Here is a 113645-nt window from a genome sequence, read left to right on the forward strand (position 1 = left end):
GCCGGGGCATCGGCCCGACCTACGCCGACAAGATGAACCGCCTCGGCGTGCGCATCCAGGACCTCTTCGACGAGTCGATCCTGCGGCAGAAGGTCGAGGCGGCCCTCTCCTTCAAGAACCAGGTGCTGTCGAAGATCTACAACCGGAACGCGATCAAGGCGGAGGAGGTCATCGCCGAGCTCCTCTCGTACACCGAGCGGCTGCGCCCGATGGTCGCCGACACCGCCCTGGAGCTGTCCCAGGCCCTCGACCAGGGCAAGGTCGTACTCTGCGAGGCCGGCCAGGCCACCCTGCTCGACGTCGACCACGGCACCTACCCGTTCGTGACCAGCTCCAGCGCGACCTCCGGCGGCGCCTGCACCGGCTCCGGCATCCCGCCCACCCGGGTCGACCGGGTCGTCGCGGTCCTCAAGGCGTTCACCAGCCGGGTCGGCGAGGGCCCGTTCCCGACCGAGCTGCACGACAAGGTCGGCGACTACCTGCGTGAGGTCGGTCACGAATACGGCACCACCACCGGCCGCCCGCGCCGCATCGGCTGGCTCGACCTGGTCATGGGCCGCTACGCCCAGCGCATCAACGGCGTCACCGACTTCGTGCTGACCAAGCTGGACAACTACGACGGCCTGGACGAGATCCCGGTCTGCGTCGCCTACGAGGTCAACGGCGTGCGCCACGACGAGATGCCGGTCAGCCAGACCGACTTCCACCACGCGGTCCCGGTCTACGAGACCCTGCCCGGCTGGAAGCAGGACATCACCGGCTGCCGCACCTTCGCCGACCTGCCCGAGAACGCCCAGCGCTTCGTCGAGTACGTCGAGGCCCGCATCGGCGCCCGCATCTCGGTCGTCGGCGTCGGCCCCGGCCGCGAAGAGGTCATCGAGCGCCACTCGGTGCTGAGCGAGGCCTGACATGTACGACGTGATCCTGCTCAGCCTCGCCGAGAGCGGCTCCGGCGCGGGCGGCGGCTGCGGCGGGAACTGCGGCGCCTGCGGAGTCCCCGAAGGCGCCGCCACGTCATCCACGCCGGCCACCTCGTCCTCCGCCGGCGCGGGCCTCCCCTCTCCTCCCACCTCCTCCGGCGGGTGCGGGCATGAGCATGGCGAGGGGGAGGCGTGCGGGTCGTGTGTCGCTCCGCGGGTGCCGGTGCTGAAATGTGCTGAGGCTCTCACCGAGGCCGGCGCGCGGGTCGAGACGGTCGTCGCCGGGTCGGACGCCGAGATCGACGCGGTCATCGCGCGGTTCGACGCGGTCGCCCGTACCGATGGACTGGCCTGGCCCGACGCGGACAGCAAGATCCGTCTGGTGGTCGCGACCGCGACCGACGGGCAGCTGCGGGCGGTGGTGCGCCGGCTGGTCCGGCGGTATGCCCCGCCGCCCAGCAAACGGCCCGCCGACCTGGCCGAGGACCGGACCGTCCCCGACCTGCCGCCGATCGCGATCCTGCCGCTCGACCCGGGCAACACGAACGATCTCGCCGCTCAGCTGGGCCTGCCCCGCGACCCGGCGCAGGTCGCCGCGGCCGTACTCAACGGCACGGTCCGCCGCCTTGACCTGCTCCGCAACGACGGCGGATCGGTCACAGTGGACGGCGCACTGGTCGGCGGGGTGGACGACGCGGGCCGCGCGGTGCCGTGGCGGGCCCGGGTCGAGGTCGACGACGCGGTGCTCTCCGACGGCACCGACCACGTCCTCGCGTGTGCGATCGGCAACGGCGGGGCATACGCGGAGTTCGATGGAATTCCGCTGCTGGCCGACGGCGACCCCACCGACGGACAGGTCGAGGTCGCGGTGGCGGTCCCGGTCGTGGTCAAACAGCGTTTCAAGAAGCCCCGGGTACGCATCGAGGTCCGTCGCGCCCGCGGCCGGGCGGTGTCGGTGCTCCCCCGCGACGGCGAGATCCAGTTCCTGGACGACGGTGTGGCGGGAAGCACAACCCGCAAACGCTCCTGGTGGACCGAGCCTGGAGCCTGGGCGGTGTACGCCACATGACCGTTTGTGCGACGCTGAAGAAGTAGCACGCAGGTACGAAGCTGTTTTACGGGGAGGTCGCATCCGTGGAGGACGAGAACGCCGACCGCGTCTACGTCCCGGGTACGAACGGTTCGCCGCCCGCCCGGGACGTCGAACCGTTCTGGCCGCCGGAGGAAATGAACGCCCCCGCGCCCGCCACCCGGCCGGCGCACGAACCCCCACCGGGTGACACGGGCGTCTACCGGCCGACGGACCGCACGGTGCAGCCACCGCCCGCTCATCAGCCACCCGTCCCGGGCCCGCTCTACGGCTCCACGCCGGTCGGCCCACCATACGGAACAAATCCGGCAACCGGGTCCGCCCAGGTCCAGGGAAACCCGTCGCCCTACGCCACCGGGCCCGCTGTGCACGGTGGGGCCCCCGTGCACGGTGGTTCGCCCGTCGGTGGCGGTGCTCCCGTGCACGGCATGCCGGTCAGTGGCGGCGCACCGGTGCACGGGGCCGGTCAGGGTTTCTCGGCATCGGCTCCGGTCTCGGGCAACCCGGATCCCAGCCTCTTCCAGGGACCGAGCGGATCCGACGCGGACCCGGATTCCAGTACGGCGCACAGCATCGGGGATTCACCCTGGTCGCAGCCGCCGCAGCGGACCACCACGCCCGCTTCCGGCGAACGGCCGGTGCCGGTTCCTCCGCACGGAGCCGGCTCGACGCAACCCCGGACCGGGCCGAGCGAACTCGTTCAGGAAAGCGGCGGGCCGACCTACCACGCGACCGCCACCCCGCGGGACACCAGCCGCGGCGGAGCGGCCGAGCCGAACAGCACCGGGGCCGTGTACCGACCGGGAGCGATCGCGCCCGACGGCAAGCGAACCGGGCCGGACGCGGGCGCTCAGTCGGGAACCGCACAGGTCCCCGGACCGCAGGCCGCTGGACCGCAGGCCGCTGGACCGCACGCCGCTGGACCGCACGCCGCTGGACCGCACGCCGCTGGACCGCACGCCCCCGGGCCCCAGGCCTCGGGCGGCCCCCAGGGCCCGAACGCACAGGCCCCGAACGCACAGGGCCCGAACGCACAGGGCCCGAATTCGCAGGCCCCCAACCCTCAGGGCCCGGACTCGCGGACTTCATCCTCGCAGGCATCGGGACCGCAGAACCCAGGACCGCAAGCCGCGAGCCCGCAAGCTCCCGGTCCACTCGCTCCCGGTCCGCACGCTCCCGGCCCACACGCTCCCGGCCCGCACGCTCCCGGTCCGAACACGCCCGGCCCGAACACGCCCGGACCCACCCCGCCCGGACCCACCCAGAACGGCCCGAACGCGCCTGGACCGAACGTGCCCGGACCGATGAACGGGCCGAATGGGCCGGTCGGGCCGCCGCAGACGACCCCCGGGCCGCTGCAGATGCCGCCTGGGCCGCACCAGACTGCCCCCGGTCCGCAGCAGGTGCCGCCTGGGCCGCAGCAGGCCGCCCCCGGGCCGTACCCGCCGCATCAGGCGCCTCCGCAGGTGCCTGGGCCTTATCAGAACCCGCAGTGGTCGGCCAATGCTCAGCAGCAGCCGCCGCCCGGGCCTTATCCGCCTACCGTTGATCGCCGGGCCACCGGGAACCCGCCGCAGATGCCGCCTGAGGCGAATCTGCCGGTGGCTGACCCGTACCAGCAGCTGCCCTGGGTTTCGGATGGGACGCCGACCGCCGAGGAGTTCGCTCGGCGCCGGTTGGCGAAGCCTGCCGAACCGACCGCGACCATGGGGCCCCGGGCGCTGCTGCAGAAGGGCACGATGGGCCTGGTGCGGCTCGCGCCGGGGAAGCGGGAGCAGGAGTACAAGCAGGACGTCGAGATGGTGCGGCGGAACTTCGGTGGGCTGCGGCAGGTGACCGTGGTCAACCCGAAGGGTGGGGCCGGCAAGACCGTCGCGGTGCTGCTGCTCGCCATGACGTTCGGGCAGAAGCGCGGTGGGTACGTGCTGGCCTGGGACAACAACGAGACCCAGGGCACCCTGGGCATGCGGGCCCAGCAGGACTTCCATGCTCGTACGGTTCGGGACATGATGCGTGATCTGCATCTGTTCCGGGGTTCGCACGGGCGGGTGGGCGATCTGTCACAGTATGTCCGGGCGCAGGGTGAGGGCATGTTCGACGTGCTCGCGTCGGACGAGTCCGCGACCGCCGGTGAGATGCTCACGGCCAGCGCGTTCGCCGAGATCCGGGAGATCGTCAGCCGGTTCTACAAGTTGATCTTCGTGGACACCGGCAACAACGTCCGGGCCCAGAACTGGCAGGCGGCGATGGATGCCACCGACCAGCTCGTGATCACGATGTCGGCTCGTAACGACTCGGCCGAGACCGCCGCGCGGATGCTCGACCACCTGGAGCAGAGCGGCCGGCAGCGGCTGGTCCGGCAGGCCGTGAGCGTCGTGACGATGCCGACGACGCGCAAGGACATCGACCTGCCGGCCATCGAGCGCCATTTCGCGGCGCGGACGCGGACGGTGGTGCTCGCGCCGTACGAGAAGCTGATCGACTCGGGTGAGCCGTTGCGCTACGGCCAACTGTCGGCCGGCACCCGCGATGCCTGGCTCAAGATCGCGGCTGCGGTGGCGGAAGGGCTTTAGAAAGCGACAAAAGGCCAGGCCGGACGAACCGGCCTGGCCTTTTCGCGGGTAGGGCGTCCGTCAGGAGAGGGCATCCGCGGCGGCGGGGTCGCTGTCGCGGAGGAACTGGGCGCAGCGGGCTGCCTCGTCGGCCTCGCCGATCTCGGCGGCGGCCAGGGAGAGGCTGTGCAGCGCGCGCAGGAAGCCCTGGTTGGGCTCGTGCGACCACGGGACCGGGCCGAAACCCTTCCAGCCGTTGCGGCGCAGTGCGTCCAGGCCTCGGTGATAGCCGGTACGAGCGTAGGCGTAAGCGGTCACCGGCTGCTTCTCCGCCAGGGCGTTCTCGGCGAGTGCCGCCCAGCCACCGCTGAACGACGGGAAGCGCGCGGCCACCTCCTTGTACGCCTCGTCGGTGCCGGTCTGGGCCGCGCGGGCCAGCGCACCGTCGGCGGCCTCGTCGGCGGGCAGGCGGGTGGCCGGGGGCTCGGGAAGGAGATTCTGCATGTTCCCATTCAACCCGTCCCGGGCCGCTACATTCCTGTCGGCCCGCTGATGTCCCATGCCGAGGCGAGTGCTTGCAGCCGGTCGGCGTACTCGATCCGGGCGCTCCAGGCTTCCGGCCAGGCTGCCATGCCCAGTGCCGCGCCCGCGAACGCTCCGGCGAGACAGGCGATGGAGTCGGAGTCGCCGGAGGATGCCGCTCCCCGGCCGACCACGGCGACCGGGTCCCCGGGCGAGATGAGGTAGCAGTAGAGCGCGGTGGCCAGCGCCTCCTCGGCGATCCAGCCGGCGCCGGTGGCCAGGCACGGGTCGCCCGCGAAGTCGCCGTGCGCCAGAGCTGCCTGCACCCGGGCCAGGGCCGCGTCGGTCTCGTCCCAGCCGCGGGCGATGAAGTCTTCCGGGCCGCCGGCCGGCGACTGTTCCCACAGGTTGCCGAGCCATTCGGACCGATAGGTGGTGCGCTGGCTCGCACATCGTTCCCGCAGCCGGGCCGGCAGATCCTGAGGATCAAGACCATCGGCGAGCCACCGTACGACCAGAGCGGTGAGTTCACTGGCAGCGAGGCCGGTCGGGTGTCCATGGGTCAGCCCGGCTTGCAACTGTGCCCCGCCGGCCACCTGGTCCTCGGTCAGCCCGGGGGCCAGGCCCAGCGGGGTGGCCCGCATGTTGGCACCGCACCCCTTGGAGTTGATCTGCGACGCGAGCTGCCACGGCTTGTTCTCGGCGAGTTCGCCGCAGGCGCGCAGGCAGGTCATGCCCGGTGCCCGGTTGTTCTCCGGGCTGACGGCCCAGGCGAGGAATCCCTGGCGCAGGTTCGCCGCGAAGTCATCCGGGGTGAACGGGCCGGCGACCATGGCCTCGCCGACCGCCAGGGCCATCTGGGTGTCGTCGGTGACCAGCGCCGGATCGCCCTCGAGCTCGCGCGGGCCGCCCGGGCCGTATGTGGCCACGATGGTCGGATAGTCCTGGAACTCCGTCGGCTTGCCCAGCGAGTCACCGTAGGCCAGCCCGAACAACGATCCTGCCGCGTTTCGCACGCTAGCTACCCTACGGTGGTGTACAGCGATCCTCAGCAACCTTTCGACGCCACCGAGTTCGAGGTCGAGTCCCGGGCCGAGTTCGAGGTCCACCTGGCCAAGCGGTCCCTCGCCGGCCTGACCGTGCTGGGACTGCGGCTCGACCAGGATCCGCCCGACTTCACCGGCGTCGACCTCACCGGCACGTTCTTCGTCGGGTGCGAGCTCGCGTCCGACGAGGTCGAGCTCGATCTGATCCGGCGCGGGGCGCACCTGATCCCGCCGTTCGACGAGCGTCCCTTCCCGACCCATCCGGCGCATCTCTACACCCCGGAGGACCTGTCGGCCGGGTTCACAGAGAGCGGCTTCGCGGGCATGTTCGACACCCGCGTCTACCAGCACTACCTGGAGCACGGCGGGGCCGCCCCGGACCTGCGGGAGGCGATCGCGCAGCGGCTGCACGACGCCGGCATCGACAACGCGCTCGGCAAAGCGCTCACCGCCTGGTTCGGGGTGCACGGGCCGCGCGGTGCGGTCGGGATCATGGGCGGGCACGCGGAGCCACGGGGCTCAGGGGCGTACCGGATGGCTGCGGACCTGGCGCACCGCCTGGCCGCGGCCGGACGTCTGATCGTGACCGGCGGCGGTCCGGGGGTGATGGAAGCGGCCAACCTCGGCGCGTATTTCGCGACCCGGACCACGGCGGAGCTGACCCGGGCCGTCGACCTGCTGGCACCGGCACCGGCCTTCATGGACCATGATCCGTTCACCGCCGCGGCGCTGGCGGTGCGCGCGGAATTCCCACCGCCGGCGTTCGCCGAGCGCGATGTGGTCGCGCAGCTCATGCACGGTGGCCTGGCGCTGCCGACCTGGCTGTACGGGCATGAGCCGGCCAACCTGTTCGCTGGTCAGATCGGTAAATACTTCTCCAACGCCGTCCGTGAGGACTCGATCCTGCGACTGGCCCGGGGTGGCATCGTGTTCGCCCCCGGCTGGGCCGGGACGGTGCAGGAGGTGTTCCAGGCCGCGACCAAGACGTTCTACGCGACGGACGGCCCGTCGGGAGCGTTCGTGTTCCTGGGCGTGGAGCACTGGGCCGCCCTGCCGGTGGAGGCGCTGCTCCGGCCGCTGCTGGCCCGGTCCCCGCACGGCGACCAGTCGCACCTGATCGTGGTGACGGACTCCGTGGACGAGGCGATGGCGGCGCTGGACGCGACGTAGCGTTCAGGCGATGCGGACGCGGCGCCAGCTGTTGATCGGGAGGTCGCGTTCGGGGATGTCGGTGAGGCCGTTCTCGTCCATCGCGTTGTAGACGGCGAGGCGGGCCCGGTCGAAGAGGAACTCCACGGCGTGCAGGATCCGCGGGCGCCACTCGGCGTTCGTGGTGCGCTCGATGATGTTCACCTCGCGCAGCACCTTGCCCCGCACGTTGCGCAACGCCGGGTGCGGGTCGGCGCGCCAGTCGAGCTGGATGCCGGTGCCGTACCAGTCGACCGGAGCGGTCATGTCGACCTTGTCCCAGGAGATGGCGCACTCGTCGAACTTGCGGTGCGTTATCTCGACGTTGGTCTCACCGAACCCGAGGACCACCGGTCCGTCGGCGAACCAGCCGCGCTCGGCCATGTCCCACATGAGCCACCCGGAGATCATCCGCCGGCCGATGAGCCGGGAGAAACGTTCTCTGTGGACAGCGGCGAGGGCTTCGGCGTCGTGATGCCACTCGGGTTCATAACCCTCGATGCCGAGCACGTTCACCGCCTCCGGGGACAGAAGACGATGATCTTACCCACTGCGGAGGGTGACATCGCAATATGACAGCGACCGGCCCCTATGGATGGGGACCGGTCGCAGTCACGTCATTACCGCAGAGTCACTTCGAGAGGCTGGTGCCCGTCGAGCGCAGGTGCTCGCACGCCTCGACGACGCGCTGGGCCAGACCGTTCTCGGCCAGCTTGCCCCAGGCCCGGGGGTCGTACGCCTTCTTGTTGCCGACCTCGCCGTCGATCTTGAGAACGCCGTCGTAGTTCTTCATCACATGGTCGACGACCGGACGGGTGAACGCGTACTGGGTGTCGGTGTCGATGTTCATCTTGACCACGCCGTAGTCCAGGGCGCCGTGGATCTCCGACAGCAGCGAGCCCGAGCCGCCGTGGAAGACGAGGTCGAACGGCTTCTCCTTGCCGTACTTCGCGCCGACCGCCTCCTGGATCTCCTTGAGGATCTCCGGGCGCAGCTGGACGTTGCCGGGCTTGTAGACGCCGTGCACGTTGCCGAAGGTCAGGGCCGTCATGTAGCGGCCCTTCTCGCCGAGCCCGAGCGCGGCGGCGGTGGCCAGGCCGTCCTCGACCGTCGAGTAGAGCTTGTCGTCGATGTCGGCGGAGACGCCGTCCTCCTCGCCACCGACCACGCCGACCTCGATCTCGAGGATGATGTGCGCCGCCGCGGCCGCCGCCAGCAGTTCCTCGGCGATCTGCAGGTTCTCGTCGACCGGCACGGCCGAGCCGTCCCACATGTGCGACTGGAACAGCGGCGCCAGACCCTTGGCGACCCGCTCCTTGCTCAGGGCGAGCAACGGGCGCACGTACCCGTCGAGTTTGTTCTTGGGGCAGTGGTCGGTGTGCAGTGCGATGTTGATCGGGTAGTTCTTGGCGACCTCGGTGGCGAACTCGGCCAGCGCGACCGCACCGGTGATCATGTTCTTCACCGTCGGGCCCGAGGCGTATTCCGCGCCGCCCGTCGAGATCTGGATGATGCCGTCGCTGCCCGCCTCGGTGAAGCCCTGCAGGGCCGCGTTGACTGTCTGCGAGGAAGTGACGTTGATCGCGGGATACGCGAACGCGCCTGACTTGGCGCGATCGAGCATCTCGGCGTAGACCTCAGGGGAAGCGATGGGCATCGGGAGCGCTCCTTGATCTTCGGGACGGGACCGGGCTGTCCTCCGGAGAGAAAGTATCCCGCAACCTTGGAACGTCTCGGTAATCACCCCGTTACCTAAGTGGTCCCGACGGCCGATCCACAGCATTCGTACAGCTGCCTCATCGGCAAGGACCGGTACCCTTCCTCCCGTGGAGTTACATGCGCTGACCGAGCAGCTCGCTTTCAACCCGATGGACCCCAAGGATCTGCTGCAGACCTTCGGGCTGATCGGCGTCTGGGCGATCCTCTTCGCCGAGACCGGCCTGCTGGTCGGCTTCTTCTTCCCCGGCGACTCCCTGCTGTTCCTGGCAGGCGTGGCCGCGTCACCGGTCGCCAACGCGATCTTCGGTGACGGCACCAAGATCTCCCTGGTCGGCCTGCTGATCGGTGCGCCGCTCTGCGCCATCATCGGCGCACAGCTCGGCCACCTGCTCGGCGCGAAGTACGGCAAGCGCATGTTCGAAAAACAGGACAGCAAGCTGTTCAAGCGCGAGTACGTCGAAAAAGCCGAGTACTACTTCGAGAAGTTCGGCCCGGCCAAGGCGGTCGTGCTGGCCCGCTTCATCCCGATCGTCCGGACGTTCCTCAACCCGGTCGCCGGCACTCTCGGCATGCCGGCCCGCCAGTTCTTCATCTGGAACGTGGTCGGCGCGATCCTCTGGTGCGACGGCATCCTGCTGATCGGCTACCTCCTCGCCCAGCAGATCTACGACGCCATCGGCGACAAGATCGACCACTACATCCTGCCGGTCGTCTTCGTGATCGTGCTGATCTCGCTGCTCCCGATCCTGATCGAGATGCTCCGCGAGCGTAAGGCCAAGGCCCGGGCGGCCGCCGAGGGCAAGCCGGCCGAGGCCACCCCGGCCGCCGCCATCGGCATCGTCGCGGCCGCCACGGTCGCCGGCATGGCCGAGGAGATCACCGACCACGACGAGGAAGGCCCGCGGCACCACCGCCCGCGGCACTCCGCCTGAGCGTCCGAGGCTCTGTCAGACCGGGAGCGGCTCGCTCCCGGTCAGGACGTCCAGGCGGCCCAGCGCCAGCGCGCGATAGGTGAGTTCCGCGGCCTCCTCGAGATGACGCGCCCGCAGATGGGCCAGCTCCACGCTGTCGGCCAGCAGCACGCAGCCCTGCCGGCTCAGCACCAGGCAATTGGTGCCGTCCGCGGCCATCGCCGCGGTCAGGGCGGCCAGCTCACCGCTTCCCGGCTCACGGAACGGCACCGTGGAGACCCGGCCCAGATACTTCACCTGGTCGGCGGTCACCAGCCGGATACGTTCGCCCAGGGCGTCCAGCAGCAGCGCGGTGCGGGGCTGCAGACGGACGATGGCGTTGACGTCGGGCCGGGCCCGATACAGCGTGAGATGCAGCTGCAGCTCCTGCTTCACGCTGGGGGCCGGTCGCTTCGCTTCGGCGATCGGTGTGCCGTCATCGATGCGAATCGCGGCGAACGTCGAACGACTCAGCCGGTCCAGCCAGCTTCCGTCCGCCGTCACCCAGCACAGGGGATCGGCTTCATCCGTCATCCTCGCTGACAGGCTTCCGCCCGAACCGCAGACCAATCCGTTCTGTACGGCGTCGTAGCCCACATGCGCGAGCTGATCGCGCAGATCACCGGGCACGTAATTCACCCCGTCGACTCCTTGGGTCCCTGGGGGTGGTCCGGTCGGAGAGATACTCAGCCTGGCGTCACCGGACGTGCCGTGTGTGACGCCAGGCCATTGCGCTGAGACATGTGGCGGGGCCCCGTCCAGCCCCACCCCGATCCGTACCGCAGCCCATCCTCCGGGCTGCCGTCCCGTCCCGCGGCTTCGCCACCACCCGATCGTGGACCCGGTCGCACCGGGCCTGCTCCGCGCGGCCCGCCAGCCGCGTGAGCTCTGCCCCCGCACACACCGGCCCCGCATCCGAGACCCGGTCGGTGCCGCGCGGACCGTCTGCCACGCGATTCCGGCCGAGCCCGCTCGGAGCGTGAGCGGGCTTCTTACCGTCTTTCTTTCCGAAAAGGCCCGCGCGGGCTCTTACGAAACCCGCGCGGAACTCAACGAGCCTTTTTGGTGGCTCGCTTGCGCGGCGGGGTGAGCAGATCCGCAATCGTCGCGATCGCGCTCGGCACCAGCCGGTAGTACGCCCACACACCACGCTTCTCGCGCTCGAGCAATCCAGCCTCCGTAAGAATCCGAAGGTGGTGGCTCACGGTCGGCTGCGACAGACCCAGCGGAGCGGTGAGGTCGCAGACGCACGCCTCGCCGTCCGAAGCGGACTGAATGAGGCTCAGCAGCCGGAGTCGAGCCGGGTCCGCGAGTGCTTTGAGCACCCCGGCCAGCCGCTCCGCATCGGCACGTTCAATAGGCTCGCCGGCAAGCGGCGAGATCTGAGGCATTGTCATTTCCGCCAACGCAGTTCCCACGATCTCCATCCTTCCACCAACTGCATCGATTCTCCTGCATGTGCGCAGGAACGAACCGGCTGACTTTCAGGCCGTAAGGCCGAACTCGATCGAACGGTAGGCCGATCGGCAACGCTGTCCGGCACCCCGCACGTCAGCGTCCTCATCCCGAACGACCATTCCGGCTACACCGACTTCGGTCTCTGCCTCCTGCAACGCCTCAGCCGCCGTCTGGTCGCTGCCCATCGCCGTCGAGCTGCTCGATCCACGCCCCTGGAGTGAGCCGCCCCACATTTCGATATCACGATCAGTACGGTGACCGGCTGGGTTCCTGCCCTGCACCGTCACACGGCGCGGGTAGGTGTCACAGTCAGCTTCACGACCCGATGAAAGCACGACACAACGCTGCGCGACGGTCAATTCAGTGATGAATTTACGCAGGTCGTGGTGGGCTTCCATGACATCGAGAGTACTGGCTGCCTGAAAACTGGAACGTTCTGCCCTGCCAGGGCGGAAAGGAACTATTGACGCACACCTAAACCTGAAAACTTCTGGAAATAAAGTTAACTGAAGCACCCGGACGACCCCGTCCAAACCTGACATAGACGCAGGTCAAAGGCCGTGAACCGGGCTCGGGTCCCGAACGCCGGGACAACGACGGTCATCGAACGGGTACACACCGATACGGCCACCGCCGAGGGACATGTGCCCGTCCTCTGGGAAACGCCGCCCACTCAGCGAAATTCGACAGACCCTCGGAGGTCAACGCTACCCGTTCGGGTGACCCATGACCGTCGATGTCACCACCCTCGTCAGCTGGACGGACGCGTTCCCGAGCCATCCTCGGAACCATCAGCACGCGCCCGCGACTCCGGAGAGTTACCGTCTGAGTCCGCCGCCGCCCCGGAACCCGGGCTGTCCGAAGTCCCCACAGAAGCAGAACCGGCCGGAACGTCCCCACCAACAACCACCACCGGCGAGGCAGAAGCGGCGTCCGTGGCTACCTGCGCGGAGGCGGCATCCTGAGCCGGCGCGGCACCCGCGGTGGGCGCGGCACCCGCGGTGGGCGCGGCACCCGCGGTGGGCACGGCCGGGTCCTGGGCGCGGGCGGCACCCGGGGTCGCTGATGCGGCTTCCGGGGTCGTCGGTGCGGCTTCCGGGGTCGTCGGTGCGGGTGCGGCGGCCTGGGTCCCTGGCGTGGACCCATTCTCCTGTGCCCTCGGCACGGGCGCGGCATCCGGGACCGACTGCGCAGGCGCGGCGGCCGGGGTCGTCGGCGTGGGGGCGGCGTTCGAGTTCGTCGGAGCGTCGTGGGCTGCTGGCGACTCGGCCGGGGGTGAGTGGGGCTCGGGTGCGGTCGGCGCGGTGGGCTGGGGTGCCGCCCACGGACTCGGCTCACCGGGGGCCTCGGTCGCGGGGCTCGGGCCCGCGGGTGACGGCGACGGGTAGGGCGCACCGTAGGTCGGCTGTTGCCCCTGAACGCCATAGCCCTGCTGACCGAACCCAGGCTGCTCGTATCCCGACTGGCCGATTCCGGGCTGGCCGATTCCGGGCTGCTCGTATCTGGGCTGCTCGTAGCCGGGCTGCCCATATCCCGGCGGCGGTCCCCACACGCCTGCGGCGTCGTAACCCGGTTGGCCCGCGAAACCCGCCTGGCCCGCGTAGCCCTGCTGGCCCGCGTAGCCCTGTGGACCCGGCTGGCCCGCGGCAAGCTGGCCGGGGATCGCGTAGCCCGCGGCGTACCCCTGCGGTCCGGTGGGGATCGGCGCCGCGAAGGGGTCCGGCTGGGTGGGCTTGGGTGCCCGGCCGAAGAAGGGGCGTGGTGCGGTCAGCAGCAGGATGCCCACCAGCGCGTAGCCGACCATCTGGGCGATCGACAGGCTGACATTGACCGGAATCCATGAGCCCGGGTAGGAATCCGCGAGCGTCGCCCCCAGGGTGCCCTGGGAGGATTCGCCGGAGCGCTGGATCGCGACCGTCAGGGTGGACGCGCAGCCGGCCAGGAGGCCGAGGCCGCTGATCACGAGGGTGGCTATGCGTACGCCGTTGCTGCCTCTGAGCAAGCCTATGGCCAGCACGATGTAGAGCGCGAAGAGCAGGACCGCGAGGACCGCGCCCATGGTCGCGCCGAGCCAGATCACCGCTACGTAGCCCTCGGCGTCGGGGCTGCCGCCGGCCACGTCGGAGAAGCGGTCCACCGTGCCCGGGGCGATGACGAGCGTGACCACCGCGTACGCGAGGCCGGCCACCGCCATCACGACCAGCACCAGGGCGGCGAGACCGACCGTGGCGGGGCGGGGTTGTGCCGGGGCCTCGGCTACTGGGGCCGGGGGCTGGGCTGCCGGCTGGGCTGCGTACGTCATGGAGGTCTCCCGGTGATCCGTTGCGGACGAACCTACCCGGACATGCGACGCGCCGCCGGGCTTACCCGGCGGCGCGTGACGAAGCTCGGTTCAGGCGGGATCGGTGGGCGGTCGTTGCGACCCGGGCGGCGACGGCGGTGCTTCCCACGGGTCGGTGGGCGGCACGCTGCCGGTGTGCGGCTCCGACCCGGGCGCACCGGACGCCGGCGGGCCGTACGAGGGCGGGCCGTAGGAAGGCGGACCTGACGCGGGCGGACCGTAGGACGGCGGGCCCGAGGCGGGCGGGCCGGATCCCGGCGGCGGGGTGGGCGGTTCGCCGGCGCCCGGGTAGGACGGATAGCCGCCCTGCTGCGGGTAACCCGGGTAGCCGGTCTGACCCGGACCAGGCTGACCCGGACCAGGCTGGCCGGGGGCGGGGTAGCCGGGGTATTGCGGCTGGCCCGGGTAGCCGGGCTGCTGGCCGGGGTAGGCCGGGTAGCCGGGCTGCTGGCCCGGGTAGGCCGGGTACGGCGTCGCGGGGTTCCATGCGAGCGGGCGCTTACGGAAGTACTCGTTGGCCGCCGGCAGCATCAGCAGGATCAGCGCGCCGAGCAGGGCGAGGATCGTCAGCACCGTCAGCGTGACGGAGACGCCGTCGTACCAGGACGGCAGCGCGGCCGAGAGGCGGTTCTCCATCTCGGTCGCGCTGGGGCCGGTCGTGGTGCCCGAGTCGAAGTTCATGGCGCCGGAGCCCGCGCTGCCGAGGAGACCGAAGCCGCTGCAGCAGAGGAAGACGCCGCCGAGGATCCAGGTGGTGATCCGGGAGCCCTGCTTGCCGCGGTTGTTGAAGATCGCCAGGATCAGGATGGTGGCCGCGATCAGGATCGTGAACACCAGGGTGACGACGGTGGCCGCGACGATGACGGTTTCGAGGCCGCTGTCGGTGCTCCCCGCGTACGCGTCCTTGTAGACGTCGGAGACGGTGGAGATGGTGGCCAGACCCACGAGCGCGCTGAGCACGGACAGCACCGCGGTCAGGTACAGCAGGTAGGTCGAGACAGTGACCGCGGTCGGACGTGCAGTCGGTGCCGGCATTCCCGGTTGCATCGGAACTCCCTCGTAGATCCGCTCACGGTATCGGGCCTGCGCCAGAACGACGACCCGGCGCCACCAGGTTGCCCTATACGGCACCATCGTCTGATTTAAGGAGAATTAAGGTTAAATAGGTCGCTCGATTAGGGGGCGACAGGAGTCGATCCAGCGCCATAGACTTCATTGCTGTGGCGCGCCGCGGGCAAGTGAGGCTGGCGGCGCAGCCCTGTGCCGGAAACGTGCACCGCGCCCATCCGAGTCGCCGCCCCCGCACCTTGATCGCCGGGGCCGAGGCAGACCGGATCCGGGCCCCCTCCCGATTGCGCCGGCCGCGTGAGCACACCGCGGCCGCCCCAGACCTGTTAAGGACCGGTGAGTCCCTCATGCCACACGCAGACACCCTGACCGTCGTGCACCACGACGACACGCGGACCCGCTACACCGACGTGCGTTACCAGCTCCACCGCGGCGGCATCAGGATCTGGTCCGACGAGGGCGAGCACGCCTTCACGGACATTCTCATGACCCACGCCTACCGTCAGCGGGAGGCCGAGGCCAGCTAGTCACCACGTGAAAGGGGCCCCTGGGAAACCAGGGGCCCCTTTTCGCGTACCCGTCAGGCCCGGGTGACCCGCAGCCCGTCCTTGCCATCGTTGATCTCGACCGAGACCGTGTCGCCGTCCACGATCTCGCCGGCCAGCAGCGCCTTCGCCAGCGAGTCGCCGATCGCCGACTGCACGAGCCGGCGCAGCGGCCGGGCGCCGTAGATCGGGTCGAAACCGTGCTCGCCGAGCCACAGCACGGCGGCCTCGCTGACCTGGAGGCTGAGCCGGCGGTCGGCGAGCCGGGTACGGAGGCGGTCGAGCTGGATGTCGACGATCGCCGCCAGGTCGCCGGTGGTGAGCGCCTGGAACACCACGATGTCGTCGAGCCGGTTGAGGAATTCCGGCTTGAAGTGGCCGCGGACGGTCGCCATGACCTCCTCGCGGCGCTCCTCCTCGCGGAGCGTGAAGTCGGAGATGACCGACGAGCCGAGGTTGGAGGTCAGCACCAGGATCGCGTTGCGGAAGTCGACCGTGCGGCCCTGACCGTCGGTGAGCCGGCCGTCGTCGAGCACCTGCAGCAGCACGTCGAAGACGTCCGGGTGGGCCTTTTCGACCTCGTCCAGCAGCACGACACTGTACGGCCGCCGCCGCACCGCCTCGGTGAGCTGGCCGCCCTCCTCGTAGCCGACGTATCCGGGCGGGGCACCGACGAGTCGCGCGACGGAGTGCTTCTCGCCGTACTCACTCATGTCGATGCGGACCATGGCGCGCTCGTCGTCGAACAGGAAGCCCGCCAGGGCCTTGGCCAGCTCGGTCTTGCCGACGCCGGTGGGGCCGAGGAACAGGAAGCTGCCGGTGGGGCGGTCGGGGTCGGCGACGCCCGCCCGGGCCCGGCGCACGGCTCCGGACACCGCGGACACGGCCTGGGCCTGGCCCACGACCTTGGCCTGCAGTGACTCCTCCATGCGCAGCAGCTTGGCGGTCTCGCCCTCCATCATCCGGCCGGCCGGGATGCCGGTCCAGGACGCGATGACCTCGGCGATGTCGTCCGCGCCGACCTCTTCCTTGACCATCGGCGGCTCGGTGTTCTCGTCGTCCTCCGCCTCGGCCGCGGTCTCGATCTCGGCCTCGAGCGCCGGGATCTCCTGATACTGCAGGCGGGACGCCTTCTCCCACTCGGCATCGCGCTGGGCGCGCTCGAGCTCGGCCCGGGTCTCGTCGAGCCGCTTCTTGAGCTCGCCGACCCGGTTGAGGCCGCCGCGCTCGCGCTCCCAGCGGGCGTTGAGCGCGGTCAGCTCCTCCTCGCGGTCGGCGAGGTCGCGCTCGAGGCGTTCGAGCCGGGCGATCGACGCCGGGTCGGTCTCCTTCTCTAGGGCCAGCTTCTCGATACGCATCCGGTCGACCTGCCGCTGGAGCTGGTCGAGCTCGACCGGGCTGGAGTCGATCTCCATCCGCAGCCGGGACGCGGCCTCGTCGATCAGGTCGATGGCCTTGTCCGGCAGGAACCGGTCGCTGATGTAGCGGTCGGACAGCGCCGCGGCCGCGACCAGGGCCGCGTCGGTGATCTGGACCCGGTGATGGGCCTCGTAACGCCCCTTGAGGCCGCGCAGGATGCCGATCGTGTCCTCGACCGTGGGCTCTCCGACGACGACCGGCTGGAAGCGCCGTTCGAGCGCGGGGTCCTTCTCGATGTGCTCGCGGTACTCGTCGAGGGTGGTCGCGCCGACCATCCGCAGCTCGCCGCGGGCCAGCATCGGCTTGAGCATGTTGCCGGCGTCCATCGAGCCCTCGCCCTTGCCGGCGCCGACGACGGTGTGCAGCTCGTCGAGGAACGTGACGACCTGGCCGTTGGAGTTGCGGATCTCCTCGAGCACGCTCTTGAGCCGCTCCTCGAACTGGCCGCGGTACTGCGCGCCGGCGACCATCGCGCCGAGGTCGAGCGAGACGAGCTTCTTGTCGCGCAGCGTCTCGGGGACGTCGCCGGCCACGATGCGCTGGGCCAGGCCCTCGACGATCGCGGTCTTGCCGACGCCGGGCTCACCGATCAGCACCGGGTTGTTCTTGGTGCGCCGGGACAGCACCTGGATCACCCGGCGGATCTCGGCGTCCCGGCCGATGACCGGGTCGATCTTGCCGTCGCGGGCCTGGGCGGTCAGGTCGACGCTGTACTTCTCCAGCGCCTTGTAGGTCTGCTCGGGATCCTGGCTGGTCACCCGGCGGTCGCCGCCGCGCACCGTCGGGAACGCCGCGACCAGGGTCTCCTCGGTGGCACCGGCGTCGCGCAGCACCTTGCCGACACCGCCGCCGACCCGGGCGAGGCCGGCCAGCAGGTGCTCGGTGGAGACGTAGTCGTCGGCGAGCGGCTTCGCGATCAGCTCGGCCTCGCCGATGGCGTTGACGAACTCGCGGGACAGGCTGGGCTCCGCGGTGCTGGAACCGCGGGCGGACGGTTGCTGCTCGACGGCGCGCACGGCGGCCCGGCGCACGTCAGCGGGGTTGGCGCCGACCGCGCGCAGCAACGCCGACGCGGTGGACCCGCCGGTGTCGAGCAGCGAGAGCAGCAGGTGCCACGGCTCCACGGTCGCGTGCCCACGCTGGTTGGCGTCGGCCACCGCACCGGTGATGACGTCGCGGCTCTTGGTGGTAAGGCGTTCGGCGTTCATGAGCTCCCCTGATCGAGACTTCCCAGAGATGCAAGCAGTCCGAGACTTGAGCCTATTCCACTCAACTCTCGGTCGGCGACCCCGGCGGCGAAAATCACGTTCGCCGTACGCGTAGACGGCCGTAGCGTGCGGGCATGGTCCAGCTCTCCCCCCGCCTCCTGCGTGCACTTCTTCCGCTGGGTCTGCTCACCCTCGCCGCCGGCGTCTCCACCGCGCTCGTCGGCCCGTTCCTGTCGTTCTTCCTCAGCACCGAGGTCGACGCCGGGCCGCTGCAGGTGACGTTCTTCCTGGTCGCGGCACCCCTGGCCGCCGTGCTGTCATCCACCCTGATCGGGCGCCTCTCCGACCGCCGGCCGATCCGCCGGCTGCTGCTCGTCACCGCCGGCGTCTCCGGCATGGTCGGCACCGGCTTCGCCGCCGTCGTCCGCGACTACTGGATCCTGCTGGGCCTGACGGTCACCGCGATCGCCGTCGCCGGGTCACTCTTCCCACAATCCTTCGCGTACGCCCGTCAGGTGCTGCAACGCGACGCCCCGGAAAAGGCCGCGCTCGGCATCAGCGGGCTGCGTACCGTGTTCTCCCTGGCCTGGGTCGCGGGTCCGGCCCTCGCCGCGTACCTGCTGGCCGCAGGCGGTTTTGTCTGGGTCTACGGCACCGCCGCCGTGACGTATGCGGCCGCCGCTCTCATCGGCGTGTTCTGGCTCCGCGAGGTGCCCGCCGCCGCACCCCGCCCGGTCGACCGGGACGCCCCGACCGAGCTCGAGGTCCCGCGATGGACGCTGTGGCTGACCGCCGGGGCCTTCACGCTCATGCAGGCCCCCCTGACGCTGTCCGTGCAGGCCATGCCGCTGTTCATCAGCACCGACCTCGGCGGCAAGGTCTCCCAGGCCGGGATCGTGCTGGGGCTGTGCGCCGCCCTGGAGATCCCCCTCATGCTCAGCCTGGGAGCGCTCTCCACCCGGGTCCCGCTGCGGTTCCTGCTGTTCGGCGGAGCGCTGTGCGGGGTCGCCTACTACGCGCTGGCCGCGGTCAGCACCACCGTGGTGATGCTCTTCGCCGGTCAGGTGCTCAACGCGCTGTTCATCTCGGCGGTCTCCGGGCTCGGCATCTCCTACATGCAGGAGATGCTGCCGCGGCACCCCGGCCGCGCCACGACGCTGTTCACCAACTCGTTCCCGCTCGGCGCGATGCTCGCCGGGCCGCTGTTCGGGCTGTCCCAGCAGTTCGGTTACCGGCTCGCGTACTGGATCAGTGCCGCCCTCTGCGCGGCGGGTCTCCTGGTGCTCGTGGGCATCGGTTACGGTGAACGACGTGCGCGTACGGGTAGAGCAGACTCCCCTTCCTGGCATCGGCGTCCGTCATGACCTGGTGACATCGTCCGGACGTACGGTCGGGGTGGTCTCGCATCGCAACGGTCGCCGGGATCTCGTCCTCTACGACGTGGACGATCCCGACGCCTGCCTGGCCTCGATCCCGCTGACCGACGACGAGGCGGAAGCCCTGGCCGACGTCCTCGGCGCGTCCCTGATGCTGGGCCAGCTCTCCGGGTTGCGCCAGCAGGCGGCGGGGCTGCTCACCGAGCAGATCCAGCTGCCCGCCGGCTCCTACTTCGTCGGGCGCAAACTGGGCGACACCCGCGCCCGGACCCGTACCAGCGCCTCGATCGTGGCCGTGCTCCGCGACCGTGAGGTGATCGCCTCCCCCGTCCCGTCGTTCGTGTTCGAGGCGAACGACGTCGTCGTGGCGGTCGGCACCCGGCAGGGTCTGGATGGCGTGAGCGCCATCCTGGCCGGCAACAACGACGACTGAGGACGCCTGGGTGCACAGCACGACGATCCTGCTCATCGAGGTCGGCGCGCTTCTTTTCGCGCTGGGCATGCTCGGCCGCATCGGCCGGCGGGTCGGCCTCTCGCCCATCCCGCTCTATCTGCTCGCCGGGCTCGCGTTCGGCCACGGCGGTTTCCTGCCGCTGTCGGCGAGCGAGGAGTTCATCGAGGTCGGCGCCGAGATCGGTGTCGTCCTGCTGCTGGTCATGCTGGGTCTGGAGTATTCCGCGACCGAGCTGGTCGGCAACCTGCGCTCCGCCGCACCGGCCGGCCTGATCGACGCGCTGCTCAACGCGCTGCCCGGGGCCGGTTTCGCGTTCCTGCTGGGCTGGGGCTGGGAGGCGGCGCTGGTGCTGGCCGGCATCACCTGGGTGTCGTCCTCCGGCGTGATCGCCAAGGTCCTCGGCGACCTGGGCCGGCTCGGCAACCGCGAGACGCCGGTGATCCTGTCCGTGCTCGTCATCGAGGACCTCGCGATGGCGTTCTACCTGCCCCTGGTCACCGCGGTGCTGGCCGGCGCCGGCCTGGTCGGCGGCGCCGAGGCCCTGGCGGTCGCGGTGGTCACCGTGATCGCGGTCCTGGTGGTGGCCATCCGGTACGGGCACGCGATCTCCCGCTTCATGTCGGTCAAGGACGCCGAAGCACTGCTGCTCAGCGTGCTGGGCCTGACGCTGTTCGTGGCCGGGGTGGCCGCCGAGCTCAACGTGTCGGCGGCGGTGGGCGCGTTCCTCGTCGGCATCGCGCTCTCCGGCCAGGTCGCGCACAGCGCGGTCCAGATGCTCTCCCCGTTGCGCGACATCTTCGCCGCCGTCTTCTTCGTCTTCTTCGGGCTCTCCACCGACCCGGCCGCGATGCCGCCGGTGCTGCTGCCCGCGTTCGCCCTCGCCGTCCTGACGATGCTGGCCAAGGTGCTGACCGGGGTGATCGCGGCCCGCCGCGGCGGCATCGCGCTGCCCGGTCAGGTCCGCGCCGGCCTCGCGCTGATGCCCCGCGGCGAGTTCTCGATCGTCATCGCCGGGCTGGCCGTGGCGTCCGGCGTCGAACCCGAGCTGGCACCGCTCGCCACCGCGTACGTCCTGATCACCGTGGTGACCGGACCCCTTCTGGCCCGTTTGCCGGACTACGCCTGGTTCAAGAAATTGGTCCGGCGGCGGATGGCGCTGCGCCGACCGGCCGAGCCGGTTCCGGCAACAGACTGACCACTTGACCGTCCAGGCTGCTCATAGCTACTGACCAGTACCTAAAAGTGAGCTTAGGTCACTTCCATCGGATGGTCTTGACGCGCTAACGTGTCGCCGCGACAACTTCGTGTTACCAGGGTGACCAGCGACACGCCAGGTTTGAGGGGGCCCGGCGCAGGCGCGGTCCCGCTGCCGAGGAAGGCCAGACGGCGGATGATCAAACGTGATGAGGCGGCACTGTGACCGTGCGCGAATCGACGTTCTTCGGGTTCACCAACCCGGTCGATCCACGACCGGAGGAGCTGCAATCGTGGGCGTACCACCCGGACGCCGTACCACTGGACGCCATGCCCACCGACTGGGATCTGCTGATCTCCGGTGATGTGCTGGCCCCGACGCTGTTCGACCTGGCCATGGACCGGCAGTGCCCGGCCCGCCGGTTCGCCCAGCACTGCATGTACATCTATGCGGCTGACGGCGTCCGCCCGAACGCGTCCGCACAGCGCAAACGCCGCCTGAAGAAGTACGTCGAGCGGGCCGAGGAGATCGGCGACGAACCGATGGCGATCTGGGCACACAACTGCCGGGTGCTGATGACCCGCCCCGAACTCTTCGATTACCACGACTGGATCGAGGGCGGTCTCACCCGCCGGCCCCGTCGGCTGGGCCCCTTCGGCCGGCGCTGATCCGACGGGATGACAGCGGCGCGCAGGGTGGGCCCTTGAGGAACATCGGAACGGGAAGTAACGCTAGCGATGATCTTGTTCGATCTCTTCTACCGTTTCGGGCTGTGCCGGTTGAGTTTCTCACTGATGAGCAGGTGGCGACGTACGGCCGGTTTCCGGCCGGGCTGACGCCGACGGAGCTGGAAGGTCTCTTCTTCCTCGACGACGCCGCGGCGAACTGCACCGCGCCTACCAGCAGGGCATGGAGGACCAGCTCGGCGCGCTCGGCCTCGTCCTGAACTGCATCACCCTGCGCCACCACATCCGGGTCCACGGCCACTACACGTTCACCCTGCCCGACCTGGGCGGACGCACCTACCGGCCGCTGCGCGACCCGGACGCGGCAGACGAGCAGTAGCCGGCCCGTCGACAGCCCGGGCCTGATGGGCACCGCGCCCGGTCGCCGCCGTTGCCCGCCGACAGCCTGCAGAGAGCTGGTCAGACGTACTCGGCCGCCTGTCCGCCAAGACCCACCGACCTACGAGGCGGCTGACCTGGCCGGCTGGGACCGCCGCGCCCTGCAGGCATGACGCGGGGTCCCGGTGGGCCGCTGCCGCTGACCATGATGCCCGGACGGTTACAGGAATTCGCTGCGGAATGTTGCGGCTAGTTCGCTGGCGCGTCTGCGGCGCGTCGCGAGTTCTTCGTCGGACAGCTGGGGCGGCGGCGCGTCCTTGCCCGAGACGACGTCGCCGATCCGCATGAAGTACTCGTCCTGGCCGGCGGGAGTGCACATGCAGAGCATGCGGGCCGGGGCGCCGGAAACATTGCGGAAGTTGTGGGGCGCGTTGGCCGGGATGTTGATCGTCGATCCGGCCCGTACGGTGTGTTTCTCGCCGCGGAAGGTGAACTCGATCTCCCCTTCGAGGATGGTGAACATCTCCTCGAAGTCGTGGCGGTGCGGCGGTGGGCCTCCCCCGTCGGGTACGCGCATCTCGATCAGGCAGTACTGGCCGTTGGTCTGCTCACCGGTGATCAGCATGGCGTACGTGTTGCCCACCAGCGAGATGTAGGTCGTACCGGGGTCGTCCGGGTCGGCGACGGTGAGCGATCGGGATGGGTCGTCGTCGGGAATCATCGAAATACTTCCTCTACTGGAGATATTGATCGTGGACCGCGCCGTGGAGGGCGGGAGCTGTCAGAGGCCCAGGTTGGTCCAGGCGACCGGGTTCGCGTACTCGTAGATCGCGGCGATCCGGCCGTCACGGAAGGTGAGGCGGTAGACGTACTTGTTGCGGTACGGGGCGCCGGTCTTCGCCACCATGTCGCCGTCCGCGTGCAGGTGGACGTAGCGGGCGTCGTCGGAGACGTGCCACTGCTGGTTGACGAACTTGATCTGCGGCAGGTTCGCCATCGCCCCCTGCATGTATGCGAGGACGCCGTCGACGCCGGTGAAGGTGTAGAACGGCTCCGGTGAGCCGTCGGCGGACAGCGGCAGGACGAGGGTCGCATCGTCGGTGAGCAGCTCGCGCAGCCCGGCCGGGTCCTTGGCGGCCCAGCGTTCGAAGAGCTGCTGCGCGGTGTCGAGTACGGTCATGATGATCAACCTTTCGCGGGATGCGCCGAAAGTGCTTTTGATTCGAAGCACGTAGGATGCGGTGGTGAGTGACGCGACGCAGGACCTGACCCCGCAGGAACTGCGGCACGTACTTCGCGCTGGTGGAGGTCAGCAATCTGTTGCAGTACGCGGTGGACGCCCATCTGCGCGCCGAGGGTGACCTCAGCTACCTGCAGTTCCAGATCCTGGCGCGGCTGAACGACACGTCCGACGGCTGGCTGCGGATGACCGACCTGGCCGATGGGCTGGTGCACAGCCGCAGCGGGCTGACCTATACCTGACCGTGCTCGGCGACGTGCTCGGCCGGGTCCGGCAGCACATGCTGGCCACGCCGCCCCGGTCCGCCAAGTCGCGCGCCAAGAGCCGCCGGGCGCCACGTCAATGATCAGGGATTCAAGCTAGGCGACCGTGATGACGGTCTTGCCGGAGACCGCGCCCGGCTCAGCGTGGACCGCGGGCAGGTCAGAGAGTGGCACCCGGCGGGCCACCTCGACGCGCAGCTCACCGGCGTCGACCCGGGCCACCAGACCGGCCAGCTGCGCCGCGTCGCTGCGGACGAAGAGGTTGATGCCGCGTACGCCGCGGGTCTCGTCGGACGGGGCCGGCATCCAGACCGTGGTGTTGACCAGCACACCGCCATCACGGATCAGCGGGACCAGCGCGGCCAGTTGCTCCGGCGCGACCGCCGCGAAGTTGAGCACCACGTCGACCGGCTCGGTGACCCCGTCCGGGCTCCCGGCGAGCACCTCGTCGGCACCGGCCGATTGCACCCGGTCCGCACTGCGCGGGCCGGCGACGCCGATCACGTAGGCGCCGGCGCTCTTGGCCAGCTGGACCGCGTAGTCGCCGACCGCGCCACCGGCGCCGTTGATCAGCACCCGCTGGCCGGTGGTCAGCTTCGCGTGCTCGAACAGCGCCTGCCACGCGGTGAGGCCGACGACGGGCAGCGCGGCCGCGTCCGCGAGGGGGATGCTGGTGGGGGCGGCGGTCAGGATGTCGGCCGGCGCGAGCACGTACTGCGCGGAGGCGCCGACAGGGAGCAGGCCCAGGAAGCCGATCACCGCGTCGCCGGCGGCGAAGCCGTCCACGCCGTCGCCGAGCGCGTCGACCGTGCCGGCGACGTCCGAGCCGGGCGTGTGCGGCAACGTCACCGGGATCGGACCCTGCATGTAGCCGGCCCGGATGTTGGCGTCGACACCGTTGAACGACGTCGCGGTCACCTTGATCCGGACCTGGCCGGGGCCGGGCACCGGCTGCTCGACGTCCTGGTAGGTCAGGACGGACGGGTCACCGTACTCAGCGAATCGCATCGTCTTCATGGCTGTTGCCTTTCCTGTTTTGTTTCGAATTCGAAGCTGTTTGGAATCGTACATGCTTCGAATTCGAAGCGACATGGAGGGGGATGTGACGAGGGCGACAGTCAGCCGGTGGCAGCCAGCAGCCGGAGCCTCTCGTGACTCGGCGAGCCCGGCTCGGCCGTGAGGACCAGCAGCAGATGCGACTGGACCGGATCGAGCAACCGCGTGCAGCACAGCACCAGCTCACCCAGCTGGGGATGCCGCAACCGTAGGAACCCGCGGCGGTGGACGACGTGCGCCAACCCCCGATCACCGAGCAGCGCCACCGCCGGTCGGGTCCGCAGCAGCACCGCACCCGACCGCGAGAACAACACCGCGGGCAGGTCCGCGAGGCCGTCCATGATCCGCATCATGATCGGGCTGGGGCTGTCGTCGTGTGCCCGGTTCGCCATCGTCCACCTCCCGTTCTCGACGAGATCAATGGTGGCCGGGCGTGATCACCGGTTGAAGGCCGACATCATCCAGGGACAGATCGTCCCGGGATAACGCTCGCGGCGATCAGCCGCTGCAACTTCTCCTCGCTCGGCGAGCCGGGCACGGCGGAGAAGACCATCAGGTACTGGTCCTTGTCCAGATCTACCAGCGGTTGGGCATACAGCTCCAGCTCGCCCAGCTCGGCGTGCAGGTACCGTTTGAGGTCGTGGTGGTGGGTCACGTCCACCTCGTGGCGCGCCCACACCTCGGCGAACTCGTCGCTGGCCGCGAGCAGCGCCTCGACGATCTCACCGGGCACGCCGTGCGGGTCCTTGCGGTATTCCACCCGCAGGTCCGCAGTGAACACCCGGCCACGCTTCTCCTGGTCCTCCGGCGGGTAGAGCTCGCGCTGGGCCGGATCGGTGAAGAAGCGGTAGACCAGGTAGCGGGACAGGCCGGTGTACTGGGTGTAGTCGCCGACCAGCGCGACCGCGGACGGGGTCTGCACCAGCACCTCGCCGAGATTCGTCCACACCATCGCCGGCATGTCGGAGAGGCTGTTGACGATCCGCGCCATGACCGGGCTGATCAGGTCGTCCCGGGCCCGCGACGGCGCCGGGTGCCCACCGAGGCCGAACAGGTGGTCGCGCTCGCTGCGGCTCAGCTGCAGCGCCGTGGCGAGCGCGGCCAGCATCTGCGCGGACGGCATCGAGCCGCGCTGCTGCTCGATGCGGTTGTAGTAGTCGGCCGACATCCCGGCCAGCGCGGCCACTTCCTCCCGGCGCAGGCCACCGGCCCGGCGCCGGGGCCCACGCTGCAGCCCGACGTCCTCGGGCTGCAACGCCTCCCGGTGCGTCCGGAGGAAGTCGGCGAGCTGCGTCCGATCCATCAGTACGGTCTCCCCTGATGCGACCACTCCAGCCTGGCCCGGAATGATCAACCTGGGAAAAACGGTACCCACCCCTCACCGCCGATCGCTGCCCGGGGACAGCGCGACGCACCCGGCTGCTGTCGTATCCCGGGCCATACCTACCATCGGCGGGCGGTGAGTTCGGCGGCGTCGCGGCCGAGGCGCTTCATCTCGTCGACGGTGAAGATGACCCGGCAGTGTGCGGCGTGGGCCTTGATCTCGCGGGCCAGGGCGAGGGCTGCCTCGAACTGTGGTCGGACCCGCATCCGGGTGGAGATCTTCTCGAAGAAGATCTTGTCGCGGGGAATGCCGCGCGTGGCGAGCGCGTCCAGCTGGGACTGGAGTTTTTGGGTCAGGGTGCTGCACCGGGCGTACCCGATCCGGATGTCGGTGCTCGGGAGGTCGGCGGGAACCAGCGTCAGCGGTGGAGTTCCGGGCCGCCACGGCTGGCCCGGGCCGCGGCCGGCCGGGATCAGCACGCGCAGGGCCTTACTCAGCCGGCCGACCGTGGTGAACCGGCCGGTGTGGTACGAGGTCGCGGCCACCCCAGAACGCGACCGGCACGGCGACCCGGGCTGCGCCAGACAGCGCGGACACGGATGCCGTTCAATCTCGCCTGCGTCACGCGAGTCGGATTCGCGGGCGTTTTGGGAATGGATCCGGCCCGGAATCGGCGATCCGGAGCCTGCCGTCGGCCAGCTCTCAGAACGGACCGTTTCTGCGAAGGTCGTAGCAGCCGGGCAAACTCTTCCGGCCAAGATCATCCCTAGCGTTACTCCTCGTTCCGATGTTCCTCAACGGCCGGGTGGCGCTCATCGGCGTGCCGCTGATCGCCGGCATCACCGTATGGCTGCGGTTCTCCGGCCTCGCGGAACGATTCCGGGACGCCACGGTCGCCGCCGCCTGCCAGGCCACCGGCTGCTCCGTGGGCGCCATGGCGCTCATGGGCTGGCTGATCGCCCTGACACCGGCGTTGCTCGGGTTCGCCCCTGATCACGCGTTTCCGGGCCGCGACCCCGATCCACTGGACCGCCGGGGGTCTGCTGCTGGCGCTACCGGTGATCCAGTTCCTGCCCGGGCCCCGGGCCCCGGGCCTCACCGAACTGTTCGCCACCCTCGGTGGCAACGCATTCGCCGGCGGCATGTTCCGGGGCATCGCCACGAGCGCCGTGGCGTTCCTCGCCGTTGCCGCTTACGCCGTGCCGGCACCACGTTTCGCCGCCAGGACGGTGACCCTCGTGGCTGTCCCGGTGCTGGTGCTCGGGGGTGGTGTCGCGTACGCCCGGGCGGCCACCGAGGCGGATTTTCTTATGACCTGGATGGTCTTCCTGGAACCGTCGACCGGCTATGCCACCGTCCTGCGCTGCTACCGGGCGGTCCACCGATGGCTGCTGGTCTCCAGCATCCGGCACGAGGACAACCAGCCGATCACCGCCGCCGACGAACGCTGGCTGCGATGGCCCGCCACCCAACTGGAGTACGCGTTCCGCCGCGTCATCGACGACGACAAGCTCTATCCGCCCGTGGCCGGCACGAACGCCGCCCCGCGAACAGGGTGATGACGGCGATGGCCCGGCGCTCGAACTCGCGCCAGGCCATCCACGATGTCTTCCGTTGTTTCTGGGTACGGGCTATTTCTGACGCGGGCGCCAGACGACCAGGGCCGTGGACGGGCGCTCGCGCCGGACCAGGTCGCGGCCCGGGTACGCCGCCATGGTCTCGAGCTCCGCGATCCGCCGGTAGGCCGCGTCGAGTTGCGCCTCGAGCTCGACCACACGTTCCTGCAGCTCGCCGGCCAGGTGCTCCAGGCCGATGATCCGCTTGATGCCGGCCAGGTTGACGCCTTCCTCCTGGCTGAGTTTCTGCACCTCGCGGAGCAGGGCGACGTCCCGTTCGCTGTAGCGCCGGCCGCCGCCCCCGGCCCGCCCGGCCTGCACGAGGCCGAGCCGGTCGTACTGCCGGAGGGTCTGTGGATGCATCCCGGCCAGTCTCGCGGCGACGGAGATGATCAGGACCTTCGCGTCGGAGGCCTGCTCCACCGAGATTCTGATCTCTTCATACATGTGCCACCTCCCGAAGGTGCCTGATCCCCATTATCGCCCGGTCACCGGCGAAGTCGCGCTTCGATGTTTCCGCGCTCGGCCGCCGGGGTGAGCTTCGCGAACTGCTCCAGCGCGTCGCGGGCCTCGTCGGTGACCCCGGTCGGTACCTGCACGTCGAGCGTGACCAGCAGGTCGCCGACCTTGCCGTCGCGGCGTTGCACACCTTTGCCCCGGGCCCGCAACGTCCGGCCGCTCGGCGTGCCCGGGGGCACCCGCAGCGTCACCGGACTGTCCAGCGTGGGCACCCGCAGGTCGGTGCCCAGCACCGCTTCCGCGATGGTGATCGGCACGGTCAGCGTGATGTCGTCACCGGTCCGCCCGAACAGGTCGTCCTGGCGCACCTTGACCTGCACGTACAGGTCACCGGCGGGTCCGCCCTTGTCCCCGGGCTCGCCGCGGCCACTGAGCCGGATCCGCTGCCCGTCGGCGACACCGGCGGGGAAGCGGACGTTGATGGTGCGGTTCTTGGTGACCCCGCCCGTGCCGCGGCACTCCGGGCACTTCTCCTCGACGATGGTGCCCGCGCCCTGGCACTCACGGCACGGCTCGGAGAAGCTGAACGACCCCTGGTTGCGCGAGATCAGCCCGGAACCGTGGCACTGCGGGCAGGTCCGCGGCGTGGTGCCGGGCTTCGCGCCGTTGCCGTGGCAGGTGTCGCAGACACCCGGCGACCGCAACGTCAGCGGCAGGGTGGTGCCCTGGACCGCGTGCGCGAAGTCGAGCGTCACCTCGGCCTCGACGTCCCGGCCCCGCTGCGGCCCCCGCCGCGGGCCGGGTCCACCGGTGCCACCCGAGAAGATCGAGCTGAAGATGTCGGAGAAGCCTGCGCCACCGAACCGGCGGTCACCGGCGCCGCCCGCGCCACCGGCACCGGGCGCACCGCTGAAGCCGCCGAACAGGTCGGACGGATCGAACTGCGAACCCCCGCCGCCCGCACGGGCACCCCGGCGGAACGCGCCCGAGCCGAACAGTGAGCGCATCTCGTCGTACTCTTTGCGCTTCTTGTCGTCGGACAGCACGTCGTACGCCTCGGACGCGGCCTTGAACCGGTCCTCGGCTTCCTGGTTGCCGGGGTTGTGGTCCGGGTGGTTCTCCCGGGCCAGCTTGCGGTACGCCTTCTTGATCTCGTCCCCGGAGGCGGACTTCGCCACCCCGAGAACGGCGTAGAAGTCCTTCTCCAGCCAGTCCTTGGAACTCATCGAGCCCACCTCCTCACTCGGATGTGACAGGTCCCGCCCGCCGAACGGCGGGCGGGACCGGTGCTTGTCACTCGGGGTCGGCCACCGCGACCAGCGCGGGCCGCAGCAAACGCTCGCCCAGGCTGTAACCGCGGCGCATGACCTCGACGCAGGTCGACTCCGTGACATCGGCCGACGTCAGGTGTGCGACCGCCTCATGACGGGTCGGGTCGAACGGGTCGCCCTTCTCGCCGAACGCGACGAGCCCGAGCTTGCCGACCGCGGTGCCGAGCGTCTCGGCGACGCTGGCGAACGGTCCCACCAGGTCACCGTGCTCCCGGGCCCGGTCGACGTCGTCGAGCACCGGCAGCAGCGCGATGAGCACCGTGCCGGTGGTCTGCTCGGCCGCGGCACTGCGGTCCCGGTCGACCCGCTTGCGGTAGTTGGCGTACTCAGCCGTCACCCGCTGCAGGTCGCGGGTGCGATCCTCCAGCTCGTTGCGCAGGGCTTCGAGCTCGGCACCGAGGCCTGGCGTGACCGTGGTGTCCTCGTCGGCGTCGTCGGCGGCGCGGTGCGCGCCGCCCTTGGCCTCCGCCGGCTCCTCGGACTGCTCGGCCTCCAGGGCCTCGTCGGCCTCCTTGGTCACCGTGGTGTCCTTACCCTTCACATCGATCTTGCGGCGATCGCGGATGACGACGCGTTCGGTCGCCTGACCGTCGTTCTCGTCGTCCGCCCGGCTCACTTCTTGTCGTCCTCGACGATCTCAGCGTCCACGACGTCGTCGTTGCCACCGGCCTGCGGGCCGGCGTTCGGGCCGGCGCCCGCACCGGCACCGGGGCCCGCACCGGGACCACCAGCGGCACCCGCGGCACCGTCGGCACCCGGGGCACCCTGCTCGCCGTCGGCACCCTGCTGCGCGTAGAGCAGCGAACCGGCGGCCTGGGAGACCGACGCCAGCTTCTCGTGCGCGGTCTTGATCTTCTCGATGTCGCTGCCGCCCAGTGCGCCGCGCAGGTCGCCCAGCGCCTCGCTGATCTGGGTGCGGGAGTCCTCGGGAAGCTTGTCGCCGCTCTCGGCGAGGAACTTCTCGGTCTGCCACTGCAGCTGCTCGGCCAGGTTGCGCGTCTCCGCGTCGTCCTTGCGCTGCTTGTCCTCGTCGGCGTGGTCCTGAGCGTCGCGCATCATGCGCTCGATGTCGTCCTTCGGCAGCGCGGAGCCACCGGTGATCATCATCTTCTGCTCTTTACCGGTGCCCAGGTCCTTGGCGTGCACGTTCACGATGCCGTTGGCGTCGATGTCGAACGTGACCTCGATCTGGGGCACGTTGCGCGGCGCCGGCGGGAGACCGGTCAGCTCGAAAGTGCCGAGCTTCTTGTTGTACGCCGCGATCTCGCGCTCGCCCTGGAACACCTGGATCAGCACGGACGGCTGGTTGTCGTCGGCCGTGGTGAAGACCTCGGAGCGCTTCGTCGGGATCGTGGTGTTGCGCTCGATCAGCTTGGTGAAGATGCCGCCCTTGGTCTCGATGCCCAGCGACAGCGGGGTCACGTCGAGCAGGAGGACGTCCTTGACCTCACCCTTGAGCACACCGGCCTGCAGGGCGGCACCGACGGCGACGACCTCGTCCGGGTTGACGCCCTTGTTGGGGTCGCGGCCGGTCATCGAGTTGACCAGCTCGGTGACGGCGGGCATCCGGGTCGAGCCGCCGACCAGGATGACGTGGTCGACGTCGGAGATCTTGACGCCGGCGTCCTTGATGGCCTGCTCGAACGGGCCCTTGGTGCGGTCCAGCAGGTCCTGCGTCATGCGCTGGAACTCGGCCCGGCTCAGGGTCGTGTCCAGGTGCAGCGGGCCCGCCGGGCCGGCCGTGATGTAGGGCAGGTTGATGCTGGTGGTCGACGCGGCGGAGAGCTCGATCTTCGCCTTCTCGGCGGCCTCACGCAGACGCTGCAGCGCCATCTTGTCGGCGCCCAGGTCGATGCCGTGCTCGCCACGGAACGTCTTGACCAGGTGGTCGATGACCCGCTGGTCCCAGTCGTCGCCACCGAGGTGGTTGTCACCGGAGGTCGACTTGACCTCGATGACACCCTCGCCCAGCTCGAGCAGGGAGACGTCGAACGTGCCGCCACCGAGGTCGAAGACCAGGACGGTCTGCTCCTTGGTGCCCTTGTCCAGCCCGTAGGCCAGGGCGGCCGCGGTGGGCTCGTTGACGATGCGCAGGACGTTGAAGCCCGCGATCTCACCGGCCTCCTTGGTGGCCTGCCGCTGCGCGTCGTTGAAGTAGGCCGGGACGGTGATGACCGCGTCCGTGACCGTCTCGCCGAGGTAGGCCTCGGAGTCGCGCTTGAGCTTCATCAGCACCCGCGCCGAGATCTCCTGCGGCGTGTACTTCTTACCGTCGATGTCGATCGACCAGGTGGTGCCGACCTCCCGCTTGACCGAACGGATCGTCCGGTCGGGGTTGGTGACAGCCTGACGCTTGGCCACCTCGCCCACGAGCACCTCGCCGTTGCGCGCGAAGGCGACGATGGACGGTGTCGTCCGGGAGCCCTCCGCGTTGGCGATGACGGTGGGCTCGCCTCCTTCCAGAACGCTGACGCAGGAGTTCGTGGTGCCGAGGTCGATGCCGACCGCTCGTGCCATGTTCGCTTCCTCGCTTCTTGCTGGACCCGGGGCGTATGAGTGGCCAGGGGTGTGCGTAACCAAAGCTTGTCGCCACAGTTGAGTGGACCGGACTCAATGATGCCACGGGATCACCAGACCGCAAGTCGAAGTTGAGCCGACCCGGCGCAACCTGGGTGCCGAAGGTTCCTGTCCGGTCACGACGGGTGGGGTACCTGTTGTCTGCGTTGCATAGATCGGGCACGCTTTACCCGTGACGACACACGGTGACGCGGTCGGTCCGTCGGCCACGCCCGCGTTTACCGACGCACCTCCACGAAAGACCCAAAACCCGACAAACGGTGGTCCGGGCAGGTCAGGCGCTTCCGCCAAACCATCCGGTACGCCCACAGCGCCCCCGTCCGTACCACCACACAACCCGAATACGATGGCGAAAACAGGCGAACCCGAGGAACGAGGCACCACCGCGCCCTCCCCGCTCCCGGCGGCGACCTCGGCGCGGATGCCTGACGCCCCGGCACCGGATCCGGTCGTGCCGACTGAGGCGAACGTCACTGAGGTGCCCGCGCTGGGTGACCGATTCGTCCCGAAATCCGAGCCCGCCGCAGCCGAGACTGCTCCGGCCGAACCTCTCCCGGAGACCACGCCCGTGCCCCAAGCTGGCGCATCACTCCCGGCAAAGGCCGACACCGAGCCCGCCACCACGGCCGAGGCACCGGTCGGCACCGAGGCCACCGCGAAGACCGGGTCGCCGGCTGCGGCCGAGTCCGCCATTGCTCCCGAGGCTGCCGCGGCGGCCGAGCCCGCGGCGGCTGAGCCCGCGACGACAGAGCCCGCGGCGGCGGATGCGCCCACCATGGAGCCCCGGCCCGCGAAAGCTGCGCCGGTCACGGAGAATGAGGCCATCGTGGAGCCCGCGACCGGCGCTGAGGCCACCACGAAGGCAGAGCCTGCGGCCGACGCTGAGGCGACTGTGCAGGCAGAGCCCGCGGCAGCAGCCGAATCATCGGCTGACGGCGCGCCCACAGCGAAGGCGGAACCCGTGGCAAAGGCTGAACCATCCGCTGACGCCGAGCCCACCGAGAAGGCTGAACCGTCCACGACGACCGAACCGTTCACCACGACGGCCGAGTCGCCGCCCGGCGCCGAGCCCACCGCGAAGGCCGAACCGGCCGCTGACACCGAGGCCGAACCGTCCGCTGACGCCGAGCCCACCGCCGAAGTCAAGGCGTCCACGGACGCCGGGCCCACCGCGAACGCCGAACCGGCCGCTGACACCGAGGCCGAACCGTCCGCTGACGCCGAGCCCACCGCCGAGGTCAAGGCGTCCACGGACGCCGGGCCCACCGCGAACGCCGAACCGGCCGCTGACGCCGAGCCCACTGCCGAGTTCAAGGCGCCCACGGACGCCGAGCCCACCGCGAACGCCGAACCGACCGCTGACGCCGAGCCCACTGCCAAGATCAAAACTTCCGCCGAGGGCGACCACACCGCCGAGGGCGAGACGCCGACGGACGCCGGGCCTCCAGCCAACGCCGAACCAACGGCTGACGCCGGACCCACCGCCGACGTCAAACCGTCCATCCAGGCTGAGTCCACCACCGAGGTATCCACGGACGCCGGGCCCACCGCGAAGGCCGAACCGGCCGCTGACGCCGAGCCCACCGCCGCGGTCGAGCCGTCCGTCGATGCTGAACCCACCGCTGAGGTGGAAGCGACCACTGCCGCCGGGCCCGCCGCCGAGGCTGGACCGGCCACGAACGCCGGCTCCGCCGCCGAAGTAGAAGCAGCCACGGACCCCGGGCCCACCACCAAGGCTGGACCGGCCAGGAACGCTGAGCCCGAAGCCGAGGTCAAGGCATCGGATGATGCTGGGCCCGCCGCCAAGGGCAAACCGTCGGCTGATGCTGGGTCGAGCGCGGAGGACGAGGTTTCCGCCGCACCCGCCGCGACGGTGGGGGTTCCGGCTGAGAGTGCGCCTGGTGAGGCGGCTACGGGATCTGGCGCCGAGGTTATGCCGGCCGCCGGGGACACGGCTCTCGGCGCGGCGGAAGCTGGTGGGCCTGGGGGTAAGGCTCCTGGGGCGGACGGTCCTTCGGGGATTCCGGAATGGCCGCCGCCGGCTGGGGCGAGCACCGGGAACACCGTCACCACTCAGCGGCGCCCGGCGACTCTTGATGATCTTGCTCCGATGCCGGTTGCCATTCCTACCACCACCTCCGTTCCGACGATGGCCTCGCCGACGCCGGTGAAGCGGAAGTCGGCGGCGGAGGGTGGCCGGCGGGGTGGACAGCGGGCCGGGGCTGAGGCCGGACCACCGGTTGAGGCGCCGCCCGCGGTCGGGGCTCTTGCCACCGCGCTCTCCCGGTTGCGGGCGACGATCGGTGGGACGAATTATCCGCTGGTCCTGCCGTCCGCCGAGGAAGCCCGTCGGGTCGGGGCCTCGCTGGTCTCCCAGCTCGACGACTATCTCCTGCCCCGGCTGGCCCGGCTCGACGCGCCGCTGCTGGTGGTCGTCGGGGGATCGACCGGGGCTGGGAAATCTACCCTGGTCAACAGCCTGGTCCGGGCTCCGGTGAGCACCGCCGGGGTGCTGCGGCCGACCACCCGGTCACCCGTGCTGGTCAGCCATCCGAACGACTCGTCGTGGTTCCGCAAGGGTGACCTGCTGCCCGGGCTCACCCGGACGACGGAATCCAGTGCCGATCCGCAGACGCTGCAGCTGGTCTCCGCGCCCGCGCTCGGGCCCGGGCTGGCGTTCCTCGACGCCCCGGACATCGACTCGGTCGTGGACCGGAACCGGGAGCTGGCCGCTCAACTGCTCGCCGCCGCGGACCTGTGGTTGTTCGTGACCACCGCTGCCCGGTACGCGGACGCCGTACCGTGGGAATTGTTGAAGACGGCCCGGCTGCGCGGCACGGTGATCGCGCTGGTGCTGGATCGCGTGCCCGCTGATGCCGCCGCGGAGATCTCCGTGCACCTGGCGGAGATGTTGACCGAGAACGCGATGGGTGCGGCGCCGCTGTTCGTGCTGCCCGAGACCACTCTGGACGGTCAAGGACTGTTGTCCGAGGAGGCGACCCGGCAGTTGCACGACTGGTTCGCCCAGCTCGCGGCCGATTCCGGGGCTCGCGCCGCGGTGGTCCGGCAGACTCTCGACGGGGCCCTGAGCGCGCTCGCGCCGGCCGTCGACGGGCTGGCCGCGGCCGCTGACGAGCAGGCCGTCATCGCTGCCGCGCTGGACGAGCGGGTGACCGCCGCGTACCGGACCGGGCGCCGGACCATCGAGGACGGGCTGCAGGACGGCCGTCTGCTGCGGGGTGAGGTGCTGGCCCGCTGGCAGGAGTTCGTCGGCACCGGGGAGTTCCTCAAGACGCTGGAGTCCAAGGTCGGGCAGCTCCGGGACCGGCTCATCTCAGCGTTCACCGGGCGGCCCGCCCCGGGACGCAACCTGCAGCACGCGCTCGAGTCACAGCTGGTCACCCTCGTCCGCGGGGTCGCCTCGGACTGTGCCGAACAGGCGTACGCGGCGTGGTCGGCGTACCCGGCGGGGGTGGAACTGCTGGAGCCCGCGCTGCAGAAACCTGGGCCCGAACTGCCGGAACGCGCCGAACGGATGGTCCGTGACTGGCAGCAGTGGGTGCTGGACCTGGTCCGTAAGCAGGCCGGCGACAAGCGGATCGTGGCCCGTGGCGCCGCGTATGCGGTCAACGGCATCGGGCTGGCGGTGATGATCGCGGTCTTCACGTCGACGGCGTTCATCCCGACCGGCGCCGAACTCGCGGTCGGGGCGGGCACCACCGTCGCGGCCCAGAAAGTGCTCGAAGCGATCTTCGGGGACCAGGCGATCCGCTCACTGGCCGCCCGGGCGCGCACCGAACTTCTGGCACGCGTTAACGTGCTGCTCGACGCGGAGGCGGCACGGTACACCGACCGTACCGCCGCGGTGGGGCTCGAGATGGAACCGGGCGCCACGCTGCGGCAGGCCGCAGCCGACGTGGAACGTGCCAGGGAGGAACTCGCGTTGACCGGTACGCCGTCATGAGCAGCATCGTCGACCGGATGAAGCGTGCGCTGACCGGGGATGACCGGGTGGACGCCGACCAGCTGGTCGAACGTCTCGAGGCGTTGCAGCGGTTCCTGCGGGTCACCGACCCGTACCTGCCGGACAACGACCTGGTCGCCGCGCACACGCTCGTCGAGCGCGCGGGCGGCCGGCTGGCCCTGTCACAGGACCACACGGTCGTCGCGCTGGCCGGCAGCACCGGCAGCGGCAAGTCCAGCCTGTTCAACGCGCTCGCCCGGCTGAAACTGTCACCGGTGGGCGTACGCCGGCCCACCACGGGCGTCGCGCACGCCTGCGTCTGGGGACCCCTCGAACCCGCGAGCCGGCTGCTGGACTGGGTCGGGGTGCTGCCCCGGCAGCGCTTCATCCGGGAGAGCGCGCTCGACGGTGACGACGAGGTCGCCCTGCGCGGGCTCGTCCTGCTCGACCTGCCCGACTTCGACTCCGTCGAGCGCGGTCACCGGCTCGAGGTGGACCGCCTGCTCGGCCTCGTCGACCAGGTGGTGTGGGTGGTCGACCCGCAGAAGTACGGCGACCGGGTCCTGCACAACGCGTACCTGAAGCAGTTCCGGTCACACGCCGACGTGACGATCGTGGTGTTGAACCAGGCCGACCGGCTCACCCCAGCGGACACCGACCTCGTGCTCACCGACCTCAAGCGACTGCTCGAGGAGGACGGGCTCGGCGAGGTGCCCGCGCTGGCCACCTCGGCGAAGCAGCCCGGCATGCTCAACGAACTGCGCGAAGCCCTGGAGAAGACGGTCGCCGAGCGGCAGGCCGCCCTGCGCCGCCTCTCCGGTGATGTCGACACCGTCGGCGACCAGCTCGCCGCCGTGATCGGGCCGCCGGCCGCCGAGGACGAGGTGGACCGGGCGACCGTCCGCCAGCTCAGCGACGCGCTCGCCAACTCCGCCGGGGTGCCCGCCGTGGCCGAGGCGACCGGTGGGGCGTACCGGCACCGGGCCATCGCCAGCACCGGGTGGCCACTGATCCGCGGGGCCCGCAAGCTGCGACCCGACCCGCTCAAGCGGCTGCACCTCGCCACCGAGGCCGCCACCCCGTTCTTCACCGACGAAGCCGACGAGCAGGCCGCACCGGTCTCGCGTACGTCCGTCCCCGAGGCCGACGCCGCGCAGAAGTCCGCCGTCGGGCTGTCCGTCCGGGCGGTCGCCGCGCGGGCGGCCGCACCGATCCCCGAGATCTGGGCGCCGGCGCTGAACGCGGCCGCCCGCTCCCGGCTCGCCGACCTGCCCGACGCGCTGGACCGGGCGGTCGCGAAAACCGATCTCGGCCTCAACCGCAAACCGTTCTGGTGGACCGCGGTCGGCGCGTTGCAGTGGCTGCTGACCATCGCCGCGGTGGCCGGGCTGGGCTGGCTCGTCGCCGGGTACGCGGTGCGCCTGCTCGGCCTGCCGAAACTGGAGTACCCCGAGGTCGGCGTGGTTCCGCTGCCCACGTTGCTGCTGCTCGGAGGCCTTCTCCTCGGGTTGCTGCTGGCCATGGCGTTGCGTCCGATCGTCAACGCGGGGGCGAAACGCGCCCAGCGCCGAGCCGACCAGCGGCTGCGTCAGTCGGTCACCGAGGTCGGCCGCGAACACGTGGTCGCCCCGGTGCGCGAGGTGCTCAACGCGTACGCCCAGGCACGCGAAGCGCTGACGGTCGTCCGTTCGGAATAGAGCCTCCGGTCTGCGGTGCCGGTAGGCTCGGCGACATGGCTGCACCTCAGAATCCATACGACGCGGTCCTGCACGCGGCACGCGACGTGGCGAAGCTCGACTGCGCCCTGGACGCGGAGATGCTGGGCACCGCTCTGCTGGGCAGCGTTTACTCCGTGGCCACCACCGACCGCGCCGACGCGGTGCGCGAGTTCGTCGGCGCGTTCCTCAGCGCGACGACCCGGCGCCGCACCGCGTCCGCCACGACGATCCGCGAGGTCTTCGCGGCCCTGGTCCCCGACGCGACCGGCGCGAGCACGGTCAAACGCGGCGCGCAGACCCCGGCATGGGCGGACCAGCTCGGCCGGGTGCGGCCCACCGGCTGCTACGCGTACGGCGACGTGTACGGCGATCAGACGTCCTATCTGGTCACCTTCGCGTACGACGACGTGGCCGACGGCGGTCCCGAGCACGCGGTCGTCGCCCTCATCGACCACAACATCGGCATCACCAAGGACGTCTTCGTCGGCGGCCCGGCGGAACGCATCCTGGGCCAGGTCCGCGAGATGTGCGCGACCGACGAGCTCACCTGGTTCCGCGAGGAGGACCCGGCCCGGCTCCGCGGCGAGGTGCACCGCCACCTCGAGATCACCGACGGGCTCACCGACCTCCCCCAGGACGGCAACCTCGCCACCGACCGCGCCCTGGCCACCGCCCGTCTCGCGCTGCTCCCGAAATCCAAGGTCCCGCCGATCGAGGAGCCCCCGGAGCTCAGCGGCCCGGACCGCGAACGCCTCCTGCGCGACTTCCTCTCGTCACCGGAGGCCGCCCGGTTCGGCCTCGACGCGATCGCCGCCGACGACGAGCTGGCATCCCTGCACTTCTGCCTCAGCCTCCTGCTCGACCACGCCGCCAGCCTGCCCGACCCGGACCCACTGCGCTGGAGCCCGGCGGTCGCGGGCCTCTTCCTGCTCGACTGGGTCCACCGCCGCGCGGTCCTCGACATGGACGACGCGGCCATGCTGCCCCGGGTCACCCGGGCCTGGTCGGCGTACGCGATGCGCAAGAAGGGCCTCCCGGACTCCGCCGGCGAGCAGACGGACACCATGGTCGAGGAGATGATCCCGGAGTTCGCCCGCCTGTACGCCACCGGTGAGAAGCGGAGCCCGGCCACGGCCGCGGTGGCCCAGCTCATCTCCGAGGGCGTCGACCCCAACGATCCCGAGGCGATCGACGCCTGGATCGAGACCAACCGTCACCGCCTGGCCGACGACTCCTGATCAACGCCAGTTCCTGATCTGGTCCGGGTCGGCGTGATGCCGGCCCGGCCGGGAACTGCGGTGCAGCGCGGCGGTCTCGTCGGACCGGTGCATGCTCTCCACCCGGTGCGCACCCTGGTATCCCCGGGCCGCGTTGTCCTCTTCCTGATACCGGTGGCTGTTGCCGGTCCGGTCGGCACGATGGGCCGCCTTACGATTCTGCGGGCGCTCGGTCACCATTGACCTCCGGCTGTCGGACCGATCGGCACGAGCCCACCGGTGAGAGTCTGCTTCCTTCGAGTTCCGCCGGCTCTTCCGCACCCACCGCCCCGCAGGGCCGATGTGGACAGAACCGGAGCGATCCACACACCAGGGCTGCCGATCAGGCTCCCGCACCGGCCACCGCGACCCGTCATCGTCGCTGTCGTCACTGTCGCCCTCGTCGCCCTGTTCGCCGTCACCGCCGTCGCTGCTGCCGTGATCGACTTCGTGGCCGGGGTCAGATTCACCCGAATGGTCGGAATCATCTTCCTTGTCGTTGTCGTCGTTCTCACCGACATCGGGTGGATTTTCGGATTCGTCGGACTGTTCAGCACCATCCGCATCATCGGGGATCGATCCGTCCGGTTCGTCCGGCGGCGTCACCTCACCCGGCGCCTCGTCATCGTCAGGCTTTGCGGGCATCGTCGGCTCAGCGGATTTCCCGGGGTCTTCCGGTGGCTCAGTATGCGGTTTATTGTCGCTTTTGCCGGGAAGATTACCGGGCTTCCGGGGTGGTCCGGGTGACGGTTTCGGACTCACGCCGGGATGAGAATCAGGACCCGAACCGGGAGGGGAAATTGTGGTCGGCCCGGGACTCGCGATGGGCCCGGAACTATCACCCGGGCCAGGACGGCCAGCCGGGCCAGGACGGCCAGCCGGGCCAGGACGGCCAGCCGGGCCAGGACGGCCAGCCGGGCCAGGACGGCCAGCCGGGCCAGGACGGTCGCCGGAGTCAGGGTGGCCACTCGAGCCCGGGCGGTCAGCCGAACCGGGACGGGCACCCGACCCGGGACGATCAGCCGAGCCTGGACGGGCACCCGACCCGGGACGATCAGCCGAGCCTGGACGGGCACCCGAGCCCGGAGCATCGCCCGAGCCCGGGCGACCACTTGAACCGGGACCGTCGCCTGAGCCGGGGCGGTTGCCCGGGGCGGGAGTGGAGGCCGAGGGGGGCGAGGGAGAGCCGGACGGCTGCGGGCGGCTGCTCTCGTCGTACCCGCGCGGCTTCTTTTTCTGCTTTTGACCCTGGGGTGTGCCGGAACCGGTCGACGGCGTCGGCTCCGGACCGGTTCTGATCGGGCCTGCGGAGGGTGGCGGGATGAACGGGATATCGGCGACCGGCGGGCGTTTGTCGGCGAGTTCGTTCGAGCCGGCGGTGATCGCCGCGAGGGTCGGCAGGGAGGCCAGGCCGACCAGCATGACCACGATCAGGATGTAGCGGCGGGTGGTGCCGGTGAAGCCTTCGGCGCTGTAGACGCCGTTGAGGCGTTTTCGTAGCACCTTGATCGGCGGCACGGGTGCGTCGTCGTTCGGCTGTTCCGGCACGGCCGGCGCCCTCCCCAGAGTAAAGATCCATGTGGATCCGTCGCGGCTAGTGGGGCAAACGACGCATGTGCGTTCAAGGCGCGGCACATGTGGTCCGTTCCGGCGGAAGTGACGGTACGAAAACCATTTAATGGGGCAAAGTCGGGCACCGATAGGTCGTCAAGATTTCGGATCTGTGATCGACCTGACCTGTGGCGGGACTCACGTTCTCTGCGAGGATGAGATGGACGGCAACGCCGCCGTCGCTCTCCGCCACCAGCGGAGCGCGGTGGGGGCCGTCACTCCCAGGCGGGGTCTTTGATCACGCCTACGACCCGCGCGGCAACCTCACCCTGGCCAGGCGCGGCACACCATTGGTCGAGCCGCGCGGACGGGTGACACCCACCGTGGGCGCAGAGATGAATTGGGAGACACGGATGGCGAACGGCGAAAGCGAAGTCGGGGCTGACGCACCGGCCGGCGGTTTCGTTCAACTGCTCACGCCTGACGGTGAGCGCGTCGACAGCGTCACCACGGCGGAGGGCGTGACCTACTCGGTCAGCTTCACCGACGAGGAGTACCGGGCGCTCTACAAGGATCTGGTGACCGTCCGCCGCCTCGACGCCGAGGCGACCGCCCTGCAGCGGCAGGGTGAGCTCGGCATCTGGGCGAGCCTGCTGGGACAGGAAGCCGCCCAGGTCGGTTCCGGGCGGGCGATGCGCGCCCAGGACATGGCGTTCCCGACCTACCGCGAACACGGTGTGCTGTACACCCGCGGGATCGACCCGATCATGCCGTTCGGCCTGTTCCGTGGCGTCGATCAGGGCGGCTGGGACCCGAACAAGTACAAGTTCAACAGCTACACCATCGTGATCGGCGCCCAGACGCTGCACGCCACCGGATACGCCATGGGCGTGACCATGGACGGCCGCACCGGCTCCCCCGACGGCGAGGCTGTCATCGCCTACTTCGGCGACGGCGCGACCAGCCAGGGCGAGGTCAACGAGGCGTTCGTGTGGGCCGGCGTGTTCAACGCCCCGATGGTCTTCTTCTGCCAGAACAATCAGTACGCGATCTCCGAGCCGCTCGAGCGCCAGACGCGCATCCCGCTCTACCGCCGGGCTGCGGGCTACGGCTTCCCGGGGGTACGGATCGACGGCAACGATGTGCTCGCCAGTTTCGCGGTCACCCGGGCGGCACTGGACAGCGCGCGGGGCGGCGAGGGCCCGACGCTGATCGAGGCCTACACGTACCGGATGGGCGCGCACACCAGCTCGGACGACCCGACGCGGTACCGGATCGCCAGCGAGGTCGAGTCCTGGAAGGCCAAGGACCCGATCAGCCGCCTCAAGGCTTTCCTCACGAAGCAGCAGGTCGCCGACGATACGTTCTTCGGACAGGTCGACGATGATGCCGGTCGGCTCGCCCTGAGCCTGCGCGAGCAGGTCCTCGCGATGCCCGACCCGCAACCGGTCACCATGTTCGACAACGTCTACCCCAACGGCTCGCCGCTCGTCGACGCGCAGCGCGAGAAGTTCACCGCCTACGAAGCCTCGTTCGAGGGGAGCACCCACTGATGTCCGAAACGCTCACTCTCGGCAAGGCCCTGAACCATGGTCTGCGGCGCGCGCTGGAGAACGACCCCAAGGTCGTGATCATGGGCGAGGACGTCGGCAAGCTCGGCGGGGTCTTCCGGATCACCGACGGCCTGCAGAAGGACTTCGGCGAGAACCGGGTCATCGACACCCCGCTGGCCGAGGCCGGCATCATCGGCACCGCGGTCGGCCTCGCCATCCGCGGTTACCGGCCGGTCTGCGAGATCCAGTTCGACGGGTTCGTGTTCCCGGCCTACAACCAGATCGTCTCCCAGGTCGCGAAGATGTACTACCGCTCCCTGGGCAACGTGCGGCTGCCGATCGTCATCCGGATCCCGTACGGCGGCGGCATCGGCGCGGTCGAGCACCACTCCGAGTCGCCCGAGGCGTACTTCTCGCACACCCCCGGCCTCAAGGTCGTGACGTGCTCCAACCCCGCCGACGCGTACGCGATGATCCAGCAGTCGATCGACTCCGACGACCCGATCGTCTTCTTCGAGCCCAAGCGCCGCTACTGGGAGAAGGGTGCGGTCGACCTGTCCCTGGCGGCTCAGGACGCGTACCCGCTGCATGCCTCCCGGGTCGCCCGCGAGGGCAACGACGTCACCCTGATCGCCTACGGTCCGATGGTCCGGGTCGCGCTCGACGCGGCGGAGGCGGCGGCCGAGGACGGCCGTCAGATCGAGGTCATCGACCTGCGCACGCTGTCACCGCTCGACCTGGACCCGGTCTACACCTCGGTCCGCCGCACCGGCCGGGCCGTGGTCGTGCACGAGGCCCCCGGCAACCTCGGCCTGGGCGCGGAGATCGCCGCCCGGATCACCGAGGAGTGCTTCTACTCGCTCGAGGCGCCGGTGCTGCGCGTGACCGGCTACGACGTGCCCTACCCGGCCGCCCGCGTCGAGGAGGAGTACCTCCCCGACCTGGACCGGGTGCTCGACGCCGTCGACCGTTCGTTCGGATGGTGAACCCGATGTCCCGGATCAAAGATTTCAACCTGCCCGACCTGGGCGAAGGCCTCACCGAGGGCGAGATCCTCACCTGGTTGGTCAGCGTTGGCGACACGATCGAGCTCAACCAGCCGATCGTCGAGGTCGAGACTGCGAAGGCCGCCGTCGAGATCCCGGCCAAGTGGGGCGGCGTGGTCGCGAAGATCCACGTCGAGGCCGGCGTGACGGTCGAGGTGGGCGCGCCCATCGTCTCGATCGACACGGACCCCTCAGCCGGGCCGATCCCGTCCGCCGAATCCCTGGCGGCGGTGCAGGTCGCGCCGGCCGAGGGCATGGTCGAGCCCGGCCTGATCGGTGGTCCGGCGCCGGGCGGCCGCACCGCCGTGCTGGTCGGTTACGGCCCGAAAACCGTCACTGCCAAACGACGACCCCGCAGCGGTACGACGGCAGCGCCCGTTCCCGCACCAGCTTCAACCCCCGCCGCACCCTCCGCTTTCGCTCCGGCCCCGACCCCCGCAGCGCCCTCCGCCCTCACCCCGACGGCGTCCTCCGCGACCGCCGCTCCACATGTCGGTTTTACCGCTTTTATCAGGCCAGAAGGTCGGTCGGGCCCGGTGCTGGCCAAGCCGCCGGTCCGCAAGCTCGCCAAGGACCTCGGCATCGACCTGTTCACGCTGACCGGCTCGGGCCCGCTCGGCTCGGTCACGCGCGACGACGTCCTCGCCGCCGCCACCCCCGTCACCTCCGCCCCCGTCACCCTCACCCCCGTTGCGGCGCCGGTTGCGGTCGACGGGAACCGGGAGCGGCGGATCCCGATCAAGGGCGTCCGCAAGCTCACCGCCGAGAACATGGTCGCCTCGGCATTCACCGCACCGCACGTCACGGAGTTCCTGACCGTGGACGTGACCCGGTCGATGAAGTCACTGGAGCGGCTGAAGGCGCGGCCCGAGTTCCGGGACGTCCGGCTGTCGCCGCTGCTGTTCGTCGCGAAGGCGGTCCTGCTCGCGATCCAGCGGCACCCGATGGTCAACTCGACCTGGTCCGGCGCGACCAACGAGATCGTGGTCAAGGACTACGTCAACCTGGGCATCGCGGCGGCGACCGAACGCGGTCTGATCGTGCCGAACGTCAAGGACGCGGGCCGGCTGACCCTGCGCGAGCTGGCCGAGGCTCTGAACCATCTCGTGCAGGTCGCGAAATCCGGCAAGACGCCCCCCGCGGACATGTCGGCCGGAACGTTCTCGATCTCCAACGTCGGCGTCTTCGGCATCGACACCGGGACCCCGATCCTCCCGCCGGGCGAGACCGCGATCCTGGCGTTCGGTGTCATCCGGCCGACGCCGTGGGTGCACAAGGGGAAGATCAAGATCCGCCAGGTGACCACCCTGGGCCTCTCGTTCGACCACCGCATCGTCGACGGCGAACTGGGCTCCCGGTTCCTCCGCGACATCGGCCGGTTCCTCGAGGATCCGGAAGGCGCGCTGCTGTCCTGGACCTGACATTCAATCGGCAGGCAGATGACCAACTTAAGATTCTTAGGCAAGTAAGCAGCGTCACCCTCTGAATCGATGGCGGCCCGTGTTGCGGCGAGGTTAAATAGACCCAGAGCCGAAACACGGGCCACATCCAACAAGGCCAACGAGGGCCAGGGGGAGAGCACCACAATGAGCACCATCGAGCGCATCCGCAGCCGCCGTCTCGCGAAGCGCGATGCCCGCGCCATCGAGCGCGCCATGGCGTCGGCGCCCACCCAGTCCATGCGGAACGAGATCGCGATCTTCGCCCAGCAGCGGGTCTACTGAGTCGTCCACGCTCCGGATCGGACGGTCCCACCGACCGCCGTATTTCACGCAGAGCGACGACTCGTCTACCCATAGTCCTACCGGCCGCGTCTTCTGATCATTAATGATCGACGCGGCACGCAGAGGCCCCGACCGGTGCACAGGTCGGGGCCTCTCTCCATACGGGACCACCTAAAAAGCCTATTTCGGCCGTGGAAGGCCCACATTTGTAGGCATTTGTCCAACGTGTGCATGATCACTTTCGGTGCTTTCAGGGCACGTCGCCCACTCCGGACGGCGTACACCGGGATTCCTCCGCCGGGCAACGCCCGGTACGGTTGGGCACGGTCATCTGCCCCGGCTCGGCCGGCCGGGGTAACTGACCGGGGTCACGCCCAGCTCTGCAAGGTCGGCCGCGTCCGTGCATAGTTGGCACGGCCGACAGTCATGGAGGAGGCGGATATGACGTCCGATGGCCAGCACGCCGGCCGGCAGCCGGGGGCCACGTCGGGCCGCGGAGCCGAGCCACTCGGCACCGACGCCTTCCCGCCGGGCACCTTCCCTCCGGACCCCTTCACCCCGGACGACTACCCACCCGACGCGTTCCCGCCCCAGGCGGACGGTCGAGCGGCCCCGTCCTACCCCCACGCCCAGGACTCGATCCCGAGCGCCTACGCCCCGCCCCCGTACGCGACCCCCAACGGCGGCTCGCCGTTCGTGGTCCCCGCGGTGCCGCCGGCAGGCCCGGGCGCAGCCGCGGCTCCCGGTCCGGCCCCGGAATACGGCACGCCTTCCGCCGCCAGCTCAGGCTCCGGATTCGGCCAGGTCCCGGCAGCCGACCCCACCGCCGCCTCAGCCGCTGCTCATGGTGCAGCGCCTGCCGCCGGTTCGGCTTCAGCCGCCGGATCCGCCTCCGTGCCGCCCGGTTTCGGGTCGCCTTTCGGCCCCGGTTCGGGATCTGCGAACTCCGGCAATTCCGGCTCAGCGTCCGTGAGCCCGGCATTCCGGGACCCGGCTTCGCTCAGCCCGTCGCAGAACGGCCCGACTTCCGGCAGCCCGAACTCTGGCGACCCGAACTCCGGCAGTTCACTCCCCGGCGGCTTGTTCTCCGGCGTCCCGCTGCCCAGCGGTTCAGCTTCCGGCGGCTCAGCTTCCGGCGGTTCAGCGCCGGCCAACCCGGGTCCGGCTTTCGGCCCGGGTGCGGCCCAGTTCGGCACCTCGGACGCCGGCCGGTTCGGTTCTTCCGACGCGGGCCAGTTCGGTTCTTCGGGTTCGGCCCGCGTTCCCGCCCCCGAGGCGCCGGCGCTGGGCTCCGCTCGTTCTCAGCCCTACCCTCCTCCGGTCGGCGGCTACGCCTCGGCCTCGGGTGGTTCGCCCTCCTCCTCGGGCGGCTTCCCACAGACTTCGGACGCGTCCCCGCAATCGTCCAGCGGCTTCCCCCGAACACCAGGTGCGTCATTGCAGTCCTCCGGCAGCTTCCCCCAGAGCTCTGGCACCGCCGAACCCGCGCGCGGTGAGGCCCCCTCGGACGGACCGCCCGCCTGGGCCCCGTCTCCTCCGCAGGTGGACCCGAACAACCCCACCCCGTTCCGCCAGGCGAACGGTGACCAGCTCCCGCAGCGCAACCCCGGTATCGCCGGTGGTCCGCTGGCCGGTCCGGTCGGCGAGTTCAACGGTTTCACGCCGAACCGAGGTGCCGCACCCGCGGCCACGCCGGCTCCCGCACCGGCTCCTCCGGAGCTGCCCCGCCGCTCCCCGGGCGAAGGTCGTGCCCCGTTCGAACGCGGCACCGGGACCGGCGACGACGCCTCGGCCAGCCCGTTCGGCGCGCCCGCGGCGGGCTCGTTCGGTGCACCGTCCGCCGGCGGCTTCGGCGCGCCCGGCGGCCCGGTCTCGTTCGACAACCCCGCGCTCGGCTCCGGCCCGTCGTTCGGCAACGCCGACGCCCCGGGTACGCCCGCCGATCGCGCGCCGGGCGTCTCCGCCTTCGGTGAACAGCGCATCCGCGTGCCCGGAGCCACCCTCACCGGTCTCCCGGACAGCCCGCCGTCCCGCTCCCAGGAGTCCGGCGGCTTCCCCGTGCGCGGCGACGCCCCGCAGGGTGCCAGTTTCCCGTTGCGTGGCAGCTCTTCCGCGGACAACGGCAGCTTCCCCGGCCTGCGCGCCGAGGCCGCGGCCCAGTTCGCCAACGCGAACCAGGAATCACCGTTCCCGGCACCGTCCGATGCGGACTCCCCCTTCGCCCCGAGCCCGTCCTTCGGCGCGAACCCGTCGGCCCCGGGCGCACCGTTCGACCAGAACCCGCCCTTCGGCGCAAGCCCGTCGACCCCGGGCACGTCCTTCGGTTCGGCCCCGTCGGCTCCAGGCGCGTCCTTCGGTTCGGCCCCGGCAACCCCGGGCGCCGACTCGCCGTTCACCCCCGGCTCCGGCTCCGACAGCGACTCGTCGTTCGGCCGGGCTCCGGGCGCCGACTCGTCCTACGGTTCCGCCGAGCCCTTCGGCCGGGCGGACAACGGTGACGACAACGCGAACGGATACCCGCAGCGGGTCCCCGGTGCCGCCCTCAGCACCGGCGGCGCCCCCGTCGTAGCCGAGCAGCGCGCCGCCGTGGTCCCGCAGCCACGCGACCCCGCCGAGCAGAGCGATGCCGCCCCGGACGCCGCCGCTCCCGCCACGGGAACGGCTCGCCCGGTCTCCGCCAGCGCCTCCGTGCCGGTGGCCAGCCGGGTGGCCCCGCCGTCCGACGCGGAAGAGGTTCCTCCGCCGTCGGCGGCACCCCAGTCCCGGGTCTACGGCCGTCCCGCCCAGGACGAACCGGCCCCCCAGAACGACCACCAGGACAGCGGAGCGTTCGGCACCGCGCCCACCTCGGGTGCTTTCGGCCAACCGGACGACCGCGAGTCCTTCCCGGCCGACAACCACGGCGGTTTCGGCCAGAACCAGAACCAGGACAGCGGTTTCGGCCAGGCCGGCGGCAGCGACAGCTTCGGTCAGGCCGGGAGCCATGACGGCGTCGGTCAGGCTGACAGCGGCTTCGGCTCGGCTCAGCAGGACGAACGCGAAGGCTTCGCCGCAGAGGAGCAGCCGGACCGTTTCGGTGCGCCCGCGAACCGTTCCGGCACCTACGGAACCCCGAGCACCGGCACTCCGGAGCCCGCCCCGGCACCGACCTCGGGCGCCTACGGTGGTCCCGCGGAGCGTCCCGCCGGCCGGGCGACCGCCAGTGCCCGCGTCTCGCCGCCCGGACAGCCGTTCGCACCGGGTTCGCCGGCTTCCGCGTCCACGTCGGGCCAGCCCGCGGCGCCCGAGGCCTTCGGCGGGGCACCGGCGCCCGGCGACGGCTTCCCGCCGAGCGCACCCACTTCGGGATACGGCCAGGGCCAGCAGGCCGCTCCCGGTTTCGGCCAGGGCCACCAGCCGTCCAATTTCGGCCACACGAAGGAGCCGGAAGGATTCGGCTCGGGCCAGCAGTCGGGCGGATTCGGCTCGAGTCAGGCGTCGGGCGGATTCGGCCAGGGGCAGGAGTCAGGCGGATTCGGCCCGGGGCAGGGCTTCCCGCCCAGCGCGCCGACGTCCGGCAACGGCTTCCCGCCCAGCGCACCCACGTCGGGACACGGCTTCCCGCCGAGCGCGCCCATCTCAGGGCATGGCTTCGCGTCCAGTGCGCCCACCTCCGGGCAGGCTTTCCCGGCCGCGGCGCCCGCGTCGGGGCAGCCGGATCCCTCGGCGTTCAGCGAGTACACCTCGGACCTCAGCGGTCGTGGGTATGCCGGCCAGCCGGGCCAGCCCGCTCCGGTTCCGGGCAACCCGGCGAGCCGCACGATGCCGCCGGACTACAGCGAGCACACCACCGACGTCTCCGGCCGCAGCCAGAACTCGCCGTACGTGCCCGCGCCCGCGTTGCCGGTCATGCCGCCGCAGACCGACGGTTTCCCGCAGCCGAACGATTCGACCCAGATGTTCCCCGAGGCGAACCAGCCGTTCGGGCAGCGGCCCGGGGCCAACTCGCCGTTCGGCGGGCTCGGGAACCGTGCCACGGTGACGCCGCCGGACCCGGATGCGACGGCCAGCTGGCCGGGCAGTGACGGGCCGGGCAGTGTGGAGGGGGACCAGGACCGGTTCAACTCGTTCAAGCCGGAGACCTCCGGCTCGGTGACCGAGGTGCACAAGCCCGAGACCCCGCACGTACGGATGTTGCCGGTGCTTCTGGGTGTCATCCTCGGTGCCGGTCTGCTGGTCGGCCTGACCTTCGGCATCACCTGGCTGATCGCCCGGGGTTCCGACGACGGCGCGTTCTCCGTCACCACGGGTGACTGCGTGAAGCAGGAGGGCGGCAAGGCCGTCACCGCCGGCTGCGCGGACGCCGGGTCGTTCGAGGTGACCGCGATCGTGGACAGCAAGGAGAAGTGCCCGGACGCGAACCAGCCGTACGTGCTGAACCCGACCGGCAACAGCACGAACCAGGTCCTCTGCCTCAAGCCCCGGACCTGATCCGCCCGGACCGGGGAGGCGTCCGTCACCCCGGTCCGCCGGTGCACCGATCGTCGGGCACGATGGTCGTCATGAACGCACGTGTACGGGCTCCCGAGTTCCGGGCTCGAGGGTGGTTGAACACCGGTGGCCGGGAACTGAAGCTGGCCGACGTCCGGGGCAAGATCTTGATCTTGGACTTTTGGACTTTCTGCTGTATCAACTGCCTGCATGTGCTGGATGAGTTGCGCCCGCTGGAGGAGAAGTACGGCGACGTGCTCGTTGTCATTGGGGTGCACTCGCCGAAGTTCGAGCATGAGCGTGATCCCGCCGCCCTGGCCGCCGCCGTCGAGCGGTACGGCGTTCACCATCCGGTGCTGGACGATGCTGACATGGTCATGTGGCAGCAGCACGCCGCCAAGGCCTGGCCCACTCTCAGCGTGGTCGATCCCGAGGGCTATGTCGTCGCCTCGATGGCCGGTGAGGGGCACGCCGAGGGGCTGATCCGGCTGCTCGACGAGCTGATCGCCACCCATGAGGCCAAGGGCACGTTGCGTCGCGGCGACGGTCCCTATGTCGCGCCGGACGCGGACCAGACCGTGCTTCGCTTCCCCGGCAAGGCTATCGAGCTGCCCGGGGGCAACCTGCTGGTCTCCGATTCGGCCCGGCATTCGCTGGCCGAGCTTACCCCCGACGGCGAGACTCTGGTACGCCGTATCGGCAGCGGCGAGCGCGGCCGGGTCGATGGTCCCGGGGCGGTGGCGAGCTTCTCGGAGCCGCAGGGACTGTGCCTGCTGCCCGACGGCCGGACCGTGGTGGTCGCCGACACCGTCAACCATCTGTTGCGTGGTCTCGATCTGGAGTCCGGGGAGGTCAGCACGCTGGCCGGCACCGGGCGGCCGTGGCGGTCGGCGGACGACGACGGGGTTTCCCTGTCCTCGCCGTGGGACGTGGCGTGGTTCGACGGCAGAGTCATCATCGCGATGGCCGGCATCCATCAGCTGTGGTGGTTCGATCCCGCCACGGGCACCACGGGTGTCTACGCCGGCACGACCGTGGAGTCGTTGCGGGACGGGCCGATCCCTGATGTGTGGATGGCGCAGCCGAGCGGGCTCTCCGCGTACGGTGATCGGCTCTGGATCGCGGACAGTGAGACGTCGGCGCTGCGCTGGATCGAGGACGGCGAGTTGCACACGGCCGTCGGTCAGGGTCTTTTCGATTTCGGTCATGTTGATGGCGCCGCGAAGCAGGCGCTGTTGCAGCATCCGCTGGGTGTCGCGGCGCTGCCGGACGGTTCGGTGCTGGTCGCGGACACCTACAACGGTGCGGTGCGGCGTTTCGATCCGGCGACCGATGAGGTGTCGACGGTCGATTCCGGTCTGGCGGAGCCGAGTGATGTCCTCGTGACGGCCGCCGGCGAGGTGTTCGTGGTGGAGTCGGGGGCGCATCGGCTGGTCCGGTTGGCGCCGGGGGCGGTGCGCACGGTCGAGGGTGCGCGGCATCGCACCGAGCGCCCGGCGTCGCCGCTGGCTCCGGGTGAGGTGACCCTGGATGTGGTGTTCACGCCGCCGCCGGGGCAGAAGCTGGACACCACGTACGGTCCGTCGACGCGTCTGGTCGTGTCGGCCGCGCCGCCGGAGTTGTTGCTGGAGGGCGAGGGTACGGGCACCGATCTGTCGCGCCGGCTGGTGCTCAATCCGGCTGTCACGAAGGGTGTGCTGCAGGTGGTGGCACAGGCGGCGACGTGTGACGCGGACGTCGAGCATGCGGCGTGCCATCTGACCCGTCAGGACTGGGGTGTCCCGATCGTCATCGATCCGTCCGCTCCGGCCCGTTTGCCTTTGATCTTGCGGGGTTTGGACGGGTGAGCCCTTCACTCAAGGGTGTTAGCTCCACTTGTTAGCGCCCACAGGTGCCGTAGCCTGGTTCACGTGACGACCGAAACCCCGTTGAAGCCCGCCGATTTTGGCAAGCCGCGTCTGCGGGGCCGGTTGCATCAGTACGCGTTCTACGTCGCGCTCGTCTGCGGGACGGTGCTCTGTTCGATCGCCACTACTCGTCCGGGGATGGCGCCGTTCCTGAGCTGCCTGGTCTACAGCCTGACCGTGCTCGGACTGTTCGGCATCAGTGCGCTGTATCACCGTCGGACCTGGTCCGAGCGGGGCTACCAGATCATGCGCCGGCTGGACCACTCGATGATCTTCATTTTCATCGCGGGGACGTACACGCCGTTCTGTGTGCTGTTGATGAGCACCCGGAAGGCGACGATCACGCTGTCGCTGATCTGGGCCGCGGCGCTGGTCGGGGTGGCGCTCAAGAGTGTGTGGCCGCATCTGCCCCGCTGGGTGGGTGCGCCGCTGTATCTGGCGCTGGGCTGGGGCGCGGTGGCGATCCTGCCGGACATCCTGCACGAGGGTGGTGTCACGGCGCTGGTGCTGCTGGCGGCCGGTGGCGTGATCTACAGCGTCGGTGCGGTCTTCTACGCGATGCGCCGGCCGAACCCGTGGCCGACGGTTTTCGGGCATCACGAGTTCTTCCACGCGTGCACGCTGATCGCGGCGTTGTGTCACCACGTGGCGATCTACTTCTCGCTGTACGCCTGATCGCGCCCGCGGGCCGGCTTCAGGAACGCGCGTCGTAGGATTCGCGGGCGTCGAGGACGTCGCCGATGTGGGTCTCGGCCCAGTCCTTGAGGGCGTCGCAGAGGCCGAGCAGGCTGCGGCCGAGCGTGGTGAGCGCGTAGTCGACGCGGGGTGGCACGACCGCGTGGACCGTGCGGGTGACCAGGCCGTCGCGTTCGAGACCGCGCAGGGTCTGGGTGAGCATTTTCGGGCTGACGCCGGCGATGCGCTGGGCGAGCTCGGTGTAGCGCAGCGAGCCGTCCTTGAGTGAGGCCACGATCAGCACGCTCCAGGCGTCGCCGATCCGGTCGAGCACCTGCCGGCTGGGGCAGTTCTTCACGTACACATCCGCTTCCACCTGCACACTATCCCTCAGGTGAGTACTGCACTTCAAGGTGCTCACTCTCTATCGGGAAGTGATGTTTGAGCTGCCAGGTTGTGGAATACGGTGGTCATCCGGCCGCCGTCGGCAGCATCAAGGGAGAACCGTCATGACCATCGTCGTCACCGGAGCCACCGGACACCTCGGCCGCATCGCGATCGAGTCGCTGCTGAGCCGGGGCGTACCCGCGGGTGACATCGTGGCCGTCGGCCGCAGCGTCGAGAAGATCAAGGACCTGGCCGACCGTGGTGTTGTCGTCAAGAAGGCCTCGTACGACGAGCCGGAGTCGCTGCGGGCCGCGTTCGCCGGCGCCGACAAGCTGCTCTTCGTCTCCGCCAGCGACCCGGGCCAGCGCATCACGCAGCACCTGAACATCATCGAGGCGGCCAGGACGGCCGGGGTCAGCAAGATCGTGTACACGAGCGCGCCGCACGCCGCGACCACGGACATGCTCCTGGCGGCCGACCACCGGGCCACCGAGGAAGCCCTCACCGCGTCCGGCATCCCGTCGGTCTTCCTGCGCAACAGCTGGTACCTCGAGAACTACGACCTCGGCAACGCGATCGAGCACGGCCTGTTCGGTGCCGCCGGCGACGGCAGGATCAGCATCGCGCCGCGGGCCGATTACGCCGAGGCCGCCGCTGCCGCGATCTTCGCCGACGGCATCGACCAGCAGGTGTACGAACTGGGCGGCGAAGGCGTCACCCTGGCCGAGCTGGCGTCCCTGATCAGTGAGGCGTCGGGCCGCGCGGTCACCTACACCGACCTGACCCCGGAGAAGCTCGAGGAATTCCTCGTCGGCGTGGGCCTGCCGCAGGGGTTCGCCGCGGTGCTCGCCGACGTGGACCGCGCGGCGGTCAACGGCGCGCTGTTCAGCGGCACCGCGGACCTGGAGAAGCTGCTGGGCCGCCCGGTGACCCCGCTCGCCGGCGCCATCCGCGCGGCGCTCGCCTGATCACGCAGAAATGCGGGGGCCGCCTCGGCGACCCCCGCATTCCCCAACTCATGCGCCGTAGGACGGCGGCGGCGGGGGCTGACGCCGCGTGGTCTCACGGTATTCCTGAACGACCTCACCGTCGTTGCGGTAGACCGGCTCCTCGCGAACGACCTCACGCTGCTGGACAACCGGCGCGACCGGGGCTGCCGGGCGACGACGGCTGTTCCAGAAGTAGAGCGTGAGGGCCAGGCCGACCAGGCCGGCCAGCATCAGCACGTATCCGACGACATTGATGTCGAGACCGCTGATGGTGGCGTTGACAGCGAACGCGAGGATCGCGCCTAACGCTAGTAGGAAAATGCTTCCGCCGATGCCCATGGTGGACCTCCCTGGCTCGTGGCTGCCGCACCGAGCCGCGGCAATACGTCGATACGTGTGTCTACCCACACGATCGAAAGCTCAATCAGGCAAGCTGGTCCCATGACCGCGCGAACCCTCGTCCTGCTCCGCCACGCGAAGGCGGAGACCCCCGGTGATCTGCTGGACTTCGACCGTCAGCTGACTGACGGAGGCCGCGCCGACGCGGACGCGGCCGGGGCCTGGCTGGCGGACGAGCGGCTGCATCCGCGGCTGGTGATCTGCTCGGCGGCGGTCCGGACCCGGCAGACCTGGCAGGGTGTCTCGGTCGCGCTGGCCCAGGCGGCGCCGGAGGGCGGGTCGCCGGAGGTCCACTATGAGCAGGGGCTTTACGCCGGTGGGCGCACCGAGGTCATCGACCTGCTGCGGGCAGTGCCGGACACCGTACGTACCGTGTTGATCGTCGGGCACAACCCGACCGTGTCCGATGTGTCCATCCTGCTGAACCCGGACGCCGGGACGAGGTTCACCGAGGGCATGAAGACGTCGGGGATCGCCGTGCACCGCACCGAAGGGCTGTGGTCAGACACCGAGCCCGGGTCGATGCCGCTCATCAAGGCGCACACCGCTCGCGGCTGAGCCTCCGCCGGGGCGGACGGAGGGCTCAGCCGCGGGCGACCGTGGGGTCAGAAAGCTTCTTCGGCCAGGTCCATCACGTCGAGCGTGGTGTTCTCGATGATCCGGCGGTCGGAACCGATCCGGGGCAGGACCTCGCGGGCGAAGAACCGGGCCGCCGCGACCTTGCCCTCGTAGAAGGACTTGTCGGCGGCGCCGAGCTCGGTGCCGAGCTGCTTGAGCGCGACCTCGGCGCCGCGTAGCAGCAGCCAGGAGACGACCACGTCACCGAGCGCCAGCAGGACCCGGCGGGAGGTGAGGCCGACCTTGTAGAGCTCGCGGGTGTCGCCGCCCTGGGCCGCCTGCAGCCAGCCCATCTGGATGGCGAGGATGCCCTGGAGCTCGCCGAGCGCCCGGCCCAGCGACAGCCGCTCGACCTTGAGCTGACCGTTGCCGGCCTCGCTCTCGATGAACTCCTGCATCTCGGTGGCGATGACGGCCAGCGACGCGCCCTGGTCCTTCACGATCTTGCGGAAGATCAGGTCGAGGCTCTGGATCGCGGTGGTGCCCTCGTACAGGGTGTCGATCTTGGCGTCCCGGACGTACTGCTCGAGCGGGTAGTCCTGCAGGAAGCCGGAGCCACCGAACGTCTGCAGCGACTCGTGACCGAGCATCTCGTACGCCCGCTCCGAGCCCACGCCCTTGACCAGCGGGAGCAGCAGGTCGTTGACCCGGCTCGCGGCCTTCGCGGCCTGGACGTCACCGGCGGCCTCGGCGATCGCCACCTTGTCCTGCCAGGTCGCGGTGTAGATGACCAGCGAACGCAGACCCTCGGAGTACGCCTTCTGCAGCATCAGCGAGCGGCGCACGTCGGGGTGGTGGGTGATCGTGACGCGGGGCGCGGCCTTGTTGGAGTTCTCCGTGAGGTCGGCGCCCTGGACGCGGTTCTTCGCGTACTCCAGCGCGTTCTGGTAGCCCGTCGACAGGGTCGCGATCGCCTTCGTGCCGACCATCATCCGGGCGTACTCGATGATCATGAACATCTGCCGGATGCCCTGGTGCACGTCGCCGAGCAGCCAGCCCTTCGCCGGAGCGCCGTGCTCACCGAACGTCATCTCGCAGGTGTTGGAGACCTTCAGGCCCATCTTGTGCTCGACGTTCGTCGCGTAGACGCCGTTGCGCTCGCCCAGCTCCCCGGTCTCCGGGTCGAAGTGGAACTTCGGCACGATGAACAGCGACAGGCCCTTGGTGCCGGGGCCGCCGACGCCCTCGACGCCCACCGGGCGCGCGAGCACATAGTGGATGATGTTGTCGCTGAGGTCGTGCTCACCCGAGGTGATGAAGCGCTTGACGCCCTCGATGTGCCACGAGCCGTCCTCCTGCGCGACGGCCCGGGCGCGGCCGGCGCCGACGTCGGAGCCGGCGTCCGGCTCGGTCAGCACCATCGTCGAGCCCCACTGCTTGTCGACGAAGAGCTTGGCCCACTTCTTCTGCTCCTCGGTGCCCTCGACCTCGACGACGTGCGCAAAGGAGGGACCGGAGGAGTACATCCAGACCGGGGCGTTGGCGCCCAGGACCTGCTCGGCGATGGCCCACCACAGCACTCGCGGGGCGAGGGTGCCGCCGAGGCTCTCGGGCAGGTCGAGGCGCCAGAACTCGGACGCCATGAACGTCGCGTACGACTTCTTGAACGACTCGGGCAGGTCGGCGGTGTGCTTCACCGGGTCGAAGCGCGGCGGGTTGCGGTCGGCGTCGGTGTAGCTCGCCGCCAGGTCCTCCCGGGCCAGCCGGTTGACCTCGGCGAGCACGTCGCGGGCCGTCTCCACGTCGATGCCGTCGAACGGCGCCTGGCCGAACGCCCGCTCCGCGCCGAACACCTCGAAAAGGTTGAACTCGAGGTCACGCAGATTGCTCTTGTAGTGAGTCATGTGTTCTGGCCCCGCTCTCCGCGCTGAGAATCCGCACGCCCGAGTTACTCGTCAGTAACCAACACTGTATTACCGCGATGTAAGGGTCGACAAGTCACGGCCGATCATTCGTTGTCCGTCGCCTCGGGGCTCAAACTGCTCCGATCGGATGGGACCCAGGACCACCGTTCGGACATTTGCAAGCCGCCGCGCCGCGAGGTCGTATCGATGCGCTCGACGGCTCGTTTGTCCGTGTGTACGCGCAGGACGTACGCAGACTTGGGGAGGTCAGCATGTTTGCCACGATCAAGAACCTGATTCCGGAACCTCGCCAAGCGGACCAGCCGCGCCACTACGTGGGACGCCACCGGCTGACGGAAACCATCACCGCCCGGGCCACCGTGCCCGCACCGGCCGCACCGCCGGCCGCCGAGTCGATCCCGGCAACGGCGCCGGATTCATCCTCGGTGCCGGATTTCGCAGCCCGGCCGAGCGCGCCGCCGCTGCTCACCCTCGTGCCGGCCGCCGACGACGACGCCGAGGAGCCGGTCGCCCGGGCCGGCTGAGCCGGTCAGCTGCCGGCCGCGCCGACTTCCCAGCTCGGCATCGGTACGGCCGGGCCGCCGTCCGGCCCGGCGTACTCGAGCAGCACGAGCGCGATGTCGTCCTCGAGCCGGCCGTGCACCCAGTCGACGAGAGCGGTCTCCAACGACGCCAGACCGTCACCGACGGTGCCGTGCCCGAGCAACCGCCACGCCCGGTCCGTGGTCGGGAAGAACTCGCCGTCCCGGCGAGCCTCGCCCAGCCCGTCGGTGAAGAGCAGCAGCCGGTCCCCAGGCTCCAGCCGCTCGACCCGGGGCCGGGCCACCGGCATGAAGCCCAGCGGAGGTGCGGGCGACGGCGGCTCCAGCGAGATCACCTGACCCCGGCGCAGCAGCAGCGGTGCCGGATGTCCACAGTTCACGATGGTCAGCGTGCCGCCGCGCTCCTCGACCAGGGCGGCGGTCACGAAGTCCTCGTCGCCGACACTGCGGGCCACGGCCCGGTCCAGATCGGTCACGATCGCGCGCAGATCGGCCCGCTCGTACGCCACGTGCCGGTACGAACCCAGCACGATGCTGGCCAGGCGTACCGCGTCGAGGCCCTTGCCCCGTACGTCACCGATGATGATCCGCACGCCGTACGGCGTGTCCAGGGCCTCGTAGAGATCGCCGCCGATGTCCGCGGCGGTGGACGCCGAGATGTAGCGGCCGGCCACCGCCATCGAGCCGACCTGCGGTCCCAGCGGGCGCAACACGGCCTGCTGGGCCACCGCGGCCAGCCGGAACAGCTCGCCGATCCGGTTGTCCTGCCGCTCCCGGATCCGGGCGACGGCCACCGCGGCACCGGTGGCCAGCAGCACGCCGGCCAGGTCGATCATGACCGCCGGGCCGACACCCTGGGTGATGGCGACCAGACCCACGGCTACGACCGTTGCGGACAGTCCCATCACGAGCACAAGCTGCCAGTACGCGAACACGGCGGCCAGGAACGGCACGATCGCGAACAGCCCCACAAAGGTCAGCCGGTCGTCGTTCACCAGCGACAGACCGGTCACGGCGACGAGCAGCACGAGGGCCGCGCCGAGTCCGGCACGGAATCCTGGGGTGAGCGGGCCACGGCCCGCCGGCGATGTAGGCATGGGTACGCCGAACAGCATGCCTGATGAACTCGACCGCCTGCATCAAGTTGACCCCTTGTCCGATCGGGTTCTGCCCGGTCGGTGAGTCCGGCACCTGACTCCGGTGACACGATGATCGAGTGGCAGCCGACCTCCGAGCCCTGTTGACGAGCACGTTCCGCTGGACCGAGCCGGAGCCGGGCAGCGGGCTGCTCGTCAGCGATCGATCCGGATGGTGGCGAGACACACACATCCTGCAAGGCCTCGGCCCGGGCCTCGCCGGCCTCTTCCCCGGCACCCGGCCGACCGTCGTCGTCTCCCCGGAGGTCACCGGGTTCCTGGTCGGACCGCTCGTGGCGGCCGCGCTCGGCGCCGGCTTCGTGGAGGCGTACCGGCTGGGCGCCCGCCGCCCGATCGCCGAACCCATGACCTGGATCGACGTCCCGGCGGACCACCGCGGCGACACCCAGCACCTGGGCCTGCGGACCCGTTTGATCGGTACGGCAGACCGCGTCCTCGTCGTCGACGACTGGGCGGTCACCGGGGCACAGACCCGAGCGGTGACCAGCCTCGTCCACAGTCTCGGCGCGACCGTGGTCGGCACCGCGGTGATCGTGGACGAGTGCCCACCCGAGATCGCCGCCGAACTCGGCATCCGCGGCCTGCTCACCGGCGCCGACCTGCCGGATTAGACGACCGGCGGCTTCCAGCCGACCAGGGCGCCGCGGGTCGGCTTCCAGCTCGTCGCCTGATATTCGGCCAGGCCCCGCAGCACGTACGGGTCCTGCGCGATCAGCTCCGCGGCCTCCGCGGCGGAATCCACCCCGAGCAGGATCACCCCGCCGACCGCCGGGTCCTGCCGCCCCGCCGACACGACGAGGCCACGCTGCTCCAGCCCGGCGATGAACGCCAGGTGGTCCTCCCGGGCGGCGTCCACTTCGTCCAGCGGAGCGAGATAGGTCGAGATCATCAGATACATGACGGTCCTTCCGGGCGAGTCGGCTGCGGCAATCGTACGATCGGATCCATGGACAGCTTCGGACGCTACGGCCTCTGGATCAGCAACCGGGACTGGCCCGGCGCGCCGGGCGAGATCGCCTCGGCCGCGGCGGAGATCGAGCGGCTCGGCTTCGGCACGGTCTGGATCGGCGGCAGCCCACCCGACGACCTCGCGCTCCCCGAGGCGATCCTCGCCGCGACCTCCCGCCTCGTCGTCGGCACCAGCATCGTGGACATCTGGCGTAGCGACCCGGCGACCCTCTCGGCCAGTTTCGCCCGCCTCGGCGACCGGTTCTTCCTCGGCCTCGGCATGGGCCACGCACCCTCGACCGAGGCGACCGGCCAGCAATACGTCCGCCCGCTGAGCAAGCTGCGTACATTTCTCGGTGACCTGCACGGCGTACCGGAGGAACGACGTCTCCTGGCAGCACTCGGACCGAAGGCTCTGGCCCTGGCCGGGTCGCAGGCCGGCGGAGCCCTGCCCTATCTCGTCCCGCCGGCGCACACCGCCGACGCCCGGCAGATCCTCGGCCCGGACCGCCTGCTCATCCCGGAACAGAAGATCTTCCTGGGCAGCGACCCGGTGGTGGCCCGGGCCGCCGGCCGCCGCGGCACGGCGATCTATCTCAACCTGCCGAACTACACCAGAAACCTGCTCCGGTACGGCCTGAGCGCCGACGATTTCACCGGCGACGGCAGTGACCGCTGGGTGGACACCCTGGTCGCGTGGGGTGACAACGCGACCGTCCACGAACGGGTGTCAGCCCATTTCAAGGCCGGCGCCGACCACGTAGCGCTCCAGGTGCTCTCCGCGACGCCCACCCCGGGAAAGCTCCCACTCGCAGAGATCCGGGCCGCCGCCGAGCTGTTCCTCTAGCTCGTCGGCCACGTGCGGAAGTTCTGGTGGCTGCGGCTCGGCGTCGGGCCACGCTGGCCCTGATATCGCGAGCCGTAGACCGCCGAACCGTACGGGTGCTCGGCCGGGCTGGACAGCCGGAAAATGCACAGCTGACCGATCTTCATCCCGGGCCACAGCTTGATCGGCAGGTTGGCCACGTTGGACAGCTCCAGCGTCACGTGCCCCGAGAACCCCGGGTCGATGAAGCCCGCCGTCGAGTGGGTCAGCAGACCCAGCCGCCCCAGGCTGCTCTTGCCCTCGAGCCGCCCGGCGAGCTGATCGCCCAGCGTGATCACCTCGAGCGTCGAGGCCAGCACGAACTCCCCCGGATGCAGCACGAACGGCTCGCCGTCGGCGGTCTCCACCTGAGCGGTCAGGTCATCCTGCTGCTCAGCGGGGTCGATGTGGGTGTACAGGTGGTTGTTGAACACCCGGAAGAAGCGATCCAGCCGCACGTCGACGCTGGACGGCTGCATCAGCTCCGGCGCGAAGGGCTCGATGCCGAGGGAACCCGACTTGATCTCGGAGACCAGGTCACGGTCGGAGAGCAGCATCGGCCCACCATACCGATCACCCTTTCACCCCAGTTCGAGTGGGCAAGTCGAACACATGTTCGATAGACTCCCCCCATGGCTTCCTGGTCCGAATTCGCCACCGCCGAGCCCGAGCTCGCCTCGGCCATCCGCGCTCTGCTCCAGCAGTACGGCCCCGGCATGGGCTACCTGGCAACCGTGCGCCCCGACGGCGGCCCACGCGTCCACCCGGTCTCCCCGGTCATCACCGACCAGGGCCTCTACTGCTTCGTCGTGGAGTCGGCAAAACGCCGTGACCTGGAACGCGACGGCCGCTTCGCCCTCCACTCCTACCCACCGGAGGAGAGCGACGACGAGGCCTACCTCACCGGCCACGCCCGCCCGGTGACCGACCAGCCCACCATCACCCACCTGTCCGACACCCTCCGAGCCTCCCCGGCCGTCGACTGGCGCCTCTTCGAACTCACGATCGAAACAGCCATGCTCCGCCGCCACGGCCCAGCCGGAGCCCTCCCCTTGGCCATGAGCCTCCGCTTCCCCCCGATCACCCTCACGTGGCACGCCCCCACGCCGTCCACGTCCCCCACACCCCGCCCCGCCACCTCGACAACCACGGTCTCCCTGGTGACCCCCACCCGCCCCCGCAACACCGCACCCCTGCTCCAGGCCCCCACCACAAAACCGGCCACCCCCACCGGCCCCCACGCAGAACAGCCGGCAAACACCCCACGATTCGCCACCACCCGCACCTGACCCCACCGGAGCCGCCGGCCGGGCCCGCGACCTGCGAAAGCGGGGCGCTGCCAGGCCCGGAGGGAGCTGGGCAGCGCCACCCCCGGCCGGCAACCACCCCCACCCGCCGCCGCCACAACGCCCGACAATCGGGTATGGTGGTGGCCGCTGCGGGTGTAGTTCAATGGCAGAACATCAGCTTCCCAAGCTGACAGCGCGGGTTCGATTCCCGTCACCCGCTCAAAGTCGGGGTCCCCTTGTCTGCATACTGCGCAGACCTGGGGACTTTTCGCATTCCGCGATGGGGGCCGAGCCCCCAAACCCCCACGGTGCGGTGGTTGCGGTGCGCGGGGCCGGGTGCAGCCTTCGAGCACGCTCTCCTCAGCACCCCACACCCACACACCCACACCCTGCGCCCGCGTTCCGCCTAGCGTCCCCGCCACGCCCGGTGCTCGCGTCTTGCCTTCTGCCCCGTCCGTGCAGTCCCTATCCCGCGCCGTGCCACGCGATGACCACGCTCGCCAGTAACGGCCGACGAGCACATCGCGCCAGCATCGCGTCCACGCCCTCACCCTGCGTCCTCACGCCTCGACGCCCCCGCCAGGCACGCCCCCGCCAGGCACGGCCCCGCCAGGCACGGCCCCGCCAGGCACGGCCCCGCCAGGCACGGCCCCGCCAGGCACGGCCCTGCCAGGCATGCCGTCGCCGGGCACGCCGTCGCCGGGCACGCCGTCGCCGGGCACTTACCCGCATCCTCGCCGCCTTCGCGGACTGTTGCGCGGCTGCGGCTGCGCCGCACCGTCACTTCACGTCCGGCGTTGTCGCATGGGCCATGACCTCACCGCCGGTGACGGCACCCTTTACGGTGACAAGGGCAGCGGCGACCCGTCCGCCAATCTCCTGGACGGCGGTGACGACACCACCGACCAGGGCGAACCCTGCTGGTCGACGGAGCTGGACCCGGTCGTGAGCTGCGAGCGTTCCGGGAGCTGAAGGTAGGTCAGGATGCTGGTGCGACGCGGTGGCGTGGGGGATGTCGCGGCGCATGCTGAGCTGCGCGGGGTCGGGCCGGACGAGTTTGCCGCGTACGCCGCCTGGGTCGCTGCCCACGTGGACACCCATCTGCCGTTCGTCGCCGAGGTGGACGGGTCGGTTGTGGGCGTCGCCTGGCTGCATGTCGCTGAGCGGGTGCCGGGCAGCCGGTCGATGGAACGGCGGTACGGCGACGTCCAGGCTGTGATGGTTCGCGAGGAGCACCGTGGTCAGGGCGTTGGTTCCGCGCTGATGGTTGCCCTTCTGGAGGCGGCCCGGGGCCTGGGCCTGCTGCACGTGACCGTCCACTCCGGCCGGCGTGCCGTCGACTTCTACCTGCGTAACGGCTTCGATCATCACCGCCGGCTCCTGCTGTGGGAACAGGGTGGTACGAGCATGGACCACTCGGCGGGGTGACGGCGCTAGCGTCGGGGGATGAGACGGAGTACCGATCCTGCGGTCGGTGAGCGGATTCGGGCTCGCCGGCTGCACCGGGGGTGGAGTATCCGGTTCGCCGCCAGCCGGGCCGGCATCTCGCATGCCACCTGGAGCCGGATCGAGCGGGGCCTGCAGGCGTCCGACAACCGGTTCATGCTGGCCGACATCGCCGGGGCGCTGGAGTGTGCCCCGGCGGATCTGGCCGGGATCGCGGTGCCGGCTCCGGACCGGGCCACCGCCGCCGCTCAGGGTGCCGTGCTGGGTCTGCGCCGGGCTCTGATCGACATCGACCTGACCGAGCCGCCGGCGGAGGGCCGGGAGGCCGTACCGGTGGTGGAGCTGGCACGCAGTGTCTCGCTGGCCGACGCCCTGCTCCAGGCCTGCGATTATGCCGGGGCCGCCCGCCTGCTCCCGGATCTGCTGCGTGACCTGCATACCGAGACCGCCGGCCCGGGTCATCGGGAGGCGCTGCGGCTGCTCTGCGACGCCACCCACATCGCTTGTACGGTGCTCCGGAATCTCGGGCACCCCGCCGATGCCTGGCTGGCCGCGGAGCGGTGCCGGGACGCGGCGGACGCGGCCGGTGACCCGGTGCTGAGAGGGCACGCCGCGTACGCGCTGTCCCGGGCGGCCACCGCCTGCGGGTCGTATCAGCGGGGGCAGACGATCGCCGAGCGGGCCATGGACGATCTGGACCGGGAGCTGGGGCGCCCGGGCGGCCCGGAGGTGCTCGGGTCGTTGCACCTGGTCGCCGCGCTGGCCAGCCGGTGCCGGCAGCGGCCCGAGGACAGCCGGGACTGGTTGACCCAGGCGGCCGAACTGGCGCGCCGCACCGGTGAGACCACCGCGATGGGGATGTTCTTCGGTCCCACCAACGTGGACATCTGGCGGATGAGCATCGAGGTCGACGACGGTGACCCGGCCCTGGTCGTGGACATCGCCCGGCGCACCGTCCCGGCGGCGATCCCGGCCGGGCTCCGGCAGGTCTTCTACTATGCCGACACCGCCCGGGCGCTGGCCCGGATAGGTGGACGGGACCGGGAGGCGATCCGTTTCCTGCTCACCGCGGAACGGATCGCCCCCCAGCACGTACGCACGTCGGCCGAGCTCGCGGCGACCACCCGGGTCATGCTCGACCGGAGCCGCCGTCAGGCGGGCGGCTCCGAACTACGCGGACTGTACGAACGGATGCGGCCCGGCTGAGGACAGCCCGGTCAGACGTACTTCTCGATGGAGTGCCCGGTGCGGGTGTCGCCACTGCTGCAGTAGACGGAGCTGCTGTACGTCTTCGCCGCGGCCCACACGCCGGTGTTCGAGTATGCGGCCCCGTTCGCGGCCCGGCGGCACTTCACGACCGGCCGGTGCTTGGTGGTGTCGCAGAAGGAGAGGGCACCGTAGCTGCCCGAGCCCGACGAATAGCAGTTGGCCGCCAGGGCCGGTGTCTGCACCCCGACGATGCCACCACTGAGGAAGATCCCGGCCAGGATGACGCGTGTTGCACTCCGCATACGTACCTCACAAGATTCGTGCGATCACAGAAAGTAGTGAAGCTAGCAGGATTGTCGATGCCCGTCGATCCCTTTAGCTGAGGCCTAAGCTGGGGCGGTGACCGACCGACCTGATCCCCGCCTGCGCGAGCTCGGGCTGTTGCGGCGGGTCCGAGATCGGATCGACCGGGATTACGCGCAGCCCCTGGACGTGGAGGCGCTGGCCCGGGGCGTCCATCTGTCGGCCGGTCATCTGAGCCGGGAGTTCCGGGCCGCTTACGGCGAGTCCCCGTACAGCTATCTGATGACCCGGCGGATCGAGCGGGCCATGACGCTGCTGCGGCGCGGTGACCTGTCGGTCACCGACGTCTGTTTCGCGGTGGGGTGTTCGTCGCTGGGCACGTTCAGCACCCGGTTCCGGGAGCTGGTCGGGATGTCACCGAGCGCCTACCGCCGGGTGGCCGCCGGGGACGCCGCGGGCATCCCGGGTTGTGTCGCGAAACAGGTCATGCGACCGGTCAGGAATCGAGAAGCCACCGCCGCCCGGGGCAACTAGCGTGACCAGTATGAACTTCACCATTCACCAGACGTTCCTGTCCGTCGACGACCCGGAGAAGGCGCTCGGTTTCTATCGGGACGCGCTGGGCTTCGAGGTGCGCAACGACGTGGCGTACGGCGGCATGCGCTGGATCACCGTCGGCCCGCCCGGCCAGCCGGACATGTCGATCGTGCTCGAGCCGCCGGCCCTGGACCCGGGCCTCAACGACGACGAGCGGCGCACGATCGCCGAGCTGATGGCCAAGGGCAGCTACGCACGGATCGTGCTGGCCACCCCGGATCTGGACGCGACGTTCGAGAAGGTGCAGGGCACCGGCGCCGACGTCGTCCAGGAACCGACCGATCAGCCGTACGGAATCCGGGATTGCGCCTTCCGTGACCCGGCCGGCAACCTGGTCCGGATCAACCAGGTCAGCCGATCGTGAGGAACACGTTGTCGATCTGACCGGCGAACTGGTCGTTGCCCCGGTTCGCGCCCTTGCCGCCGACCCGCAGCGGTTCCGCATTCGCGATCGACAGGTCGCTGGGCACCGGCACCGACGCGCGTTGCACGCCGTCGACGGCCAGGACAAGATCGCTTTCGGTACGGTCACACGTCACCTCGTGCCATGCCCCGTCAGCGACGTCGAGCCGCGGTTCGGCCCGGTAGATCCGGGCCGGCCCGGCGATCACGCAGCTCGGGTGCCCCTGTTCGTGGTCGACCTGGAGCTTGAACTGGCTGCCGCCACCGACCGAGTACCCCTTCTGGAACACGTTGGCGCCGTCGGCGAGGTCGTCGTGGTCCATGCGGATCGACGCCCCGTACCGCAGCGGCCGGGTGCCGGGGTTGAGGTTGTCGTCGCGGACGCCTTCGAGGATCGCGCGGGGGCAGTCGTCCTCCCGGGGCAGCAGGCAACGGTCCGGGTATTCCACGGCCAGGCCGGTGTCCTGCGGGACGAGGCTGAGCGTGCCCCCGTTCTCCCCGTAGGCGCGCAGTTCGTTGCCGCCCCGCTCGTCGGTGATCGGCCGGGCGGTCCCGCCGTCGAACGTGTATCGGAGGCTGACCGGCCCACCGGCGACACCGACGTCGCCGGACGGGGATGCCGCGGCCGTGGCGTCGGCGTTGGCGATCATCCCGGGCGACGCCAAAGGTTCGGTGACCGGATTGAGCCGGGGCGCCGCGTCACTGCGCTGGGCGAAGTGCGCGACCGCGACCACGCCGGTGCCGACGGCGACGGTGGCCACCAGCGCTCCCAGCGAGCCGAACAAGAACCGACGTTTGACCACCATGCGGCCCATTGTCCGAAAAACCGCCGAGCCGAAACCGCTCGCACACCCCGAATCGTCAGGAACCACCCGCCGGTGGTCGCCCGAACGGGCCGGATCAGGACGGTGGCTCGCCGACCACCGCGTGCAGCACGTCGTCCAGCGCGATCACCCCGAGCGGCCGGCGCCCGTCACTCACCAGCACGATGTGCCGGCGGTCGCGGCGCATGGTCAGCAGCAGGTCGGCAAGGTTGCGGTCCGGGGGCACCACCGCGAGCGGCCGGATGATCTCCGCCGGGATCGGCCGGGTGCGCTGCGGGCCGTCCTGATAGCCGAGGACGTCCTTCAGGTGCACGAAGCCGAGCACCCGCCGGGACTCCCCCTGCACCACCGGGAACCGCGACCGGCCGCTGCGCGTGGCGACCGCCTCGATGTCCGCCGGGGACGCGGCATCCGCCACGGTGGTGACCTGCGACCAGGGCTGCAGCAGGTCGGCGGCGCGACGTTCGTTGAGGCCCAGCGCGGCGTGGATCCGGTCGTACTGCTCGGTGCCGAGCAGGCCCTCGGCCCGGGCCTGGGTGACCATGCCGGCCAGCTCCTCGGCCGTGAACACCGTCTTGACCGCGTCGGTGGCTTCGACCTTCCACAACGACAGCACCATCCGCGAAGCCCAGCGCATCGCTGTCAGAATCGGTCGGGTGGCCGTACAGAAAGCAAGCATGAACGGCCCGAGGATCAACGCCGAGCGTTCCGGACCGGCCAGCGTGATGTTCTTCGGCACCATCTCGCCGACCACCGTGTGCAGGAAGACCACGACGATCAGGGCCAGCACGAAAGCGACCGGGTGCTGGGCATTCTCCGGCATGCCCACGGCCGCGAACGGACCTTCCAGCAGGTGCGCCAGCGCCGGTTCGGCGATCGCGCCCAGGCCCAGCGAGCAGATCGTGATGCCGAGCTGGGCCCCCGCGATCATCAACGGGATCTGATTCATCGCGGACAACGCCCATCGGGCCGGGCGGGACGTCTCGGCCAGCGGTTCCAACGCCGTGCGCCGCGACGCGATCAGCGCGAACTCACCACCCACGAAGAGCGCGTTGCCCAGCAGCAGCAGGGCGGTGATCAGCAGCTCAGACATCCGCGGACTCCACCGGCGGGGCGACGACCCGGACCTGCTCGATGCGGTGCCGGTCGACCTCCAGCACGGTGAACTCCCAGCCGTCGTCCTTGAGTTCCTCGCCCGGCTTGGGGATGTGGCCCAGGCGGGAGAGCAGGAAACCGGCGAGCGTCTCGTACGGCCCCTCGGGCAGCCGGAACCCGGTCTGCTCGACGAGTTCGTCCTCCCGCAGCAGCCCGTCGACCTGGAACGTGCGCGGACCGCTGCCCGCCGACGCGCTGGCGACCTCGTCGTACTCGTCGGCGATCTCCCCGACCAGCTCCTCGATCAGGTCCTCGACCGTGACCACCCCGTCGGTGCCGCCGTACTCGTCCACCACGATCGCCAGGTCGGCGTCGGCGGCCCGCAGCGCGGTGAGCACCTTGTCGAGGCCCAGGCTCTCCGGCACGAACACCGGCTCCCGGGCAACCGAGGACACCGGCGTCGTGGCGCGCAGATCGGGCGGCACCCCGATCGCGTCCTTGACCCCGACCACGCCGACGACCAGGTCGAGTGTCGCCTCGTACACGGGGAAGCGGGTGTGTCCGGTCTCGCGCGCGACCCGGATCAGGTCGGCGACCGTCGCGGTGGTCTTGAGCCCGACCACGTCGACCCGCGGCGTCATCGCCTTGGCCGCGCGTTTCTCCCCGAACCGGATCGTGCGGCGCAGCAGCGTCGCGGTCTCGGCCGGCAACGCGCCGGCCCGCGCGCTGATCGCGGCGAGCAGGCCCAGCTCCTCCGGCGAACGCGCGCTGGCCAGCTCCTCCTGCGGTTCGATGCCGAGGCGCCGCACCAGCCAGTTGGCCGAGCCGTTCAGCGCGCCGATCAGCCATTTGAACATCCGGGAGAACGTCCGCAGCGGGGAAGCGGTCGCCAGTGCGACCCGCATGGGCCGGGCCAGGGCCGCGTTCTTCGGTACGAGCTCCCCGAACAGCATCGACACGATGGTGGCCAGGACCAGGGCGAGCACCCGGGTGACGGTCTCGGTGTGCCGGCCGCCGAGCGGCTCGATCGCGGGGGTGAACAGCCGGGACAGCGCGGGTTCGGCGAGATATCCGGTGAGCAGTGCGGTCAACGTGATGCCCAGCTGGGTGCCGGAGAGCTGGAAGGACAGCTCGTGCAGCGCGTGCCGGACCGTACGGGCCCGCCGGTCGCCGCCCTGGGCCCGCTTCTCGATCTCCGCGCGATCCACGGTGACCAGCCCGAACTCGGCTGCCACGAAGAACGCGTTGCCCGCGGTGAGCAGCGCGAACGCGCCCAACGGGAGCACCGTGGTCAGGAACAGGCCGTCCATGATCGGTTCACCTCGGCCCTTATTCTGCCGGAAGTGCCGGTCGTTCGCGTGGTCCCGGTCGATCGATGACCGTCAGAGAAGCGACAGCACACGCACAGTGAGATCAGGCGTCGGCGAACGCGGCCCGCCGGCGCGACTCGACCTCGGCGGCCAGCCCCGGCGAGCGCTCCAGCGCCTCCGGCAGACCGCACGACGCCAGCCAGTTCGCCAGCATCGTGTGGCCACCCTCGGTCAGCACCGACTCGGGGTGGAACTGGACGCCCTCGATCGGCAGCGTACGGTGCCGCATCGCCATGACCACGCCCGAATCGGTCCACCCGGTCGCCTCGATCTCGTCCGGCAACGTGTCGGGGACCACGGCCAGCGAGTGGTACCGGGTCGCGGTGAACGGATCCGGCAGACCCGCGAGCACCCCGGCACCGTTGTGCCGCACGGTCGACGTCTTGCCGTGCAGCAGCTCGGGGGCGCGGGTCACGGTGGCGCCGAAAGCCGCCCCGATCGCCTGATGGCCGAGGCAGACACCGAACATCGGCACCTTTCCCGCGTACGCCTTGATGACGTCCATCGTGATGCCGGCCCGCTCCGGCGTACCCGGCCCCGGCGACAGCAGGATCCCGGCGGCACCGAACCCGGCGACGTCCGCGACCGAGATCTCGTCGTTGCGCCGCACCTCGCACTCGGCGCCGAGCTGGCCGAGATACTGCACCAGGTTGAAGACGAACGAGTCGTAGTTGTCGATCACCAGAACGCGCACGCCGGTCACACCTAACTCGCCGAGGGGTGGGGGTCGTTCGACTCCGTGTCGTACGGGATCTCGTCCGGTCCCAGAATCGAGTCGTCACCACCGGGCACGGCGTTCGGGTCCTGTTCCGCGGCCCCGCCCTCCTGCCCGGTGCCGACCTGCACGTCATCGAACGGGAGCAGCGGCGTCGCCCACGGGAAAACCACATACCAGAGCAACGCGCCGACCGTGGTGAGCAGCACGAGGGAACCGGTCAGCTTGCCCCACAGTCCGAAGGGCAGCTTGCGCCAGAGCCATCCGTACACGAGTCTCCCTACGCCTTTCCGAAGTCGGACGGCTTGCCGTCGTTCGGCAGCGACTTGTCCCGCTTGACGGAGTCCACCAGCTCGGCGTGCACGATCAGCCGCTGGTAGTTGTTGAACTTCGGATTACACGTGGTCAGCGTCAGCATCGCCTCGGTGGCCTTCTTGCCCGGCTTGTTCGGCACGGGCGCGACCACCTGGACCGCGGTCGGCTTGACGACCTCGCTCGCACTGACCTTGTACGTGAACCACTCGCCCCGCGTCTCGACCCCGATCACGTCACCGGGCTTCAACTCGTCGAGCCGCCAGAAGATCTTCCGGATCCGGTGCCCGGCAACCGAGAAGTTGCCGACCTCCCCGGGCATGGCGGTCTCCGGGTAGTGCCCCGGCGAGTACCGGATGTCCTGCGGTCGCACACCGTTCGTGACAACCCAGTCCATGCCAAGCTTCGGGATGTAGAGACGCCCGACCAGGTCCTTGCCCGGGGCGGCCCGGGCCGCCTTCGTAGGCCCGGAGACGCTGGGCGCGACGGTAGGGTCGTTCCACTGCTCATCGAGCTGCTGGGCCAGAGAATCCTGCTCACTCTGCACCTTCGCCGAGTTGCCGAAGACCTCGTAGCCCGCGAACAACAGCACGATCAACCCGAAGGTGATCATCACTTCGCCGAAGCCCCGCACCCCGGTCCGCACCTTTGACCCGAGGGTCGGGCGGGTCAGCTCGGAATACACGCTCTTGTAACCCTCACCGGTCTGCTCAGGCCGAAGCCGGACAACCTTCTCCCCGCGCTTCGCGGCGACCTCCTCGACAGGCTCATCATCCGGAAGATTTGCCGACGCTTCGGCCACCGAGGCCGCGCCGACGGCATCACTCTTGTCTTTACCGCCAGGCAAGGGGGTACGCACAGGCCGTTTCGCCTCCTGCTTCTTCGACGGTACGGCCGGCAGCAGCCCCGTTGGAGCGTCGATGGTACGGATGATCGCGGTGGGAGAGGGGTCGCCATTCCGCAGACCGGGATCCAGATCCTCCGGCCCGCCACGACGCCCTTGCCAGTCCCCAGCCCCAACCGTTCCGGCCCCAACCGTTCCGGCCCCAACCGTTCCGGCCCCAGCCATGGTGCCGGTCGCTGAGCCGTTCCCGGTTGCCTGGTCGCCGGTCGGACGCTGCCGCTCACCCGCACCGCGGCCCCCGGTCTGCGCCCACGCCGCCGTAGCAGCGCCGGCATCAGCCCAGCCCCCGGTGTTGTCCACGCCCGCATCCCCGGCACCTGGACCGTCCTGCCACTCAGGCTCGACGGCCCGACGCCGCCCACCCCGATAAGAATCATCAACAACCGGCTCGAACCCACCAGCCGCAAACCCGCCGGTCCCAGCCCCGTTCCGCCCAATCCCGTTCTGGCCGGCCCCGTTCTGGCCAGCCCCGTTCTGGCCGGCCCCGTTCCGCCCACCGGGAGCAGCGTCCCGAAGCGCAGGAGCCGACCCGAACCCATTCGAACCGGCACCATTCGCGCCGACACCGTTCGAAGTGGTCAGACCATTGGCCGACGCCGCCCCCTGGGAGGCCGCACCATTACGAGCGCCGTTCGAAGGCGAAACCGCCATCCCCTGCGTGGCCAAGCTCTGGGTAGCAAAACCCTGCGTCGCGAAGCCCTGTGGAAGCGGCCCCTGCGACCCGACGCTCTGCGGACCGACCCCGTGCGGACCGACCCCGTGCGGACCGACCCCGTGCGGACCAACGCCCTGCGAACCGGTCCCCCGCGAGGCAAAGCCCTGTGGAAGAGGTCCTTGTGAGGCCATATCCGCGGAAACCCCAGCTTGCGGCACCGCACCCGGAGTCATCGCCCCCGGGAACGCGGCACCTTGCGCAGCCGCACTCCGAGCGTGGCCATCCTGCGCACCGGGTGAGGAAGCCAACCCGTTCGAAGAATCCATCCGGCCCGAAGCAGCCATACCGTTCCCAGGCGCGCCGAACCCGCCGTTCCCGGGCGCACCCATCCGCGGCACGCCAGCTCCAGTCACACCGGCTCCCGGCACCCCCGTCCCGGGCACGCCAGCTCCAGCCAGGCCGGCTCCCGGCACCCCCGATCCGGGCACGCCAGGTCCAGGCAGGCCGGCTCCCGGCACCCCCGATCCGGGCACGCCAGGTCCAGCCAGGCCGGCTCCCGGCACCCCCGTCCCGGGCACGCCAGGTCCAGCCAGGCCGGCTGCTTGCGCGCCGGCTCCGGCAAAGCCGGTCCCGGGCCCATCACCGATGGCCGCGCCGCTTCTGGTCGAACCGTTCCCGGCCGCCGACCCAGCAGGCGTCGCACCCGCACCCGCGGCAGCGCCGGCACCTGCGGTTGCGGCCGCGGCAGCGGCGGCCGCTTCCTCGGCATTGAAGAAGCTGAAATCGCCCGCATGCGGGGTGCCCGCGCGCACAGTCGGCCCCGCCGATCGGGCCCGCGCAGCCGCGGCGGCCCGGGCTACGACGGGATCCACCCCACCCGATGTATCCGGATGACCGCCGACATCACCAGAAACACCTGAAAAGTCGGATTTCGGACTTAGCGAAGAAGATCCCACTTCGGATCCCGCAAACGCCCCCACCCCGCCGGCCGCCGAGGACCCAGCACCCGAGGAACCGGCACCCGAGAAACCGACCCCGGCCGAGGAACCAGGCCCAGCCGACAAGCCAGCCCCAGCCGAAGAACCAGCTCCAGCCACGGGCCCGGAAGCGCCAAGCACGCCGGGACCCCCGGGAACAGAGCCACCAGGGGCACTAGGAACGCCGGGACCACCAGAAACGCCGGAAGCACCGGAAGTAGCGGAAGTAGCGGCAACGGACGGCGCAGCCGGAGAGTCAGCGGCGACCGAGGGCCAGCCGATACTTCCCTCGGGCGGCTCGATCGGCCCGCCGGGCACCCCGTCCGCCGTGGCGTCGGTGATGCGGGGGATGAAAGCCGTCTGCGCGTCGCCGTCGGGCGCGCGGTGGCGCCCGGAATTCGCTGCCGATGCCATTACTCGGTGACCTCGGCGGATCGGAGGTCACTCGACCCGTCGTACGCCCGCACAGTCACGTTCCTCTCGACGGTTTCCGTGTAGCCGAGGCCGAAATCGGCGACCGCGTCCCGGAATTGTTGAACTCCTTCTGAGGAGTCCAACGCCCGTCGCATCGCCGTGGGTTCGCCGATCGCCGTGATCCTGAATGGTGGCGAGAAGACCTGGCCGTGTAGCAGCAGCGTGTTGCCGACACAGCGTACCGCGCTCGTGGAGATGACGCGGACATCCATGATCGACATTGCCTCCGCCCCGCCGGCCCAGAGTGCGTTCACCACAGCCTGGACGTCGCCCTGGTGAACGACCAGGTCGTCGTTCTGCGGGCCGTCCGTGCCGGTGTCCGTGGGGCGCCGGGAGGAGTCGTTGAGGCTGACCGACACACCGGGGCCGCGGAGACCGGTGAAGCCGGACTGTTCGCGCATGGCGTCGGCGCGTTGCCGGGCTTCCTTGACCGGTCCGTCGACCTCCGCGTACCGCTCGCTCTCCGCGTCGACCTCGGTTCGCAGTGCGACGGCCTGCCGGTCGCGTTCGTCGAGGCGTTCGCGCTTGTCGGTGATGAGCTGGGCGAGCTGGGGCCGGCGATCGTCGCGCAGGGCGGTACCGTCGGCCGTGGTGGCCGAGGTGGTGAACAGCAGTCCGGCCGCGAGTGCGATCAGGGGCACGCCCACCGACCACCACCCGCCTTGCCGTTGCCCGAGGCGCCGCGGCCGAAGGCCACGAAGGGCTCGGCGCATGACAAGTCGCCACGAGGGCGTCCCCGTGGTGTACTCCACGTCGGTCTTCCTCCCCGAGCTCGTCCTGGACAACGCTGACCCCAGCGCTGACCCCCCGCTGACCACGAAAGAACACGAAAAGCCACCGGCGGGTGCCTGTACGCGTGCCGCCTTGACTACGCTAGCTATCGAACAGTATTCGCCACGGGCAGCTTCCGGTGTCCCCGGAGCCGCTCATGGGTGGGTTGTTCACCACTTGTTGCCCTCAGGAGACTGCCGTGCCGAAGTCACAGGTTCGCAAGAAGAAGGTCTACACGCCGCCGACGGAGATCCGTCCGGCGTCTGCGGCCGCGTCCAACAAGCCGAGTCCGGTCTGGCTGCCGATGACGGCTGTCTTCTTGATCGTCTTCGGCATCGCGTGGCTGGTGGTGTATTACCTCTCCGAGCAGCAGTACCCGGTCGCCGCCTGGCAGTACTGGAACCTGCTCGTCGGATTCGGCTGCATGGTCGCCTCGCTGGGCATCCTGTCCCGCTGGCGCTGACCGGCCGCAAGCTGACCAGCCGCATACCGTTCGCGCACCCCCGGCCGCATCCCGGCCCGCGGGGTGCGCTTTCGTGACTGCGGCGCGCGAATGACGTACCCACGGGTAACATAGGTCGGCATCCGACCGAGGAGGCACAACGCAGATGGGCGTCGCGCAGATCATCGCCACCGTCCTGGCCGGCGCCGTCACCGTGGTGGCCGTCGTACTCGCGGTGCGCGCCGTCATGACGATGACGAGCGTGATCCGTCAGGGCCAGCCTGATCCGTCCCGTTTCGAGGACAAGGGCACCCGGACGAAGACCATGCTGGTCGAGACGCTGGGCCACACCCGGATGCTCAAGTGGGGTGCCATCGGCGCCGCGCACTGGTTCGTGATGGTCTCCTTCATGATCCTGTTCCTGCTGGTGGTGGAGGCCTACTTCGAGGTCGTCGACCCCGACGGCGGGCTCCCGATCATCGGCCACTGGATCATCTACGGCGCCGGCACCGAGCTCATCGGCGTGCTGGGCCTGATCGGCATCCTCTACCTGATCTACGTGCGGCAACGCGCGAAGCGGGCGAAGCTGAGCCGGTTCACCGGATCCACCATGTGGCAGGCGTACTTCGTCGAGGCGATCATCGTCGGCGTGCTGCTCTGCGGCTTCCTGATCCGGGGCTTCAAGGTCGCCAACGACACGTTCGAGTACCCCTCGTGGGCCACCCCGGTCAGCCACGGCGTCGGCGCGCTGCTGCCCGCCGCCGCGAACGGCCCGACCTGGGTCGCCCTGGTCAAGATCTTCATCTCCATGGGCTGGCTGATCACCATCGCGCTGAACGTGACGATGGGCGTGGCCTGGCACCGTTTCCTGGCGTTCTTCAACATCTTCTTCAAGCGCGCCCCGGAGAAGCCGGCCGGCTCCGGCCTGGGTGCGCTGCGCCCGATGATGAGCCAGGGCAAGCCGCTCGACTTCGAGGAGGCCGACCCGGAGAAGGACCAGTTCGGTGTCGCCCAGGTCGAGCAGTTCACCTGGAAGGGTTTGCTGGACTTCTCCACGTGCACCGAGTGCGGCCGCTGCCAGTCGCAGTGTCCGGCCTGGAACACCGCGAAGCCCCTGTCGCCCAAACTGCTGATCACCAGCCTGCGCGACAACGCGTACGCGAAGGCGCCTTATCTCCTGGGCGGCGGCGGCAAGGACCTGACGGGTGAGGAGAAGGCCACCGAGGCCCAGCTCGCCCACATGGACGTGCTGGCGCTGGCCGAGGGCAACCGGCCGTTGATCGGCGGTGCCGAGGAGATGGGCATCATCGACCCGGACGTGCTCTGGTCGTGCACCACCTGCGGCGCGTGCGTCGAGCAGTGCCCGGTCGACATCGAGCACATCGACCACATCGTCGACATGCGTCGTTACCAGGTGCTGATCGAGTCGAACTTCCCGGCCGAGGCCGGCGTCATGCTGCGCAACCTGGAGAACAAGGGCAACCCGTGGGGCGCCCCGCAGAACACCCGCGAGGACTGGACCAAGGGTCTCGACTTCGAGATCAAGCGGGTCGGCGAGGAAGACTTCGACTATCTGTTCTGGGTCGGCTGCGCCGGCGCGTTCGAGGACCGCGCCAAGAAGACCACCCGCGCGGTCGCCACCCTGCTGCACGAGGCCGGCGTCGACTTCGCCATCCTCGGCGAGGGCGAGACCTGCACCGGCGACCCGGCCCGGCGGATCGGCAACGAGTTCGTCTTCCAGATGCTGGCCCAGCAGAACGTCGAGACGCTGCAGGAAGCGAACGTCAAGCGCATCGTCGCCACCTGCCCGCACTGCTTCAACACGCTCGGCAACGAATACGAGCAGCTCGGCCTGAAGGTCGAGGTCGTGCACCACACCCAGCTGCTCGCCCACCTGGTCGCCGAGGGCAAACTCACCCCGGTCCAGCCGGTCGACGGCGGTGTGACGTATCACGACCCCTGCTACCTGGGCCGCCACAACCGGGTCTTCGAAGCACCGCGTGAGGTCCTCGGTAGCGCCATCGAGGGCGGCCTCCAGGAGATGCCCCGCAACTCCGAGCGCTCCTTCTGCTGCGGCGCCGGCGGTGCCCGCATGTGGATGGAAGAAAAAATCGGCAAGCGCATCAACGTCGAGCGCACCGAGGAGGCCCTGGCGACCGGCGCCAAGACGATCGCGGTCGGTTGCCCCTTCTGCTACACCATGATCGGCGACGGCGTCACCGGCAAGGGCGAACAGGACAACGTCGAGGTCGTCGACGTCGCGACGGTCCTGCTCCGCAGCATCAAGGGCGACAAAGCCACCACATAGGTACGCGTTCCGGGGCGGGGCAACCGCAGACGACGGCAACCCCGCCTCCGGCGGCTGGCGCGCGCGACCACCGGCCCGCCCCGGGCCATAGCGCGCGCCTCCGGCCGATGCGCCGGCGCAGCCGCTAGAAGCTCCGGAGCAGCGGAGCCAGCCGCCGCTCGTAGCCGTCACGGCGGAACCGGCCACCCCGGGCCAACGTCATCAGCCCGTGCAGGCCGGCCGGCGTGTCCGGGCCGACGAAGGTCAGACCGACGGCGGTTCGACGAGAAAGCCCGGCCGCTGAAAAGCGGCCGGGCTCAGTCGTAGCTGTCAGTTCGGTGGGACGGTCAGCCGATGATGTCGCCGACGCCGCCGCCGTCACCACCGTCGTCACCGCCACCGTCGCCACCCGGCGGGGTGGAGGTGCTCGGGTCGGCGCTCGGCGGGGCCGACGGTTCCTCGGTCGGCTCGGCGATGACCGTCAGCGTGATCTGCGTCGACTTGCTCTTGTTGCTCCCGGCGCTCGGGGTCTGCGCGACAACCGTGCCGGGCGTACCCTCCTGGTCGGACTCCTCGACGTCGATGTTGTTGAAGCCGCGGTTCTTCAGCACCGCCTTGGCCTCGGCCTCGGTGGAGCCCTTGACGTCGGGGATCTCGATCAGGTTGCCCAGCGAGACCGTCAGCGTGATGGTCGTGCCCGGCTCGACCGACTTGCCCTCGTCCTCGACCTTGAGCACCTGACCCTCCGGTGAGGGACTGCTGACCTTGTTGATGTCGGCCTTCAGGTCACGGGCCTCCAGGGCCGAGACCGCCGCGTCGACGGTGCCACCCTTGAGGCCGGTCGGCACCGAGACCTCGTCGGGGCTCCGGCAGAGCTGGATCGTGACGACCTGGTCGACCTTCGTCGCCACCGCCTCTTCCGGGCTCTGCTTCTCGACCGTGTCCTTGCAGTCCTTGGTCTCGATCGCGTCACCGACGATGACGCTGTTGAAACCGGCCAGCCGCAGCTTCGCCTGGGCGTCGGCCTCGGACAGCCCGGTGACCTTGGGCACGGCCGCCTCGGCGACCGGCGTGACCTTCTCGTCCTGGTTGGCGAGCACCAGGCCGATCGTGAGCGCCACGACCGCGAGCACCCCGAGAGCGGCCAACGTGGCCATCACCCACGAGGACGTCTTGCGCTGCGGCTGGAGCGGGCCACCTTGGGACGGGTACCCGGACTGGATCGGCCGGGTCATCGTGGTCTGGCCGCCCTGCATCGGGCCGCCGGTCATCGCCATGGTCTCGGCCTCGGTCATCACCGCGGGGGCCATGACCGGCCGGCCCGCGACCGCGCGCAGGGCATCGGCGCGCATCTCCTGCGCGCTCTGGTACCGGTTGAGCGGGTTCTTCGCGAGCGCCTTGAGCACGATCGCGTCGACCTCGGGCGGCACCTCACGGACGATGTCGCTGGGAGCCCGGGGCTGTTCGCGGACGTGCTGGTAGGCCACGCTGACCGGGCTGTCACCCACGAACGGCGGGTGGCCGATGAGCAGCTCGAACAGCACACAACCGGCCGCGTAGACGTCGGACCGGGCGTCGACGGACTCGCCGCGGGCCTGCTCCGGCGAGAGGTACTGGGCCGTACCGATCACCGCACTCGTCTGTGTCATCGTGGTCGCACCGCTGGCCAGGGCCCGGGCGATGCCGAAGTCCATGACCTTGACCTGCCCGTTCGGCGTGATCATCACGTTGCCGGGCTTGATGTCGCGGTGGATGATGCCGTGCCGGTGGCTGAACTCGAGCGCCGCGCAGATGTCCGCGGTGATCTCGAGGGCCCGGCGCGTCTGGAGCCGCTGCTCGGCCGTCAGCACCTCTTTGAGGGTCTGGCCGGCGACGAACTCCATGACGATGAACGGCTGCTTCTCACCGGCCGGGGAGATCTCCTCACCGGTGTCGTAAACAGCGACGATGGCGGGGTGGTTGAGGGCGGCGGAGTTCTGTGCCTCCCGGCGGAACCGTTCCTGGAACGTGGCGTCCCGGGCCAGGTCGGAGCGCAGCATCTTGATCGCCACATCCCGGCCGAGCCGCAGGTCACGGCCCTTGTGTACCTCGGCCATGCCACCGTAGCCCAGCAGTTCGCCGACCTGGTACCTGCCACCGAGCAGGCGGGCCTGCGCCGTCATAGCGTCTGTCGTCCTTCGGTCGCGGGGATGAGACTGTGCGGGATGCCAGCCTGCTTCTGAAGACGGTACGACGCTGCCGCCACGGGTTGATCAGCCGCGCCCAAGGCTGTGCCGCCGTTTCCTTCGTTGACGAGGAACGAGATCACACCGGCACAGAGCAGCACAAGCAGAGCCAGCACCACGGCCAGCACGATCAGCACCTGTCGGCTGCCCGAGCCCTCCGCGGTGTTGCCCGGGGACATCGGGTGGGACATCGGTGGGGCGGACGGGTGCCCGTACGGCTGCTGCAACGGCGGCACCGAGGCGGCCCCGCGGGCGCCCTGGGGTCCGGAGACCGGCCGGTTCATCTGCGGGTACGGGGTGTGCCCGGCCCCCGATCCCGGCTGCCCGGGCGGTCCGGAGCTGGGCGCACCGGAGTACGGTGAGCCCGAGCGGGGAGCACTGCTGTAGGCCGTTCCCGAGTTGGGGGCAGCTGAGTACGGCCGGTTGGCGCCTGCCGGACCACCGGACTGCGGGCGGTTGACCCCGGCCGAGCCATTGGCATGCGGGCGCGACATCTGACCGGCCGGCTGGTGCACCTGGGTGGTCAGCGACGACGCGGCCTGGCGAGCCACCGCGGCCATCGCCGAGGCGGTCGCCCAGCGGGCTCCGGGGTCCTTCGACATGGCCCGGTCGACGATCGCCCGCACCGACGGCGGGATGTCCGCGGGCAGCGGGCGCGGGTGTTCGCGGACGTGCTTCATCGCGATCTCGATCGGTGTCGCACCGTCGAACGGCCGATGACCGGAGAGGCACTGGTAGGCGACGACGCCCAGCGCGTACACGTCGGAGGCGGCCGTGGCGACGGCGCCGGACGCCTGCTCCGGAGAGATGTAGGAGGCGGTGCCGAGCACGGATCCGGCGACGGTGAGCTGACCCACGAGGGCCGAGCGGGCGATGCCGAAGTCGGTGAGCACGAGCGTGCCGTTGGGACGTACGAGCAGGTTGCCGGGTTTGACGTCGCGATGCACGATGCCGTTCGCGTGTGCGGCCTGCAACGCGTCCGCGGCCTGCGCGACCAGCGCCATGGTCCGGGCCGGCGTCAGCCGCCCGACCCGGCTGAGGGTCCGCGACAAGGCGTCACCCTCCACATACTCCATGACGAGGAACGCGAGCTGCTGGTCACTGCCGTAGTCGTAGACATCGACCACACCGGGGTGGTTGATGGTGGCCATGGTCCGGGCCTCGCCGCGGAAGCGCTCAGCGAAGCCGGGCTCGTCCAGCAGCGCGGGAAGCAGGATCTTCACGGCGACCGTGCGACCGAGCACCTCGTCGGTGCCACGCCACACGTCACCCATGCCGCCGCCGGCGATCCGCTCGTCCAGACGATAGCGGCCACCGAGGGTCACCCCAGGGCTGATCATGTCAGTCCCCTCCCCCACCGGCCGCGGCCTTCATGATCTTCCCGGCGATCCGGGCGGCCTCGGCGCTCGCGTGGCCACCGGGCACGTTCTCCAGCATGACGCAGACCGCGGAGACCGCTTCGCCCTTGTCGTTGAAGGCGAAGCCGATGAACCAGCCGTGGTTGTCGGCCCCCTCGGCGTTCTGCGCCGTTCCCGTCTTGCCACCGACGTCGTAACCACTGATCTTGGCCGACTTGCCGGTGCCGTTCTCGACGACGCTGACCATCATCTCCTTGAGATCATTGGCCACGTCGCCGTTGACCGGGGTCCGCAGGACCTCCGGGTTCGCATTGTAGATCGGCCGGCGGTCCGGGCTGAGCTGCTGCTGCACGAGGTACGGCTTCATCTGCTTGCCGCCGTTGGCCACCGTCGCGGCGATCATGGCGCCCTCGACCGTGGTCATCCGGACGTCCTTCTGGCCGATCGACGACTGGGCCAGCGCGGCCTGGTCGATGCTGCCGTCCGGGTTCAGGATCTCGCCGGTACGGCTGGCGGCGACGCTCAGGCCATCGCCCTTCAGGTTGCCGATCGTGAGGTCCTCCTGCTCGAAGCCCCAGTCCTTGGCTTCCTGCTTGACCTTCTCGCCACCGAGCTCCACGCCGAGCTGGGCGTAGCCGGTGTTGCAGCTGTCGGTCAGTGCCTCCTTCAGGGAGACCTTGCGCCCGGGGCACGTCTGGTCCTCGGCGTTGCGGATCGGCGCGCCCGAACCCGGGGCGATGTATTCCTCACCTGCGGGGATCTCGGTGCTCTGGTCGTAGCCGTTCTTCAGCGCCGCCGCCGAGATGATCACCTTGAACGTCGAACCCGGCGGGTACGTCTCGGATACCGCGCGGTTCAGCAGCGGCTTGTCCTTGTCCGCGTCGAGCTCGCTGTACTCTGCTGACGCCGCGTCGGTGTCGTGGCTGGCCAGCGGGTTCGGGTCATAGGTGGGGAACGAGGCCATCGCCTGGATCGCGCCCGTGCGCGGGTCGATCGCGACGGCCGAGCCCTTCTTCGCCCCGCGTTCGTTGTTGATGAGCTGCTTGTAGGCCGTCTCCTGCGCCTTCGTCTTCAACGAGAGCACGATGTTGCCACCGCCGGCCTCGTCACCGGTGAACATGGCGCTCACCCGGTCGGCGAAGAGCTTGTCACTGGCACCGGAGAGGAATTCGTTCTCCGCCCGTTCGATGCCGGTCGCCGGCATCTGCACGCCTTTGTACCCCAGGACCGGCGCGTACGCCTCTTTCTCCGGGTACGTGCGGAGGAACTTGAAGGTGTCGTCGGTGGCCTTGCTCTCAGCCAGCGCTTGGCCGTCCGCCTCGATGACCCCGCGGGGGGTGCTGTACTCGGCGATCCGGACCCGGCCGTTGTGCTCGTCGGTCCGGTAGGCGTCCGCCTTGTAGGCCTGGATCCAGTTCAAGTTGGCGAACAGCAATCCGAACAGGACGAAAATGACCACGCCGGCCTTGCGGAGCGGTGCGTTCATGGCTTGATCACCTCCGTCATGGCGCCGTGCAGTTGAACGGGCGGTTGCTTGGTGCCGGGCTGTGCCCCGGAACCGCCGGCCGGCGGTTTGCGCGCGGCGTCGGAGATCCGTAGCAGCATCCCGATGAGCAGCCAGTTCGCCATCAGCGACGAGCCACCAGCCGAGAGGAACGGGGTGGTCTGACCGGTCAACGGGATCAACCCAGTGATACCACCCAGGATGACGAAGACCTGCAAACCCAAGGTGAACGCCAGGCCACCGGCGACCAGCTTGCCGAACGAGTCACGTACCAGGATCGCGGCACGCAGGCCCCGCTCGACGATCAGCAGATATGCCACCAGCAGCGCGGACAGACCGAACAGGCCGATCTCCTCGCCCATGCCGGAGAAGATGAAGTCGGTCTGCACCTCGGGCACCATCCGTGGCGATCCGGCACCCGGCCCGGTGCCGAACATGCCGCCCGTGCCGAGGCCGAGCAGACCCTGGACCAGCTGGTAGCCGTCGTTCAGGACGTACTCCGGCGCGAACGGGTCCAGCCAGATCGACGCCCGGTCGTAGAAGTTCGCGAACGGGCCGCCGATCGAGGCGCCCAGCAGATAAGCCACGTACACGCCGCCGAAGAACATCACCAGGCCGATGATCAACCAGCTGGCCCGTTCGGTGGCGACGTACAGCGTGACCACGAAGAGTCCGAAATAGAGCAGCGCGGTGCCGAGGTCTTTCTCGAAGACCAGGACCAGCAGCGACAGCATCCACACCGTGACGACCGGGCCGAGGTCCCGGCCGCGCGGGAAGTCGATGCCGAGGAAGCGCCGGCTGGCCAGCGACAGCACCTCACGTTTGCGGACCAGGTAGAACGCGAAGAACGAGACCAGCGCCAGCTTGGCGAACTCGCCCGGCTGGATGGAGAAACCACCCACCTTGATCCACAGCTTGGCGCCGTTGACCTCGGACAGCGACGCGGGCAGGACCGCCGGGATCATCACCAGGACGATACCGACCAGGCCCAGCGTGTACGCGTATCGCGAGACCGACTTGTGGTCACGCACGATCAGCAGCAGGATCGCGGCGAGGATCAGCGCAGCCAGGGTCCAGGCGAGCTGACGGCCGCCGATGCCGGAGAAGATCCCGGGCACCGGCTGCTTGAGCTTCAGGGCGTCGGAGATGTCGAGCCGGCGCAGGAAACCCACCCCGAGGCCGTTGATCAGGGCCACCGCGGGGATCAACACCGGATCGGCGTGCGCCGCGGTGAACCGGACGACCAGGTGCAGCCCGAGGAACAGGATGCTGAGCAACACGGCCGGCACCCAGAACGTCGGGGTGATCTTGTCCAGCAGGTTCGTCTCCACGATGGCGCCGTAGAGCGCCACGATGACCATGGCGAGGGCGAGCAGCCCCAGCTCCGCGTTGCGCCCGTTCCTGCCGTGGACGCGCGGCATCTCACCCGTGGACGCGGGTGTGGGAGCCGGTATGGCGGGCGCGGTCAAGAAGGAGTCCCCAGACTTCGGTCGGGCGCGGCGCTCAGTCGACGGGCCGGCACCCGACCGGGTCGTTGGTGACCGGCGGGGTCGGATCCGAGGGCTGGGCGTCCGGCTTGGTGGTGGGCTCGCTGGCGGGCACCGAGGAAGCCCTGGCACCGGCCGAGGCCTTCCCCGTCGACGGCGCGACGGAAGGGTTCACCGACGGCGCGACCGAGGCAGCCGGGCTGCTCGGCTCACAAACGGGCTTCAGATTGGGATTGGACGCGTCCTCGCTGGTCAGCTCGAGCAGACGCCGCTGGGCGTCGGTCTCGCTGTCCGCGTGGATGCCCTGCTTGACCCGGTCCTGGGCGACCGTGGTCAGGTCGTCGAGGCGGGCCGTGCTGATCTCGTGGGTGCTGGAGAGGTCCAGGCCGGCGATCTGCCCGGGCACGCCCTGGAAGATCGCGAGCTGACCCTGCTCGGTCGCGCCCACATAGAACTGGTCCTGTGTGTACCGCCAGCCCACCCACAGACCGCCGCCGAGGACACCGAGCAACAGCAGGACCAGCAGACTGGTACGGACCGGGTGCCGCTTGGGCTGGTCCGGTTCGTCCCGGTCGTACGGCGGGCCCTCGGGCTGAGCCGGGCGGGGCGCCTGCAGAGCCGCCGCGCGTGCGGCGGCGCTGGAGCTGTCGGCTACGGTCGAGTTGCCCCGGTCCCGGGCCGCCGCGCCACCCACGATGGGCGCCTGCTCGACGATGTCCGCGTCGGTCGCGTCCGCGACCACCACGGTGATGTTGTCCGGGCCGCCACCGCGCAGCGCGAGCTGCACGAGCCGCTCGACACAGGCCTGCGGGTCGGCGATGTCGCGCATGCTCTCGCCGATGGTCTCGGCACTGACCACACCGGACAAACCGTCGCTGCAGATCAGGTAGCGGTCGCCCTTGAGCACCTGCCGGACGGAATACTCCGGGTCGATGTCCCGGCCGTCCAGCGCCCGGGTGAGCAGCGAGCGTTGCGGATGGCTGCTCGCCTCCTCCGGACTGATCCGGCCCTCGTCGACCAGCATCTGGACGTACGTGTCGTCCTTGGTGATCTGGGCGAACTCGCCCTGACGAACCATGTAGGCACGCGAGTCACCGATGTGCACCATCCCGATCTTGCTGCCGGAGAAGAGCACGGCGGTCAGCGTCGTGCCCATCCCTTCCAGCGCGGGGTTGGCGTCGACGGTGTCGCGCAGCGTTTGATTGGCCTGGCCGACCGCATGCCGAAGGGCGTCCACCAGCGCATCGCCGGGAACGTCCTCGTCGAGCGGAGCCATAGCCGCGATGACGATGTTGCTGGCGACGTCACCGGCGGCCATGCCGCCCATGCCGTCGGCGACAGCAAGCAGCCGCGGTCCGGCGTAGACGGAATCCTGGTTGCCGTCTCGGATCAGACCGCGGTCACTCTGTGCGGCGTAGCGCAGGGTCAGGGTCATGGCCGTAACTCGAGAGAAGTGCGGCCGATCCGGATCGGCACGCCAAGGGGGACGGGAGTAGGTCCGGAGACCTTACCGCGATCGAGATAAGTTCCGTTCGTCGAGCCAAGATCCTCGACGAACCACTGGCCGTCCCGGGGCACGATGCGGGCATGCCGCGCCGACGCGAAATCGTCGGTGATGACGAGGGTGGAATCCTCGGCACGCCCTATCGTGATCTGAGCCTCACCAAGAGTAATTCTCGTGCCGGCCAACTGGCCGGCGGTAACGACCAGTTGCCGGGCCGCCTTGCCACGCTTCGGCGCCTTCGCCGGCCGGCCCGCGGGCATCATGCCGCCCACCCCGCGAGGGGTGGCGACGATGCTCTTGGACCGGACGCCGGCGAAGAGATCCTTCCGGATGACCCCGACCACCGTGAACACGAAGATCCACAGCAGGATGAGGAAACCGAAGCGAGCGACGGTGAGGACGAATTCGGGCAAGGTCGCTAGCCGTCCACTCGGAACGTCAACGTGGTCGTGCCCAGCTGGATCATGTCGCCCGGGTTGAGCGCCACGGCAGACACCCGCTGACCGTTGACCATGGTGCCGTTCGTCGAGCCGAGGTCCGTCAGCACGACCTGGCTGCCGTCGTAGTCCAACCGGGCATGACGGCGCGAGATACCGACGTCGGGCAGGCGAAGGTTCGCCTGGTCCCCTCGGCCGATCACCGTCGAACCCATCTGCAACGGGTAGGTGCGCCCGTCACCGGACACCAGGCCCACATTGCGGCCACCGTGCCCGTGCTGTTGGTAACCGCCGCCACCACCCTGCTGGTCATAGGGCGAGTACGCGGGCTGGGCGTCATACGCCGGCTGTTGCACCGGAGCGACCTCGCCGCCGGTGTACACCTCCGCCGTGACCCGGAACATGCCCGTGTCCAGCCCATCCCCACGCTCGATCTCGACGATCACATCGCCGTAGACCGTCCAGGCCTGCTCGCCGATGAACTCCGCCTGCGACTGGGCCAGTTCCTGGGCCAGTGCGGCGGCATACGGCGCCAGCCTGCTGTGATCGTAGGGCGAAAGATCGATCACGTAGCGGTTCGGCACGAGAGTCCGGCCTCCGGCGAGGATAGCCTTGTGTGCCTCAGCCTCCCGCTGCATGGCATTCAGGATCTCCACCGGGTGCACGACACCCTTGAATACCTTGGCGAAGGCCCCTTCGACCAGGCCTTCCAATCGCTTTTCAAAGCGCTGCAGCACGCTCACCGGCTCCTCCTCGGGTTCCGAGGACATGATGGTATCCGGCCGCCGCTTGCGCATCTCCGCGCCGAGCGACCGGTAGCTCCTGACCCTCGTATAACGCCCCACAACGCCGTGCTAGTCTTCCTGGCGTCGCGGGGAAACAACTGGTCGCGATGTAATGAGGGACAGCGTAGTCTGTTCCGGCTAACGCAGTGCCACGGGGATGTGGCGGAATGGCAGACGCGCACGGTTCAGGTCCGTGTGTCCGAAAGGACGTGGGGGTTCAACTCCCCCCATCCCCACGAGTTACCTAGGGGCTCTCTGTCCGCGTAATGCGCGGACCGGGGGCCCCTCGTTATTTTGCTCCGGGGGCTAAGCCCCCGGAGGCCCCGCGGTGCGGTGGGCTCGGTTCGGCCGGTTTCTTGCGGTTGGTAGGTGCCTCAAATCACTCTGGAGTAGCCGAAAATTATTGGGCTTCGTCCGTTACGGGCGTGTTCGCCGGTTCTTCAGCTATGCGCGCGGGCCGGCGCTCCGTCCAACCCGGCTATCCACTCGACCCCAGCGCCGCGCCCCCAGCGCTCTGTTCAACCTCTGAGCTACCCCTGCCTCAGCGCCCCGACCCAGAGCCCCCCTCGGCGCCGCGTCCCGGCGCTTACTCAACCTCAACGCTCTGTCCTGCTCCGGTGCCATGTCCGGTCCCAAAGCTCCGTTCGACCTCAACGCGGTGCCTGGTCCAGCGCTCCGTTCCATCCCGGCGCCGCGCCCTGCCCAGCGCCGCGCTTGACCTCTAGCGCTGCACGCATTCGGAAGGCCCGCGTTCGTCCAGCTCGCATCCACCCTGCGGCCTCCTCAAGCCGCGCCGCGCCCATGCACCGGGCTATGCCCACCCCCAAGCTTGTCCCACCGTGTTTGTGGGCCCACCGGCCATGTAGCCGCCCCCAGCCCTGTGGTCCAGCCCGCCACCCGGTCCAACCCGCAACCCGACCCGGCCCCTGCCGCCACCCGGCCCGCCACCGCCACCCGGCCCGCCACCGCTGCCCGGCCCGCCACCGCTGCCCGGCCCGGCCCGCCGCCACCCGGCCCGCCACCGCTGCCCGGCCCGGCCCGCCGCCACCCGGCCCGGCCCGGCCCGGCTAACACCAGACTCGGCCCGCCACCCGGTCCATTTCACAACGTGGATTGCCCACCGGCCACCGCCGACCTGAGCCACGAGCGCTACCTGCCGTGGTCCTGCGTGTCGCCGATCCCCTGCCCACCACCTGGCCTCACCCGCCGACCGTCCTTACAACCCCGACCCCGCCTGGCTCTGCCCGACCAGCCCATCCGATACAGCCCTGCCAGCCCGCCCACCCGACCTGCCCGCCCTGCCCGCCCTGCCCGACCTGCCCGACCCGCCCGCCCTGCCCGACCCGCCCAACCCGCCCAACCTGGCGCCCACCCGACCTGCCGACCTGCCGAACCCGATACGGCCTCGTTCCTGACCCGGCTCCACCTGATCCCAGCTCCCCGCCCTGACGGACCCGACCCGACCCGACCCAGCCCGGCCCGGCCCGACCCAGCCCGGCCCGGCCCGGCCCGGCCCAGCCCAGCCCAGCCCAGCCCAGCCCAGCCCAGCCCAGCCCAGCCCAGCCCAGCCCAGCCCAGGACTGTTGCCATCGGCCGGGGTCATCCGGGCGGGTGGGGGGTTTTCGTCGGGCCGCTGATGCTCGGTTTGGTCACAGTTCGTGATCGGTGGTTGGCCGGGCGCGTCCTGGGTGTCGGGTCGGTGGCCGCCTGGGCTCTTCCGGGTGAACGTGGGGGATGAGGCAGCGGCGCCGGGCTGTGGGTTCGAGGACGGAAGGTGAGCGCCGGGGCGTTATGCTCTCGACTGTTTTCCGCCCCCAAGGCCTTTGGAGAGTTCACTCGTGGCCGTTGCTCTGGTAACTGGATCAGGTGGTCTCATCGGGTCGGAGGCTGTCCGGCACTTTGCCGGGCTGGGACTCGACGTGGTCGGGATCGACAATGACATGCGGCAGGAGTTCTTCGGGGCGGAGGCCTCCACCGCGTGGAATGTCCGGCAGCTGAGCAGCGAGCTCGGTGACCGCTACGAGCACCATGGCGTGGACATCCGCGACCGGGACGCCGTCGCCAAGATTTTCCGGCGGTACGGCAAGGACATCGCCGTGGTCATCCACACTGCGGCCCAGCCGTCACACGACTGGGCTGTCCGGGATCCGTTCACCGACTTCGACGTGAACGCCGGTGGCACGCTGACGATGCTGCAGAACACCCGGGAGCACTGCATCGAGGCTCCGTTCCTGCACTGTTCCACCAACAAGGTGTATGGCGACACGCCGAACCGGCTTCCGCTGATCGAGCAGGAGACCCGGTGGGAGCTCGACTCCTCGCATGCCTACTACGAGGGCATCACCGAGGACATGTCGATCGACCAGACGCTGCACTCGGTGTTCGGTGCTTCCAAGGTCGCCGCTGATGTGATGGCTCAGGAGTACGGCCGCTATTTCGGGATGAAGACCGCGATCTTCCGGGGTGGCACGCTCACCGGGCCGGCTCACTCCGCGACCGAGCTGCACGGCTTCCTGGGGTACGTGATGCGCGCCAACATGGAACGCCGGACGTACCGGATCTTCGGCTACAAGGGCAAGCAGGTCCGCGACGCCATCCACAGCCATGATGTGCTGAGCGCGTTCGAGGCTTTCTTCCGGAACCCGGGTTCGGCGAAGGTGTACAACCTCGGTGGTGGCCGGCACTCGAACTGCTCGAACCTCGAGGCGTTCGCGATCGCCGGCAAGATCAGTGGCACTGAGATGATCACCGAGTATGTGGATGACAACCGGATCGGCGACCACCAGTGGTGGATCGGGTCGATGGCCGCGTTCCAGGCCGACTACCCGGAGTGGAAGCAGGTCTACGACGTGCCGATGATCCTGCAGGAGATCCACGACGCCAACGTCGACAAGTGGGTGGCCCAGCCGTGATCGATCTCGGTAAGAAGAACGTGCTCGGTGTCCTGGTGGACGCCGTCGATTACGAGGCTGCCACCGCGAAGATCATCGACGCGGCCCGGGAGCGCCGGCACTATGCCGTGACCGCGCTCGCGGTGCACGGTGTGATGACCGGGGTGCAGGACAAGGCGCACAACGCCCGGCTCAATTCGTTCGATCTGGTGACGCCGGACGGCCAGCCGGTGCGTGGGGCGCTCAACGTGCTGCACCACGCCGGCCTGACCGACCGGGTCTACGGCCCCGAGCTCACCCTGCGGGTGCTGCGCCAGGCCGCGGCGGAGGGCCTGCCGGTCTATCTGTACGGATCGACGCAGCCGGTTCTCGACAAGCTGGTCCCGGCGCTGGAGCGGATGTTCCCGGCGCTGAAGCTCGCGGGTGTCGAGGCTTCCAAGTTCCGGGTCAACCACCCGGGCGAGGATGCCGAGATCGCCGATCGGATCAAGTCGTCGGGTGCGCGCATCGTGCTGGTCGGGCTGGGGTGCCCGCGCCAGGAGGTCTGGGCGTACGCGATGCGCCCGTTGCTGGACATGCCGCTGCTCGCGGTCGGGGCGGCGTTCGACTATCACGCCGGCTTGTTGCGGAACCCGCCCGCGTGGATGCAGAAGTACGCCCTCGAGTGGCTGTGGCGCCTCTTCCTGGAGCCCAAGCGCCTGTGGAAGCGTTACATCCTGCTGAACCCGAACTACGTGGCGCGCCTGACCGCGCAGCGGATGGGGCTCTGGAAGGCGAATCCGCCGGCTCCGACATCCGACACGGTCGCCAGCTACTCGGTGTGAGACCGGTGCCGGGACCCCTTCGTGTTCGTTGAGGGGATCCCGGCCGACCTCCCCAGGTCGAGCCGTTCGGCGCCGCAGGGTCCGGCGTCCGGGACCCGACAGTAGGACACACATCACAATCGCAACAGGGTGCATTGTCCATTTCACCCCCAGTGCTGAACGCGTACCGCAGTAAGCAGATCACTCAGCGTTCTTCCATGACCCCTACGGGTCGGCAATCCGGTGGTTTCCCGGTTTTGCGGGTTGCGCGACTGGTGAAGTCTGTCGATGTGAACACCACCACAGACCTTGTTCTGATCGGCGCCCTCGCCGCGGTCTGGCTCGCCGCCGGACTGCTCGCCGATTCGCTTCCGGTCGCCCGTACGGCGCGGGAGCTCCGGCGCCGCGCCCGGGCGCTGTCCACGGTGGTCGGTGCCGGCGCCGCGGTGTTCATCGCCGTGCCGGTCCTGACCGGGTTGCTGCCGGGCGAGTCGGACGCACCCACCGCCGCGATGTTCCCGGCCGTGCCGGCGCTGCTGGTGCTGCTCGTGACCGGCCGGCGCCTCATGAGGATCCGCCGTGGCGCCGATGTGTTCGCCGCCGCTCCGCACGCACCCGCCCCGCCGGCCCTGCGCGCCGCGGCCGCCCATCCCTGGGTCGCGGTGCCTCTTCAGGTGACCGGCTTGGCGGCACTTGTCGGCGTACCCATCGCGGCTGATCTTGTGAAGTTGCCCGGCACCAACGTCTCGGGCATCGCGATCAGCATGGTCGGCATCGCCGTCGTGGCCCTGGTGCTGCGGCATGCGATCCGGCACAGCCGGTTGAACCTGGCGGTTCTCGCGCCGCTCGGCTGGGGACGGCAGGTGCCGGCGCCGATCGCATTGCGCACCGAGCGTTACAAGCCGCTTCCCGAGGAGACACCCCGCGCCGCCGCCGCTGAGGTCAACCGCACCACCGGGGTGAAAGCGGTCGACCTCGCGGCCTGAGATCGGCTACTTACCGTGCTTGGCTTCCTGCACGTAGAGAAGTTCGAGGATCGACCGGGCCGCCTCGAACCAGCGGTCCAGCCAGTCGGAGGCCGGCATCGTCCCGCGCGCGGGGAGTTCCTGCAGGAGCCCGCGCAGCAGCGGGTGGTCGGCCATCGACGGCGCCGGGATCGGGGTCGGCGTGGAGGTCGCGTCGATCCAGCCGCCGGACGGGAAGACCGGCTCGGTCAGGCCCTGCATGTCCAGCGAGGGCGCCTTCCCCGATCGTTCCAGGGCCGGGCGATCCAGGGCCGGGCGATCCAGGTGGGAACGGTCCAGGGTCGGTCGGTCCAGCGGACCGGACGCCTCGATCGGGGTACGGGTCGGCAGGCCGGACGAGGACAGGCCGGGTCCGCCGCCGCGGGAAACCAGCTCGCCGTCACCGTTCTCCACCGCCATCGCCGCGTCGCGCCGGTTCTGCCGGTACGCGCTGACGCCCCCGCTGAACCGATCCTGTGCGGACGGGGATCCATTGCTGAGGTTGTCGGAACCGATCGTCATGTGTTCTCGCCTTGCCTCGCTGGTTAGTTGGCTCTGCCCCGCACCGTCACGAGTGGCCCTGCCCGCACCGCCATGCGAGGAAGACGGTCAGCCGTACGGGCGACGGCGGGACGTCAGCGCGGTCCGGCCCGCACTTAAGGCGTTCAACGAGGCTCGTCGCGGAGGGCGACGGTACAAATCCGGCAAAATACGCATATGACCGTCACCGCCCGCCCGGCCCCTGAGCAGGTGAGGCCAAGCGAGCAGGTGAGCGGATGCGCCGATCGGCGCTTCCCGGAGCGTGATCGGCGGTGTCACCAACCGGCCGTGCGGGGCCGGCGTTTCAGTTCAGCAACCGGCCGTGCGGGGCCGGCTCGCAACCCAGGGCCGGGTTACCGATCGAACTCGCCGTCCTTGGCGCCTCCCACGAAGGCGTCCCACTCGTCCGCGGTGAAGATCAGCGCCGGACCGGTCGGGTTCTTCGAGTCACGTACCGCGATCGCCTCGTCGACGAACGCCACTTCAACGCAGTTGTCACAGTTCGGACCACTACGAACACTCTTGAACCACTGTGCACGGCTCAGATCGATCCGGAAACCCTTGGTTTCGACTTCCACAATGGCTCCTCTGCCAGCATTGCGATCATGTTCCTGGACTCCTCCGGGGGGAGGGCCGACGATCGGATGGCATCGAAGATCAAGTTGTACTTGTGCAGTTCATCGGCTTTCTCCAGAAAGAGACCACCGGTTGCGTTCTCCACGAACACCACATCCGGGTCCTCGGCATCCGGGAAGTCGAGGACCGCGAACGTGCCATCCATGCCGGCGTGTGCCCCCGCCGCGAACGGCAGGATCTGGAGAGTGACGTTCGGCAGTTCAGCCATCTCGGCCAGGCGGTGCAACTGCTCCCGCATGACCTCGTCGCCGCCGACCGGCCGACTCAGCACCGCCTCATCGAGTACCACCCAAAGATCGATCGGATCGTCCTGAATCAATAACGCCTGGCGCGCCATTCGGACTCGTACCCGCTGCTCGATTTTTTGGTCGGCGTCACCCACCCGGGCGGCCCGAATCATCGCAATTGCGTACTTGTCGGTCTGCAAAAGTCCGGGAACCACCTGCTGCTCGTACGACCGGACGGACCGCGCCGCGGCCTCGAGTCCCACATATGCCCCGGTGAGAACCGTGCTGAATGGGTGCCACCAGCCTTTTTGCCGGGCCTCCCGGGCAATTTGCACCAATTCATCGGATACCGCGCCATCCACGCCGTAGATGTCCAACATGTCCTTGACGTCGCGCGGGGTCGCACTGGTGTGGCCGGTCTCGATCCTGGACACCTTGGACGGTGAACAGCCGAGACGGTCGGCCACGACATCGATCGTCACGCCGGCACCGTCGCGGTATCGACGGAGCTCGGCGCCGAGCCGGCGGCGGCGGATGGTCGGGCTACGGCGCGGGTTCACACTCACCTCCGAGGGGCGGACGGAACCGGCAAGATGCTCCGCCGTACGGCGTTTGTCGGTTCCAGTCTCTCTGTTGATCTCTTGATCCTTCAAGCGTCGACAGTGATCACTTCGTCACGGACGGCTGACATGCAACTTGCATCGATTGCAGGCGTGGTGCAATCTTTCGGGTATGGCGCTCGTCACCGCACTTTCCGGTGACAGCATCGGTCCCGGCGGGCCGCCAGCGAATCGACACCGATCGAGGGTGCCCCGCTCCCACCATTGTCCTACGTGGACTCCAGTAAGTCCCGGGGTCCGGACGGGGCCGTCTCGCGTCGTTACGGCACCGTTGTGATGATTGGCACCATCACAACCTTGCCAACACGTACGAGCCGGGCACACTGGAACATCTGTGTTCACCGTGCGGCAAATCGGTGTTTGCCACCAGACTGCGTTCAGGAACAGGAGATGACGTGCTTCCTCGGTCCGGCGATGTCATCCATGTGACGAAGGCGGCGAGCGTCCAATTCTCTTCGCCGATGCTTTTCCGGGTCATCCGCGTCCACGACTGGCCGACGTACGAAGGCTGGATCTGGCTGGACGGCTACGAGCTCAACTCGACCGGTGACGCGGTCGAGCGCCGCTCCATCTTTGTGCAGGTCGGCGGCCTGCGACAGGTCGGAAAAGCACCGGATCCGCGCGCCCGCAACGGTCGTCAGCCGGGGTTGAACCCGGGCACGCTCCCGGCCCGTGCGCTGCGCGCCAACCGCTGATCAGTCCTCGTCGTACACGACCGACGGCGTCGGGGCGATGCTGCTCGGCGCCGTCGTGGCCGCGGTCGGCGTCGACGCGATGATCAGGTTGATGATCGTGTCCCCGGGCACCTGCTGCCCCTCGATCGGATCACTGCCGATCACCGTGTCCGGCGGCGCGTCCGTGCTCGCCACATACCGCAGCCGGTAATTGAGCCCCTTACGGTTCAGTGCCGTCCGGGCCTCGTCCAGCGACAACCCGCGCAACGCCGGGATCGCGATGTCACTCGGCGAACTCACCGGCGCGCTGGACGGCTCGGTCGTGGCCGGCGCAACGCTCACCGACGCCTCCACGGACGGCGTTTGCACAGGTGAGGGCGTTATCGCCGCACTCACCACGGGCAGCGGCGAATCCCCGTTCTCGTCTTTTGTGGACTGCACGATCAGATAGACGCCCCAGCCCAGCAACCCGAGCAGAACCATCGCCAGGATGCCGACCAGAATGGGCGTCCACCATTTTCCGGACGGTTCGGGCTCCCAGTCCGTACGGATGGAATCGTCACCCGGCCGGGGGGCACGCACGCCGGCGCGGCCCGCCCAGATGTTTTCTTCCTCGCCCCAGACCGACGTCGCATCGTCGTTGTGGACCGACCGGTAGACAGTTGTGGCATCCGCGGGCGCCGCCGGAGGAATGATTCGTGTCGCATCATCCTGCTTCCGGGTACGCCCGTTCGGCTGATTTGCGCCGTCCTCCTCACTCTCGTCACGGAACGGGAAGAACTCGCCGGTCTCGTCCGACATAGCCGCACCCTCCTCCCGGAACCGACTCCAAGAAATCAACTTAGCCAATCTTGAAGCTTCGCTCATCGATTCGCAGGCATCGTCACCTACCGCTACAGTGCCCCGCATGGCCGAGAAGGGCTGGACAACGCAGGTGGCAGCCGCCGCAGTGGTGGCTGCCGGGACGGGCGCCGCCCAGCTGGGACTGGGATACGGTCTCGGCGTGGTGGTCTGGCCCACGACCCCGGCCGCCGACAACAGCATCTGGTTGGGCAGCCTCGGCTGGGCCACCTGGATCGCCGCGAGCGCGACGGTGTTCGGCGCGGTGACAGCGGGCCGCATGGGCCGCACCACCGGCGGACTCTGGCGCGTCACCCTGGCGATCTCCGCCGCGATCGGCGCGCTGCTGACGATCGCGCTGATCGCGCTCCCCGCCCGGGTCGCGGTCCGGACCGGCACATTCTCACCCCAGACAATCGCCGGAGGGTACGCAGCGATCGGCGTCGCCCTGGGCCTGGTGATCGCCTACTGGGCCATCGTCTCCCGGCCGGTGGCAGCCAACCTCATAGCCACCGCCACCTGGCTCTGGACCCTGGCCGCGGCCGCGGTGGCCCTCGACGTGTTCTGGCACCGCCCCTCAGCCACGTACCTGGGCAGCTGGCAGTTCGCCGCACCGGCCGAGGGCGGCCTGGTCGGCACCATCTACTGGCCCAGCACCCTGCTCACTATGCTGGCCGCGTTCACCATCGGCGTGCTAGGCGCCGGCCCGGCCGCCCGCCGGGGCAACTTCGGCCTGGGTACGGCGTCATCCGGAGCCGTGGGCCCACTCCTGGTCGCCCTGGCGTTCTCCGTGCTCGCACCCCAGCTCGACGAGGCCATGGGCCCCCTGGAGTCGGCGTACCTCACGGCTCCGTACGCCATCCTCGCCGGCCTGGCCGGATCTGCGCTGACGGTGTCGATCAGCCGGCAGGCAGCGGTCCGGCGAGCAGCCCGGGCAGCGGCGCAGCCCTCCCGCCGCAAGCCCTTCTGGGCAAAATCCACCGCCAAGAACACCGGCGCGATCGCTACCGGCCGGGCCACCGCCCCGGCGCCCCCGCCCCAGCCCCAGCCCCAGCCCCAGCCAGAGAGCAACACCCCGAAGCAACGCCGCTCAACGGTCGCCGCTCCACCAGCCATCCCGACCGTGGCCAAAATCAACACGCCCCCGGCCGACGCACCCACCAGCCCGCCATCCGGCCGATCCGCTGGCCGTTCATCCGCCGCGGCCCTCCCCGACACACAGCCACCCACGGCTGGACCGTCCGGGCCGACGCCGCCCTCGCCCAGCTCGTCCGCCGCAAGCTCGTCTGCCGCAAGCTCGTCCACGGCCGGGCGTGCTGCTGCCAGGCCGTCCGCCGCTGGGTCTTCTACGGCGAGGCCGTCCTCCGCCGGCGGCTCGTCCTCGGATCGTCTCGCTGCCAGCTCGTCCGCGGGCCGGTCGGCCACCGGGCCGTCCGCAGCTCGGCCGTCCGCAGCTCGGCCGTCCGCAGCTCGGCCGTCCGCTCCCCGGCAGGCTTCTCACCCCGCCGGCACAAACCCCACCATCTCGGGCAGCATGATTTCCGGAAACACCGGCCCTGGGACGCCGACGCCCGACGTCAGCCAGCCCGGATCCGGCAACGCAGGCTCGCCCACGCCTGATTCGCTCAGGTCCGGCTCGCCCACGCCTGACTCGCTCAGGTCCGGCTCGCCCACGCCCGGCTCGCCCACGCCCGGCTCGCCCACGCCCGGCTCGTCCGCATCCGGCTCGTCCGCATCCGGCGAGGGTGCGGTCGGCGAGGGCACGGCTGGCGAAGGCGTGTCGGCAGGCGTACGGAAGGCCCCGGCTGCTTCAGCTGCAAGAAAGGCTGCGAAGGCCGCACCCACCTCCGCGGCGACAAAAGAGGCATCCAGCACTTCTGCCCCAAAGGCCACACCCGCCAGGAAAGCCACGCCCAGGAAGACCGCACCGGCCAAGAAGGCTTCCTCGCCGGAAACCCCGGCAAACGACACAACCGACTGATCGCAGCAAGCGCCACATATGCAAAAACACCGCCCACAATGGGCGGTGTTCTTGGTGGATCAGCCGAGAATCAGGCCTGGCGGATAGCTTCGCCCTCGATCTCGATCTTGATCTTCTTGCCGATCATGACGCCACCGCTCTCGAGCGCGACGTTCCAGGTCAGGCCCCAGGCCTCGCGGTCGATCTCGGTGGTCGCGCTGAAGCCGAAAACCGACTGTCCGTACGGGCTGACGGTCGCACCCTCGAATTCCACCACCAGCTCGACCGGCTTGGTGACGTCCTTGATGGTGAGCTCACCGTCGAGCACGAATTCGGCGCCCGAGTGAGACTTGATGCCGGTGCTGCGGAACGTGATCGTCGGGTACTTCTCCGCCTCGAAGAAGTCGCCGGTGCGCAGGTGGTTGTCGCGGTCGACCTGGCCGGTCTCGACGCTGGCGGTCGTGATCGAGGCGACCACGGACGACTGCAGCGGGTCCTCGCCGACGGTGATGGTCGCGGTGGCCTCGGCGAACTGGCCGCGGACCTTGCTGACCATGAGGTGCCGCGCGATGAAGCCGACACGCTTGTGGGCACCGTCGAGCTCGTAGGTGCCGGCGGCCGGGAACTGCAGACCCTCGAACTCGCGGATGGTGTCAGTCATGACGGTGTTCCTCTCTGGGGCAGAGCCAGTAGTTGTCTGACGGAGCAACAATATGCCAAGCAACATTCCCTGTGTCAAGGGAACGCTGTTAGCATGGGTGACGTGGCACCTGACTTCGACGACCCCCGGTTCACCGCGTTCGGCTTGTTCTCCGAGGCCTACACCGGTCTCACCAACCGCTTCGCTGCCCAGTTCGAGCAGCACAGACTCTCCTCGGTCGAGTTCGAGGTGCTCCTGCGGCTGGCCCGCTCGCCGCAGGACAGACTGCGGATGACCGACCTGGCCAGCCAGACCTCGCTGTCCACCAGCGGAGTGACCCGGGTCGTCGACCGGATGGACAAGGAGGGGCTGATCCGCCGGGAAGCCTGCCCCAGCGATCGCCGGAGTTCGTACGCGGTGATCACCGAGGACGGCATCCAGCGACTCGGCGAGGTTCTCCCCGGCCACCTGGACCTGATGCAGCAGTGGTTCATCGGCCAGCTGACCCCGGGCCAGCTCGACCAGATGATGGAATCCCTGCGTCACATCCGCGACGCGGTCAACCCGTGCGCCACCGCCGGCAGCGGCGAGCCCCTCGCCCAGGCGAGCTGACTCCGGGCCGGACGACACGGCGACATAAGGACGTGAACGCAAGCCGCCAACTCCTCATGTCCACACCGAGTGACGAGCCGTCATCACGTGGTGAACGTGGCCTCACACGGTCGGGTGATTAACCGGCAGAACTACCGGCAGAACCGCCGGATGTCGATGCCGAAACCAGCCTATCCACACATATCGCCCGCCCGAGCCGGATAGTGTGATCTCCGCAGGGGGACGCGGCGCGGCCGAGGCCGGGGCGGGGCAATCGGGGGAGCCATCGTTCTCGCCGCGTTTTACTGGGGCGTTGCGACGACCGGCGTTGTGGGGGGCACGTAAAGCGCCGGTCGTCCACGCCGCAGTGCCCCATCACTCACCGATCTGGCTGCGTTCGCGGGGCAGCAGCTCGATTCCGCCCGCGCGGCAGATCGCTGTCAGCCGTTGCCGGACCCGCTCCCGATCGTCCTCGTCCACCGTGCTTCTGACCTGGCCGATCAGCGCCTGCGCCACATCTCGCGGGTCGTGGCCGTGCTCGTATGCCACCGCCGCGGCCGCGTAACTCTCCGCCGCTCGTTTGTGTTCGCCGCGGTGCAGGGCCAAGGCTCCCTCGACAACCGCCGCCGGGCCGTCCGGGGGTGTGGTCGAGTCCTGGGGCCGGAGGTCGTCGAGCACCGCCGCCGCCTCGGTGAGCCGGCCCGCCTCGGCGAGGGCCTGACCGATGGTCGCAAGGACCCGCCGGCGGTGGCCAGGGTCACCGACGTCCTCCAGTTCGCTGATGGCGTGGCGGCCGAGCCGGGCGGCTTCGTCGAGGTGGCCGTCGAGGCGTTCGACCTCGGCGAGGTTGGCTGCCGCGACCGCCCGGAGCCGGTGCTCGCCGCAGCGGGTGGCCAGCCGGTCCACCTCGGCCAGCCGGGCGCGGGCCTCGGCCAGGTCCCCGCGGCGGATCTCGTGCCAGGTCAGGTTGTTCTCCGCCACCGCCGTGTCCCGGACGCGGCCGCTGCTCCGGGCCAGGTCGAGAGCCGCTTCGCCGTGGAACCGGGCTCGCTCGAAGACGCGGGTGGTCATCCACAGGGCGGCGAGCTGGGTGTGGGCGGTGAGCTGGCCGCCGATGTCGCCCAGGTCCCGGAAATCAGCGAGGGCGGCCTCGGCCGAGCCGATCTCCTCGGCACCGGAGCCGTGTTCGAGGGCGAGCTGGGCGAGCCCCACCTTGGCCCAGGCCCGTACGGCGGGATCCGCGTCGGCCGTTCGAGGGTCGGCCAGCAACCTGCGCAGCCATTGCCGGCCGGTCACGTCCCGGCCCCGGAAGCGCCACCAGCGGGGCAGGCAGGCGGCGATGCGCAGGGCGGTGTGCGGGTTCTCCCGGGCCGCCCAGCCGAGGGCGGCGCCCAGGTCGCCCGCCACGTCGTCGAGGCGGGCCGCGGCCTCCGCGAGCCGGGTGCCTTTCAGCTCGGGGACGATGCTGAGGGCCAGTCCGGCCAGCACCTCGGCGTGCCGTTGCAGGGCGGCGTGCAGGTCTCCCTGGGCCGCGGCCTGTTCGAGGGCGTAGTCACCGACCACGTCGAGCAGCCGGAAGCGGAAGGCCCGGGCACCGCGGGCACTGAGCAGGCCGAGTTCGAGGAAGCGGTCGAGCAGGTGCACCACGTCGGTGGCCGGGCGGCCGTCGACGATCTGCTCGGCAAGGTCCAGTGACCAGCGGTTACGGAAGGTGGCGAGGCGGTGCAGGGCGCTCTGCTCCTCGGCTGAGAGCAAGCGGTAGCTGGCCGCCACCGCGTCGCGTACGGACACCACTCCCCCGTCCGCCGGGCGGCCGGAGAGGTCGAGCACGCGGTCGCCGTACCTGTCGAGCATCTCTTCGACGGTGAGCACCCGCCCGCGGGCCGCGGCCAGCTCGAGGGCGATGGGCAGGCCGCCGAGGCGGCGGACCAGCGCCGCGAGCGGTGCGACCTCCTCGGGTTCGACAGGGGCACCGCGCACCTTGGTGAGGCGGTCGAGGAAGAGCGCGACCGCGGGGTATCCGGCGACGTCGGCGAGGGTGGGGCCGGCCGCCGCGGGCGGGGCGATCAGTGGGGCGACCGGCCAGACGCGTTCTGTGGGCAGGCCGACCGGGTGCCGACCGGTGGCGAGGAAGCGCAGGGTGGGGTGCTGGACGAGCAGGTGACCGAGCGCCTCGGCGATGGCTTCGGGCGCTCGTTCCACGGCGTCGATGAGCAGCAGGGCGGCCCGGCCGGCAAACCGCGGGGACAGGTCGTCGGGGCGGCCGACGCCGAACACCGCGGCGACACCGCCGAGCACCTCGCCGGCGGTGGAACCGTCGGTGACGACGATGCCGGCGACACCACCGGGGTGCGCTCCGGCGACCCGGTGGGCGACCGTCAGAGCCAGGCTGGTCTTGCCGACCCCGGCCAGGCCGACCAGGGTGATCCCGCGCGGGCCCTCCGCCATCGGCTGGGACAGCCGGGTGACGAGCTCGGTCACCTCGCCGTCGCGGCCGATCAGGTCACCGGCCGGGGGCAGCCGGATGAAGCGCGGGGTCGACGGTGAGCTGGAGGGCTGACCGCGGGCCGCGGCGAGGAAGGCCAGGCGGTCCGCCCCGGACAGGCCGAGGGCGGCGGCGAGCAGCTCCGCGGTGGTGCGCTGCGGACGCGAGGCACGGCCCCGTTCGAGATCCCGGACCGTGCGGACGCCGACCGCGGCGCGGGACGCGAGCTCCTCCTGGGTCAGCTTCGCCCGCAGCCGGTAGCTGCGCAGCACGGCGTCGAATCCCGGACCGTCCTGGTCCGTCCCGTGATCGGACGTCATGCTCTTGAACCTAGGCAGACACGTCGATGAATGCCGACCTCAGAACGCGGTTTGTCGACTAACCGACGCAATCTCCGCCGGATTTGCCGCCAAAGCTGCCCGCACGTCCAAGATCTCCTGATGACCGTCAGAGACCCAGGCCCCGAGCGATGATCATCCGCTGCACCTCTGAGGTGCCCTCGCCGATCTCGAGGATCTTGGCGTCGCGGTAGAAACGCCCGACCGCCGACTCGTTCATGAAGCCGTAGCCACCGTGCACCTGCGTCGCGTACCGGGCGTTGTCCATCGCGGCCTCACTCGCGTACAGCTTCGCGAGAGCGGCCTGATGCTTGAAGTCGCCTCCTTCGAGCAGGCGGGCGGCGGCGTCGTAATAGGACATCCGAGCCACGTACGCGCGCATCTCCATGTCCGCGATCATGAACTGAATCGCCTGGTACGAGCCGATCGGGCTACCAAACGCCTGCCGGTCGCGGGCGTACTTGACGGACTCGTCGACGCAACCCTGGGCCAGGCCCGTGGCGAGGGCGGCGATCGCGATCCGGCCCTCGTCGAGGATGCGCAGGAACTGGGCGTATCCCCGGCCACGCTGCCCGAGCAGGTTGGCCGCCGGCACCCGTACGTCGTCGAACGCCAGCTCATGGGTGTCCGACGCGCACCAGCCGACCTTGGAGTACCCGGGCGCGACGGTGAAGCCGGGCGTCCCGGACGGCACGATGATCGTCGACAGCTCCTTGCGGCCGTCGGGCAGCGTGCCGGTCACCGCCATCACCGAGACCAGGCACGTGATGTCGGTGCCGGAGTTCGTGATGAACGCCTTGGACCCGTTGATGACCCATTCGCCGGTGGACTCGTCGAGCACCGCGCGGGTGGTCGTCCCGCCCGCGTCCGAACCGGCCCCCGGCTCGGTCAGCCCGAAAGCGGCCAGTGCCTCACCGCTCGTCAGTCTGGGCAGCCACTGTTCCTTCTGTTCGGGCGTACCGAAGCGGTAGATCGGCATCGCACCCAGCGAGACCGCCGCTTCCAGCGTGATCGCGACGCTGCTGTCGATCCGGGCCAGCTCCTCGAGCGCCAGGCACAGCGTGAAGTAGTCGCCGCCCATGCCGCCGTGTTCCTCCACGAACGGGAGACCGAAAAGGCCCATCTTGCCCATCTGGCGGACCAGGTCGTACGGGAAGGTCTTCCGCTCGTAGTGCTCGGCGATGACCGGCGCGACCTGCTCGCGGGCGAACTCCTGCACGCTCTGGCGCAGCGCCTCCTGCTCCTCGCTCAACCGGAAGTCGACCATGACAGGTCCTCTCTAGACCGGAGTGACGCCGTGACGGCGACGGGAGAACGAACGGTCTTTCCCGGCGGCGGCGGAGAAGCGCCGGATCAGCTCTCGACGCAGGTCAGCAGGCTCGACGATGGCGTCGATGACGAGCTCACTCGCCAGGCGCATCACATCGATGTCCCGCTCGTACTCCGCACGGCGCTCGGCGACGAAATCTTCGCGCTCCCCCTCGGGCAACGCCGCGATCTTGTTCGCGTACACCGCGTTGACCGCCGCTTCCGCCCCCATCACCGCGATCTTGGCGGTGGGCAGCGCGAGCGTCGCGTCGGGATCGAACCCGGGGCCGGCCATCGCGTACAGCCCGGCGCCGTAGGCCTTGCGGACTACCACGCAGATCTTCGGCACCGTGGCCTCCGAGATCGCGCTGATCATCTTGGCGCCGTGCCGGATGATGCCCTGTTTCTCGACCGCCGAGCCGACCATGAAACCGGGCACGTCGGAAAGGAAAAGAAGCGGCACATTGAACGCGTCACAGAGCTGCACGAACCGGCTCGCCTTGTCCGCCGAGTCGACGAAGAGCACGCCGCCCTTGAACATCGAGTTGTTGCCGATCACCCCGGTGACCCGGCCGCCGAGACGGGCGAATCCGATGGTCAGCTCCCTGGCCCACAACGCCTGGATCTCGAAGAACGACCCCTCGTCGACGATCCCCTTGATGTAGCGCCGCATATCGAACGCCTGGCGCTCACTCACCGGCACCAGCGCGGAAAGATCCACTGTGGGGGCATCAACCGGAGCGACGGCGGGTGGCTGCTGCGTGTAATTGGCAGGCAGATAGGAAAGATAATTACGTACGACGTCGAGCGCATCCTGCTCGGTCTTGCAGAGGAAATGCCCCACCCCGGACTCGGCGCAGTGCACCCGCGCGCCGCCCATCGCCTCGAGTGTCGTGCGTTCCCCGGTGACCATCTCGACCATACGGTCGGAACCGAGATACATACTCGCGTTGCCCTCGACCATCGCCACGACGTCGCAGAAAGCCGGGATGTAGGCGCCGCCCGCGGCGGACGGCCCGAACAGCGCGCAGACCTGGGGAATAGAGCCGGAAGCGCGCACCTGCGTGTGGAAGATCTTGCCGGCACCCCGCCGGCCCGGGAAAAGGTCGATCTGGTCGGTGATGCGAGCGCCGGCAGAATCAACCAGATACACCATGGGTACGCCAACCGAATACGCGCGCTCGATGATGCGGATGATCTTCTCCACCGTACGGGCGCCCCACGATCCCGCCTTCACGGTCGAATCATTGGCCATCACGCAGACGTCGCGCCCGTCGATCCGAGCGGTTCCGGTGATCACGCCGTCCGCGGGGAGCCCGTCGGCCAAACTGTTGGCATAGAGCCCGTCCTCGACGAACGTGCCCTCGTCGAGCAGCAGGCTCAGGCGTTCCCGGGCGAAAAGCTTGCCCTTGGCGGCGTTCGCGGCATGGTATTTCTCCGCACCCCCGGCAACCGCCCGCTTGCGCGCCTGCGCCAGAGCTTCCCCGGCTGTCAACTCCTCGCCCACCAGCTCTTCGCCCGCCAACTCCTCGCCCACCAGCTCTTCGCCCGCCAACTCCTCGCCCGCCAGCTCTTCGCCCGCCAGGATGGTCCGCACTTCCGCCGTCTGCGCTTCCGCCGTCTGCGCTTCCGCCGTCTGCGCTTCCGCGGCCCGCGCTTCCGCGACCTGCGCTTCCGCGGCCTGCGCTTCCCGGGCGGGCGACGCTTCTCCACCGGGCCGCGCTTCTCCGGCTGGCAACGCTTCCACGTCGAAAGCCACGTGGCCCCCCTCGCCGCTCGTTCGACCCTGAACGATCGTTAGGTTAGCGCAATTGCACGTGGCTGCACAGGTCCAAATGGCGAGACAGCGGACGGGAGCCCCCGCTGGCTGCGGGGACCCCCGTCCGGATGGAGGCCGGTGCTGTGGAGGAGCACCGGTTGCCTCCTGTCGTTCAGCGCCCGAAGGCGCCGCTCGGGTCGCGCCCGGGACCGGCACGACCCGGGTCTGTTACCTGGCGCCGCCGATCGGCCCGCCACCGCCGAGGTTCGTCGACGCACCGGCGGTCGCGGTGCCGTTTCCGGTGGGACCCATCGGCACGGTCAGCGCACCCTGGTTCTTCTTCGAGGTCTGCTCCGCACCGATCAGCGCCGGCCCGTCAGCACAGAGGGTGATGGATGCAGCGATGTTGTGCCTCGTGGTCCGGTGATACCGGTCCTCGACCTCGGTCACGAGAGGCGGCAGGCAATAGCGTCCCGTATGGGGCGTGCGGGGGCGATCACCGCCTCAGAACCGCATCCGGCCCGGCCCCATGCATGGCCGCACGGAACAGGAGCGATTTTGCGCCGGTCATCGGGGCACGATCCGAGCCGCCGCCCCCACCGGCGTTTCCCCGCTGGCGGTAAGGCGGCATGAGCGCGGAGCCACGGGTGCAGGCCCCCGCGGGACGGTGTGCCGATCGCGATCCGCGTCCGGCTTCCGTGCCCGTCATGTGGTCCTGCCCCTCGTCGCCGACTCGTGACCGGCAGCTGATTCATCGGCTGCTCGGTATTGGTAACGAAGAGACTCAGCCAGGGTCACGCGCGCACATGTCGTCCCACCGCTTCCGAAAAGACGTCAGACCAATCGGGTACGCGGACCGGCGCGCAACACCCCGGACGGCAGTGTTCGTCCGAGCATTTTCTCCGCCATCGCCGCCACGTCGATCATCGCTTCCAGATCCACACCGGTCGCGATGCCCATGTCTTCCAACATGTGCACGACTTCCTCGGTGGCGATGTTGCCGGAAGCACCGGGTGCGTAGGGACAGCCCCCGATACCACCCACGCTCGAGTCGAACTCGCGCACCCCGAGCTCGTACCCGGTCAGCACGTTGGCCAGCCCGGCGCCCCGCGTGTTGTGGAAGTGCAGCAGGTCGGGCCGCACCACGGACAGCAGGTCCCGGACCCGCCGCGGCGTCGCCATGCCGGTCGTGTCGCCGAAGGCGATGCGGTCCGCCCCGTCGGCGCGAACCCGGTCCACGATGGACGCCACCCGCAGCGGATCGATGTCGCCCTCGAACGGACAGCCGAAGCTGGTCGCGACGATCACCTCGAGCGTCGCCCCGGCGTCGTGGACCAGGGGGATCAGCACGCCGATGTCGTCGAGCGACTCTGCGGTCGATCGGTTGAGGTTGCGCCGGTTGTGCGTGTCGCTGGCCGACACGACGACCTCGATCTCGCGGAACCCCGCGGCCAGCGCCCGCTCGGCACCCCGCTTGTTGGGGATCAGCGCGGAATACCGCACCTCCGGGTTGTGCCAGGCCCGCGCCCACACCTCGTCCGCGTCGGCCATCTGCGGGATGGCCCGGGGGTGGACGAACGACACCGCCTCGATCCGCCGGACCCCCGTCCGCGACAGGGCGTCGATGAGCAGCACCTTGTCGTCGGCCGGAATCGGTTCTTCGTTCTGCAGGCCATCGCGGGGGGCGACCTCGCGGATCGAGACGGCGTCCATCACATCACCTCATCCGGGCCACGATGCCCGTGTCGTAGTCGCCCGACAGGAACTCGTCGTTCTCCAGCAGTTCAGCGAAGAACGGCAGGTTGTTCTTGGGGCCGGCGATCGCGAACCCGGCCACCGCGGCCCGCGCCTTGGCGATCGCGTCCGCCCGGTCGGTGCCGAGCACGATCAGCTTCGCCATCAACGAGTCGTAGAACGGGGTGACCGTGCTGTCGGGGCCGTAGCCGGAGTCGACCCGAACCCCGTCACCGTCGGGTTCGACCCAGGTCACGACCTTGCCGGGACCTGGCAGGAAACGCTTCGGATCCTCGGCGTTGATCCGCAGCTCGATCGCGTGCCCGCTGGTCGGCCGGTCGGCGTCGAAATTCGGCGCCAGCCCGGAGGCGATGCGCAGCTGCTGCTCGACCAGGTCGGTGCCGTGGATCAGCTCGGTGATCGGGTGCTCGACCTGCAGCCGGGTGTTCATCTCCAGGAAGAAGAACTCCCCGGTGGCCGGATCGAGCAGGCACTCGACGGTGCCGGCATTGCGGTATCCGACTGCCTCGCCGGCTTTGACCGCGGCGGCCAGGAAGCGTTCCCGCAGCTCAGGGCTGACTGCTGGGCTCGGGGCCTCCTCGACCAACTTCTGATTGCGGCGCTGCACCGAGCACTCCCGCTCGCTGAGCGCGATCACCCGGCCGTCCGCGAGACCGAGGATCTGCACCTCGACGTGGCGTACCCGGGGAAAGTAGCGCTCGATCAGCACCGAGCCGTCGCCGAACATGCGCTCCGCGAACGCCGTGACCTTGTCGTATTCCTTGCGCAGCCCGGCCTCGTCGGTCGCGACGGCCATACCCATCCCGCCGCCGCCGGCCGCGGCCTTGACCATCACCGGATAGCCGATCGTCTCGGCTGCCGCGATCGCGGCCTCGACGGACTCCGCCGGATCATGGGTGCCGGGAGCGACCGGGACACCGGCCGCCGCCATCAGGTTACGTGCGTTGATCTTGTCGCCCATGGCGACGATCGCATCGGCGCCGGGCCCGACCCACACCAGACCATTGGCCTCGACCGTGCGAGCGAAGTCGGCGTTCTCACTCAGGAAGCCGTATCCGGGGTGGATGGCCTGAGCGCCGGTCGCCTTGGCCGCGGCCAGGATCGCCTCGGCGTTGCGATAGCTTTCCGCGGGGCTGGCCGGCCCGACACACACGGCCTCGTCGGCCTCGACCACGAACGGCATCCCGGCATCCGCCTCGGAATACACGGCGATCGCCCGGATTCCCAAGCGTTTCGCCGTCCGGATGATCCGCCGGGCGATCTCGCCCCGGTTGGCGATGAGCAGCGACTCGATCATTTCCGCCCTTTCTCTAGCACCCGCCGCCGGGCTCCGGGTTGGCCGGCAGCCGTGCGGTGGGGTCAGGTGGGAAGTGCCCGCTCAGCCTCTCAATCGCCGCCCGGTCCGGCAATCCGTGTCGGCCCGGCCTGTGGACAACCTCGGATTGTGGATAACGTCGAGGTGGCTGAGCTGCTCAGCGACCGATCAGGGCGTGGACCGTGGCCTCGCGCAGCAGGACGGCCCGCCGCCGCCGGTCGACCTCGCCACCGAGGAACGGCGTCGAATTCATCAGGCCGAACGCCGAATGGGCGAGCACCCGCGCCTCAGCCGGCTCCAGCTCGGGACGCAGTGTGGCCAGCACGCCGACCCATTCCTCGACGTAGAGCCGCTGCAGGCGACGGATCTGCCGGCGGGGCTCCTCCGGAAGCCGGTCGAGCTCGTGCAGGTGCAGGGCGATGACAGCCGGGTTGGCGAGCGCGAACTCGACGTGGAACTCGATCAGATCGGTCAGCGCGGCCTGGGCGTCGGAGGAGTGCCTGCTGACGCGTTCCTTGCCACCGTGCAGCAGCCCCTCGCTGACCGGGATGAGGGCGGCCACGAGCATGGCCTCTTTGCCGGCGAAGTGGTGATAGAGCGCCGGGCCGGTCACCCCGGCGGCCGAACCGATGTCGTCCATCGACACACCGTGATAGCCCTTGGCCGCGAAGAGCCCGACCGCGATCTCGAGGATCTCGTCCCGCCGGGAACGCCGCCGAGGGGCGGGCGGACCGGGACGTTGCTGCTGATCTACCGTCACCCGGCAACTCTATCCCGCTGTCAAGTCCGAACCTGAACGGCCGTTCAGTCAGTCTCGCCCACCGGGAAATGCCACTTCAGGTGTCACGCGAGGGCTCCTCGCGGCCCACCAGTGGCGGGACAATGCGGCGGCCAGGACCGCCCCCACGGTGTTGATCAGGATGTCGTCGACGCTCGAGACCCGCCCGATCGCCAGGACCCACTGCAGCACCTCGACACCGGTGGACGTCGCGAGAGCCAGCACGAAAACCCGCGACAGCGAGGCAGCCGCGGCGAACCGTACGGGCAGGAAGAACCCGAAGGCCGCGAGCACCAGCAGGTTGCCGCCGACCTGGGCGATGCCGGTGCCCGGATCGCCCGAGAACCACGACGGCACATCGTGCAGGGGAATCAGGTCGACGGACCGGCCGGCGGGCTGCGGCGTGAAGAGCATGACCACCCACGGCAGCGACCCGGCGACCAGGCCCACCTCGGCCCCGGCAAACCGCCGTGACTGCCACCGCCGGCGCCATCGATACGCCACCACGCTCACCGCGGGGAGCAGCAGAACAGCGATGACGACCGTCAGCCCGTGATCCCGCCAGGCGGCTCCCACTCCTTACACCCTCCGGCCGCGGTGCCCGGTCGGGGTCAGGACAGCCCGCCGGGTTCCGAACCTCGGGCGATGGGCGCGCGGACCAGGTTGCCCCACTCCGTCCAGGAGCCGTCGTAGTTGCGGACCCGCGGATATCCGAGCAGGTGATGCAGCACGAACCACGTGTGGCTCGACCGCTCCCCGATCCGGCAGTAGGCGACGATGTCGTCACCGGTGTCCAGGCCCAGCTCGTCGCGGTAGATCGTGGCCAGCTCATCGGCCGACTTGAACGTGCCGTCGTCGTTCGCCGCAGACTTCCACGGCTTGCTCAACGCGCCCGGGATATGGCCGCCACGCAGGGCACCCTCTTGCGGGTACGCCGCCATGTGCGTCAGTTCGCCGGTGTATTCCTGCGGGGATCGGACGTCGACCAGTGGAAGCCCGCTCGCGATGTGCCCCATGACCTGGTCGCGGAACGCGCGAATGGCGCTGTCATCGCGTACCGGAACAGGGTATTCGGCCTCTGCCCTTGAGGTTTTGTCCCGGGTGAGGTCGCGGCCTTCAGCCGCCCATTTCTGCCGTCCGCCGTCCAGCAGGCGGACATCGCGGTGTCCGAAAAGACTGAAGACCCAGAGCGCGTACGAGGCCCACCAGTTGTTGTTGTCGCCGTAGAACACGATCGTGTCGTCCCGGCCGATGCCCTTGGCCTGGCACAGCGCCGCGAACTGCTCGGGGTCGAGGTAGTCACGGGTGATCTGATCGTTGAGCTCGAGGTGCCAGTCGACCTTCACCGCGCCCGCGATGTGACCGGTGTCGTAGAGCAGCACGTCCTCATCGGACTCGACGACAACCAGCCCCGGGGTGTCCAGGTTGGCGGCCAGCCACTCGGTGGTGACCAGCTTCTCGGGGTGGGCGTAGGCCTGCAGCGACGGCGCCGGATCATTCGGAACGGACATGGCACTCACGCTAGCGCGTCGACCGGGCCGAGTTCGGGACGTTTCGCCGTGACGAGATCGCCGGACGAGGCTCCGGCGAGTCGGCGGCGGATCCAGGGGGCGAGGTGCTGGCCGGCCCAGCGCAGGTCGGCACTGCGCGCCAGCAGCCAAGGGGTGGGAGCGGGAGCCGGCGGCACCAGCAACCAGTCCTCCTCGACGCCGACCCCGAGCTTGTTGAGCACGTGAGCAGCGACACGGCGATGGCCGGCCGGCGACATGTGCAACCGGTCGGAACTCCACATCACCGGATGGTGGAACGTGCCGTCGCCGAACAGGTCGATCACGTGTGCGCCGTGTTCTGCCGCGATCCGGTCCGCTCCGTCGTTGAGCAGCGCGGCACGCGGCGCCATGATGCGCTGTCCGGGGAGGTGGGCGGTCACGTCGGCGAAACGGAACAGGATGACGTCAGCACCGGTCTCCCGGAGCCGTCCGACCGCCGACCCGATCTTGTCGACCAGGGTCCGGGGGTCGACCTTGCGCCGCAGGATGTCGTTCCCGCCCGCGGCGAGGCTGACCAGGCCGGGCCGCATCGCCAGGACCGGCTCGAGCTGCTCGGCCATGATCTGGTCGAGGAGTTTGCCCCGGACGGCCAGATTCGCGTATCCGAAGCCGGGCCCGGAGTCCACCGCCAGACGTGCGGCCACGAGGTCGGCCCAGCCGCGGTATGTCCCGTCCGGATAGGCGTCGTTCATGCCCTCGGTGAAGCTGTCCCCCATCGCGATGAAGTTCGCCCAGCTCATGGCGCCCCCTTAACGTCCTTTTACCTGTAACTTCAAGTTAGTTTTCCACCGTCGGGCCGGGAACGGCAGCGTGACGATGGCGACAGTCAGCGGCCCTGTGGATAACTCGATGCCGTCGGCGGCCGACCCTTCTACGCTCTGCGGCATGGCGATGCGAATGTCCACGATGCTGCTGAGAACCCTGCGTGAGGAGCCCGCGGAGGCGGAGGTGCCGAGTCACCGGCTGCTCCTGCGTGCCGGATACATCCGCCGCGCGGCTCCGGGCGGCTACACGTGGCTGCCGCTCGGCAAGCTGGTGCTCGATCGCGTGACGCAGATCGTCCGGGAGGAGATGGCGGCGATAGGTGGGCAGGAGGTGGGCTTCCCCGCGCTGCTGCCGCGTGAGCCGTACGACATCAGCGGGCGCTGGACCGAATACGGCGACGACCTCTTCACCCTGAAGGACCGCCGGGGCTCCGACTACCTGCTGGCACCCACGCACGAGGAGATGTTCGCGCTGCTCGTGCAGGACATGACGAGTTCATACCGGGACTACCCGCTCATCCTGTTCCAGGTGCAGACCAAGTTCCGCGACGAGACCCGTCCCCGGGCCGGGCTGCTGCGCGGACGCGAGTTCCTCATGAAGGACGCCTACTCGTTCGACCTGACCGACGAGGGGCTCGCCGAGGCGTACGCGAAGCACCGTGTCGCGTACCGGAAGATCTTCGAACGGCTCGGTTTGGAACACACCATCGTGGCCGCTATGTCCGGGGCCATGGGCGGTTCGGCGTCCGAGGAGTTCCTGGCGGCGGCAGAGGTCGGCGAGGACACCTTCGTCGGCTGCACGAACTGCGACTACGCGGCCAACACGGAGGCGGTCGTCACTCCCGTGCCGGCCGGCGACGACCGTGAGCACGGTCCCCTGACCGTGCACGACACACCCGGCACCCCCACCATCGCCTCGCTCGTCGACCTAGCCAACGCCCGGGCGCTCGACGGCCGCACCGACTGGACCGCCGCCGACACGCTCAAGAACGTCGTGGTGACCGTGCACCACCCCGGCAAGGACGACCAGGTGCTCGCCATCGGCGTGCCCGGCGACCGCGAGATCGACATGAAACGGCTGGAGGCTGCGCTCAGCCCGGCCACCGTCACGATGTTCGACGACTTCGCGTCCCGTCCCGAACTCGTCCGCGGTTACATCGGCCCGCAAGGCCTGACCCTGCGTTATCTCGCCGACCCTCGGGTCGTGCCGGGCAGTGCCTGGCTGACCGGGGCCAACGAAGCGGGGCGGCACGCCACCTCGGTGGTCGCGGGCCGCGACTTCACACCCGACGGCACGATCGAAGCCGCCGAGGTCCGAGCGGGTGACACCTGTCCGCAGTGCCGGGAGGGTGAGGTGACCATCCGCCGCGGCATCGAGCTCGCCCATATCTTCCAGCTCGGCCGGAAGTACACCGACGCGTTCAAGATCGACGTGCTCGGCGCCGACGGCAAGCCCGTGCGCCCGACCATGGGTTCGTACGGCATCGGCGTCTCCCGGGCGGTCGCCGCGATCGCCGAGCAGCACCGCGACGACCGCGGCATCCTGTGGCCCGACGAGGTCGCCCCCGCCGACGTGCACGTCATCGGTGCCGGCAAGGACGGGCAGATCGAGGCGGCACTGCGCTTGGCGGCGGAACTCGAGGCCGCAGGTCTGCGGGTGCTCGTCGACGACCGCCCGCAGCTGTCGGCCGGGGTCAAGTTCACCGACGCCGAGCTCATCGGCATCCGGCGTGCCGTCGTGGTCGGCCGCCGGCTCTCCGAGGGATATGCGGAAATCCGTGACCGCCGTACGGGTGAACGCCACGACATGCTCATCACGGAGGTTGCCGAAGCCCTGGTCGGGTAACCGCGGAACAGGACGTTCGGGATGCAACGGGGAGGTTCGGAGCCATGGCGAGAACGGCAGTGGCAGATGTGATGACGCGGCGGGTCGTCTACCTACCGGGCGACACGCCTCTCGACGAGGCCGCGCGGGCCATGCGGGACCAGCACATCGGCGACGTGGTGGTGACCAGCGGACCGACGATCGCCGGTCTGGTCACCGATCGGGACATCGTGGTGCGCGCGATCGCCGAGGGTCTTTCACCGAAGACCACCACCCTCGCGGCGATCGCCTCCCGGGAACTGATCATGGTCGAGCAGGCCGCCACCGTGGAGGAGGCGGTACGAGCGATGCGCGACCGGGACATCCGCCGACTGCTCGTCTGCGACGCCGACCGCAAAGTGGTCGGCATCCTCAGCCTCAGTGACGTGGCCCTCCTGCCGGCCTCGGCTCCGGTCTGACCGACGCGACGTAAGGTCTCCAACGTGAGTGACATGCCCCCGAAACTGGCCGAGATCGTCGACGAGTTCGCCTCCGCCCCACGTGAGGTCGTCCTCGAGATGCTGCTGGAATTCTCCGACGAGATGCCCGTCCTGCCCGCCGAGCTCCGTGGCCACGAGGGCATGGAGCAGGTCCCGGAGTGCCAGACCCAGTTCTTCCTGCGCGCCGAGGTCCAGACCGACCAGACGGTGACGACCTGGTTCGACTGCCCGCCCGAGGCCCCGACCACCCGGGCGTTCGCCGGCATCCTCGCCGAAGGCCTGGCCGGGGCGACCGCGTCGGAGATCCTCGCCGTGCCGGACGACCTCTACAACCGCATGGGCCTCGCCACCGCGATCAGCCCGCTACGGCTTCGCGGCGGCACGGCGATCCTCGGCCGCCTCAAGCGTCAGGTACAGGAGCAGACCGGCACGCCGACATGAACGTCGAGGTCTGGTCCGACCTCGTCTGCCCCTGGTGCTACCTGGGCAAGCACCGGCTGGAAGCGGTCCTGCAGGAGTTCCCGGGCGACGTGACAGTCACGTTCCGGGCCTTCCAACTCGATCCGGCACCTGTGCCCCGGCCTCTCCCGGTCAAGCAGGCCGTGGCGGCGAAACTGGGCGACCCCGAGCGCGTCGAGCAGATGTTCACCCAGGTCACCTCGCTCGCCGCGGGTGAGGGCCTCGTGCTGGACTTCGACCGTGCCATCGCTGCCAACACGTTCGACGCCCACCGCCTCGCCGCCTGGGCCGCCACCCAGGACCTCCAGCTGATGATGATCGACACTCTGCAGCGAGCCCACTTCGAGCAGGGCGTCGACCTCGGCTCCCGTACCGAACTGGCCCGGCTCGCCGGATCGATCGGCCTAAACGAACAGGCAGCCGGCATCTACCTCGCCTCGCATGCCGGAACGGACGCGGTGAACGCCGACCTCGCCGAGGCGCGCGAGCTCGGCATCACCAGCGTCCCGACCCTCGTCATCGACGGTAGGTACGTGGTCCAGGGCGCTCAGGAGAAAGCCGTACTGCACTCGGCCCTGGAGGAGATTGCCCGTCGCGAGTCCGTCGACGTCGATCAATGATGTTCCACGTGAAACAACATCGATGAAACTGAGTACGCGCTACGCGGCTGCTGAACGCACCGGCCTGCGCATGGCGACCCGGTCGGCCGGGTCGAGCCCGTGCCGCGCTTCCTTCGCCATCAATGCGACCAACTCGGGTCCCCGCTCAGCGTCGGCCAGCTCCACAAAGCCCAAGCGCGCGTAGTAGGGCGCGTTCCACGGCACGTGCCGAAAAGTCGTCAGGGTCAACGCCTGCATTTTCTGGCCGGCCGCCCAGGTCTCGACGTGGTCGAGCAGAGATGAGCCCAGTCGTCTTCGGGCGTACGCGGGTTCGACACTGACCTGTTCGACATGAGCGAGCCCGTCAACCACGTCGACCAGCACGAAAGCCACCGGAACGTCGCCCGCCGCGGCAACGGCCCACGCCCGCTCAGCGTGCACGAACCGAGCCAACTCATCAGCCGCCGGGACCGGATGCTCCGCGATGTCGGGCATCCCCATCGAACGGAAGAGCGCTCCGGCCCGCAACTCCAGGTCTCGGATCAGCTCGAGGTCCCCCACCCGCAAAGCTCGAATCAACACGCCCGGAGCGTCCCAGGGGCCCTCCCCTCTGTCCACCACATTCCACAACGCCTCTCCACGGCGGCTGCCGCTGCCGAGGTGGCGGGCGGGCACAGCCCAGCCCAGCCCATCCCAGCACGGCAGCCCGGCACGGCAGCTCAGCACGGCAGCCCAGCACGGCACGGCAGCTCAGCACGGCAGCCCAGCACGGCACGGCAGCTCAGCACGGCACGGCAGCCCAGCACGGCACGGCAGCCCAGCACGGCACGGCAGCCCAGCACGGCACGGCAGCTCGGCAGGGCAGCTCGGCAGGGAGGTCCGGCACGGCAGCTCGGCAGAGCGGCCCGGCACGGCGGCTCGGCACGGCGGCTCGGCACGGCGGTTCGGCACGGCGGTCCGGCACGGCGGCCCGGCACGGCGGCCCGGCACGGCGGCCCGGCACGGCCGCCCGGCACGGCGGCCCGGCACGGCCGCCCGGCACGGCGGCCCGGCACGGCGGCCCGGCACGCGGAGCATGGATCGAGCTGGTGTGGCTCCATCGAGTGGGGCTTGGACGGGCGGGACTCCTGCGTCCGCCGAGCGGCCGTCATGGGCATCACCCTCGGCCGGAAGAGCGGCTCGGACGGCCATACGATCGGCGCAAGCCTTCTCGTCGCTGCCTTCGCTCAGCAGCTCGCCGTCCAGCGAACGCCGTCGGCAGCCATCGCGACCAGCCGCGGAAACAGACGCAACGACCCGTAGCTACAGCCGTGAGCCAAACGGTGACAGCAACCGACTACCGGCCGGCGACGGCAGCATGGACGGAGAGTTGATCAACGCGGCGAGGAGAACTGGCGAAGGCCAGACACCTCCGGACCGCCGGCGGGGATGCCGATACCTCGGCGCCCAGCCCTCAGCCGCCCAGCCCTCAGCCGCCCAGCCCTCAGCCGCCCAGCCCTCAGCCGCCCAGCCCTCAGCCGCCCAGCCCTCAGCACCCAGCCCTCAGCACCCAGCGGCAGGCGGCAGGCGGCAGGCAGCAGGCGTGCGGCGGACACACCGCGGCGGCACCGCGACAACGACAGCGGCGGCACCGCGACAACGACAGCGACATCGACATCCGATGGTGGCACCCGGCGTCGGGCACCCGGCGGGCCCAGGAGGTCAGGCCTCGTGAGCCAGGCCTTCGATGACCTCGGCGCCGGGTAGGGCTCCCAGCGCTGGGCCGGCGATGGCGATCTTGCTGTGGCGGACGCCCGAGCCGATGATCACATGGGGTTT

Annotated in this window: 105 protein-coding genes, 2 tRNA genes and 1 pseudogene (2 of these 108 running past the window's edge); 47 read left to right on the forward strand and 61 right to left on the reverse strand. The window is 69.8% G+C overall.

Features of this window, described 5'->3' with window-relative positions:
• From ACIA6A_RS27820 to ACIA6A_RS27830, 3 genes and pseudogenes are all read left to right on the forward strand, one after another.
• On the forward strand, positions 1-908 hold the 3' portion of the coding sequence (locus tag ACIA6A_RS27820; RefSeq protein WP_396100828.1) for an adenylosuccinate synthase. It extends 385 nt beyond the left edge of the window; only the last 908 of its 1293 coding nucleotides appear in the window; its start codon lies off the left edge, out of view; the stop codon is at positions 906-908.
• A gap of 1 nt (position 909) precedes the next feature.
• Positions 910-1989, forward strand: coding sequence for a diacylglycerol kinase family protein (locus ACIA6A_RS27825; protein WP_396100829.1), 1080 nt, complete (start codon positions 910-912; stop codon positions 1987-1989).
• Positions 1990-3068: 1079 nt separating this feature from the next.
• A pseudogene (locus ACIA6A_RS27830) lies at positions 3069-4583 on the forward strand (chromosome partitioning protein); the annotation flags it as partial.
• A gap of 60 nt (positions 4584-4643) precedes the next feature.
• Here the strand turns inward: ACIA6A_RS27830 and ACIA6A_RS27835 are convergent.
• Positions 4644-5066: a DUF3151 domain-containing protein gene (locus tag ACIA6A_RS27835; protein WP_396100830.1), complete on the reverse strand. Its 423-nt coding sequence runs from the start codon at positions 5064-5066 to the stop codon at positions 4644-4646.
• 26 nt (positions 5067-5092) lie between these two features.
• Positions 5093-6100: an ADP-ribosylglycohydrolase family protein gene (locus tag ACIA6A_RS27840; RefSeq protein WP_396100831.1), complete on the reverse strand. Its 1008-nt coding sequence runs from the start codon at positions 6098-6100 to the stop codon at positions 5093-5095.
• An 18-nt stretch (positions 6101-6118) separates the two neighbouring features.
• On the opposite strand from ACIA6A_RS27840, the gene ACIA6A_RS27845 reads away from it, so the two are divergent.
• Positions 6119-7300, forward strand: coding sequence for an LOG family protein (locus ACIA6A_RS27845; protein ID WP_396100832.1), 1182 nt, complete (start codon positions 6119-6121; stop codon positions 7298-7300).
• A 3-nt stretch (positions 7301-7303) separates the two neighbouring features.
• Here ACIA6A_RS27845 and ACIA6A_RS27850 read toward each other — a convergent pair whose 3' ends face one another.
• Positions 7304-7828, reverse strand: coding sequence for a hypothetical protein (locus ACIA6A_RS27850; protein ID WP_396100833.1), 525 nt, complete (start codon positions 7826-7828; stop codon positions 7304-7306).
• Positions 7829-7949: 121 nt separating this feature from the next.
• A complete protein-coding gene (gene fbaA / locus ACIA6A_RS27855) occupies positions 7950-8975 on the reverse strand; it encodes a class II fructose-bisphosphate aldolase (RefSeq protein WP_396100834.1) in 1026 nt (341 codons plus the stop codon).
• 169 nt (positions 8976-9144) lie between these two features.
• Here fbaA and ACIA6A_RS27860 point away from each other — a divergent pair, with 169 nt between their 5' ends.
• Complete coding sequence (locus tag ACIA6A_RS27860; protein WP_396100835.1) at positions 9145-9969, forward strand: DedA family protein; 825 nt, start codon at positions 9145-9147, stop codon at positions 9967-9969.
• 15 nt (positions 9970-9984) lie between these two features.
• Here ACIA6A_RS27860 and ACIA6A_RS27865 read toward each other — a convergent pair whose 3' ends face one another.
• The 5 genes from ACIA6A_RS27865 to ACIA6A_RS27885 form a co-directional block, all read right to left on the reverse strand.
• Positions 9985-10584, reverse strand: coding sequence for a class II aldolase/adducin family protein (locus ACIA6A_RS27865; RefSeq protein WP_396100836.1), 600 nt, complete (start codon positions 10582-10584; stop codon positions 9985-9987).
• A gap of 452 nt (positions 10585-11036) precedes the next feature.
• A complete protein-coding gene (locus ACIA6A_RS27870) occupies positions 11037-11414 on the reverse strand; it encodes a helix-turn-helix transcriptional regulator (RefSeq protein WP_071807679.1) in 378 nt (125 codons plus the stop codon).
• A 57-nt stretch (positions 11415-11471) separates the two neighbouring features.
• A complete protein-coding gene (locus ACIA6A_RS27875; protein WP_396100837.1) occupies positions 11472-11843 on the reverse strand; it encodes a hypothetical protein in 372 nt (123 codons plus the stop codon).
• Positions 11844-12196: 353 nt separating this feature from the next.
• Positions 12197-13747, reverse strand: coding sequence for a hypothetical protein (locus tag ACIA6A_RS27880; protein WP_396100839.1), 1551 nt, complete (start codon positions 13745-13747; stop codon positions 12197-12199).
• A 90-nt stretch (positions 13748-13837) separates the two neighbouring features.
• On the reverse strand, positions 13838-14833 hold the full coding sequence (locus ACIA6A_RS27885) for a hypothetical protein (protein WP_396100840.1): 996 nt from the start codon (positions 14831-14833) through the stop codon (positions 13838-13840).
• A 368-nt stretch (positions 14834-15201) separates the two neighbouring features.
• On the opposite strand from ACIA6A_RS27885, the gene ACIA6A_RS27890 reads away from it, so the two are divergent.
• Positions 15202-15381 carry a hypothetical protein gene (locus ACIA6A_RS27890; protein ID WP_396100841.1) on the forward strand — a complete coding sequence of 60 codons (180 nt, stop codon included), beginning with the start codon at positions 15202-15204 and terminating at the stop codon, positions 15379-15381.
• A 53-nt stretch (positions 15382-15434) separates the two neighbouring features.
• Here ACIA6A_RS27890 and clpB read toward each other — a convergent pair whose 3' ends face one another.
• The gene (gene clpB, locus ACIA6A_RS27895; protein ID WP_396100842.1) at positions 15435-18026 is read right to left on the reverse strand and encodes an ATP-dependent chaperone ClpB; all 2592 of its coding nucleotides are present in this window, start codon (positions 18024-18026) and stop codon (positions 15435-15437) included.
• A gap of 134 nt (positions 18027-18160) precedes the next feature.
• Here clpB and ACIA6A_RS27900 point away from each other — a divergent pair, with 134 nt between their 5' ends.
• The 5 genes from ACIA6A_RS27900 (at position 18161) to ACIA6A_RS27920 (ending at position 22116) form a co-directional block, all read left to right on the forward strand.
• Positions 18161-19390 carry a sugar efflux transporter gene (locus ACIA6A_RS27900; RefSeq protein ID WP_396100843.1) on the forward strand — a complete coding sequence of 410 codons (1230 nt, stop codon included), beginning with the start codon at positions 18161-18163 and terminating at the stop codon, positions 19388-19390.
• Positions 19338-19835, forward strand: coding sequence for a cation:proton antiporter regulatory subunit (locus ACIA6A_RS27905; RefSeq protein ID WP_396100844.1), 498 nt, complete (start codon positions 19338-19340; stop codon positions 19833-19835). Before ACIA6A_RS27900 ends, ACIA6A_RS27905 begins: the two co-directional genes overlap by 53 nt.
• A 10-nt stretch (positions 19836-19845) precedes the next feature.
• Positions 19846-21051 carry a cation:proton antiporter gene (locus tag ACIA6A_RS27910; RefSeq protein ID WP_396100845.1) on the forward strand — a complete coding sequence of 402 codons (1206 nt, stop codon included), beginning with the start codon at positions 19846-19848 and terminating at the stop codon, positions 21049-21051.
• Positions 21052-21272: 221 nt separating this feature from the next.
• Positions 21273-21719, forward strand: coding sequence for a hypothetical protein (locus ACIA6A_RS27915; protein ID WP_396100846.1), 447 nt, complete (start codon positions 21273-21275; stop codon positions 21717-21719).
• 241 nt (positions 21720-21960) lie between these two features.
• Positions 21961-22116: a hypothetical protein gene (locus tag ACIA6A_RS27920; protein ID WP_396100847.1), complete on the forward strand. Its 156-nt coding sequence runs from the start codon at positions 21961-21963 to the stop codon at positions 22114-22116.
• Between the two features lie 219 nt (positions 22117-22335).
• Here ACIA6A_RS27920 and ACIA6A_RS27925 read toward each other — a convergent pair whose 3' ends face one another.
• Complete coding sequence (locus ACIA6A_RS27925) at positions 22336-22836, reverse strand: cupin domain-containing protein (RefSeq protein ID WP_396100848.1); 501 nt, start codon at positions 22834-22836, stop codon at positions 22336-22338.
• 60 nt (positions 22837-22896) lie between these two features.
• Entirely contained in the window at positions 22897-23295 is a 399-nt protein-coding gene (locus ACIA6A_RS27930; protein WP_396100849.1) for a nuclear transport factor 2 family protein, read from the reverse strand.
• 122 nt (positions 23296-23417) lie between these two features.
• On the opposite strand from ACIA6A_RS27930, the gene ACIA6A_RS27935 reads away from it, so the two are divergent.
• Entirely contained in the window at positions 23418-23597 is a 180-nt protein-coding gene (locus ACIA6A_RS27935; protein WP_396100850.1) for a hypothetical protein, read from the forward strand.
• Positions 23598-23714: 117 nt separating this feature from the next.
• Here ACIA6A_RS27935 and ACIA6A_RS27940 read toward each other — a convergent pair whose 3' ends face one another.
• The 4 genes from ACIA6A_RS27940 to ACIA6A_RS27955 form a co-directional block, all read right to left on the reverse strand.
• The gene (locus tag ACIA6A_RS27940; protein ID WP_396100851.1) at positions 23715-24635 is read right to left on the reverse strand and encodes an NADP-dependent oxidoreductase; all 921 of its coding nucleotides are present in this window, start codon (positions 24633-24635) and stop codon (positions 23715-23717) included.
• Between the two features lie 101 nt (positions 24636-24736).
• Entirely contained in the window at positions 24737-25066 is a 330-nt protein-coding gene (locus ACIA6A_RS27945) for a hypothetical protein (RefSeq protein WP_396100853.1), read from the reverse strand.
• 65 nt (positions 25067-25131) lie between these two features.
• A complete protein-coding gene (locus ACIA6A_RS27950) occupies positions 25132-25977 on the reverse strand; it encodes a helix-turn-helix transcriptional regulator (protein ID WP_396100854.1) in 846 nt (281 codons plus the stop codon).
• Between the two features lie 140 nt (positions 25978-26117).
• Positions 26118-26543, reverse strand: a complete 426-nt coding sequence (locus ACIA6A_RS27955) for a recombinase family protein (protein ID WP_396100855.1) — start codon at positions 26541-26543, stop codon at positions 26118-26120.
• A 513-nt stretch (positions 26544-27056) separates the two neighbouring features.
• Here ACIA6A_RS27955 and ACIA6A_RS27960 point away from each other — a divergent pair.
• Complete coding sequence (locus tag ACIA6A_RS27960; RefSeq protein WP_396100856.1) at positions 27057-27557, forward strand: hypothetical protein; 501 nt, start codon at positions 27057-27059, stop codon at positions 27555-27557.
• A 72-nt stretch (positions 27558-27629) separates the two neighbouring features.
• On the opposite strand, the gene ACIA6A_RS27965 is transcribed toward ACIA6A_RS27960, so the two are convergent.
• From ACIA6A_RS27965 to dnaK, 4 genes are all read right to left on the reverse strand, one after another.
• Positions 27630-28061 carry a heat shock protein transcriptional repressor HspR gene (locus ACIA6A_RS27965; protein ID WP_396100857.1) on the reverse strand — a complete coding sequence of 144 codons (432 nt, stop codon included), beginning with the start codon at positions 28059-28061 and terminating at the stop codon, positions 27630-27632.
• A gap of 41 nt (positions 28062-28102) precedes the next feature.
• Positions 28103-29299 carry a molecular chaperone DnaJ gene (gene dnaJ, locus ACIA6A_RS27970; RefSeq protein WP_396100858.1) on the reverse strand — a complete coding sequence of 399 codons (1197 nt, stop codon included), beginning with the start codon at positions 29297-29299 and terminating at the stop codon, positions 28103-28105.
• Positions 29300-29366: 67 nt separating this feature from the next.
• Positions 29367-30020: a nucleotide exchange factor GrpE gene (gene grpE / locus ACIA6A_RS27975; protein WP_396100860.1), complete on the reverse strand. Its 654-nt coding sequence runs from the start codon at positions 30018-30020 to the stop codon at positions 29367-29369.
• Positions 30017-31921 (reverse strand): molecular chaperone DnaK, encoded by a 1905-nt coding sequence (dnaK, locus tag ACIA6A_RS27980; protein WP_396100861.1) that lies wholly within the window; start codon positions 31919-31921, stop codon positions 30017-30019. Before dnaK ends, grpE begins: the two co-directional genes overlap by 4 nt.
• A 2209-nt stretch (positions 31922-34130) precedes the next feature.
• On the opposite strand from dnaK, the gene ACIA6A_RS27985 reads away from it, so the two are divergent.
• From ACIA6A_RS27985 to ACIA6A_RS27995, 3 genes are read left to right on the forward strand one after another with little or no spacing between them, the layout of a single operon-like run.
• Positions 34131-35945 (forward strand): ABC transporter, encoded by a 1815-nt coding sequence (locus ACIA6A_RS27985; protein WP_396101151.1) that lies wholly within the window; start codon positions 34131-34133, stop codon positions 35943-35945.
• The gene (locus ACIA6A_RS27990; protein ID WP_396100862.1) at positions 35942-37642 is read left to right on the forward strand and encodes a GTPase; all 1701 of its coding nucleotides are present in this window, start codon (positions 35942-35944) and stop codon (positions 37640-37642) included. The genes ACIA6A_RS27985 and ACIA6A_RS27990 overlap by 4 nt, the downstream gene beginning before the upstream one ends.
• A 35-nt stretch (positions 37643-37677) precedes the next feature.
• Complete coding sequence (locus ACIA6A_RS27995) at positions 37678-38901, forward strand: hypothetical protein (RefSeq protein WP_396100863.1); 1224 nt, start codon at positions 37678-37680, stop codon at positions 38899-38901.
• Here ACIA6A_RS27995 and ACIA6A_RS28000 read toward each other — a convergent pair whose 3' ends face one another.
• Both ACIA6A_RS28000 and ACIA6A_RS28005 read right to left on the reverse strand, forming a co-directional pair.
• Positions 38902-39564, reverse strand: a complete 663-nt coding sequence (locus tag ACIA6A_RS28000) for a hypothetical protein (protein ID WP_396100864.1) — start codon at positions 39562-39564, stop codon at positions 38902-38904.
• 113 nt (positions 39565-39677) lie between these two features.
• On the reverse strand, positions 39678-39923 hold the full coding sequence (locus tag ACIA6A_RS28005) for a hypothetical protein (RefSeq protein ID WP_396100865.1): 246 nt from the start codon (positions 39921-39923) through the stop codon (positions 39678-39680).
• Between the two features lie 960 nt (positions 39924-40883).
• Here ACIA6A_RS28005 and pdhA point away from each other — a divergent pair.
• From pdhA to ACIA6A_RS28040, 7 genes are all read left to right on the forward strand, one after another.
• Positions 40884-42023 carry a pyruvate dehydrogenase (acetyl-transferring) E1 component subunit alpha gene (gene pdhA, locus ACIA6A_RS28010; protein ID WP_396100866.1) on the forward strand — a complete coding sequence of 380 codons (1140 nt, stop codon included), beginning with the start codon at positions 40884-40886 and terminating at the stop codon, positions 42021-42023.
• Positions 42020-43009, forward strand: coding sequence for an alpha-ketoacid dehydrogenase subunit beta (locus ACIA6A_RS28015; RefSeq protein ID WP_396101152.1), 990 nt, complete (start codon positions 42020-42022; stop codon positions 43007-43009). The genes pdhA and ACIA6A_RS28015 overlap by 4 nt, the downstream gene beginning before the upstream one ends.
• Positions 43006-44490 (forward strand): dihydrolipoamide acetyltransferase family protein, encoded by a 1485-nt coding sequence (locus ACIA6A_RS28020; protein WP_396101153.1) that lies wholly within the window; start codon positions 43006-43008, stop codon positions 44488-44490. The genes ACIA6A_RS28015 and ACIA6A_RS28020 overlap by 4 nt, the downstream gene beginning before the upstream one ends.
• Before the next feature lie 165 nt (positions 44491-44655).
• A complete protein-coding gene (locus ACIA6A_RS28025) occupies positions 44656-44793 on the forward strand; it encodes a hypothetical protein (RefSeq protein ID WP_396100867.1) in 138 nt (45 codons plus the stop codon).
• A 1542-nt stretch (positions 44794-46335) separates the two neighbouring features.
• Complete coding sequence (locus tag ACIA6A_RS28030) at positions 46336-49263, forward strand: hypothetical protein (RefSeq protein ID WP_396100868.1); 2928 nt, start codon at positions 46336-46338, stop codon at positions 49261-49263.
• A 71-nt stretch (positions 49264-49334) separates the two neighbouring features.
• Positions 49335-51110, forward strand: a complete 1776-nt coding sequence (locus tag ACIA6A_RS28035) for an NHL domain-containing thioredoxin family protein (RefSeq protein ID WP_396101154.1) — start codon at positions 49335-49337, stop codon at positions 51108-51110.
• Between the two features lie 63 nt (positions 51111-51173).
• Positions 51174-51845 (forward strand): hemolysin III family protein, encoded by a 672-nt coding sequence (locus ACIA6A_RS28040; RefSeq protein ID WP_396100869.1) that lies wholly within the window; start codon positions 51174-51176, stop codon positions 51843-51845.
• A 19-nt stretch (positions 51846-51864) separates the two neighbouring features.
• On the opposite strand, the gene ACIA6A_RS28045 is transcribed toward ACIA6A_RS28040, so the two are convergent.
• Positions 51865-52227 (reverse strand): winged helix-turn-helix transcriptional regulator, encoded by a 363-nt coding sequence (locus tag ACIA6A_RS28045; protein ID WP_396100870.1) that lies wholly within the window; start codon positions 52225-52227, stop codon positions 51865-51867.
• Positions 52228-52354: 127 nt separating this feature from the next.
• On the opposite strand from ACIA6A_RS28045, the gene ACIA6A_RS28050 reads away from it, so the two are divergent.
• Positions 52355-53200 carry an SDR family oxidoreductase gene (locus ACIA6A_RS28050; RefSeq protein ID WP_396100871.1) on the forward strand — a complete coding sequence of 282 codons (846 nt, stop codon included), beginning with the start codon at positions 52355-52357 and terminating at the stop codon, positions 53198-53200.
• A 48-nt stretch (positions 53201-53248) separates the two neighbouring features.
• Here the strand turns inward: ACIA6A_RS28050 and ACIA6A_RS28055 are convergent, their stop codons facing one another.
• Positions 53249-53560, reverse strand: coding sequence for a DUF6458 family protein (locus tag ACIA6A_RS28055; protein ID WP_396100872.1), 312 nt, complete (start codon positions 53558-53560; stop codon positions 53249-53251).
• Between the two features lie 102 nt (positions 53561-53662).
• Here ACIA6A_RS28055 and ACIA6A_RS28060 point away from each other — a divergent pair, with 102 nt between their 5' ends.
• Entirely contained in the window at positions 53663-54178 is a 516-nt protein-coding gene (locus ACIA6A_RS28060) for a SixA phosphatase family protein (protein ID WP_396100873.1), read from the forward strand.
• 47 nt (positions 54179-54225) lie between these two features.
• Here ACIA6A_RS28060 and ACIA6A_RS28065 read toward each other — a convergent pair whose 3' ends face one another.
• Entirely contained in the window at positions 54226-56082 is a 1857-nt protein-coding gene (locus ACIA6A_RS28065; protein WP_396100874.1) for an acyl-CoA dehydrogenase, read from the reverse strand.
• A gap of 176 nt (positions 56083-56258) precedes the next feature.
• On the opposite strand from ACIA6A_RS28065, the gene ACIA6A_RS28070 reads away from it, so the two are divergent.
• Positions 56259-56627, forward strand: a complete 369-nt coding sequence (locus ACIA6A_RS28070) for a hypothetical protein (RefSeq protein WP_396100876.1) — start codon at positions 56259-56261, stop codon at positions 56625-56627.
• 5 nt (positions 56628-56632) lie between these two features.
• Here the strand turns inward: ACIA6A_RS28070 and ACIA6A_RS28075 are convergent, their stop codons facing one another.
• The gene (locus ACIA6A_RS28075; protein WP_396100877.1) at positions 56633-57760 is read right to left on the reverse strand and encodes a PP2C family protein-serine/threonine phosphatase; all 1128 of its coding nucleotides are present in this window, start codon (positions 57758-57760) and stop codon (positions 56633-56635) included.
• A gap of 101 nt (positions 57761-57861) precedes the next feature.
• On the opposite strand from ACIA6A_RS28075, the gene ACIA6A_RS28080 reads away from it, so the two are divergent.
• On the forward strand, positions 57862-58413 hold the full coding sequence (locus tag ACIA6A_RS28080; protein WP_396100878.1) for a phosphoribosyltransferase: 552 nt from the start codon (positions 57862-57864) through the stop codon (positions 58411-58413).
• Here ACIA6A_RS28080 and ACIA6A_RS28085 read toward each other — a convergent pair.
• Positions 58410-58700: a YciI family protein gene (locus ACIA6A_RS28085; RefSeq protein WP_396100879.1), complete on the reverse strand. Its 291-nt coding sequence runs from the start codon at positions 58698-58700 to the stop codon at positions 58410-58412. The two genes, ACIA6A_RS28080 and ACIA6A_RS28085, sit on opposite strands and share 4 nt — an antisense overlap.
• 48 nt (positions 58701-58748) lie before the next feature.
• Here ACIA6A_RS28085 and ACIA6A_RS28090 point away from each other — a divergent pair, with 48 nt between their 5' ends.
• The gene (locus ACIA6A_RS28090) at positions 58749-59597 is read left to right on the forward strand and encodes a TIGR03620 family F420-dependent LLM class oxidoreductase (protein ID WP_396100880.1); all 849 of its coding nucleotides are present in this window, start codon (positions 58749-58751) and stop codon (positions 59595-59597) included.
• On the opposite strand, the gene dcd is transcribed toward ACIA6A_RS28090, so the two are convergent.
• The gene (dcd, locus tag ACIA6A_RS28095; protein WP_396100881.1) at positions 59594-60172 is read right to left on the reverse strand and encodes a dCTP deaminase; all 579 of its coding nucleotides are present in this window, start codon (positions 60170-60172) and stop codon (positions 59594-59596) included. The genes ACIA6A_RS28090 and dcd overlap by 4 nt on opposite strands.
• A 75-nt stretch (positions 60173-60247) precedes the next feature.
• On the opposite strand from dcd, the gene ACIA6A_RS28100 reads away from it, so the two are divergent.
• The 5 genes from ACIA6A_RS28100 (at position 60248) to ACIA6A_RS28120 (ending at position 63556) form a co-directional block, all read left to right on the forward strand.
• Positions 60248-60904 carry a pyridoxamine 5'-phosphate oxidase family protein gene (locus ACIA6A_RS28100; RefSeq protein WP_396100882.1) on the forward strand — a complete coding sequence of 219 codons (657 nt, stop codon included), beginning with the start codon at positions 60248-60250 and terminating at the stop codon, positions 60902-60904.
• A 149-nt stretch (positions 60905-61053) separates the two neighbouring features.
• Positions 61054-61124: transfer RNA gene (locus tag ACIA6A_RS28105), tRNA-Gly, on the forward strand.
• Positions 61125-61708: 584 nt separating this feature from the next.
• On the forward strand, positions 61709-61876 hold the full coding sequence (locus ACIA6A_RS28110) for a hypothetical protein (RefSeq protein ID WP_396100883.1): 168 nt from the start codon (positions 61709-61711) through the stop codon (positions 61874-61876).
• A 12-nt stretch (positions 61877-61888) separates the two neighbouring features.
• Positions 61889-62332, forward strand: a complete 444-nt coding sequence (locus ACIA6A_RS28115; protein WP_396100884.1) for a GNAT family N-acetyltransferase — start codon at positions 61889-61891, stop codon at positions 62330-62332.
• 18 nt (positions 62333-62350) lie between these two features.
• Positions 62351-63556 carry a helix-turn-helix domain-containing protein gene (locus ACIA6A_RS28120; RefSeq protein WP_396100885.1) on the forward strand — a complete coding sequence of 402 codons (1206 nt, stop codon included), beginning with the start codon at positions 62351-62353 and terminating at the stop codon, positions 63554-63556.
• An 11-nt stretch (positions 63557-63567) separates the two neighbouring features.
• Here ACIA6A_RS28120 and ACIA6A_RS28125 read toward each other — a convergent pair whose 3' ends face one another.
• Entirely contained in the window at positions 63568-63861 is a 294-nt protein-coding gene (locus ACIA6A_RS28125; protein ID WP_396100886.1) for a hypothetical protein, read from the reverse strand.
• Between the two features lie 97 nt (positions 63862-63958).
• Here ACIA6A_RS28125 and ACIA6A_RS28130 point away from each other — a divergent pair, with 97 nt between their 5' ends.
• Together ACIA6A_RS28130 and ACIA6A_RS28135 are read left to right on the forward strand one after the other, a co-directional pair.
• Positions 63959-64396 carry a helix-turn-helix transcriptional regulator gene (locus ACIA6A_RS28130; protein WP_396100887.1) on the forward strand — a complete coding sequence of 146 codons (438 nt, stop codon included), beginning with the start codon at positions 63959-63961 and terminating at the stop codon, positions 64394-64396.
• 10 nt (positions 64397-64406) lie between these two features.
• On the forward strand, positions 64407-64823 hold the full coding sequence (locus ACIA6A_RS28135; protein WP_396100888.1) for a VOC family protein: 417 nt from the start codon (positions 64407-64409) through the stop codon (positions 64821-64823).
• Here the strand turns inward: ACIA6A_RS28135 and ACIA6A_RS28140 are convergent.
• From ACIA6A_RS28140 to ACIA6A_RS28170, 7 genes are all read right to left on the reverse strand, one after another.
• Positions 64810-65667, reverse strand: a complete 858-nt coding sequence (locus ACIA6A_RS28140; protein WP_396100889.1) for a LamG-like jellyroll fold domain-containing protein — start codon at positions 65665-65667, stop codon at positions 64810-64812. The two genes, ACIA6A_RS28135 and ACIA6A_RS28140, sit on opposite strands and share 14 nt — an antisense overlap.
• A 94-nt stretch (positions 65668-65761) precedes the next feature.
• On the reverse strand, positions 65762-66778 hold the full coding sequence (locus ACIA6A_RS28145; protein ID WP_396100890.1) for a hemolysin family protein: 1017 nt from the start codon (positions 66776-66778) through the stop codon (positions 65762-65764).
• Entirely contained in the window at positions 66771-68090 is a 1320-nt protein-coding gene (locus tag ACIA6A_RS28150; protein ID WP_396100891.1) for a hemolysin family protein, read from the reverse strand. Before ACIA6A_RS28150 ends, ACIA6A_RS28145 begins: the two co-directional genes overlap by 8 nt.
• A gap of 103 nt (positions 68091-68193) precedes the next feature.
• A complete protein-coding gene (locus ACIA6A_RS28155) occupies positions 68194-68844 on the reverse strand; it encodes an aminodeoxychorismate/anthranilate synthase component II (RefSeq protein WP_396100893.1) in 651 nt (216 codons plus the stop codon).
• Positions 68845-68855: 11 nt separating this feature from the next.
• On the reverse strand, positions 68856-69137 hold the full coding sequence (locus tag ACIA6A_RS28160; RefSeq protein WP_396100894.1) for a hypothetical protein: 282 nt from the start codon (positions 69135-69137) through the stop codon (positions 68856-68858).
• Positions 69138-69145: 8 nt separating this feature from the next.
• Positions 69146-70381 (reverse strand): class E sortase, encoded by a 1236-nt coding sequence (locus tag ACIA6A_RS28165; RefSeq protein ID WP_396100896.1) that lies wholly within the window; start codon positions 70379-70381, stop codon positions 69146-69148.
• Positions 70382-72126: 1745 nt separating this feature from the next.
• A complete protein-coding gene (locus ACIA6A_RS28170; protein WP_396100897.1) occupies positions 72127-72939 on the reverse strand; it encodes a DUF881 domain-containing protein in 813 nt (270 codons plus the stop codon).
• 218 nt (positions 72940-73157) lie between these two features.
• Between ACIA6A_RS28170 and ACIA6A_RS28175 the strand changes: the two genes are divergently transcribed.
• Together ACIA6A_RS28175 and ACIA6A_RS28180 are read left to right on the forward strand one after the other, a co-directional pair.
• On the forward strand, positions 73158-73421 hold the full coding sequence (locus tag ACIA6A_RS28175; protein ID WP_396100898.1) for a cell division protein CrgA: 264 nt from the start codon (positions 73158-73160) through the stop codon (positions 73419-73421).
• 145 nt (positions 73422-73566) lie between these two features.
• Positions 73567-75708 carry a (Fe-S)-binding protein gene (locus ACIA6A_RS28180; RefSeq protein ID WP_396100899.1) on the forward strand — a complete coding sequence of 714 codons (2142 nt, stop codon included), beginning with the start codon at positions 73567-73569 and terminating at the stop codon, positions 75706-75708.
• Between the two features lie 326 nt (positions 75709-76034).
• Here the strand turns inward: ACIA6A_RS28180 and pknB are convergent, their stop codons facing one another.
• The 7 genes from pknB to ACIA6A_RS28215 form a co-directional block, all read right to left on the reverse strand.
• A complete protein-coding gene (gene pknB / locus ACIA6A_RS28185) occupies positions 76035-77849 on the reverse strand; it encodes a Stk1 family PASTA domain-containing Ser/Thr kinase (RefSeq protein WP_396100900.1) in 1815 nt (604 codons plus the stop codon).
• The gene (locus ACIA6A_RS28190; RefSeq protein ID WP_396100901.1) at positions 77846-79252 is read right to left on the reverse strand and encodes a protein kinase; all 1407 of its coding nucleotides are present in this window, start codon (positions 79250-79252) and stop codon (positions 77846-77848) included. The genes pknB and ACIA6A_RS28190 overlap by 4 nt, the downstream gene beginning before the upstream one ends.
• A gap of 1 nt (position 79253) precedes the next feature.
• On the reverse strand, positions 79254-80756 hold the full coding sequence (locus tag ACIA6A_RS28195) for a peptidoglycan D,D-transpeptidase FtsI family protein (protein WP_396100903.1): 1503 nt from the start codon (positions 80754-80756) through the stop codon (positions 79254-79256).
• Positions 80753-82195, reverse strand: a complete 1443-nt coding sequence (locus tag ACIA6A_RS28200) for an FtsW/RodA/SpoVE family cell cycle protein (protein ID WP_396100904.1) — start codon at positions 82193-82195, stop codon at positions 80753-80755. The genes ACIA6A_RS28195 and ACIA6A_RS28200 overlap by 4 nt, the downstream gene beginning before the upstream one ends.
• A gap of 82 nt (positions 82196-82277) precedes the next feature.
• Entirely contained in the window at positions 82278-83696 is a 1419-nt protein-coding gene (locus ACIA6A_RS28205; RefSeq protein ID WP_396100905.1) for a protein phosphatase 2C domain-containing protein, read from the reverse strand.
• Positions 83693-84178 carry an FHA domain-containing protein gene (locus tag ACIA6A_RS28210; RefSeq protein ID WP_396100906.1) on the reverse strand — a complete coding sequence of 162 codons (486 nt, stop codon included), beginning with the start codon at positions 84176-84178 and terminating at the stop codon, positions 83693-83695. Before ACIA6A_RS28210 ends, ACIA6A_RS28205 begins: the two co-directional genes overlap by 4 nt.
• A 5-nt stretch (positions 84179-84183) precedes the next feature.
• Complete coding sequence (locus ACIA6A_RS28215; RefSeq protein WP_396100907.1) at positions 84184-84972, reverse strand: FhaA domain-containing protein; 789 nt, start codon at positions 84970-84972, stop codon at positions 84184-84186.
• A gap of 168 nt (positions 84973-85140) precedes the next feature.
• On the opposite strand from ACIA6A_RS28215, the gene ACIA6A_RS28220 reads away from it, so the two are divergent.
• The 4 genes from ACIA6A_RS28220 (at position 85141) to ACIA6A_RS28235 (ending at position 89667) form a co-directional block, all read left to right on the forward strand.
• Positions 85141-85223, forward strand: a tRNA-Leu gene (locus ACIA6A_RS28220).
• Positions 85224-86825: 1602 nt separating this feature from the next.
• Positions 86826-87899, forward strand: a complete 1074-nt coding sequence (locus tag ACIA6A_RS28225; protein WP_396100908.1) for an NAD-dependent epimerase/dehydratase family protein — start codon at positions 86826-86828, stop codon at positions 87897-87899.
• Positions 87896-88702 carry a WecB/TagA/CpsF family glycosyltransferase gene (locus tag ACIA6A_RS28230; RefSeq protein ID WP_396100909.1) on the forward strand — a complete coding sequence of 269 codons (807 nt, stop codon included), beginning with the start codon at positions 87896-87898 and terminating at the stop codon, positions 88700-88702. The genes ACIA6A_RS28225 and ACIA6A_RS28230 overlap by 4 nt, the downstream gene beginning before the upstream one ends.
• A gap of 269 nt (positions 88703-88971) precedes the next feature.
• Positions 88972-89667 carry a hypothetical protein gene (locus ACIA6A_RS28235; protein ID WP_396100910.1) on the forward strand — a complete coding sequence of 232 codons (696 nt, stop codon included), beginning with the start codon at positions 88972-88974 and terminating at the stop codon, positions 89665-89667.
• 6 nt (positions 89668-89673) lie between these two features.
• Here the strand turns inward: ACIA6A_RS28235 and ACIA6A_RS28240 are convergent, their stop codons facing one another.
• The 3 genes from ACIA6A_RS28240 to ACIA6A_RS28250 all read right to left on the reverse strand — a co-directional run bounded on the left by ACIA6A_RS28240 (position 89674) and on the right by ACIA6A_RS28250 (position 91648).
• A complete protein-coding gene (locus tag ACIA6A_RS28240) occupies positions 89674-90207 on the reverse strand; it encodes a hypothetical protein (protein WP_396100912.1) in 534 nt (177 codons plus the stop codon).
• A 371-nt stretch (positions 90208-90578) separates the two neighbouring features.
• The gene (locus ACIA6A_RS28245) at positions 90579-90803 is read right to left on the reverse strand and encodes a DUF397 domain-containing protein (RefSeq protein WP_396100913.1); all 225 of its coding nucleotides are present in this window, start codon (positions 90801-90803) and stop codon (positions 90579-90581) included.
• Positions 90767-91648: a helix-turn-helix domain-containing protein gene (locus tag ACIA6A_RS28250; protein ID WP_396101155.1), complete on the reverse strand. Its 882-nt coding sequence runs from the start codon at positions 91646-91648 to the stop codon at positions 90767-90769. The genes ACIA6A_RS28245 and ACIA6A_RS28250 overlap by 37 nt, the downstream gene beginning before the upstream one ends.
• A 455-nt stretch (positions 91649-92103) precedes the next feature.
• On the opposite strand from ACIA6A_RS28250, the gene ACIA6A_RS28255 reads away from it, so the two are divergent.
• On the forward strand, positions 92104-92403 hold the full coding sequence (locus tag ACIA6A_RS28255; protein WP_396100914.1) for a hypothetical protein: 300 nt from the start codon (positions 92104-92106) through the stop codon (positions 92401-92403).
• On the opposite strand, the gene ACIA6A_RS28260 is transcribed toward ACIA6A_RS28255, so the two are convergent.
• The 3 genes from ACIA6A_RS28260 to ACIA6A_RS28270 form a co-directional block, all read right to left on the reverse strand.
• Positions 92404-93621 (reverse strand): PASTA domain-containing protein, encoded by a 1218-nt coding sequence (locus ACIA6A_RS28260; protein WP_396100915.1) that lies wholly within the window; start codon positions 93619-93621, stop codon positions 92404-92406. It lies immediately after the preceding gene.
• Between the two features lie 1098 nt (positions 93622-94719).
• The gene (locus ACIA6A_RS28265) at positions 94720-95193 is read right to left on the reverse strand and encodes a hypothetical protein (RefSeq protein WP_396100916.1); all 474 of its coding nucleotides are present in this window, start codon (positions 95191-95193) and stop codon (positions 94720-94722) included.
• A gap of 80 nt (positions 95194-95273) precedes the next feature.
• On the reverse strand, positions 95274-95843 hold the full coding sequence (locus tag ACIA6A_RS28270; protein WP_396100917.1) for a YceI family protein: 570 nt from the start codon (positions 95841-95843) through the stop codon (positions 95274-95276).
• Between the two features lie 93 nt (positions 95844-95936).
• Between ACIA6A_RS28270 and ACIA6A_RS28275 the strand changes: the two genes are divergently transcribed.
• Entirely contained in the window at positions 95937-96434 is a 498-nt protein-coding gene (locus ACIA6A_RS28275) for a MarR family winged helix-turn-helix transcriptional regulator (RefSeq protein ID WP_396100918.1), read from the forward strand.
• Between the two features lie 354 nt (positions 96435-96788).
• Here the strand turns inward: ACIA6A_RS28275 and ACIA6A_RS28280 are convergent, their stop codons facing one another.
• The 10 genes from ACIA6A_RS28280 to ACIA6A_RS28325 form a co-directional block, all read right to left on the reverse strand.
• Positions 96789-99218: an ATP-binding protein gene (locus tag ACIA6A_RS28280; RefSeq protein WP_396100919.1), complete on the reverse strand. Its 2430-nt coding sequence runs from the start codon at positions 99216-99218 to the stop codon at positions 96789-96791.
• A gap of 127 nt (positions 99219-99345) precedes the next feature.
• Complete coding sequence (locus tag ACIA6A_RS28285; protein ID WP_396100920.1) at positions 99346-100503, reverse strand: acyl-CoA dehydrogenase family protein; 1158 nt, start codon at positions 100501-100503, stop codon at positions 99346-99348.
• Between the two features lie 12 nt (positions 100504-100515).
• Complete coding sequence (locus tag ACIA6A_RS28290) at positions 100516-102039, reverse strand: acyl-CoA carboxylase subunit beta (RefSeq protein WP_396101156.1); 1524 nt, start codon at positions 102037-102039, stop codon at positions 100516-100518.
• 492 nt (positions 102040-102531) lie between these two features.
• Complete coding sequence (locus ACIA6A_RS28295; protein WP_396100921.1) at positions 102532-102753, reverse strand: hypothetical protein; 222 nt, start codon at positions 102751-102753, stop codon at positions 102532-102534.
• Between the two features lie 384 nt (positions 102754-103137).
• The gene (locus ACIA6A_RS28300) at positions 103138-104016 is read right to left on the reverse strand and encodes a hydroxymethylglutaryl-CoA lyase (RefSeq protein ID WP_396100922.1); all 879 of its coding nucleotides are present in this window, start codon (positions 104014-104016) and stop codon (positions 103138-103140) included.
• Positions 104017-104020: 4 nt separating this feature from the next.
• A complete protein-coding gene (locus tag ACIA6A_RS28305) occupies positions 104021-105355 on the reverse strand; it encodes an acetyl/propionyl/methylcrotonyl-CoA carboxylase subunit alpha (RefSeq protein ID WP_396100923.1) in 1335 nt (444 codons plus the stop codon).
• A gap of 175 nt (positions 105356-105530) precedes the next feature.
• Entirely contained in the window at positions 105531-106133 is a 603-nt protein-coding gene (locus tag ACIA6A_RS28310) for a TetR/AcrR family transcriptional regulator (RefSeq protein ID WP_396100925.1), read from the reverse strand.
• A 48-nt stretch (positions 106134-106181) separates the two neighbouring features.
• The gene (locus tag ACIA6A_RS28315; RefSeq protein ID WP_396100926.1) at positions 106182-106727 is read right to left on the reverse strand and encodes a VanZ family protein; all 546 of its coding nucleotides are present in this window, start codon (positions 106725-106727) and stop codon (positions 106182-106184) included.
• A gap of 35 nt (positions 106728-106762) precedes the next feature.
• Complete coding sequence (locus ACIA6A_RS28320; protein WP_396100927.1) at positions 106763-107662, reverse strand: sulfurtransferase; 900 nt, start codon at positions 107660-107662, stop codon at positions 106763-106765.
• Between the two features lie 5 nt (positions 107663-107667).
• Complete coding sequence (locus ACIA6A_RS28325; RefSeq protein ID WP_396100928.1) at positions 107668-108441, reverse strand: SGNH/GDSL hydrolase family protein; 774 nt, start codon at positions 108439-108441, stop codon at positions 107668-107670.
• A gap of 145 nt (positions 108442-108586) precedes the next feature.
• Here ACIA6A_RS28325 and ACIA6A_RS28330 point away from each other — a divergent pair, with 145 nt between their 5' ends.
• The 4 genes from ACIA6A_RS28330 to ACIA6A_RS28345 are packed head-to-tail and all read left to right on the forward strand — an operon-like array spanning position 108587 to position 111848.
• On the forward strand, positions 108587-110311 hold the full coding sequence (locus ACIA6A_RS28330; protein ID WP_396100929.1) for a proline--tRNA ligase: 1725 nt from the start codon (positions 108587-108589) through the stop codon (positions 110309-110311).
• 44 nt (positions 110312-110355) lie between these two features.
• Complete coding sequence (locus ACIA6A_RS28335) at positions 110356-110748, forward strand: CBS domain-containing protein (RefSeq protein ID WP_396100930.1); 393 nt, start codon at positions 110356-110358, stop codon at positions 110746-110748.
• A 24-nt stretch (positions 110749-110772) separates the two neighbouring features.
• On the forward strand, positions 110773-111210 hold the full coding sequence (locus ACIA6A_RS28340) for a SufE family protein (RefSeq protein ID WP_396100931.1): 438 nt from the start codon (positions 110773-110775) through the stop codon (positions 111208-111210).
• Positions 111207-111848, forward strand: a complete 642-nt coding sequence (locus tag ACIA6A_RS28345; RefSeq protein WP_396100933.1) for a DsbA family protein — start codon at positions 111207-111209, stop codon at positions 111846-111848. The genes ACIA6A_RS28340 and ACIA6A_RS28345 overlap by 4 nt, the downstream gene beginning before the upstream one ends.
• A gap of 39 nt (positions 111849-111887) precedes the next feature.
• Here the strand turns inward: ACIA6A_RS28345 and ACIA6A_RS28350 are convergent, their stop codons facing one another.
• Together ACIA6A_RS28350 and ACIA6A_RS28355 are read right to left on the reverse strand one after the other, a co-directional pair.
• Complete coding sequence (locus tag ACIA6A_RS28350) at positions 111888-112388, reverse strand: GNAT family N-acetyltransferase (protein ID WP_396100934.1); 501 nt, start codon at positions 112386-112388, stop codon at positions 111888-111890.
• Between the two features lie 1140 nt (positions 112389-113528).
• Positions 113529-113645 carry the 3' portion of a YbaK/EbsC family protein gene (locus ACIA6A_RS28355; RefSeq protein WP_396100935.1) on the reverse strand. The gene runs 444 nt beyond the window's last position, so only the last 117 of its 561 coding nucleotides appear in the window; its start codon lies beyond the right edge, outside the window — the gene reads right to left on this strand; the stop codon is at positions 113529-113531.

The organism is Actinoplanes sp. NPDC051494, assembly GCF_044454705.1.
GTDB lineage: Bacteria > Actinomycetota > Actinomycetes > Mycobacteriales > Micromonosporaceae > Actinoplanes.

What these genes read in the sequence shown, in the direction of transcription:
- ACIA6A_RS27825 (WP_396100829.1), top strand. Translation starts at nt 910, where the DNA reads ATGTACGACGTGATCCTGCTCAGCCTCGCCGAGAGCGGCTCCGGCGCG.
- ACIA6A_RS27835 (WP_396100830.1), bottom strand. Translation starts at nt 5,066, where the DNA reads ATGCAGAATCTCCTTCCCGAGCCCCCGGCCACCCGCCTGCCCGCCGAC.
- fbaA (WP_396100834.1), bottom strand. Translation starts at nt 8,975, where the DNA reads ATGCCCATCGCTTCCCCTGAGGTCTACGCCGAGATGCTCGATCGCGCC.
- ACIA6A_RS27870 (WP_071807679.1), bottom strand. Translation starts at nt 11,414, where the DNA reads ATGGAGATCGTGGGAACTGCGTTGGCGGAAATGACAATGCCTCAGATC.
- ACIA6A_RS27875 (WP_396100837.1), bottom strand. Translation starts at nt 11,843, where the DNA reads ATGGAAGCCCACCACGACCTGCGTAAATTCATCACTGAATTGACCGTC.
- ACIA6A_RS27880 (WP_396100839.1), bottom strand. Translation starts at nt 13,747, where the DNA reads ATGACGTACGCAGCCCAGCCGGCAGCCCAGCCCCCGGCCCCAGTAGCC.
- ACIA6A_RS27885 (WP_396100840.1), bottom strand. Translation starts at nt 14,833, where the DNA reads ATGCAACCGGGAATGCCGGCACCGACTGCACGTCCGACCGCGGTCACT.
- ACIA6A_RS27890 (WP_396100841.1), top strand. Translation starts at nt 15,202, where the DNA reads ATGCCACACGCAGACACCCTGACCGTCGTGCACCACGACGACACGCGG.
- clpB (WP_396100842.1), bottom strand. Translation starts at nt 18,026, where the DNA reads ATGAACGCCGAACGCCTTACCACCAAGAGCCGCGACGTCATCACCGGT.
- ACIA6A_RS27900 (WP_396100843.1), top strand. Translation starts at nt 18,161, where the DNA reads ATGGTCCAGCTCTCCCCCCGCCTCCTGCGTGCACTTCTTCCGCTGGGT.
- ACIA6A_RS27920 (WP_396100847.1), top strand. Translation starts at nt 21,961, where the DNA reads ATGGAGGACCAGCTCGGCGCGCTCGGCCTCGTCCTGAACTGCATCACC.
- ACIA6A_RS27925 (WP_396100848.1), bottom strand. Translation starts at nt 22,836, where the DNA reads ATGATTCCCGACGACGACCCATCCCGATCGCTCACCGTCGCCGACCCG.
- ACIA6A_RS27930 (WP_396100849.1), bottom strand. Translation starts at nt 23,295, where the DNA reads ATGACCGTACTCGACACCGCGCAGCAGCTCTTCGAACGCTGGGCCGCC.
- ACIA6A_RS27940 (WP_396100851.1), bottom strand. Translation starts at nt 24,635, where the DNA reads ATGAAGACGATGCGATTCGCTGAGTACGGTGACCCGTCCGTCCTGACC.
- ACIA6A_RS27945 (WP_396100853.1), bottom strand. Translation starts at nt 25,066, where the DNA reads ATGGCGAACCGGGCACACGACGACAGCCCCAGCCCGATCATGATGCGG.
- ACIA6A_RS27950 (WP_396100854.1), bottom strand. Translation starts at nt 25,977, where the DNA reads ATGGATCGGACGCAGCTCGCCGACTTCCTCCGGACGCACCGGGAGGCG.
- ACIA6A_RS27965 (WP_396100857.1), bottom strand. Translation starts at nt 28,061, where the DNA reads ATGTATGAAGAGATCAGAATCTCGGTGGAGCAGGCCTCCGACGCGAAG.
- dnaJ (WP_396100858.1), bottom strand. Translation starts at nt 29,299, where the DNA reads ATGAGTTCCAAGGACTGGCTGGAGAAGGACTTCTACGCCGTTCTCGGG.
- dnaK (WP_396100861.1), bottom strand. Translation starts at nt 31,921, where the DNA reads ATGGCACGAGCGGTCGGCATCGACCTCGGCACCACGAACTCCTGCGTC.
- ACIA6A_RS27985 (WP_396101151.1), top strand. Translation starts at nt 34,131, where the DNA reads ATGGCCTCGCCGACGCCGGTGAAGCGGAAGTCGGCGGCGGAGGGTGGC.
- ACIA6A_RS27990 (WP_396100862.1), top strand. Translation starts at nt 35,942, where the DNA reads ATGAGCAGCATCGTCGACCGGATGAAGCGTGCGCTGACCGGGGATGAC.
- ACIA6A_RS27995 (WP_396100863.1), top strand. Translation starts at nt 37,678, where the DNA reads ATGGCTGCACCTCAGAATCCATACGACGCGGTCCTGCACGCGGCACGC.
- ACIA6A_RS28000 (WP_396100864.1), bottom strand. Translation starts at nt 39,564, where the DNA reads ATGCCCGCAAAGCCTGACGATGACGAGGCGCCGGGTGAGGTGACGCCG.
- pdhA (WP_396100866.1), top strand. Translation starts at nt 40,884, where the DNA reads ATGGCGAACGGCGAAAGCGAAGTCGGGGCTGACGCACCGGCCGGCGGT.
- ACIA6A_RS28025 (WP_396100867.1), top strand. Translation starts at nt 44,656, where the DNA reads ATGAGCACCATCGAGCGCATCCGCAGCCGCCGTCTCGCGAAGCGCGAT.
- ACIA6A_RS28035 (WP_396101154.1), top strand. Translation starts at nt 49,335, where the DNA reads ATGAACGCACGTGTACGGGCTCCCGAGTTCCGGGCTCGAGGGTGGTTG.
- ACIA6A_RS28050 (WP_396100871.1), top strand. Translation starts at nt 52,355, where the DNA reads ATGACCATCGTCGTCACCGGAGCCACCGGACACCTCGGCCGCATCGCG.
- ACIA6A_RS28055 (WP_396100872.1), bottom strand. Translation starts at nt 53,560, where the DNA reads ATGGGCATCGGCGGAAGCATTTTCCTACTAGCGTTAGGCGCGATCCTC.
- ACIA6A_RS28060 (WP_396100873.1), top strand. Translation starts at nt 53,663, where the DNA reads ATGACCGCGCGAACCCTCGTCCTGCTCCGCCACGCGAAGGCGGAGACC.
- ACIA6A_RS28065 (WP_396100874.1), bottom strand. Translation starts at nt 56,082, where the DNA reads ATGACTCACTACAAGAGCAATCTGCGTGACCTCGAGTTCAACCTTTTC.
- ACIA6A_RS28075 (WP_396100877.1), bottom strand. Translation starts at nt 57,760, where the DNA reads ATGCTGTTCGGCGTACCCATGCCTACATCGCCGGCGGGCCGTGGCCCG.
- ACIA6A_RS28085 (WP_396100879.1), bottom strand. Translation starts at nt 58,700, where the DNA reads ATGTATCTGATGATCTCGACCTATCTCGCTCCGCTGGACGAAGTGGAC.
- ACIA6A_RS28090 (WP_396100880.1), top strand. Translation starts at nt 58,749, where the DNA reads ATGGACAGCTTCGGACGCTACGGCCTCTGGATCAGCAACCGGGACTGG.
- dcd (WP_396100881.1), bottom strand. Translation starts at nt 60,172, where the DNA reads ATGCTGCTCTCCGACCGTGACCTGGTCTCCGAGATCAAGTCGGGTTCC.
- ACIA6A_RS28100 (WP_396100882.1), top strand. Translation starts at nt 60,248, where the DNA reads ATGGCTTCCTGGTCCGAATTCGCCACCGCCGAGCCCGAGCTCGCCTCG.
- ACIA6A_RS28110 (WP_396100883.1), top strand. Translation starts at nt 61,709, where the DNA reads ATGGGCCATGACCTCACCGCCGGTGACGGCACCCTTTACGGTGACAAG.
- ACIA6A_RS28115 (WP_396100884.1), top strand. Translation starts at nt 61,889, where the DNA reads ATGCTGGTGCGACGCGGTGGCGTGGGGGATGTCGCGGCGCATGCTGAG.
- ACIA6A_RS28120 (WP_396100885.1), top strand. Translation starts at nt 62,351, where the DNA reads ATGAGACGGAGTACCGATCCTGCGGTCGGTGAGCGGATTCGGGCTCGC.
- ACIA6A_RS28125 (WP_396100886.1), bottom strand. Translation starts at nt 63,861, where the DNA reads ATGCGGAGTGCAACACGCGTCATCCTGGCCGGGATCTTCCTCAGTGGT.
- ACIA6A_RS28135 (WP_396100888.1), top strand. Translation starts at nt 64,407, where the DNA reads ATGAACTTCACCATTCACCAGACGTTCCTGTCCGTCGACGACCCGGAG.
- ACIA6A_RS28140 (WP_396100889.1), bottom strand. Translation starts at nt 65,667, where the DNA reads ATGGTGGTCAAACGTCGGTTCTTGTTCGGCTCGCTGGGAGCGCTGGTG.
- ACIA6A_RS28145 (WP_396100890.1), bottom strand. Translation starts at nt 66,778, where the DNA reads ATGTCTGAGCTGCTGATCACCGCCCTGCTGCTGCTGGGCAACGCGCTC.
- ACIA6A_RS28150 (WP_396100891.1), bottom strand. Translation starts at nt 68,090, where the DNA reads ATGGACGGCCTGTTCCTGACCACGGTGCTCCCGTTGGGCGCGTTCGCG.
- ACIA6A_RS28180 (WP_396100899.1), top strand. Translation starts at nt 73,567, where the DNA reads ATGGGCGTCGCGCAGATCATCGCCACCGTCCTGGCCGGCGCCGTCACC.
- pknB (WP_396100900.1), bottom strand. Translation starts at nt 77,849, where the DNA reads ATGACGGCGCAGGCCCGCCTGCTCGGTGGCAGGTACCAGGTCGGCGAA.
- ACIA6A_RS28190 (WP_396100901.1), bottom strand. Translation starts at nt 79,252, where the DNA reads ATGATCAGCCCTGGGGTGACCCTCGGTGGCCGCTATCGTCTGGACGAG.
- ACIA6A_RS28195 (WP_396100903.1), bottom strand. Translation starts at nt 80,756, where the DNA reads ATGAACGCACCGCTCCGCAAGGCCGGCGTGGTCATTTTCGTCCTGTTC.
- ACIA6A_RS28200 (WP_396100904.1), bottom strand. Translation starts at nt 82,195, where the DNA reads ATGCCGCGCGTCCACGGCAGGAACGGGCGCAACGCGGAGCTGGGGCTG.
- ACIA6A_RS28205 (WP_396100905.1), bottom strand. Translation starts at nt 83,696, where the DNA reads ATGACCCTGACCCTGCGCTACGCCGCACAGAGTGACCGCGGTCTGATC.
- ACIA6A_RS28215 (WP_396100907.1), bottom strand. Translation starts at nt 84,972, where the DNA reads ATGTCCTCGGAACCCGAGGAGGAGCCGGTGAGCGTGCTGCAGCGCTTT.
- ACIA6A_RS28240 (WP_396100912.1), bottom strand. Translation starts at nt 90,207, where the DNA reads ATGACGATCGGTTCCGACAACCTCAGCAATGGATCCCCGTCCGCACAG.
- ACIA6A_RS28270 (WP_396100917.1), bottom strand. Translation starts at nt 95,843, where the DNA reads ATGACTGACACCATCCGCGAGTTCGAGGGTCTGCAGTTCCCGGCCGCC.
- ACIA6A_RS28275 (WP_396100918.1), top strand. Translation starts at nt 95,937, where the DNA reads ATGGGTGACGTGGCACCTGACTTCGACGACCCCCGGTTCACCGCGTTC.
- ACIA6A_RS28280 (WP_396100919.1), bottom strand. Translation starts at nt 99,218, where the DNA reads ATGACGTCCGATCACGGGACGGACCAGGACGGTCCGGGATTCGACGCC.
- ACIA6A_RS28285 (WP_396100920.1), bottom strand. Translation starts at nt 100,503, where the DNA reads ATGGTCGACTTCCGGTTGAGCGAGGAGCAGGAGGCGCTGCGCCAGAGC.
- ACIA6A_RS28300 (WP_396100922.1), bottom strand. Translation starts at nt 104,016, where the DNA reads ATGGACGCCGTCTCGATCCGCGAGGTCGCCCCCCGCGATGGCCTGCAG.
- ACIA6A_RS28305 (WP_396100923.1), bottom strand. Translation starts at nt 105,355, where the DNA reads ATGATCGAGTCGCTGCTCATCGCCAACCGGGGCGAGATCGCCCGGCGG.
- ACIA6A_RS28320 (WP_396100927.1), bottom strand. Translation starts at nt 107,662, where the DNA reads ATGTCCGTTCCGAATGATCCGGCGCCGTCGCTGCAGGCCTACGCCCAC.
- ACIA6A_RS28325 (WP_396100928.1), bottom strand. Translation starts at nt 108,441, where the DNA reads ATGAGCTGGGCGAACTTCATCGCGATGGGGGACAGCTTCACCGAGGGC.
- ACIA6A_RS28330 (WP_396100929.1), top strand. Translation starts at nt 108,587, where the DNA reads ATGGCGATGCGAATGTCCACGATGCTGCTGAGAACCCTGCGTGAGGAG.
- ACIA6A_RS28335 (WP_396100930.1), top strand. Translation starts at nt 110,356, where the DNA reads ATGGCGAGAACGGCAGTGGCAGATGTGATGACGCGGCGGGTCGTCTAC.
- ACIA6A_RS28345 (WP_396100933.1), top strand. Translation starts at nt 111,207, where the DNA reads ATGAACGTCGAGGTCTGGTCCGACCTCGTCTGCCCCTGGTGCTACCTG.